We start from the raw sequence: 113,071 nt of genomic DNA on the forward strand, positions 1-113,071 counted from the left end.
GTCAATAAGTTGTCTTTCTTCGCTCTGCATGGTGAACCTCCTTCTGCGATCGGATCAAGTATATGTGGGCGCGAGCCGCCAATGTAAAGCTGCGGCGGTAAGCAAATGTTGCCGCGTTCAGACAACAGGGGAAATGCACGAAAAACGCATGCTTTTCTCTTTAATAATCAAATGGATAATTAAACGGAGCGGCAATCGGCGCGTAAAACGTGCTTCACGGGTGGCTGATAAAAAAATTTATCGGTATCATGCGTCGCATGAATAAGTTGATTCTTTGCCCGCGCGGCAGAGACGGCGGAGGATGTGCCACTATGTCTTTACCCATCTATCTGATCGGCGCACGCGGCTGCGGTAAAACCACTGTAGGCCAGGCGCTGTCGCAGGCGACCGGTTACGCTTTCTGCGATACCGATCACTATCTGCAGCTCACTACGCAGCGCAGCGTGGCGCAAATCGTTGCGGAAGAGGGATGGGAAGGCTTTCGCGCGCGTGAAAGCGAATCCTTGCAGGCCGTTACTGCGCCGGCGACCATTATCGCGACCGGCGGCGGGATGGTGCTGGCGGAGGCCAATCGTCGCTTTATGCGTGAGAATGGTCAGGTAATCTGGCTGAACGCCTCGCCGGATATACTGGCGGAGCGGCTGGAGATGCAGCCGGAAGCGGAGCAGCGGCCCACGCTGACCGGTCGTCCTATCGTCGAAGAGATGCACGATGTGCTGCGCGAGCGCGCCCAACTTTATCGTCAGGCGGCGCATCATGAAGTTGACGCCATGCAATCACCCGATCGGGTGGTTGAGCAGATTCTCCGCTCCCTGTCGCTGGCCCGCGCCAGCTGATCTTCATCGCTTTTTTCTGAGATTCTTCCCGCTTTGCCTGCCGGATTAAGCCGGTTGTCTATACTTATCCTTTACAGGGTGTTTTCCTGCTTCGGCGGAAAACAGTTATCAGATAAGAGGGATTACTATGCCAACCAGACCGCCCTATCCTCGTGAAGCCCGCGTCGTGTCCGTTAAAAAAGGCACGCCGGAAAGCCCCAGCACTCGCTATGAACTGCGCGCTGACCATCCGCATGAAAATTCGTTAATTAGCGAACATGAAAGCGAACAGGAAGCGCTGGATGCAAAAGAGCGTTATGAAAATCAAGCAAAAGAGTAAAGCGAGCTGGCAGGGAGGCCGGTAAATCTTGCCACGCCATGAAAGGTTAAGAGTTGTTGAGCACTTTTGCTGCCATGGCGTTTACTCCTTATTTTTTAATCTGTTACCTTCTCATATTCCTTGCTTTCCGCTCATTCATCTTTTACCTGCCGTTATTTTCCTGACTTAATAAGCACGACTTAACAAATTCCCGCTTGACCCCATCGCCGTGTCGCTTTAATTTTGTGCTATTCGATCAGGAACTCTGTTCCATATGCTGAAACCTGGCTCATGACCACACTTGAAAATGCCGCTGCGGTACTGAAATTATTTAATCGTTACGGAGTGACGCAAGGGCAGCAGCAGGGACTGACGTTTACCGAAGTGGTTGAGGCGCTGACCCTGCCGAAAAGCACGGTTTCACGGCTGCTCACGACCATGGAAACGCAGGGATTGCTGGAGCGCGACCCCGATAGCCGCTGTTATCACATTGGTCAGGCGCTGATTTCTGTCGTCAGCCATTACCTCTCCACGCCGCTGGTGGAAAGTCTTTCCGGCGCGATGGCGCGGCTGGCGTCAGAAATGGGTTGTATGGGTTATATCTCGGTGCTCGAAGGTCGCGAAATATTGGTGATGCGCATGTATCACGGCCGCCAGTTTACTCAGCTGGTCACGCCGCCGGGCAGCCGCATGTTAGCTTCAGGCACCTCTACGGGCCGGGCGCTGCTGGCGCAGTTGACGGACGACGCGGTCAGAGCGCGCTTTACTGATGCGTGGCAGCCCGCATCGGCCAATTCGCCGCAAACTCTGGATGCGCTCTGTGAGACGCTGGCGGAGATTCGTCAGCAGGGCTGGGCGCTGGCGCGCAACGAAACTCTGCCGGGTCTCAGTTCGCTGGCCGTGACGGCGGGCAACAAACATCGCGGCGAAACGGTATCGCTCTGTTTATCGTTTCCGTCGCAGGACGCCGCGCCGGGTTATCCGGAAGCGTTGCTGGATAAATTACGCGCTCTTGCCGCAGAGACGGCGGAGAAATATGGCGTATAAATCAGTTTTTCTTTTTCAGGCGTGAATTTTCGCCACACCAGGGAAAAGCAGGTCTTCGGACCTGCTTCTTTTCTGCCTGAAGTAAACGCCACGCTTTTTTTGTCAGCGGCAGCAAAAATAATGCACGCCTGCGTGTCAGATAAGTGAGATGGCAGATCATGCTTTTGTTGCGGCCACGGGCCGACATATCGGCTATCTGCTATCTTTAGATAGTAGCCTGAGCTATTTGCCTTCCTGGAAAGCCCGCGTATGAAAAAATCACTGATTACCCTGACGATTGGCCAGACGCCGCGCAGCGATATTCTGCCGCTGCTGCTGGAACATCTGCCTGCAGAGCAGATTGACCATGCTGGTCTGCTGGACGGGCTGAGCGCAGAGCAGGTCGCTGAGCGTTATGCGCCAGCGGCCGGCGAGAAAGTTTTGGTCTCACGCCTGCAGGACGGCAGCCAGGTGGTGCTCTCCAGCGCCCGGATAGAGATGGGCCTGCAGGAGAAACTGCTGGCGCTGGAAGAGGAGGGGTATGAAACCATCCTGCTGCTCTGCACCGCCGAGTTTGGCCGTTTACAAACCCAAAAGGCGGTATTGCTGGAGCCGGATCGCATTATCCCGCCGCTGGTGGCGGCGATTGTCAGCGATCATCAGGTTGGCATTATGGTGGCGGTGGAAGAGCAGATCCGCCAGCAGAACAACAAATGGCGCAACCTGAGCAAAACGCCCTGTTTTGCCGTGGCCAGCCCCTATTTGCCGGATGATGAAAAGCTGGTGGATGCGGCGCTCTCATTGCAGGAGCAGGGCGCGGATGTGGTGGTGCTGGACTGCATCGGTTATCACCAGCGTCATCGCGACTTTTTGCAGAAGCTGCTCGGCATTCCCGTGCTGCTCTCCAATGTGCTGGTGGCGAAACTGGCAGCGGAACTGATAGTGTAAATATCCACATTAATGCGCGTCACATTCTGGCGCGCCTGCCATTATTTCGCGTGACAGATCAGTGATTTCCCTTCTACACTGCCAGCACACCTTAATGTGCTGTGAGGAATACACATGCTCAATGTTAGCGAGTATTTTGACGGAAAAGTAAAATCTATCGGTTTTGATAGCGCGAGCACGGGCCGTGCCAGCGTAGGCGTGATGGTGGAAGGGGAATACACCTTCGGAACCGGCCAGCCGGAAGAGATGACGGTAGTTAGCGGTTCACTGAAAGTGCTGCTGCCGGGTGAAACCGAGTGGCAATGGTTTGAAGCGGGTTCGGTGTTCAACGTGCCGGGCCACAGCGAGTTTCATCTGCAGGTGGCTGAGCCGAGCGCTTACCTCTGCCGCTACCTGTAAGTTTAAGGCTGATGGCCGCCGTTGCGGCCATCATGCTCAATCGTCGCGCTTAACGCTGCGCTTCGCCGCCCAGGGCTTCGACCAGATTGCTGGTCAGCGCGGCGAGTTCGCTGGTCATCAGAATGAAATCAGCGTCGAAACGCTGGGCAAAATCTTCCCGATCGATATCATCATTCTGCTCGCGCAGGGTATCGCTGAACTTCAGGCGCTTCACCGAACCGTCATCAGAGATCACAAACTGGATACGCTCCTGCCAGTCGAGCGCCAGTTTGGTCACCAGCTTGCCTGCCTCGATATGGTTGGCGATCTCATCGCACACCAGATCCTGCTTTTTACAGCGGATCACGCCGCCATCTTCCAGAATCGCTTTCAGTTCTGCTTCATCCATCAGAGCGAAACCGGCAGGCAGATCGCCTGAGCGCACCCATTCAGTCAGCGTCAGTTCGATCGGGCTTTCCAGCGTCAGCGGCACCACCGGCAGCGAACCCAGACTTTTACGCAGCAGCGCCAGCGTGTCTTCCGCTTTTTTCGCGCTCGCGCAGTCAACCATAATCAGGCCGTTGGCGCTGTCGATCCAGAGGTAGGTCTGGCTGAAGCGGCTGAAGGCGCGCGGCAGCAGGCTGTGCAGCACCTCATCCTTCAGCGAATCTTTTTCGGTTTTTTTCAGCTTGCGGCTCTGTTCCGCTTCCAGCTTCTCGATTTTGGCTTCCAGCGCCTGCTTCACCACCGGCGAAGGCAGGATTTTCTCCTCCTTGCGGGCGCAAATCAGGATCTGACCGTTATTGAGGTGGGTCAGTGCATCGCTGCGGTTGCCCATCGGGGAAACCCAGCCGGTTTTCGCCATCTCCTGGCTGCCGCACGGCGAGAACGTAAAGGCTTCGAGCTGTTTTTCCATCTCGTCTGCAGACAGCGGAATGTCACGATTCAGACGATAAACCATCATATTTTTAAACCACAACATTACTATTCCTATGCGGGGCGCGATTGGGGGCACAAGTCTACATTTCCGCGCGCATGATAGCGAAACATGGCTGCGGTTTCATGGTGTTTAGCATCGGGAAGGGGTCAGGGTTGCAGCAGGGGGAAAAGAAAAACCCCCGGCGCAGCAGGCCGGGGGACGGCGCGGTTATTCCCGGCCTAACAGCATACTGTCCTGCGGCGCGCTGTCGCGCTGCGATTTGGTGGCAAGAAAGTAGAGGTAGCCCGCAGCCATCATCGCCACAAACAACCCGCCAATCACCGGGTTGAACCAGAGCATGGCGATCAGGCAGACCACCGACAGCAGTAGCGCGATGCCGGGTACAAGCGGATAGCCCGGCGCACGGAAGCTGCGCACGAGGTTAGGGGCGCTGCGGCGCAGTTTAAACAGGCTCAGCATGCTCATTATATACATTACGATGGCGCCAAATACCGCCATGGTGATCATCGCGGCGGTCAGGCTCATGCCCTGCAGGTTAATCCAGCCGTCGCTGAAGATGGCGGCGATACCGATGACGCCGCCGACAATAATGGCGCGGTGCGGCGTCTGAAAGCGCGACAGCTTCGCCAGGCTTTGCGGCAGATAGCCCGCGCGGGCGAGGGCAAAGAACTGGCGTGAGTAGCCGAGGATAATGCCGTGGAAGCTGGCAATCAGGCCGAACAGGCCGATCCAGACCAGCATATGCATCCAGTTGGAGTTTTCGCCCACAATCATCTTCATCGCCTGCGGCAGCGGATCGTTGATGTCAGAAAGCTTGCGCCAGTCGCCTGCGCCGCCAGCCAACAGCATCACGCCAATCGCCAGCACCACCAGGGTGATAATGCCGCTGATATAGGCTTTGGGAATGGTGCGTTTCGGATCTTTCGCCTCTTCGGCGGCCATCGCCGCGCCCTCAATGGCGAGAAAAAACCAGATAGCAAACGGAATGGCGGCGAAGATGCCGGAGAGCGCTGGCATACCGAAGCTGTTGCTGCCCGCCCAGCCGTTGGCGACGAAGTTAGTCAGGCTAAAGCCCGGCGAGACCACGCCCATAAACACCAGCAGTTCCCCTACCGCCAGCACCGTAACCACCAGTTCGAACATCGCCGCCAGCTTCACGCCGAGAATATTCAGCGTCATAAACAGCAGATAAGCGCCTACCGCCGCCGTTTTCGGATTAAGCGCCGGATACTGCACGTTGAGATAGGCGCCGATCGCCATGGCGATAGCGGGTGGGGCAAAAACGAATTCGATCAGCGTGGCCATCCCGGCAATCAGGCCGCCGGTTTCGCCAAAGGCGCGGCGGCTGTAGGCGAAAGGGCCGCCGGCATGCGGGATTGCGCTGGTCAGCTCGGTAAAACTGAAGATAAAACAGGTATACATGGTGGCGATCAGCGCGGTGGTGATTAAAAAACCGAGCGTACCGGCCACGCCCCAGCCGTAACTCCAGCCGAAATACTCCCCGGAAATAACCAGGCCAACCGCGATCCCCCAAAGGTGCAGGGTACCCAGCGTGGGTTTTAGTTTACTTGTCATCGTGTTATCCCCGTGATTAATAGTCGGTGTGGTGTCGCTGGCGCGCCCCGTAATCGTTTGCGCTACAGTGAAAGGGATAATGCCGCCACTTTTGCCGGAAAAACTTGACGCAGGCGCAGTGAGTTTTGTCTCGCCGGGTCAACTTTCCGCCAGGAAAAGCGCCTGCTGCACGCTGCGGTCAACTTTGGGTCGCCTGAGGTCAAGCAGAACGGCTGTGCGCATTCCATGCTGATAACACTGTTGTCATATCTGGAGCCTGACTGATGAGTGCCAAACAATACGACACGCTGGATAACACTGAACTGACCGTGCTGGCGCACCAGGCGCTGGCGCGCTATCCGACGCCATTGCAGGGCGAACTGAGTCTGCTCTGCCGCTCGGAAAACGCCACTTTTCTGCTGAAGGCTGAGGGCAAACGTTACGCCCTGCGTCTGCATCGCGGCGGCTATCATCAAAAAGCGGATATCGTCAGCGAGCTGCAATGGCTGGAAGCGCTGCGTGAGATCGGCATTGTGGTGCCGGAGGCGGTGCAGGACAGCGAGGGCGAAAGGGTGCAGACGCTGCTGTTGCCGGACGGCACGGCGCGCCATGCGGTGCTGTTCCACTGGATTGAGGGCGAAATGCCGACCACCGATGTCGATCCCGCCTCCTTTCAGCAGCTCGGCCACATTACCGCGCGCCTGCATCTGCACAGCAAGCAGTGGCAGAAGCCGCAGGGTTTTCAACGCATTATCTGGGATCATCACACCATGGTCAGCGACCAGAGCCACTGGGGACGCTGGCAGGATGCGCCGGGCCTCGATCCTGCCGATCACGAGGTCGTGGAGCAGGCGATCGCCCGTATCGGTCAGGATCTGACGCAATTCGGCAAGGGCGAGGATCGTTACGGCCTGATCCATGCCGATCTGCGCCTGACCAACCTGCTGCTGCACAAGGGTGAAACACGGGTGATCGATTTTGATGACTGCGGCTTCGGCTGGTATCTGCACGATTTGGCGGCGGCGATCAGCTTTGTTGAGCACCATCCGCGCGCGGCAGAGTGGGTCGATCATTGGATTCGCGGCTACGAGCAGGTGGCGCATATCAGCGATGAGGAGATGGCGCGGGTGCCGACGTTGCTGATGCAGCGCCGCATCCAGCTTACCGCCTGGGTCGGTTCCCATGCGGAAACCGAAATGGCGCAAAGCCTCGGGCCGCACTGGGCTAACCACTCGGTACGCCTCTGCCGTCGCTATCTGGAGACGCAGCAGCTGCCGGTCGGCGCCTGACGCACCAGCGTCGGGCGTTGCTGCGCCCTCACGGTGCTTTTACGTCACGCCTCTGCATAATAGCGCTGATTTTGCGCCTGCCCGGACTGGTATGAAAATTGCTGGATTAGCTTATCTCCCCTGTAGCGCATCCAGTGAGGCGACCATGAACATGATGATGAGACAGCCCGACGCCGTTGCTTCTGTCTCTTCCGACGGCAATCGCGGCGTGCTGGCCGCAGCGGCCACCGGCCTGAGCGACTTTATCAATGCCAAAGGAGGCGACGTCGATCGCATCTTTGGCATCAGCGGCATCGATCCCGAACAGCTTGCCAGCCCGACGCTCAGCCTCGGGCTGGTGAACTATTGCCGCGTGATGGAAGAGGCGGCGCGCCACTCCGGCTTTGATAACTTCGGTTTGCACTACGGCAGGCAGTTTAAACCGCAGTCATTAGGGCTGATTGGCTATATCGGACTTTGCTCCGGCACGCTGGAACAGGCGCTGCACAATGTGGTGAACGCCTTTCCCTGGCATCAGCACGACACCCTGACCCGCCTGGTGGATAAAGGCGACTGCTGGCGGCTGGATTACCAGGTGCGTCATGGTGCCATTCTTTGCCGCCGACAGGATGCGGAGCTGACGCTGGGCATGTTTCTCAATCTGATCCGTCACGTTGCCGGAAAAAGCTGGGCGCCGCGCGAGGTGCATTTTGAACATCCGCGCCCGGCGCAGTGGCACGATCACTGTAAGGTATTCGATGCGCCGGTCTGGTTCGATCAGCCGTTTAACTCGCTGGTTATCCCGAAGCGCGATCTGCTGCGCGCCATGCCGGAAAGCGATCCCATGCTGCTCATGGTGATGCAGGATGCGATTCGTCGTCTCAACAGCGCGGCTACCCAACAGAATCTGGTGGAGCAGGCGCGTTCTCAGGTGCATCTGTCGTTGATGCAGGGCGAGCCCGTGCTGGAAGAGGTGGCGGACAAAATGGGATTGTCGAGCTGGTCGCTGCAGCGTCGTCTGCGGGAAGAAGGGATGAGCTTCAGCGCGCTGGTGGATAAGGTGCGCTGCGAAATGGCGACCCACTATTTGCAGCAGAAGCAGCTTTCCATTTCAGAGATGGCGCTGCTGCTGGGCTATTCGGAAGTGAGCGCCTTTTCCCGCGCTTTTCGTCGCTGGTTCGGCATCAGCCCGCGTCAGTGGCGTCAGGATGGGCCTGCCGCGTAACTGGCGCAAATTCAAACCAGGCGGGCTGTTGCGGATTGGGCGGCGCGGGGAGCGCGGTCGCCTTGCCAACCAGTTGCCAGGCACGCAGACAGAGCGGCTCGTCGCCTTCCGCACGCATCACGGCAAAACGTCCCTGCTTATTCCACATCAGCGTGACGCGGCAATGTTGCCCGGCGTAATGGCTGGCATTGATGAACTCAGCGTTGAGTCGCTGCTGCATCTCATTAGCCCATTTGCAGGATGCCGCAGCGTCCGGCCTGGCCGGGTCGCACAGGTTATCAGCAGCAACTTTCTTATTTTCCTGATGATTCACGCAGGAGGTACACAAAACCAGCATTGCAATCGACAGCAGCCTCCTGCCTGTTCTGTTAATTAAATTCACTAATATGACCCCTCCGATCCTAAAGTTGCCCTGAGCGCTGCCGACAGTCTACAGACCTGCCCGATTTATGCTATGGCATAAATCCGACAGGTCTTATCAAGAGAGTGCTTGTTCACGTCTGCTTGCCTGCTGCAATGTGATGTCCGTCATCCTGTTCAGGACGCAACAGGCGTAAGGCACTCTCCAGACATTTTTTTCAGGGATCTGAAATGAAAAAAAATTTAACCTTTCTGGCTTTCTCCTTGTTATCGGCGTCGCTGCTCTCCGGCTGCGCCACCGAATCATCCCGCACGATTGAAGCGCCTCAGGTAAAAGCCGCCAGCCAGCCCGCGTGGCAGGGCGCGCGCAGCCCGATTGCCGTAGGTCAGTTTGATAACCGTTCTTCTTACATGAACGGCATCTTCTCCGATGGCGTTGATCGTCTGGGCAATCAGTCCAAAACCATTCTGATCACTCATCTGCAGCAAACCGGGCGCTTCAACGTGCTGGATCGCGCCAATTTACAGGCGTTGCAGCAGGAAGCGGGCTTCAGCAAAAGCCAGCAGCATATCAAAGGCGCGACCTATGTGGTCACGGGCGATATCACCGATTTTGGCCGTAAAGAAGTGGGGGATCAGCAGCTGTGGGGCATTCTGGGCCGCGGCAAAACGCAGGTGGCCTATGCCAAAGTTAACCTGAATATTGTCGACGTCACCACCTCGGAAGTGGTTTACAGCGTGCAGGGCGCGGGCGAGTACCAGCTCTCTGCGCGCGAAGTCATCGGCTTCGGCGGCACCGCCAGCTATGACTCCACCCTGAACGGCAAAGTCATGGATCTGGCGATTCGCGAAGCGGTAAACCATCTGGTTGACGGCATGACCAGCGGCGCATGGAAACCGGCAAATTAAGGAATGATGATGAACAAGATAAACCTAAGCGGCGCGCTGCTCGCCGCCGTGCTGCTTTCCGCCTGCGCGCCGAAAGCGCCGGAGCCCATCTATTACTGGGGCGACTATCAGGAACAGCTTTACGGCTACTACAACAAACAGGGCGATCCGGAGAAGCAGATTGACGCCCTCAGTCTGATCATTGAGCAGGCACGCGCAAAGAATAAGCCCGTAGCGCCGGGACTGCATGCCCAACTGGGACTGCTTTATGCGCAAACTGGCCGGACCGATATGGCTTTTAATCAGTTCGCCGCTGAAAAGCAGCTTTTCCCCGAATCGGCTTCGTATATGGATTTTTTGATGAGTAAGAAAAAGGAGGTGACGCAGTGAAGCCTGTTCTCGCCTTTGCCGGCCTGCTGGCCGCGCTAATGTTAACCGGCTGTGCCCAGCCGAAAAAGCCTTATGACTACACCAATTTCCGCGCCAGTAAACCCGCCTCTATTCTGGTACTGCCTGCCGAAAACAGCTCGCCGGATGTTAATGCGGCGCACAGCTTTGTGTCACAGGTCACGCGTCCACTGGCGGAAGCGGGCTATTACGTGTTCCCGGTAGCGGTGGTGGAAGAGACCTTTCAGCAGAATGGCCTGAGCAACGGCCATGATGCGCAGGCGGTAACGCCCGCGCGGCTGCATGATATTTTCCACGCCGACAGCGCGCTCTATATCAATATCACCGATTACGGAACCAGCTACCAGGTGATTGACAGCACTACCACGGTGACGGCTTCCGCGCGCCTGGTGGACCTGCGCAGCGGTAAGACGCTCTGGCAAGGTTTTGCCACGGCGAACAACAATGAAGATGGCAACAACAACAGTGGCGGACTGATTGGCATGCTGGTTGCGGCTGCCGTCAAGCAAATCGCCAACAGCTCCACCGATCGCGCCCATGGCATCGCCGGGCTGACCAGCCTGCGTCTGCTGGCGGTGAACAACGATGGCGGGCTGTTGCCAGGTCCGCGTCGTCCGGTTGTTTCTCATCCCTGACCGGCAAAACGGGCGCAGCAGCGCCCGTTTCTTCAGGTCGGCAGCTCCAGTTTGCTGTAACCCAGACCGTTCATTTTACGCACCTTGATCTGTACCGGAATACGCTCTTTCATCGCCTCAACGTGACTGATCACGCCAATGGTTTTGCCGCTGGCGTTGAGCGCGTCCAGCGCATCGAGCGCGGCGTCGAGCGTTTCAGCATCCAGCGTGCCGAATCCCTCATCAAGAAACAGCGACTCAATGCGGGTTTTATGGCTGACCAGGTCGGAGAGCGCCAGCGCCAGCGCCAGGCTGACAAGAAAGCTTTCGCCGCCGGAGAGGGTGCGCGTATCGCGCGTGGCGTCCGCCTGCCAGGTATCCATCACGTCCAGTTCCAGCGTGTCCGCCGTTTTACGCTGCAGCAGATAGCGGCCATGCAGCCGATCGAGCTGCTTGTTCGCCAGCCACACCAGATGATCCAGCGTCAGTCCCTGGGCGAAACGGCGGAACTTATCGCCGCTGGCGGAACCCACCAGATCGTTTAATCGACTCCACTGTTCCAGCGCCTGCGTCTCATCGGCGATCTGTTGCAGTAACGACTGCTGCTGCTGACGCATACGGGCATCGCTTTGCAGCTGCTGCTGTGCTTCGCCCTGCTGACGCGCGTTATCGCGCAGCGCGAGCCGCAGCTGCTCCAGCTGTTGCTCCAGCCAGGGTGCATCGTCCGGCGTGTTGTCCGGTTTCGTCTGCTGATGCTGCGCGACGCGCTGGCGGATCTGCTCATATAGCGCCTGTTGTTGTTGCCGCTGCTGTTCACGCTGTTGAAGCTGCGCGCGCAGCTGTTCTGCTTCCTGTTCCGCCAGCAGGGCGGCGCGGAAGGCGGCTTCGTCAGCAAAATCGCTCCGGGCCAGCGCCTGTTCAAACGCCTGTTGCGCCTTAGCCAGCGACTCTGCCTGCGTCTGCTGCTGAGCCAGCAGCGCATTATGCTGTCCGTTCAGAATATTGGCTGCGCTCTGCGCCTGCTGCCAGCGCGCCAGCTGCTCAGCGAGCTGCGTCTCCTGCTGCGTCAGCTGCTGCTGCATCTGCTGGCGCGCCGCCTGCACCGACTGCTCGCCAAACAGCGCGCGCCGCTGCGCCTGTAGCGTCTCCATTTGCCGTAAAAACTGCTGCTGCGCCTGCTGAAGCTCGCCCAGCTGTTGTTGTTGCCTCTCCTGCGTTTGCTGCAGGTTTTGCCACTGGCTCTCGCTGCGCGCCAGCTCCGGCTGTAGCATCGCAAGGGATTGCTCGCTCTCCTGCCATTGCTGCCAGCTTGCCTGGCGGGCGGCCAACCAGCTGTCGCGATCGGTTGCGCCAGGCAGCGGCAGGTGATGCTGTTCCAGCTCCTGCTGCAATGCGCTGCTCAGCGTATCAAGCTGCGACTGCTCCGCCTGCTGGCGCTGGCGCAGATCGTCGAGGCTGTGCTGCTGGTTCTGTAACTGCTGCTGCGCCAGCAGCAGCGCCTGCTGATGCTGTTGCCATGCCTGTTGATGCTGCTGCCAGCGATCTTTCGCCTGCTGTAGCTGGCGGGTGGCGACTTCATGCTGCTGTAAAAGCTGCTGGAGCCGGGTTTCCTGCTGCTCCTGCTCGCTGAGCCATACCGTCAGCGCAGCCTCATCTCCGGCGGAAAAAGCGAGCGCCAGCTCACCGCACAATGCCTGCCACTGCTGCGTCAGGGTTTCCTGCTGCTGGTTAAGCTCGATGATTTCCTGCGCGAGATTCTGCTGCGCCAGCGCTGCCTGGCGCTGCTGCTCACGTTTAGCCGTGCCTTGCTCGTACAGCTCCGCCACGCTCTGTTTCAGAGCCGCCAGGCGACGCTGGTTTTCACTCAGCTCAAGCTGGCTGTATTGTTCGATGGCCGGATGGGTGCAGGAGCCGCAAAGCGGGCAGGGCTGATGCGCCTCCAGCCGGGCGCGGTGATCCGCCAGACTGGCGATCTGCTGCTCCAGCGCGCAGATTTTCTCCACGTCCTGTAACTGCTGTTGCTCCGCCTTATAGCGCTGGCGCAGCGAAGTGAGCGCCACTTCCGCCTGCTGGTACCCCTGTTCGCCTGCCGCATGGCGCTGCTGTCGCGTCGTCAACTGCTGCTGTAGCGGCTGCCAGCGGGAAAGGATCAGCGTCAGCTGCTGTCGGGCCGCGCGCGCTGCATTCAGCGCGCCAAGTTTCTGGCGCAGCGCCTCACCGGGATACTGCTGTTCCAGCGCGCTGAATGCCTGCTCCGCCTGCTCAACCGTCTGCAACGCCTGCTGCTCCGCCTGACGAAGCGGCTGCGTCTGCTGTTCGCTGTGATTCAGCTGCTGCTGATGACGGTGGTTATGCTGCTGTTGCTGCGCAACCTGCTGCGCCAGCGCAGTGAGCGCCTGCTCACGCTGCGCAATCTGAACAAAGCGATCCTGCCACAGACGCAGCGATTCGCCCCAGCGCGCCACGTCCGCCTGGTCGCGTCGCCACAGCACAAGCTGGTCGATTTTTGTTTGCAGCGCGGCGCGCTCCTGCGTCAGGCGCGTGAGATCCTGCTGCGTCTGGCTGAGCGCCTGCTGCTGCTGCGCGCTGCTGCGCTGCTGCTGCGTCTGCTGCTGTTGCAGGCTGGCAATCTGCTGATCGAGCGGGATAACCTCTTCGCTAATCAAGGTTTCCTGCTGCTGCTGCGCCTGCAAAAGCTGCTGACGCGCCGCCTGCTGCTGTTCATAACGCTGCTGTTGCGTTTCCTGCGCCTGTTGCGCTTGTTGCTGCTCTGTTTCCAGCTGCAGCTGCTGTTGCGTCAGGCGTTGCTGTTCCGCCTTCAGCCGGTCGCGCTGCTGCCAGTCGGCACGCAGCTTTTCTGCCGGCTCGCCGCGCGCCAGCCGCTGACGCAGCGGCTCCGCCTCGCGCCAGGCCTGTTCCGCCTCGTCGCGTGCGCTGCCAGCCTGCTGCATCTCCCCCTGCATGCCGTTTGCACGCGTCAGCCACTGCTGCTGTCGCTGGCCCAGATCAGATTGTTGAGTAAGCGCCTGCTCCGCTTCTGAGAGCTGCTGTACCTGCTGTTGCAGGGCGTCGCGCACAGCGGGTTCCAGCAGCGTCATGCCGCCCGCCCGCGCCTGCAACGCCTCCAGCGCCGTTTTCGCCTGCTTGTGTTTGTCGTAGACCATCATTGAGATCTCGCCGTAAATCTCAGTGCCGGTCAGCTCCTCCAGCAGTTCGGCGCGCTCGCCCGGTTTGGCATTCAGAAAAGCGGCAAACTGGCCCTGCGACAACATCATTGAACGGGTAAAGCGGGCAAAGTCGAGGCCGGAAAGCGTTTCTACCGCCTTCAGCTTGTCCGCCACCTTATCCGCCACGATCTGATTATCGATGCAGCGCGCCAGCTCAACGCGCGGTGCCTGCAGCTTGCCGTCCGGCAGGCCACGCGCGCGGTTCTGACTCCAGAAGGCGCGCCAGGCTTCGCCTTTTACCTCAAACTCCACTTCCGCCAGACATTCAGCGGTGTCACGGGTAATCAGCGGGTTCTGCGTCTGCGAGATCACGCCGAGGCGCGGCGTCTGGTGATACAGAGCAAGGCAGATGGCGTCCAGCAGGGTGGTTTTGCCCGCGCCGGTCGCGCCGGTAATGGCGAAAAGTCCGTTGCTGGCGAAAGGCTCGCTGCGAAAATCGATAAACCATTCTCCGCGCAGGGCATTCAGGTTCTTAAAGCGCAGGGTAAGAATTTTCATGACGGTTCCTGCTCCTGCATCTCAGCCAGCGTCACGCGGAAAAGCTGGGTTAACTGCTGCTGCGCCAGCGGGTCGAGATCGGTTTCCTGGATCAGCCGGCGTTCAAACACTTCTTCTACCTTGAGTTCATTCAGGGTCTCGTTGCTCATTCGCTCAATAACGCGGTTGCGCTGCTCGCGGCTGCGTCGCACCAGTAGCACCTCAACCGGCAGATCCTGAGTCAGCGTCTCAATGCGTCGTTGCAGATCGCTGAGATACTCCTGGGTGGTCACCTCGATATCGAGCCAGACCGGCTTCTCTTCCTGCCAGTGATGAAAGACGCTGAGCTGCTGTTCTATCTCCGCCAGCGATCCCTTCAGCATCTGCATCGGCTGGAACAGCGGCACGGCGAGCGGCGTGACGGCGGCCAGCGCGCCCTCGGTAAACGCCAGCAGGCAGACGCTTTTCTCGCGTCCCAGCTCGTCAAAGCTGAGCGGGATCGGCGATCCGCTGTAGCGGATATGATCCTGATCGGCGATGCGCTGGGCGCGATGGATATGGCCGAGGGCGATATAGTCGGCGGGCGGGAAGGCCTGCGCCGGAAAAGCGTCGAGGGTGCCGATATAGATATCGCGCACCGAATCGCTTTTGGTGACGCCCACCGTGGTGAGATGGCCGGTGGCGACAATCGGCAGCATCAGGCCGAGCGCCTCGCGCCGCGCCTGTGCCGCCACAAAGCAGCGCTGATAATGCTGACCAATCGCCTCCAGCAGGCTCAGCTGTTTCTCCCGTCCCGACTGTCCCGCCTTGCTGCGCAAAATATCGCGCGGGCGCAGATAGGGGATGGCGCAGAGCAGGGCACCGGGTTCGCCGTTGCGCTGGTTGAGCAGCAGCACCTGCTCTTCGATGTCGGCGCTGGCGGCGGCGATGACGCGGGTATTAAGACAGGCCAGCAGCTCGCGCGACTCATTCAACGTCGCCACCGAATCGTGATTGCCCGCCAGCACCACCAGCTCACAGCCGGTGGGCTGTAGCGCCACCACAAAGCGGTTGTAAAGTTCGCGCGCATAGCTGGGCGGCGCGCCGGTATCGAAAATGTCACCGGCCACGATGACCGCATCAACCTGATGCGTGCGCACCTGCTGCAACAACCAGTCGAGAAACGCCTGATGCTCCGCCGCACGGCTTTTGCTATAGAAAAACTGGCCAAGATGCCAGTCGGAGGTGTGAATAATACGCATAAATTTCCCTGGCCGATGCAAATCGCTGCTGGATTATACCCACTTCAGCGCTGAAAGAATAAAACGCCATCATCCTCTCATAATTAGCTTTTTTCAGCCGCGCCGGGGTGGTAGGTTTTTCATAAAAGTGTCATAAAACTGACGCATAATGACGCCGCAAATCCCAGTGATGCCAGTCACATCTGCAGGAGTAATAATGGCTAAGCGCATTTTGGTTGTGGAAGATGAAGCCCCTATCCGTGAAATGTTGTGTTTCGTTCTGGAGCAGAATGATTACCAACCTATCGAAGCGGAAGATTATGACAGCGCGATCGGGAAACTGATTGAACCCTGGCCAGATTTAATTCTGCTCGACTGGATGTTGCCCGGCGGCAGCGGCATACAGTTTATCAAGCATCTGAAGCGCGAAGCGATGACGCGCGATATTCCGGTAATGATGCTTACCGCGCGCGGCGAGGAGGAAGATCGCGTGCGCGGCCTCGAAGTCGGCGCCGATGACTACATCACCAAGCCGTTCTCGCCCAAGGAGCTGATGGCGCGCATCAAAGCGGTAATGCGTCGCATCTCGCCGATGGCGGTGGAAGAGGTGATAGAGATGCAGGGGCTGAGCCTCGATCCTTCATCGCACCGGGTCATGTCGGAAACCCAGCCGCTGGAGATGGGGCCGACGGAGTACAAGCTGCTGCACTTCTTTATGACCCACCCGGAACGCGTTTACAGCCGCGAACAACTGCTGAACCATGTCTGGGGCACCAACGTTTACGTGGAGGATCGTACCGTTGATGTGCATATCCGTCGTTTACGTAAAGCGCTGGAGATCTCCGGCCACGATCGCATGGTGCAAACCGTACGCGGAACCGGGTATCGTTTCTCTGCCCGCTACTGAAGGGAGTCTCAACCGTGCTGGAACGACTCTCCTGGAAGAGATTACTGTCAGAACTCTGTCTGGCCTGCGTACCGGCGCTGATCCTGGGGCTACTGCTGGGCGGGCTGCCCTGGCTGCTGCTGAGCGCCGTGCTGACGGTGCTGTTCTGGCATTTTTATAACCTGATGCGCCTGTCGCACTGGTTATGGATTGACCGCACTATGACGCCGCCCAACGGCCGCGGCAGCTGGGAGCCGCTGTTCTACGGGCTGTATCAGATGCAGCTGCGCAACCGTCGGCGGCGTCGTGAGCTGGGCAATCTGATCAAACGCTTTCGCAGCGGCGCTGAATCCCTGCCCGATGCGGTGGTGCTCACCACCGAAGAGGGTGCCATTTTCTGGTGCAACGGCCTGGCGCAACAGCATCTGGGGCTGCGCTGGCCGGAAGATAACGGCCAGAATATTCTCAACCTGCTGCGCTATCCTGAATTCTCCCGCTATATCCGCCAGCGCGACTTCAACAAGCCGCTGACGCTGGTGTTGAATAATCAGCACCATATGGAGTTCCGCGTGATGCCCTACAGCGAAGGGCAGTGGCTGATGGTGGCGCGTGACGTCACGCAGATGCATCAGCTGGAAGGAGCGCGCCGTAACTTCTTTGCCAACGTCAGCCATGAGCTGCGCACGCCGCTCACGGTGCTGCAGGGTTATCTGGAGATGATGAACGATTCCGTGATGAACGAACGTTCACGCGGCAAGGCGCTGCACACCATGCAGGAGCAGACGCGGCGCATGGACAGTCTGGTGAAACAGCTGCTGACGCTGTCGCGCATTGAGGCGGCGCCCGCCATCAATCTGAAAGAAACGGTGAATGTGCCGATGATGCTGCATCTGTTGCAGCGCGAGGCGGAGACCCTGAGCAGCGGCCGTCACGAGATCCATTTCCATACCGATCCCCATCTCAAGGTGTTCGGCAATGATGAGCAGCTGCGCAGCGCCATTTCCAACCTGGTCTATAACGCGGTAAACCATACGCCGGACGGCACGCGCATTGATATCAGCTGGCTGCGCGACAAACAGGGCGCGCACTTTACCGTATGCGATAACGGACCGGGCATCAGCGCGGAACATCTGCCGCGCCTGACGGAACGTTTCTACCGCGTGGACAAGGCGCGATCGCGCGCCACCGGCGGCAGCGGGCTGGGACTGGCGATTGTGAAGCACGCCCTCAGCCATCATAATTCGCGTCTCGATATCACCAGCGAACCGCATAAAAAAACCTGTTTCACCTTCACTCTGGCGCCGAGGTTGATTGTCACCGCCGGGATGCAGGAGAATGCGGTGCACTGATCGCCACCGGATTCCTGAAATGAGATGTTTTCTGCTGTTAGCCGTTCTGATTTTTCCCGCCGCCTGGGCGCAGCAGAGCACGCTGACGGGCAACCTGAGCAGCGTGGGTTCCGATACGCTTGGCTACCTGATGACGCTCTGGGGAGAGGATTTCAGTGGGCTGTCGCCCGGCGTGAACGTGCAGGTGCAGGCGGCAGGATCCTCAACGGCGCCCACCGCGCTGGCTGCGGGCGCCGCCCAGCTCGGTGCAATGAGCCGTCCGATGCAGGCGGAAGAGCGTCAGCTCTTTGAAGCGAAATATGGCTATCCGCCGCTGGCGGTGCCGGTAGCGATGGATGCGCTGGTGGTGGTGGTCAATCAGGCGAATCCGCTACGGCGCATCGCGCTACAGCAGCTGGATGCGATTTTTTCTGTTACCCGTCTGTGCGGCGCGAACCGCGTGCCGCAGCGCTGGGGCGATCTTGGGCTGACGGAGCCGGGCTGGTCGTCGCGCACCTTTCAGCGCTACGGTCGTAATTCCGCCTCGGGAACCTGGGGGTTTTTCAAACAACAGGCGTTGTGCAAGGGAGATTTCCGCGCCGACGTGGCGGAATTTCCCGGCTCCGCCGCCGTGGTGCAGGCGGTGGCCACCGCGCCGGACAGCATCGGCTATGCCAGCTTTGGCTTTCACCTCAGCGGGGTGAAAATGCTGTCGCTGGAGATGCCCGATGGTGAAACCATTGCTCCGGACGCTGAAACCATCCGCAGCGGCCGCTATCCCTGGTCGCGACCGCTTTACCTTTATGTGAATAAAGCTCCCGGCCAGCCTCTGCCGCCGCTGGTCGCCGCGTTTCTGCAATGGGTGCTTTCACCTCAGGGGCAGCAGCGCGTTACTGAGGCGGGCTACCTGCCGCTGTCCGATGCGCAAATCGCGCAGGCGCGTGCGGCGATCGGACAAAACTGACCGTTTTTCAAACCAAAATGAATTTTTCTCATCGCTACTGAATTTTCTTCGGTTGCAGATGAGGATTCCGCATGTCACTCTTGTTTTAGCCATATAGCCATCCAGATGGCTATAAATAACTCAGCGAAATTATTTCCTGACGCAACTATTGCGTCAACTGCCTTAGCCAGGAGTGATCATGCAAAGAAATAGCGCCCCGTTCCGTGCCGATATCGTCGGCAGTTTCCTGCGTCCTGAAGCGATCAAACAGGCGCGCGAACAGTTCGCCGCCGGTGAGATCGATGCGGCAGCGCTGCGCCTTGTAGAAGATGAGGCGATCCGTGATGTGGTCAACAAACAGCGCGCCAGCGGCCTGAACGTGGTCACCGATGGCGAATTTCGCCGCGCCTGGTGGCATTTTGACTTTTTCGATGGTTTGCAGGGCGTGGAGCGTTATGAGGCCGATCAGGGCATCCAGTTCAACGGCGTGCAGACCAAAGCGCGTGGCGTGCGCGTAACCGGCAAGCTGGGCTTCGGCGATCACCCGATGCTGAACGACTTCCGCTTCCTGCAAAGTGTTGCTGGCGATGCGATGCCGAAAATGACCATTCCAAGCCCGAGCGTGCTGCACTTCCGCGGCGGGCGCAAAATGATCGATGCCGCCGTCTATCCCGATCTCGCGGAATACTTCGACGATCTGGCGCAAACCTACAAAGATGCGATCAAGGCGTTTTACGATGCGGGCTGCCGCTATCTGCAGCTGGACGATACGGTCTGGGCTTATCTCTGCTCGGAAGATCAGAAAAGCCAGATTCGCGCGCGCGGTGAAGACCCGGAAGAGCTGGCGCGCATTTATGCTCGCGTGCTGAACAAGGCGATTGAAGGCAAGCCGGACGACCTGACCATCGGCTTACATGTCTGCCGCGGCAACTTTCGCTCTACCTGGATCTCCGAAGGCGGCTATGAGCCGGTAGCCGAAATCCTGTTCGGCGGCGTTAACATCGATGCCTTTTTCCTTGAGTATGACAATGAGCGCTCGGGCGGGTTTGAGCCGCTGCGCTTTATCAAGCCGGGCCATCAGCAGGTGGTGCTGGGCCTGATTACTACCAAAACCGGTGAGCTGGAAGATCCGGCGCAGGTTAAAGCGCGTCTGGCGGAAGCGGCAAAATATGTCAGCCTCGATCAGATCTGCCTCAGCCCGCAGTGTGGTTTCGCCTCTACGGAAGAGGGCAACAGCCTGAGCGAAACGCAGCAGTGGGAGAAGGTTCGTTTGGTCGTGGATATCGCCAGTCAGGTTTGGTAATGCTGTAAATCTGTGCAGGCAGGCGCGTAAAACGCGCCTTTTGTGCATAAAGCAACGTCAATATGCTGAAATTTCCCACGCACTGTGGAAAAAATAAACACATCATCTGATGTGCTTTCTTTATATGACCATCAGTTCAACTGCTTTATGGTCATTTTCTGCTATATCCTTCTGGTTTTTCGATCCCGTATTGCCTTTCTCCGCTATAAACGTTTTACTTAGCGCCGTTGTCGATTCAGCCCTCAGTGAACAGAACAAAATTAGCTCCACTACCTGCGCTTGAGTTCATGGCGAGCATAAGCAAGGCCTTTGCCTGGCAAGCCGCTGCTTTAGCGTGGGTCGGGTGACAACACAAACCCAACTTCCACCGCAACATCAGCAACAGGCAGTACAGAAGTTTATGACACATCGTTTAACCTCCAAGGATATCCTCGCGCTGGGCTTCATGACCTTTGCCCTGTTTGTTGGCGCAGGCAATATTATTTTTCCCCCTATGGTCGGCATTCAGTCGGGCGAACATGTCTGGACGGCGGCGATCGGCTTTCTGATCACTGCCGTTGGTCTGCCGGTGATGACCGTGATTGCGCTGGCGCGCGTGGGCGGCGGCATCGATGCGCTCAGCTCGCCGATTGGTAAAGCGGCAGGTCTGCTGCTGGCTACCGTCTGCTACCTGGCGGTAGGGCCGCTGTTTGCTACGCCGCGTACCGCGACCGTGTCGTTTGAAGTGGGGATCGCTCCGCTGACCGGCGAAGGCGCCATGCCGCTGTTTATCTATAGCCTGATCTACTTCGCGCTGGTGATTGCCATTTCGCTCTATCCCGGCAAGCTGCTGGATACTGTAGGCCACTTCCTGGCGCCGCTGAAAATCGTCGCCCTGACCGTACTGGGCGTGGCGGCGCTGCTCTGGCCTGCGGGCGGCATCTCTACGGCCACGGCGGACTATCAGCGCGCTGCCTTCTCCAGCGGTTTTGTTAACGGCTATCTCACCATGGATACGCTGGGCGCGCTGGTGTTCGGTATCGTTATCGTGAATGCGGCGCGTTCGCGCGGGGTGGAAAATGCCCGCCTGCTGACGCGCTATACCGTGCTGGCGGGCATCATTGCCGGTATCGGCCTGACGCTGGTTTACCTGAGCCTGTTTAAGCTGGGTTCCGGCAGCGGCGCGCTGGTAGATCAGAACGCCAACGGCGCAGCGATCCTGCATGCCTATGTCCAGCAGACTTTCGGCGGCACCGGCAGCTTCTTCCTCGCCGCGCTGATTTTTATTGCCTGCATGGTGACGGCGGTTGGCCTGACCTGCGCCTGCGCCGAGTTTTTCGCCCAGTATCTGCCGTTTTCTTACAAGACGCTGGTATGTATCCTCGGCCTGTTCTCGATGGTGGTCTCTAACCTGGGCCTCAGCCATCTGATTCAGATCTCTATTCCGGTGCTGACGGCGATCTATCCGCCCTGCATCGTGCTGGTAGTGCTGAGCTTCACCCTGAGCTGGTGGAACAAAAGCAGCCGTATCATTGCGCCGGCTATGCTGGTCAGCCTGCTGTTTGGTATTATTGACGCGGTGAAAACCACCAGCTTTAAAGATGCGCTGCCAGCTTTCTGCCAGCATCTGCCGCTGGCCGATCAGGGACTTTCCTGGCTGCCGCCTGCGCTGGTGATGCTGCTGATGGCGGCGATCGTCGATCGCATCAAAGGACGTGAACAGATCGCCGTACACCAGTAAGCGACACTGCTGTTTTTTTCAACCACGGGCCTGCCCGTGGTTTTTTCATTTCCACAGGTACAGACTGTTATGCAAGAAACCAATACGCTCAAACGCGGACTGAGCACGCGCCACATTCGCTTTATGGCGCTGGGATCGGCGATCGGCACCGGGCTGTTTTACGGCTCAGCGGACGCTATTCAGATGGCCGGGCCGAGCGTGCTGCTGGCCTATATCATTGGTGGCGCGGTGGCTTACATCATCATGCGCGCCCTTGGCGAGATGTCGGTCAATAATCCTCAGGCCAGCTCGTTTTCGCGCTACGCCCAGGATTATCTCGGGCCGCTGGCTGGTTACATTACCGGCTGGACCTACTGTTTTGAAATCCTGATTGTGGCGATTGCCGACGTGACGGCGTTCGGCATCTATATGGGCGTCTGGTTCCCCGAGGTGCCGCACTGGATCTGGGTGCTGAGCGTGGTGCTGATTATCGGCGCGGTTAACCTGATGAGCGTGCGGGTGTTTGGCGAGGTGGAGTTCTGGTTCTCCTTCTTTAAAGTCGCCACCATTATCGTGATGATCCTGGCTGGCTTCGGCATGATTATCTGGGGCATTGGCAACGGCGGCGCGCCAACCGGCATCCATAACCTGTGGAGCAACGGCGGCTTCTTCGCGCATGGCCTGGTGGGAATGCTGCTCTCGCTGCAGATGGTGATGTTTGCCTATGGCGGCATTGAAATCATCGGTATTACGGCGGGCGAAGCGCAAGATCCGGCCACCTCGATTCCGCGCGCCATTAACTCGGTGCCGCTGCGTATTCTGGTGTTTTATGTCGGCACGCTGTTCGTGATTATGTCCATCTATCCCTGGAATCTGGCCGGCACTGCCGGTAGTCCCTTTGTGCTGACGTTCCAGCACCTCGGCATTGCCGCCGCCGCCTCTATTCTGAACTTTGTGGTGCTGACCGCCTCGCTCTCCGCCATCAACAGCGACGTGTTTGGTGTGGGGCGTATGCTGCACGGTATGGCGCAGCAGGGTCATGCGCCGAAGATGTTTATGAAGGTGTCCGGGCGCGGCATTCCGTGGGTGACTGTGGTCGTGATGATGCTGGCGATGTTGATCGCGGTTTATCTGAACTACCTGATGCCGGAAAAAGTGTTTCTGGTTATCGCCTCGCTGGCGACGTTCGCCACCGTCTGGGTCTGGATTATGATTCTGCTGTCGCAGATCGCTTTCCGCCGTAAAATCGGCAAAGAGGCGGCAAGCAAATTGCAGTTTGCGCTGCCGGGCGGCAGTTGGACGGCGGGTGCAGGCGTCCTGTTCCTCTGCTTTATCATCGCGCTCATCGGTTATTTCCCTGATACGCGCATCTCGCTTTACGCCGGTCTGGTGTGGGTGGTTGTGCTGCTGCTGGGTTACCGGCTGGTGCGCAAATCAGCATAAAAAATCGGGCGAGGTTGTCGCCCTTTTTTTAAGGCGATGTCACCGCTGTTTTGAGCAAATAATTTACCGGGATCAGCGCCTGGCGATCCACTGCCTGTTGCCAGCGGGAAAGCAGAGAGTGATAAGGGCATAAGGTGCCGACAGGCGTTATCCGACAGTGGGCTTCATGCCACTCCACGCGCAGCTGTGGATGTTGTGGGGCTGGCGCCTGCAATTGTCGCAGCTGATCCAGACTCTGCGCCTGAAAATAAACGCGTAGAAACCGTTTGCCGCTGCTGCGCTCGCGCCAGCGCTCAAACACCAGACTGCCGCCCGGCGGAATATTGCCGCGTGCATAGCCTGTCAGCTGCCACTGGAAGCCAATCAAGGTGCGCAGCATCGCGATATTGGTGTCGTGAGCCACCAGCAGCAGCCAGCGCGTGTCCGGCAGGGCGGCGTTAGCGTCCGGATCAAGGTTTTCAATCACCGCGTTCAGCAACATTGAGCCGCGCCGCCGCGCCATATAAGGCACGTTATTGCTGAGATCGTCATTGGCGGCAAGCAGCGGCAGCAGCGCGCTGATTTGCGCCGTCCGGCTAATATTGCCAAAAGCGACCTCACTCAGCGGCAGATTTTCGCTCCAGGCGAGCCGCAGCGTCTCCACCATGCTCGCCATGGCGCTCAGCCCCTGCACATAAACGTGACCGCTTTGGGTCTGCTTCAACCGCCAGGGACGATCGAAGAAGGGGCAACTCTCCACAGACTGGCAGACGCTGGCTTTCAGCTGCTGCACGGTGGGCTGTAGCTGACGTTGTAATGCGCTCAGATCGCCAGCCGCCGTGCTGACGGCAACAAGCTCCTGCTGCGGATCCAGTTGGGCCGCCGCAACTTTTTCCGTCTGGAAGAGCGGATCGACATCGCCATCCACATGATGAATCAAGACGTCACAGCCGGGAAACGCGCCCTCCAGAAAGGCCTGAGCCGTAGCGCGCGTGCGCTGCAAAGGACTGGCGCGCACATAGACCGCCTGCGCGTCAGGGCAGCCTGCGGGGATGAGGCCAAGCTGACGATAGTAATCGCCTTCCGCACGCCCTTTATTTACCACTGCCCGGTAGCCGTGGCGGGTCAGTTCGCCATCAGGGACGCTCCAGCGCGGCCAGGCGCGCCGGGTGGCCGCTTCGATCTCCTTACGGGTGCCGGGCGTGGGCGGACGCACGCCGTGTCGGCTGATCTCCACCACCTTTTCCAGCTGCCAGTCGCTTGCCGCGCCCATTGCGGGCGGGCCGGCCAGCCAAAGCGTTAGCAACGATGTCAGAGCGAGCAATGTGTTTTTCATCAGGCCGAGGCGTCAGTCAATCGGGTGCGCCAGCAAGGCTTTGACCTGCGCGTAGATTGCCGCGTTAGCAATAAGCAGCGGGTTGCCCTTTTTCAGGCCGTCCGGCAGATAGTTATTGGCGACGCCGCCCGCTTCGCGCATCAGGACAAGGCCCGGCAGGCTGTCCCAGGGATTCATATGCGGCTCGTAGTAGCCAATCAAACGTCCTGCCGCCGCCCAGGCGCTCATCAGCGCGCCGGATCCGGTGCGAATAAACATGCCGCCCTGCTGTAACAGCGCGGAGAGAAAGGAGAGTAATGTTTCCGGCGGGATGCGGCTGGAAGTGCCGACACCGAGCACGCCTTCGCTCAGATGCTGCGCGGGATGCGCCTGGACACGCGTTTCATTAACCCACGCGCCCTGGCCCTGACGGGCATGAAACATTTCGCGGTGGTTGGGATCGTACACCACGCCGATAACCGCTTCGCCATCCAGCAGCACCGCCAGCGAAACGCACCAGTTATGCAGGCCGTTAAGAAAGCAGCTGGTGCCGTCAATCGGATCAACCACCCAGACATAACGTGCGCCCTCGACATCGCCGCCGCTCTCTTCGCCTAAAAATGCATCATCCGGGAAGCGCTCGGCAACCAGCGTTTTGATAAGCTCTTCGACATTGCGATCGGCCTCACTGACCACATCCTGTAAATCCTTTTTATGCTCGACGACCAGACTCTCCCGCTGCTGATAAAAGGCGTAAGCGCGACTGGCGGCAGCTTTGGCGACGTCACAGGCATAACGATACCGCGCGTCTGTTTCACTCTGCGAAGCTGATGACATCTTTCCCTCTTATGATTTATAACCTTTTCACCGGTAAAAAATGCCTGAACAGGCAGTCTGGCTGTGTGATTTCTTAATCATAGTTAAGCAAGGTTTCATTAAGCCGCAGATAAAAGCGCCTGGCAAGACGAAACAACAGTTGCCTGATTGATTTTTCAGGCTTTCCTGCACATCGCCAGAACAGGGCAGTTGACGGAACGAGAAAACATCAGCCTGGCTACAGGCGTTACCCTACAGTTTTTGCTGACTGGCGAGCGTCATCAGGCGCGGATAAAAAACGAAAAATAATTTTTCAAGCAGCTGATAATGTTCTGTAAAATCAGAATAAGAGTCGCGTAATCTGTGCAGTCTGGGACGACGGCGCGCCATACCGTTCAACACATTTTGCATCCATGTCTGCTCCGCATAACGCTCCAGCCAGCTTTCGCGCCACATAATCTGGTTCAGCTCCTGAAAGGCCACGGGTGTACCGGGCAGCAGCAGCATGATTTCACGCTCGGCACCGGCAGAAAACTGTTTCAGCGTTTGGCCAGGATGCAGCTGCGTCCAGTGCTTAGCAAGAAAATGGTCCCACACCACATCCAGCGTAATGGGCGCGACGCGACGCGTTTCCGCGCGGAACAGGGCGCAGGCCTGACGTACCTCCGGCAGCCGATCGGTCAGGGCGTCGAGACGACGATGCAGAACAATGCCTTCGGCGATGTTGGTCGGCCACTGCGCATGGGGATCGCCCCGTACAAAGTCGGCCATCAGGTTGCCTGTCAGGGAGCTGTCGGCCAGCGTGGCCAGATGAAGATGGGCTAGAAAGTTCATGGCCTATTATAGGCAGTTTCAGCATAGCACAGCCAGTTGTTCAGAAATGCACGCTTTTCCGCTAGACTATGCCGCCTGTTTTTGAGTCCTGAAAGAAGTGAAGCATGCGTGTAGCCGATTTTGCCTTTGAGTTGCCTGAATCATTAATCGCCCATTATCCGCAGGCGCAGCGCAGTGGTTGCCGTCTGCTCTCTCTCGATGGCCCCAGCGGCGCATTAAGCCACGGCGTCTTTACCGACGTGCTGGAGAAACTAAACCCCGGCGATCTGCTGGTATTCAACAATACCCGTGTGATCCCGGCGCGCGTCTTTGGCCGCAAAGCGAGCGGCGGCAAAATTGAAATGCTGGTCGAGCGTATGCTGGACGAGAAGCGCGTGCTGGCGCACGTGCGCGCCTCGAAAGCGCCGAAACCGGGCGCCGCGCTGCTGCTCGGTGACGACGAAAGCGTCAGGGCGACCATGGTGGCGCGTCACGATGCGCTGTTTGAAATTGCCTTTGACGACGATCGCGCGGTGCTGGATATTCTCAACAGCGTCGGGCATATGCCGCTGCCGCCCTATATCGATCGTCCGGATGAAGAGGCGGATCGCGAGCTTTATCAGACCGTCTACAGCGTCCGTCCCGGCGCGGTGGCCGCGCCTACCGCTGGCCTGCACTTCGACGAGCCGCTGCTGCAGGCGTTAAAAGAGAAGGGCGTGGAGATGGCGTTCGTGACGCTGCATGTAGGCGCCGGCACCTTCCAGCCGGTACGCGTGGAAACCATCGAAGATCATACCATGCATGCCGAATATGCCGAGGTGCCGCAGGAAGTTGTGGATGCGGTGCTGGCCTGTAAGGCACGCGGCAATCGGGTGATCGCGGTGGGCACCACTTCGGTGCGTTCGCTGGAAAGCGCGGCGCAGGCGAGCAACGAAGCGCTTATCGCGCCGTTCTTTGATGACACGCAGATCTTTATCTATCCCGGCTACCAGTACCGGGTCATCGATGCGCTGATCACCAATTTCCATCTGCCTGAATCGACGTTGATTATGCTGGTCTCCGCTTTTGCCGGTTATCAGCACACCATGAACGCCTATCAGGAAGCGGTCACAGAAGCGTACCGTTTCTTCAGCTACGGCGACGCAATGTTTATTACGAAGAATCCCCAGGCGCCGCTGGAGCAGGTTGGTGCCTGAATTAACCCGGCGTCGGGCGCTGCCTGACGCCGCTTGTGTAACCTATCACATCGGACTGTTTCTCCGGTGGAGGCAACGTGAAGTTTGAACTTGATACTACCGACGGGCGCGCGCGCCGCGGCCGTCTGATTTTTGATCGCGGCGTGGTGGAAACCCCGGCGTTTATGCCGGTAGGCACCTATGGCACGGTAAAAGGCATGACGCCGGAAGAGGTAAAGGAAACCGGCGCGCAGATTATCCTCGGCAACACTTTCCATCTCTGGCTGCGTCCGGGTCAGGAAATCATGAAGCTGCACGGCGACCTGCACGATTTTATGAACTGGCAGGGGCCGATTCTCACCGATTCCGGCGGCTTCCAGGTGTTTAGCCTGGGCGATATCCGCAAGATCACCGAAGCGGGCGTGCATTTCCGCAACCCGATCAACGGCGATCCGATCTTCCTCGATCCGGAAAAATCGATGGAGATCCAGTACGATCTCGGATCTGACATCGTGATGATCTTTGACGAGTGTACCCCTTACCCGGCGGAGTGGGATTACGCCAAACGCTCGATGGAGATGTCGCTGCGCTGGGCGAAACGCAGCCGCGACCGCTTCGATTCCCTGGAGAATAAAAATGCGCTGTTCGGCATTATTCAGGGCAGCGTTTACGAAGATTTACGAGATGTCTCCGTGAAAGGTCTGGTAGAGATTGGCTTTGATGGGTACGCTGTGGGCGGCCTGGCGGTGGGTGAGCCGAAAGAGGATATGCACCGTATCCTGGAGCATGTCTGCCCGCAGATCCCGCACGACAAACCGCGTTATTTAATGGGCGTCGGCAAACCGGAAGATCTGGTGGAAGGCGTGCGTCGCGGCATCGATATGTTCGACTGCGTAATGCCGACGCGCAACGCCCGTAACGGCCATCTGTTCGTTACTGACGGCGTGGTAAAAATCCGTAACGCGAAGCATAAAGATGATACCTCGCCGCTGGATGCCGAGTGTGATTGTTACACCTGTCGCAATTACAGCCGCGCCTACTTGCATCATCTCGATCGCTGCAACGAAATATTAGGCGCGCGTCTGAATACCATTCACAATCTGCGCTATTACCAGCGTCTGATGGCGGGTTTACGCCAGGCCATCGAAGAAGGTAAATTAGAGCGCTTTGTTAGCGAGTTCTACCAACGGACGGGTAAAGCGGTTCCGCCGTTAAACGTCTGATAATTCATCAATGAGGGAAATTTAATGAGCTTTTTCATTTCTGACGCCGTGGCTGCCGCAGGCGCACCGTCTCAGGGAAGTCCGTATTCTCTGGTGATCATGCTGGTGGTATTTGGTCTGATCTTCTACTTCATGATCCTGCGTCCGCAGCAAAAACGTGGAAAAGAGCACAAGAAGCTGATGGATTCCATTTCTAAAGGCGATGAAGTACTGACCAACGGTGGTCTGGTAGGTCGCGTCACCAAAGTGGCGGAAACCGGTTATATCGCTATCGCTCTGAACGACACCACGGAAGTGGTGATCAAACGTGATTTCGTGGCTGCCGTTCTGCCGAAAGGTACAATGAAGGCGCTGTAATTTTTCTTCCCTAAGGGAACTGCCGTGTTAAACCGTTATCCTTTGTGGAAGTATCTGATGCTGATCGTCGTGATTATCGTCGGTCTGCTCTATGCGCTTCCCAACCTTTATGGTGAGGATCCGGCCGTTCAGATCACTGGCGCGCGCGGTGCCGCCGCCAGTGAGCAAACGTTGGATCAGATCCAGAACGTCTTAAAACAAGATAATATCCAGAGCAAATCGCTCGCGCTGGAAAACGGCGCCATCCTGGCGCGCTTTGCTGATACGGATGTCCAGTTACGCGCCCGTGAAGCGATAGTGCAGGCGCTGGGCGAAGACTACGTTGTTGCGCTTAACCTGGCGCCAGCCACCCCGCGCTGGTTGAGCATGCTGGCGGCGGAGCCGATGAAGCTGGGTCTCGACCTGCGCGGCGGCGTGCACTTCCTGATGGAAGTGGATATGGATACGGCGTTAGGCAAACTGCAGGAGCAGAATGCTGACAGCCTGCGTAGCGATCTGCGCGAGAAAGGAATCCCCTATACCAATGTCGGTAAGCTCGATAACTATGGCGTAGAAATTCGTTTCCGTGACGGCGCCAGTCGTGACGATGCCGTTAACTACCTCTCTTCCCGTCATCGCGATCTGGTGATCAACGGCAGCGGCAGCAATGCGTTGCGCGCGGTCATGAGCGACGACCGTCTGCGTGAAGCGCGTGAATATGCGGTTCAGCAGAACATCAACATCCTGCGCAACCGTGTTAACCAACTGGGTGTGGCGGAGCCGCTGGTTCAGCGTCAGGGTTCCGATCGTATCGTGGTTGAGCTGCCGGGTATTCAGGATACCGCTCGCGCCAAAGAGATTCTCGGGGCGACCGCTACGCTGGAATTCCGTCTGGTCAACAGCAGCGTTGATCCCACGGCCGCGGCAAACGGTCGCGTACCGGGCGATTCGGAAGTGAAGAAAACGCGTGACGGCCAGCCGGTTGTGCTTTATAAGCGCGTGATCCTCACCGGCGACCATATTACCGATTCCACCTCCAGCATGGATGAGTACAACCAGCCGCAGGTCAATATCTCGCTTGATGGCGCAGGCGGCAACGCCATGTCTGACTTCACCAGGGACAACATCGGCAAGCCGATGGCGACTCTGTTTGTGGAGTACAAAGACAGCGGCAAGAAAGATGCCAATGGCCGGGCGATTCTGGAGAAGCAGGAAGAGGTGATCAACGTCGCGAATATTCAGTCGCGTCTTGGCAACAGCTTCCGCATTACCGGCATCAACAACCCGAACGAAGCGCGTCAGCTCTCGCTGCTGCTGCGTGCCGGCGCGCTGATTGCGCCGATCCAGATTGTTGAAGAGCGCACCATCGGCCCGACCATGGGACAGCAGAACATCAATCAGGGGCTTCACGCCTGCTTGTGGGGGCTGATCGCCTCGATCGTGTTTATGGTGGTCTGGTATAAGAAGTTTGGCGTGATCGCCACCTCGGCGCTGATTGCCAACCTGGTGCTGATTGTCGGCATTATGTCGCTGCTGCCGGGCGCCACGCTTACCATGCCGGGTATTGCCGGTATCGTGCTGACGCTGGCGGTGGCGGTGGATGCCAACGTACTGATAAACGAACGTATCAAAGAAGAGCTGAAAAATGGCCGCTCGGTGCAACAGGCGATCCATGAAGGCTATAAAGGTGCGTTCTCCAGTATCGTTGACGCCAACGTCACCACGCTGATCACGGCGATCATTCTGTATGCCGTCGGTACCGGCTCAATTAAAGGCTTTGCGATCACTACCGCCATCGGCGTGGTGACCTCAATGTTCACGGCGATTGTCGGTACGCGTGCCATCGTCAACCTGTTGTACGGCGGCAAACGCATCAACAAGCTGTCTATCTGAGGAGTGCGTTGTGGCACAGCAACATAGTGTTGAACAATTGAACTACGGTCGTAAAGTCCATGACTTTATGCGCTGGGACAAGCTGGCCTTTACCCTGTCGGGCCTGCTGCTGATCGCTTCGGTGATCATTATGGGCGTGCGCGGCTTTAACTGGGGGCTCGATTTCACCGGCGGTACGGTGATTGAGATAAGCCTTGAGAAGCCGGCCAATCTCGATACGCTGCGCGGGTCGCTGGTGCAGTCCGGCTTCGTTGAGCCGCAGGTGCAGAACTTCGGCAGCAGCCGCGACGTGATCGTGCGTTTGTCGCCGAATGCCGGTAATGCGGGGCAGGAGCTGGGCAGCAAGGTGGTGTCGGTGATTAACCAGGCCACCAGCCAGAACGCCAACGTTAAGCGTATTGAGTTTGTCGGGCCGAGCGTGGGCAGCGATCTGGCGCAGGCGGGCAGCATGGCGCTGCTGGTGGCGTTGATCTCTATCCTGATTTACGTGGGTTTTCGCTTTGAGTGGCGACTGGCGCTTGGCGCCGTGCTGGCGCTGGCGCACGACGTAATTATTACGCTGGGCGTGCTGTCGCTGTTCCATATCGAGATTGACCTGACCATCATCGCCTCGCTGATGTCGGTTATCGGTTACTCGCTGAACGACAGTATCGTGGTCTCGGACCGTATCCGTGAAAACTTCCGTCGCATTCGTCGCGGTACGCCGTACGAAATTGTGAACGTTTCACTGACGCAAACCCTGAGCCGTACCATCATGACTTCAGCCACGACCCTGGTGGTAGTGCTGATGCTGTTCATCTTTGGCGGCGAGCTGCTGAAAGGCTTCTCGCTGACCATGTTGATCGGTGTGTCGATCGGTACAATTTCATCTATCTACGTGGCCTCAGCGCTGGCGCTGAAGCTGGGTATGAAGCGTGAACATATGCTGGTGCAGAAGGTAGAAAAAGAGGGCGCCGATCAGCCTTCAATCATGCCGTAAAGCATTGCCATAGCGTCAATAAACGGGCTGCCTGCGGGCGGCCCGTTTTTTTGCTAAGGCTTCGTTGACTCAGGGGCAGCGGAGGATTTGGCGACCACATCATGCACGCGCACAAAACCCAGCTCTCCTGGCGTCAGTCCGCTCAAACGTAGCGGTACGATGATGGACGATTTGGGCAACAGCGTGGCCGGTACCGTTATGGTCTGGCTCAGCGTTCCGGCGCTCAACGGCTTACCGCTGGCGGCATCCAGTTCTCCCCACTCTACGCTGGCGGTAAGCGCGGGCAAAGGCTGCTCGCCGGCTGCGCGAACGTTGAGATTCGCGCGCGTGCCGCTCGCTTCACTTTCTACCTGAGTAAGTGAAAGGCGCAGCTCGCCCAACTGCGTTTGCAGCACTACCGCACTGTTGGCCTGCGGCAGCAGCCAGGCACCCTGTTCAGAGTGGCTGTTCAGCAAATTTTGCTGCTCCAGCGCCGTGGCCTGGCTGGTCAGCTGACGCATCTCCTGATTGAGTTGACTGACTTCCTGATGCAGCTGTTTCACTTTGGGTGAAGCAGGCGTCGAGCTGCATCCGCTCAGCACCAGCAGCGAAAGCGCGACCGGCGCCCAAACCGTCCTGATCATAACAAGCTGTCCTTTCTGACGTTATTTAGGAATACGTAAAACCTGACCGGGATAGATTTTATCCGGATGCGTCAGCATCGGCTTGTTCGCTTCGAAGATCTTGTTGTATTCATTGGCATTTCCATATACCTGTTTTGAAATAGCGCTCAGCGTATCGCCTTTTTTCACCGTGTAGAGTTCCGCTTCCGGCGCGCTCTGCGCGACGTTGACGTTATCTTCCACTTTGGTGATGCCCGCGACGTTACCTGCCGCAACGAGAATTTTTTCTTTCAGCTCCTGAGAAATGGCGTCGCCGCTCAGCGTGACGGTATCTCCTTTTACATCGACGTTCACTTTGTCACTGTCCGGCAGGCCAAGCTTGTTGATGTGATCCTGCAGTTTTTTACTTTGGTCATCACCACCGGAGACCGCATCCCACAGTTTTTCGCCCGCTTCTTTGACAAAATTAAACAGACCCATAATACCTCCTGATTATTTCTTCGGTTAGTGTGCCGCAACGTACGGCTTGTTAAGCATAGCGGTTTTTGCCGTGACTGACCGAATCTGGCGTTCAGGCTGTGAGCCTGACAGCGGAAAGGCACGGGAATACATTTTGTTGCTTAACAGTTCGCGTTACACTGTATGGCCCATTTATCTCGCGTCAGGAAACGTCATGCATTGCCCATTCTGCTCCGCTGTGGACACCAAAGTGATTGATTCTCGTCTGGTCAGTGAAGGATCTTCAGTGCGGCGTCGCCGCCAGTGCCTGGTCTGCCATGAGCGCTTTACCACCTTTGAAGTGGCCGAGCTGGTGATGCCGCGCGTGGTGAAAAGCAACGATGTGCGTGAACCCTTCAACGAAGATAAACTCAGCAGCGGCATGATGAAGGCGCTGGAGAAGCGTCCGGTCAGCGCTGACGCAGTGGAAAGCGCCGTTAATCATATTAAAACGCAGCTGCGCGCCACCGGTGAACGGGAGATCCCCAGTAAGCTGATTGGCAATCTGGTGATGGATGAGCTGAAAAAGCTCGATAAGGTCGCCTACATTCGCTTTGCCTCGGTGTATCGCAGCTTTGAGGATATCCGTGATTTTGGCGAAGAGATCGCCCGGCTGCAGGATTGACTATGCAAGATGAACGCTACATGGCGCGCGCGCTGGAGCTGGCGCGGCGCGGTCGTTTTACCACCACACCCAATCCCAATGTCGGCTGCGTGATTGTACGCGACGGCACGATCGTCGGGGAGGGCTGGCATCAGCGCGCCGGAGAGCCTCATGCCGAAGTGCATGCGCTGCGTATGGCCGGTGAAAAAGCGCGCGGCGCAACGGCTTACGTGACGCTGGAGCCTTGCAGCCACTTTGGCCGCACGCCACCCTGCTGCGATGCGCTGATTGCCGCAGGCGTCAGCCGCGTAGTGGCGGCGATGCAGGATCCCAATCCGCAGGTTGCCGGGCGCGGGCTTTATCGCCTGCAACAGGCGGGCATCGAGGTCAGCCACGGGTTGATGATGGCGGAGGCGGAAGCGCTCAACCGCGGCTTTCTGAAACGTATGCGCACCGGTTTTCCCTTTATTCAACTCAAGCTGGGCGCTTCGCTTGATGGCCGCACCGCGATGGCCAGCGGCGAAAGCCAGTGGATTACTTCCGCAGCGGCGCGGCGCGACGTACAGCGTCTGCGTGCGCAAAGCTCAGCCATTCTCAGCACCAGCGCCACGGTACTGGCGGACAATCCCGCCCTGACGGTGCGCTGGCCGGAGCTGGATAGCGAAACCCGCGAAATGCTGCCGGAAGCGCAGCTGCGCCAGCCGGTACGCATCATTATCGACAGCGATAATCGCGTCACGCCGCAGCACAAGCTGATCCATCAGCCAGGCAGTAGCTGGCTGATGCGCCAGACGCCGGACGAGGCTGGCTGGCCCGAGAGCGTGACGCAGATTGCGGTGCCCGAGGTCAATCATCAGCTGGATCTGGTGGCGATGATGCTGCTGCTGGGCCAGCGTCAGATGAATAGTATCTGGGTGGAAGCGGGCGCGACGCTGGCCGGCGCGCTGCTGCGCGCAGGATTAGTGGATGAACTGATTGTCTACCTGGCGCCGAAGCTGCTGGGTAACGCCGCGCGCGGCCTGTGTGAACTGCCAGGCTTAACGCAACTCACTGATGCTCCGGAATTTTCTTTTAGCGATGTTCGTCAGGTCGGCGACGATCTGCGCCTGACGCTGACGCCGCGCTAACCTGTGCGGAAAAGCGAGAGCACGTCGCTAAAGAGTGTGATAGAATCCGCCCCCCTGCGGGGCCATAACAAAACCCTGAAAGGATAAGTATGAAAGTTATCGAAGCTGCTGTTGCCACGCCCGATGCTAACGTTGCCATCGTGATTGCGCGTTTTAACAACTTCATCAATGACAGCCTGCTGGATGGCGCGATCGATGCTCTGAAACGTATCGGTCAGGTGAAAGATGAAAACATCACCGTCGTCTGGGTACCGGGTGCGTATGAACTGCCGCTGGCCGCCCGCGCGCTGGCCAAAACCGGTAAACACGATGCGGTAATCGCTCTGGGAACCGTTATCCGTGGCGGCACTGCCCATTTTGAATATGTTGCCGGCGAAGCCAGTTCTGGTATCGCCAGCGTCGCTATGAACAGTGAGATCCCGGTCGCCTTTGGCGTGCTGACCACTGAGAATATCGAGCAGGCCATTGAACGTGCCGGCACCAAAGCGGGTAACAAAGGCGCCGAAGCGGCCCTTACCGCACTTGAAATGATTAACGTATTGAAAGCCATCAAAGCCTGATTTTTGTAAGGGGAATTTTGTGAAACCTGCTGCTCGTCGTCGCGCCCGTGAATGCGCTGTCCAGGCGCTTTACTCCTGGCAGCTGTCCAAAAACGACATTGCCGATGTGGAATACCAGTTTCTGGCGGAACAGGACGTGAAAGACGTCGATATTACTTACTTCCGTGAATTGCTGGCCGGTGTGGCGACTAACAGCGCATACCTTGATGGCTTGATGAAGCCTTACCTGTCGCGTCAGCTGGAAGAGCTGGGCCAGGTAGAAAAAGCCATCCTGCGCATTTCGCTCTATGAGCTAAGCAAGCGCGACGATGTGCCTTATAAAGTGGCCATCAACGAAGGTATTGAGCTGGCGAAAGTGTTCGGCGCAGAAGACAGCCATAAATTTGTGAATGGCGTGCTGGACAAAGCGGCTCCACAGATTCGACCAAACAGAAAATAATGCTGTTTAAGGCCGGTTCGCCGGCCTTTTTCTTTCAGGGGTTTAGCGGAACGCAATTATGGCTTGTGGCGAATTTGAACTCATCGCACGTTATTTCAATCGCGTTACCAGTTCCCGCCGGGATGTCGAGAAGGGAATCGGTGACGACTGCGCATTGCTGAAGGTGCCGGATAAACAGACGCTGGCTATCAGCACCGATACGCTGGTCGCAGGCGTGCATTTTCTGCGTGATATCCATCCGGCCGATTTAGGTTATAAAGCGCTGGCGGTTAACCTGAGCGATCTGGCCGCCATGGGCGCCGACCCGGCCTGGTTAACCCTGGCGCTGACGCTGCCTGAAGTCAACGAAAGCTGGCTGCAGGCGTTCAGCGACAGTTTGTTTGAGATGCTCGACTATTACGATATGCAGCTGATCGGCGGCGACACCACGCGCGGTCCGCTCAGCATGACCTTGGGCATTCACGGCCTGGTGCCGACCGGACGGGCGCTGAAACGCTCGGGCGCGCGTCCCGGCGACTGGATTTTCGTTACCGGCTCGCTGGGCGACAGCGCGGCGGGGCTGGCGCTGTTGCAGCACCACATTCGTATTCAGGATCCGGCGGTGCATGAGGCGCTGATCAAGCGCCATCTGCGTCCGATGCCGCGTATTTTACAAGGCCAGGCGCTGCGTAATCTGGCGTCGTCCGCCATCGATCTCTCCGACGGTTTGATCTCCGATCTCGGTCATATCCTTGCCGCCAGCCACTGCGGCGCGCGCATCCACATTGAGACGCTGCCGCTTTCACCGGCACTGCGCGATCATTTTGATGTTGACCAGACCTTACGCTGGGCGCTGAGCGGCGGCGAAGATTATGAGTTGTGCTTTACCGTGCCGGAAATGCACCGTGGGGCGCTGGATGTCGCCTTAGGCCACCTTGGCGTGCCCCTTACCTGTATCGGCCAGATTGTGCCGGAATCGGAAGGGTTTACCTTGCTGGATAACGGTAAGCCGTTCAGGTTTGAGCAAAAAGGATTTGATCATTTTGCCATTAGATAAAGATGTCGCGAAAGGCCGCCTGCGGCTGAACAATCCCTGGCATTTGCTGGCAACCGGCTTCGGCAGCGGCTTAAGCCCCTGGGTGCCGGGTACCATGGGATCGCTGGCCGCAATCCCGTTCTGGTGGCTGATGACCTTTTTGCCGCTGCAGATTTATTCGCTGCTGGTGATGGTAGGGATTAGCCTGGGCGTCTATATCTGTCATCGCACCGCCAAAGATATGGGCGTGCACGATCACGGCAGCATCGTCTGGGATGAGTTTATCGGCATGTGGATTACCCTGATGGCGATCCCGACGATGAGCTGGCACTGGGTACTGGCGGGCTTCGTTATATTCCGCATTTTCGATATGTGGAAGCCCTGGCCGATCCGCTGGTTTGATCGCAACGTGCATGGCGGGATGGGCATTATGGTGGACGATATTATTGCCGGTGTGATTTCCGCCGGAATCCTCTATCTGATTGGACACCACTGGCCGCTGTAATTTGCGCGGCCCCGATGCGGGCCGCGTGTTTCACTCAGGTTACTCAAATCCCACAACCGGATGCGGCTGATAAGCCTCTTCCAGGGCGGCGATCTCGTCAGCGTCAAGCTCAACCTCAACTGCCTTCACCAAATCCGCCAGCTGCTCTTCGCGCGAGGCGCCGATAATCGGCGCGGTTACCGTGCGTTTGCTCAGCATCCAGGCGAGGGCGATTTGCGCGCGGCTGACGCCTTTCTGATTTGCCAGCGCCTCGACCTGTCCGGCGATAGCGGCATCGTTCTCTTCCGTGTGGCTGTAAAGCGTCTTGCCATATTCGTCGGTGTTGGAGCGCGCGGTCGTTTCGCCCCAGGGACGCGTTAAGCGACCGCGAGCCAGCGGGCTCCACGGCAGTACGGCGATATTCTCCGCCTGGCAGAGCGGGTGCATCTCGCGCTCCTCTTCACGCTGAATCAGGTTGTACTGATCCTGCATGCTGACAAAGCGCGCCCAGCCGTAGCGATCCTGAGTGTAAATGGCTTTGGCAAACTGCCATGCGTACATTGACGACGCGCCGATATAACGCGCTTTTCCCGCCTTTACCACATCGTTTAACGCTTCCAGCGTCTCTTCCAGCGGCGTCTCGTAATCCCAACGATGAATCTGCAGCAGATCTACATATTCCATGCCGAGTCGGGAAAGGCTGTCATCAATGGATTGCAGAATGTTAGCGCGTGACAGGCCCTTCGACAGATTAATGGTCGGGAAATAGACTTTGGTGGCAACCACTATGTCATCACGGCGCGCATACTCTTTCAGCGCGCGGCCCACGATCTCTTCGCTGCTGCCGCCGGAATAGCTGTTTGCGGTATCGAAAAAGTTGATGCCCGCCTCCAGCGCCTGCTTAATCAGCGGGCGGCTGCGCTCTTCAGGCAGCGTCCAGGCGTGGTTGCCGCGATCGGGTTCGCCAAAGGTCATGCAGCCCAGACAGAGACGTGAAACCTGTAGATCGGTAGTGCCCAGTTGTACGGTTTTCATTGTGGCTCCTGCGCTATTTCGGGAATGATTTTATGTGAAAAAATCGACCCGCTAATCATAGCAGGTCATGCTCCCCGGACGGGGAGCAAGAAAGGTTACTGCGCCAGCCAGTCGGCGATCTGCTGCTGAATACCTTCAGCATCCAGCTGATAATCGTGACGGATCTCATCCTGCGTGCCTTGCGGAATGAACTCATCCGGCAGCCCCAGGTTGAGTACCGGCACCCGCATACGCTTCGCCATCACCAGCTCATTGACGCCGCTGCCCGCGCCGCCTTTGATCGCGCCTTCTTCCAGGGTGATCAGGGCTTCATGGCTGGCCGCCAGCTCAAGGATCAGGGCATCATCCAGCGGCTTAACGAAACGCATATCCACCAGCGTGGCATTCAACGCTTCCGCCACGGCGCTCGCTTCCGGCAGCAGGGTGCCGAAGTTCAGGAGCGCCAGCTTCTCGCCTTCACGCTTCATCACGCCTTTGCCGAGCGGCAAACTTTGCAGCGGCTCCAGCGTAGCGCCGGTGCCGGTGCCGCGCGGATAACGCACCGCACTGGGGCCGTCCTGATAGTGATAGCCGGTGTAGAGCATCTGGCGACATTCGTTCTCATCGCTGGGGGTCATGATAACCATCTCCGGCACGCAGCGCAGATAAGCGAGGTCAAAAGCGCCCTGATGGGTCTGGCCGTCTGCGCCCACAATGCCGCCGCGATCGATAGCAAACAGCACCGGCAGTTTCTGGATCGCCACGTCGTGAATAAGCTGATCGTATGCGCGCTGCAAGAAAGTGGAGTAGATGGCCACAACCGGCTTGTATCCGCCAATCGCCATGCCCGCCGCAAAGGTAACCGCATGCTGCTCGGCAATCGCCACGTCAAAATATTGCGCCGGATATTCGCGCGAGAAGCGCACCATGCCTGATCCTTCGCGCATCGCGGGCGTTACCGCCATCAGGCTGGGGTCGTCCGCCGCCATCTCGCACAGCCAGTTGCCGAAAATCTTTGAATAGCTGGGTAAGCCTTCGGCGCTTTTCGGCAGGGCGCCGCTGGCGGGATCGAATTTGGGCACGGCGTGCCAGGCGATAGGATCCTGTTCTGCCGGGGCGTAGCCTTTGCCCTTTTTGGTCATAATGTGCAGGAACTGCGGACCTTTCAGATCGCGCATATTTTTCAGCGTATGCACCAGCGTCAGCACATCGTGACCATCTACCGGCCCGATATAGTTGAAGCCCAGCTCTTCGAACAGCGTGCCCGGCACTACCATGCCTTTCAGATGCTCTTCGGTGCGCCTGACCAGCTCTTTGATCGGCGGCAGGCCGGTAAGGACGCGCTTGCCGCCCTCGCGCAGACGCGCATAGGTTTTGCCGGAGAGAATCTGGGCCAGACGATTATTGAGCGCGCCGACGTTTTCGGAAATCGACATTTCATTGTCGTTAAGGATTACCAGCAGATCGGGCTTGATATCACCGGCATGGTTCATCGCTTCAAACGCCATACCGGCGGTGATCGCGCCGTCGCCGATAATACAGGCGGTGCGGCGGCCTTTGCCTTCCCGATCGGCGGCAACCGCCATGCCGAGACCGGCGCTGATCGAGGTGGAGGAGTGACCCACGCTCAGCACGTCATATTCGCTCTCGCCGCGCCACGGAAAAGGGTGCAGGCCGTTTTTCTGGCGAATAGTGCCGATTTTATCGCGACGTCCCGTCAGGATTTTATGCGGGTAAGCCTGATGTCCGACATCCCAGACCAGATGATCAAAAGGGGTGTTGTAAACATAATGCAGCGCTACCGTGAGTTCCACCACGCCCAGACCCGAGGCGAAATGGCCGCTGGAACGGCTGACGCTGTCCAGCAAATACTGGCGCAGCTCATCACAGAGCGCGGGCAGCTTCTCTTTTGGCAGTAAACGTAATTCCTGTACCGTGCTTGCCAGCGCCAGTGTCGGGTATTTTGCAATATCAAAACTCATCGGAGACTCGTTGTGGAAGTTATTTGTCGCGTTCAATTATGAAGCTTGCCAGCGCCTGTAGTGCGGTAGTATCGAATGATTGCGCAGCAAGAATTTCCAGCGCGCCCAGCGCTTCCTGATAGAGATCCAGGGCTTTACTGCGGGCGTTGTCCAGTCCCATTAATGCCGGATAGGTGCTTTTACCTAAATCCTGATCGGCGCCCTGACGCTTGCCGGTGATTGCCGTGTCGCCCACCACATCCAGAATGTCATCCTGAACCTGAAAAGCGAGGCCGATGGCATTGGCATAGATATCCAGCGTCGGCAGCGCGTCGCGTCCGCGGGAACCTGCCGCCAGCGCGCCCATACGTACCGCTGCGCGAATCAGCGCGCCGGTTTTATGACGATGAATCTGTTCCAGCCGCGCCAGATCAACCTTTTTGCCTTCAGCCGCCAGATCGAGCGCCTGGCCGCCGCACATGCCAGCCACGCCGCTGGCTTGCGCCAGTTCGGAGATCATCAACAGACGAAACTCGCTGCTTACGCCCGGCATCGGCTCATCGGCAAGGATGGAAAAGGCGAGAGTTTGCAGCGCATCGCCGGCTAAAATAGCGGTATCTTCGCCAAATTTAATATGACATGTCGGCTGTCCGCGACGTAACGCATCATCGTCCATCGCAGGCAAATCGTCGTGAATCAGGGAGTACGCGTGAATACATTCCACCGCTGCGGCGGGCGCGTCCAGGCTGGCCGGATCGGCTCTCAGCATTTCGCCGGTGGCATAAACCAGAAAAGGGCGCAGGCGTTTACCACCCAATAATGCCCCATACTGCATGGCGTTCACCAGAGGAGAACTCTGAAAAGGCAGTGGATCTAATAAGCGCGTCAGCGACTGATTAACGCGATCGTGACAGTCGCTGAGTAATTTAGCGAAATCCATTAGCTATTTTCCGGCGTAAAAGCGGTCAGATCGGCATCTTTATCGTCGCTGAGAAGGATACGCACGCGTTGCTCAGCCTGCTGCAGCGTCTGTTGGCCGGTACGGGCCAGTTGTACACCGCGCTCAAATTCATTCAGCGCCTCTTCCAGCGGAAGCTCGCCGCTTTCCAGGCGACTGACAATCTGTTCCAGCTGCTGCAATGAAGTTTCAAAACTCACAGGCTGTTCGGCTTTTTTCGGCATAATCAGTGTCGACTCACAGGTTGGGACATCATCTTGCAAAGGCTCATGGTAGCCGACGCGAATTAATTAGCAAAATAATGAATGTGACTGCTGTAGCAGAAGCAGTCAACGGACAAAGGTGGTATACTTGCGCGCCTCGGATGCGGTCGGTCCAGCTAAGCCCGCAATTATGTGATTTTAGCAGCTAAGTGCTTTTGTTTTTAGCACTTATTTGCCCAACGAACCTGTGTCGCCATGAAGTTTATCATTAAATTATTTCCTGAAATCACCATCAAAAGCCAGTCGGTGCGGCTGCGTTTTATTAAAATTCTGACGGGAAATATTCGAAATATCCTCAAAGAGTTAAATGACGAGTTGGCTGTAGTGCGTCACTGGGATCACATCGAAGTGCGGGCAAAGAATGAGAGCCTGCGCGCGGTGATTGTTGATGAGCTGACGCGTATTCCCGGCATTCATCATGTGTTGGCGGTGGAAGATCGTCCCTATACCGACCTGCATAATATTTTTGAACAGACGCTGGAGCTTAACCGCGAGCGGCTGGAAGGCAAAACTTTCTCTGTGCGTGTAAAGCGCCGCGGCACGCACGCTTTCAGTTCTCAGGATGTTGAGCGCTACGTCGGCGGCGGGCTGAACCAGCATATCCCGACGGCGAAAGTTAAGCTTAACCATCCGGAGGTGACCGTTAACCTGGAGATCGAAAACGATCGCCTGTTGCTGGTCACCGGCCGTTTTGAAGGTCTCGGCGGCTTCCCGATCGGTACGCAGGAAGATGTGCTGTCGCTGATCTCCGGCGGTTTCGATTCGGGCGTCTCCAGCTATATGCTGATGCGTCGCGGCTGCCGCGTTCACTACTGTTTCTTTAACCTCGGCGGCGCGGCGCATGAAATCGGCGTGCGTCAGGTTGCGCATTATCTCTGGAGCCGCTTTGGCCGCTCTCATCGCGTGCGTTTCGTGGCGATTAATTTCGAACCTGTAGTGGGCGAAATCCTTGAAAAAGTGGACGACGGTCAGATGGGGGTGGTGCTGAAACGCATGATGGTGCGCGCCGCTTCCATGGTGGCGGAGCGTTACGGCGTACAGGCGCTGGTTACCGGCGAGGCGCTGGGCCAGGTCTCCAGCCAGACGCTCACTAACCTGCGTCTGATCGATAATGCCAGCGACACGCTGATACTGCGCCCGCTGATCTCCCATGATAAAGAGCACATTATCAAGGTAGCGCGCGAGATCGGCACCGAAGACTTTGCCCGCACCATGCCGGAATATTGCGGCGTGATTTCAAAAAGCCCGACGGTGAAGGCAGTGAAATCAAAAATCGAAGCGGAAGAGCAGAACTTCGACTTCAGCATTCTGGAAAACGTGGTGCAGGAAGCCAGCAATCTCGATATCCGCGAAATTGCGCAGCAGGCGGAGCAGGAGGTGGTAGAAGTGGAAACCGTTGCCTCACTGGGTGAAAACGAGATGCTGCTGGATATCCGATCTATCGACGAGCAGGATGACAAGCCGCTGGCGATGCCGGGCGTTGAGGTGAAATCGCTGCCGTTTTACAAGCTCAGCAGCCAGTTTGGCGATCTGGACCAGAGTAAAACCTGGCTGCTTTATTGCGATCGCGGCGTGATGAGCCGTTTGCAGGCGCTTTATCTGCATGAGCAGGGATTTACCAACGTTAAAGTCTACCGCCCCTGATGATCGATCCACGCTGGCTTGTTGGCCATTCTGGCCGCGGGCTGTGCTCGCATTCCTCACGTACTTGAGTACGCTCCGGATGCTGCGCGCAGGCCGCAACCAGACTGGCTGCACCGCCGACGCGTGGTGCATCAAACATTAATAAAAGACAGGTCGCTTTTGCGGCCTTTTTGCTATTGCTGATAGTCGTAAATGCCTGCCGCAATCACCAACTGCGACGCCACCTCGCGCGCTTTCTCTTTGCCCACCAGCAAATCGATCAGCTTCAGGGCAAAATCGATGGCGGTGCCGGGCCCCTGGCTGGTGAGCAGATTCACGCGCGGATCCCAAACCACCCGTCTTTCCATCCATTGACCGTCGGGGATGGTCTCTTTCAGGCCGGGAAAACCGGTCATATTGCCGACGGGAAAAAGATCGTGCGGCACCAGTACCGTACCGGCAGCGGCGCAGATAGCGGCGACGATGCGCCCGGAGAGATGAAACTGACGCACGGTTTCCACCAGCAGCGGATTATCGCGAAAGGTTTCCGCGCCTTTTAGCCCGCCGGGCAGCACAATCGCGGCAAAATTGTTATCGGCAACTTCGACCAGCGGCGCGTCCACCAGCAGACGCACGCCGCGCGAGCAGATAATTTCCCGCGTGCCGCTGCTCTCTACGCTGGCCGTAGTGACCAGCAGGCCAGCGCGCACCAGCAGATCGATCGTTGTGACCGCCTCGGTCTCTTCACTGCCATGAGCCAGGCAAACCAGCACCGATGCGTTCGCGCTCATAATGGGACTCCTTGCGTTTTATCAATTCGTATAAACGGGTATTAGCCGGTACGGCAATGCCGTGCGCACGGGCGCGACGCAGCAGATAACCGGTAATGTAATCAATTTCAGTGCGTCGCTGCGCCATCACATCCTGCTGCATGGATGAGATATTGGCGGCGGTGGATTCAATCACATTAAGCACATTGTCCATCAGGCCGTCACAGGTGGTGTGCATTCCCTCACGCTCCATCACCCAGGCGATCTCGGCGCATAACTCACCGATCTCTGGCGTGTGCGTCCGGAGTTCGCCATTTTGACATTCGTATTCCACGGTCATGGGATTGATCACGCAGTTCACCGCCAGCTTTTGCCAGCAGGCAGCGGCGATATTGTCGTGCCAGGCGACGTCGGGCAGCGCCTGATGCAGCACATCAGCCAGCTCGCTGAAAGTCGCGCCTTCGGGGTTAGCCGGACCAATATGGGTGATGCCATGCGCCACATGTCTGATAACCGTGGCATCACGCGTCGCCGCGTGGGTGGTGACGCCGCGTAGCAGCGGCTGCGTCAGGCTTTTCAGCTCTTCCAGCGTACCCATGCCGTTGTGCAGCAACAGCACCGGGCACTGTTCCGGCAGTATGCTCTGCAGATTTTTTATCGCCGGTGAAACCTGCCACGCCTTTAGCGTGACCAGTAAAAGCTGACTTTCACCCAGAAACAGCGGATCGTTGGCGATAAAGGTATCGTTACTGACGTGACCTTCGGTATCGATAACATTCACCGAACAGTAAGGTTGGGGAACGCGTAACCAGCCCTGTACTTCATGCCCCTGGCGTGCAAGGGCAGCGAGCCAAATCTGGCCTAAAGCGCCGCTACCTAACACGGTAATTTTCATTCTGCCTCCCGTTGGCGGCTTGCTTCTCAGAAGTTCAGGTAAGTATAGCTTTCTGCGATGCGTGATTTTATTTAGTGGCGCAAGACGCGTATTATGCATGTCACTTTAGCGTCAGGAGAAGAAAAGATGCCATCTTTCGATATCGTTTCCGAAGTCGACATGCAGGAAGTGCGCAACGCGGTAGAGAATGCCAACCGTGAGCTTTCTACCCGTTTCGATTTCCGCAACGTTAGCGCCAGCTTTGAGCTGAATGAGAAAAACGAAACCATCAAAATCACCAGCGAATCCGATTTCCAGGTCAAACAGCTGGTGGAGATTTTGCGTGAGAAAATGTTGAAGCGCGGCATAGAAGGCGCCGCGCTGGAGGTTCCGGAAGAGATTATCCATAGCGGTAAAAGCTGGAGCCAGGATGCCAAAATGAAAAAAGGCATCGAAACCGAGGTGGCGAAAAAGATCGTCAAGCTGATCAAAGACAGCAAGCTGAAGGTGCAGACGCAAATTCAGGGCGAATCACTGCGCGTCACCGGTAAATCTCGCGACGACCTGCAGGGCGCAATGGCGCTGGTGCGGGGCGGGAATCTGGGGCAGCCGTTCCAGTTTAAAAACTTCCGCGACTGATTATTTGCGAAAGGGCCGTCTCCGGCCCTTTTTTGTCCCTTATGCCGCAGCGATCAACGCTTCCAGCTCCAGGCGACTGGTCACCTTGCTGTCGATTTTTACGTAAGCGCTCTTTTCTTCCGGCACGATAAACACCATTGTGACGCCCGGCTGCGCTTTCAGCCTCTGCTCCAGATTCGGCACACCCAGTGCGGCCTCACTTAGCACCAGACGCAGGCTGCTGACATAAGGCGGCTCCTGCATGGTAGTGCTGACCAACAGCCAGATCACCGCGACAATCGCGCCCACCAGAAACACGGTTTGCGCATCAAAATGGCCAAACACCCAGCCGCCCAGGCTACCGCCAATAGCGACGCCAAGAAACTGACTGGTGGAGTAGATGCCCATCGCAGTGCCTTTATAACCGGCGGGCGACTCTTTGCTGACCAGCGAAGGCAAAATCGCTTCCATCAGGTTGAAGGCGAAAAAGAAAAGCTGTACGCCGACGACCAACGTCCAGAAATGGTTGCCTGCTCCCCACAGCACAATTTCCGCGACGAGAATCAGGCTTACGCAGCTGACGAACACCCGTTTCATACGACGCTTCACTTCTGCATAAATAATAAAGGGGATCACGCCGGCGAAAGCGATAAGCATGGTAATCAGATAAACCTTCCAGTGATCGGCAGCCGGAAAACCTGCCTGTTCAAACTGGCCGGGTAGGGCGACGAAGCTGGACATCAACAAGATATGCAGGCAAAGAATGCCGAGATTTAACTTCAGCAGCCTGGGATTCGCCAGCACCAGACGAATACTGCCTTTCACCATGCCCGATTCCCGGTTCAGTACATGATGCGGCGCAGAAGGCACCACCAGCAGCGTAATAATGATACCGAGCGAGGCGAGCAGTGCGATCATCCAAAACAGCGCGTGCAAACCCAGGGCATGGGTCACGACCGGGCCGACGACCATCGCAATGGCAAAGGTAATGCCGAAGCTGATGCCGATAAACGCCATCGCCTTGGTGCGGTTCTGCTCGCGGGTTAAGTCGGAGAGGAGTGCCATCACGGCGGCGGCAATCGCGCCGGAACCTTGTAATGCGCGGCCAAGAATGATGCCCCAGATCGATTCCGTACCGGCAGCAACTACGCTGCCTAACACAAATACCAGCAGGCCGCCGACAATCAGCGGCTTACGGCCAATGCGATCGGAAAGCAGGCCGAAGGGAATCTGAAAAATTGCCTGCATCAGACCGTAAATACCGATAGCCAGACCAATCAGGGATTCGCTTGCCCCTTGTAATGCCATGCCGTACGTGGTTAACACCGGCAGGACCATAAACATTCCCAGCATGCGCAGAGAAAAAACCGTGCCAAGACCCCAGGTGGCACGCAGCTCCACCGACGTCATTTTATTATCGTTCATTACAACCTCTGTTAGTTTGCTGCGGTTATTCTAAGGAGCAGGGCAGGGTGGGTAAAATAATACTTTTTAAGTAGTGGTAACAAAAAGAAAGGGCGCGATAATCGCGCCCTTACAGGATATGCGGTGCTGATTACCAGACGTAGGTCAGCAGGTCTTTCGACGCCGGGGCCATAAAGTCCACTGACATCATGACGCTCAGTGCAGTGATAGCGACAATAGAGAAGACGAACAGTTTACGCGCCCAAACGCGATCGTTTGAGGTTTTGTAACCTGACAACGCCATTCCCAGCCACCAGACGCTTACTGCCGCCGCAACCACCAGATATTTGTAGCCAGCGTAACCGCTCAGCGTCAGCATCAGCGTGGCAATCATAAACGCCAGAATGTAGAGCGTAATATGATTTTTCGCTACGGAAATGCCTTTCACTACCGGCAGAACCGGGATATTCGCTGCCTGATAATCTTTAAAGCGGAAGATAGCAATCGCATAGGAATGCGGCATCTGCCACAGGCTAAAGATCGCCAGCAAAATCAGCGCGCCAGCATCAAACTCGTTGGTCACCGCGCAGTAGCCAATCACCGGCGGCGCAGCGCCAGACAGACTGCCTATCAGCGTACCGTAGACTGAATTACGCTTCATATAGAGGCTGTAAATGCCGACGTATACGACGAAGCCCATCACCGCCAGCCACATGGCCAGCGGGTTAGCTCCGAAATACAGCAACGCAAAGCCAGCAATACCCAATAAGGTGGCATAAACCAGGCTTACTTTCGGAGAGATGAGGCCTTTGACCAGCACTCGATTCCTGGTTCTCTCCATTTTTCTGTCGATGTCACGGTCAATCACGTTGTTGAAAACACAACCTGATGCCACGACCAGTGAAACACCGACCAGAGAGGCGAGAAACAGGGCGTAATCAATGCTGCCTTTAGACGCCAGCAGAAATCCGCCAATGACAGAAATTAAATTCCCGAAAATAATTCCTGGTTTTGTTACTTGCAGGTATTGCTTAATCATCAGTGCGACTCTTTAGTGGACTGTCACGACATCATGTTGTAGTTGAGGTTCCACATGATCCACAGCGAACCCACCACAACAATCAGGATAATGATTGCCGCAAAGACAATCGCCACCAGGTTCCAGCCGCCCTCAGTTTTGGTGTCGAGATGCAGGAAGTAAATCAGGTGAACGATAACCTGAATCACTGCACAGACAACAACCACACCCAGAAGGGTGCTGTGAGAGGCGCCGCCATCCATTACCATCCAGAACGGAATACCGGTCAGGATGATAGAGAGGATGAAGCCGATCATGTAAGACTTCACGCTGCTATGCGGGACAACATGTTCGTTGGCTGAATGACTCATTACATGACTCCCATCAGATAGACAACGGTAAATACACAAATCCATACCACGTCAAGGAAGTGCCAGAACAGGCTCAGGCACAGGATACGGGTACGGATAGCGGAAGTCAGACCACGTTTGGAGATCTGGAACATCATTACCAGCATCCAGATCAGACCAGAAGTCACGTGCAGACCGTGCGTGCCGACCAGGGTAAAGAACCCTGACAGGAAGCCGCTGCGATCCGGACCAAATCCTTCGGTGATCAGATGGTGGAATTCATAGATTTCCATCCCGATAAAGCCAAGGCCGAACAGGAAGGTCAACGCCAGCCAGCTGTTAACGCCGCCTTTGTTGTCATTGTTCATCGCGATGACAGCCATACCGTAGGTGATAGAGCTCAGCAGCAGCAGAGCGGTCTCACCCATAACGAACGGCAGTTCGAAGATATCTTTCCCTGCCGGGCCACCGGCAGTGCTGTTCACCATGACTGCATAGGTCGCAAACAGGGTTGCGAAGATAATGCAGTCACTCATCAGATAGATCCAAAAGCCAAAGATCTTATTGGCTGATGCATCGTGATGCCCATGCTCCGCATGGGCGTCGTGGTGGTGCTTAATCAGAGTTTCAGTTGACATTATTTCAGACCTGCTTTGCTGATATCGTCAAAGTGCTGCTTCTCGATCTGCTCGATTTCTTTAACCGGTACGTAGTAATCCACGTCTTCGTCAAAGCTCTTCGCAATCCAGGTCACAATCATGCCCAGGAAGGTCAGACCGGCCAGCCACCAGATATGCCAGATCATGGCGAAACCGAATACCGTAGCGAATGCCGCGATAATCAGAGCAGCGCCGCTGTTTTTCGGCATATGAATTTCTTCATATTTCGCTGGCTGCACATACGCTTCGCCTTTCTCTTTCATTTCCCAGAAAGCGTCACGCTCATGCACATGCGGAACTGTCGCAAAGTTGTAGAACGCCGGCGGTGAAGAGGTAGACCACTCCAGCGTACGGCCACCCCACGGGTCACCGGTGAGATCGCGGTTCTGCTCACGGTCACGGATAGAAACCCAGAACATGATCAGCTGGCAGAGGATACCGCAGGCAATCAGCGCCGCGCCCACAGCAGCCACAACCAGCAGCGCGTGGAAACGTGGATCGATATCCTGGCTCAGACGACGAGTCATACCCATAAAGCCCAGCGCATACAGCGGCATAAAGGCAACGAAGAAGCCGATGATCCAGAACCAGAAGGCGCGTTTGCCCCATTTCTCGTTCAGGGTGAAGCCCATCGCTTTCGGGAACCAGTAGGTCACGCCCGCCATACAACCGAATACCACACCGCCGATAATCACGTTATGGAAGTGAGCAATCAGGAACAGGCTGTTATGCAGCACGAAGTCTGCACCCGGTACTGCCAGCAGAACGCCGGTCATACCACCGATAGAGAAGGTGACCAGGAAGCCCACGGTCCACAGCATGGCAGAGTGCATCTGAATGCGGCCCTGATACATTGTGAACAGCCAGTTAAAGATTTTCACCCCGGTCGGAATCGCGATGATCATCGTCATGATACCGAAGAAGGCGTTAACGTTCGCGCCTGCGCCCATGGTGAAGAAGTGGTGCAGCCAAACGATAAACGACAGAACGGTAATGGCGATGGTCGCCCACACCAGCGAGGTGTAACCAAACAGACGTTTTTTCGAGAAGGTGGCAGTAACTTCAGCAAAGACACCAAACACCGGCAGAACGAGGATGTACACTTCCGGGTGACCCCAGACCCAGATCAGGTTGACGTACATCATCATGTTACCGCCCATATCATTGGTAAAGAAATGGAAGCCGAGGTAACGATCAAGCGTCAACAGCGCCAGGGTCACGGTCAAAACCGGGAACGCAGCGATGATCAGGACGTTGGTACAGAGTGCAGTCCAGGTAAAGACTGGCATTTTGAACAGGTCCATGCCCGGTGCGCGCATCTTCAGAATGGTCACGAAGAAGTTAACACCCGTCAGCGTGGTACCGATACCGGAGAGCTGCAATGCCCAAATCCAGTAGTCAACCCCAACGCCAGGACTGTATTGCGCGCCCGAGAGCGGCGGATAGGCCAGCCAGCCGGTCTGCGCAAACTCACCCACACCCAGAGACAGGTTGACCAGGATCACGCCGATAGCGGTGAACCAGAAGCTCAGGTTGTTCAGGAAGGGGAAAGCCACATCGCGCGCGCCAATCTGCAGCGGAACCGCGATGTTCATCAGACCTACCACAAACGGCATCGCCACGAAGAAGATCATAATTACGCCGTGGGCGGTAAAGATCTGGTCGTAGTGGTGCGGCGGCAGAAAGCCCGCTTCGCCGGCGGAAGCCAGCATCTGCTGGGCACGCATCATGATCGCATCGGCAAAGCCACGCAGCAGCATGACGAAGGCCATGATGATATACATGATACCCAGTTTTTTGTGGTCGACGGAGGTAAACCATTCTGACCACAGATATTGCCACTTACCAAAGTAAGTAATCGCAGCAACAAGCGCCAGACCACCTAAAATGATGGCGGCGATCGTAACCACGATAATCGGCTCGTGATACGGCACTGCATCCAGTGTTAATTTTCCGAACATCGTATTATTCCTCGGCTCCCGCGGAAGCGGTGTGACTCATGTCCATACCTTCATGCTCTGGCATGTCCATTTTCCCGTGGCTCATCTTGAACTTATCAACAACTTGTTTGAACAGAACAGGATTCGCTGTGGAGAAATATTCCACCGGATGGTTTTCGCTTGGCGCAGCCAGCTTTTCGAAATCATCCATGGTGCCCAGCGCGTTAGGTGCCGTTTTCACTTTGGCAACCCACTGCTGGAATTCCGCATCGTCTTTGGTAGCAATGGCGTTGAACTTCATGCCAGAGAAGCCGCGACCGCTGAAGTTAGACGAGATACCTTTAAAGGTGCCCGGCTCGTTGGCGATCAGGTGCAGTTCGGTCTGCATACCGGCCATCGCATAGATCTGGCTACCCAGGGTCGGGATAAAGAAGGAGTTCATTACGGAGTTAGAGGTGATCTTGAAGCTTACCGGCGTGTTGGCCGGGAAAGCGATCTCGTTCACAGTGGCAATGCCTTGCTCCGGATAAATGAACAGCCATTTCCAGTCCAGTGCGACTACGTCAATCTCAACCGGCTTGACGTCAGAAGCGAGCGGTTTGCTCGGTTCCAGCGCATGGGTTGATTTCCAGGTCAATACGCTAAGAAAAACGATAATCAGGATCGGAATGGTCCAGACCACCGCTTCAACTTTGTTCGAATGTGACCAGTTAGGGCTGTACTTAGCATTCGTGTTCGATGCCCGATATTTCCAGGCAAACAACACTGCCATCAGGATTGCGGGAATAACGACGATCAACATCAGCCCGAAGGCTGTCAGTATCAGCGAACGTTGCTCCATAGCAACCTGTCCTTTGGGACTTAACAATGCACTATCGCAGCCGCTGAGTAATAAAGCGCCTGCAGTTAATGACAAAATCCCCAAACTTTTATTGTATTTCCTGAGTCTCATTTAACGACCTCAATGACAAAGGGCTCTATTGTCGTTTAAGTGTGGCGGCATTTTACGGGAAGGTTTATGCAGTGTAAACCAGCTTAAGGATATGTCAGGCGGGTGTTCACACCTTTTGCAAAGGGTGTCACAGATGTTGCGCCGGGTATCAAAATATTAACGCTGACAAGTAGTTGGCGTTGATATAACAAAAAACAATGGATATATCCGTAGAAAAATCAGGGAAAGTATAACCTTCGATTTTAATGACCAAATCTTTAACAAATCTGTATCATTTGAGTGATGACTTTTCTACAAAATAATTGCTCACCGGTTTTTAATATTCATCATGTAATGTTAATTGCATGTGTCTTTTCTGCTGAAAAATAACACGCGATGATAAAAAAACGTTTTAAGCTGATTTCCGGGGGTGTTAATTGCAAAAGCGCCCGGAAAAATGTAATCCCTTGTTTAACGCTCCCTGCGCAGTGCCAGATAATCCAGGCATACACCACAAATCACGCCCGTTAAGGCGATTGCCATGCCAATCTCAAACAATTGCGGCAAAATTATAACCGGTTGCCACAGCGCTGTCGCTTGCATTGCGAGCAAAAGAAGACAAAAAGCGAGCAAAACCGCGCCAGCCAAAAAGAGTCGCAACGCCCAACGATAGCCCTCTCTCCAGGCCGTTCGCGCTGAAAACGTGCCGGACTGCTGCATACGATTGAGGGTGCTGCGGCAAACCCCGAGCAGAAACAGGCCAGGCAGCGCCGCCAGTACGGTAAAAGCATAAAAGGTAGGCCAGCCCCACAGCTCGACAAGCCAGCCGGCGGCGGGACCGACATAGACTCTGCCTACGGCGGAAAGGGCGGAGAGCAAGGCGAACTGCGTGGCGGAGAAGGATTTATTGCACAGTGTCATCAGCAAAGCGACGAACGCCGCGGTGCCCATGCCGCCGCACAGGTTTTCAACAAACACGGCGCTGGCCATGCTCCACAGATGTTTGTCGGTGACGGCCAGCAGCCAGTAACCAAAATTTGAGACGGCCTGTAAGATGCCGAACAGCATCAACGCGCGAAACAGACTCAGGCGCTGCATCAGCACGCCGCCATAAAGCGCGCCGATAATAGTGGCAAGCAGACCGAGGGTTTTATTCACCAGCCCGACGTCGCCGGCGTCAAACCCTACGCCACGAATAAGGAAGGTGGTGGTAAGCGAGGCGGCGAAGGCGTCGCCCAGTTTATACAGCACAATCAGGGTGATCAGCAGCCAGGCGTTGTTACGCTGAAAGAAATCCTGCAGCGGCTTCGCCACCGCATCGCGCAACGAGTGCGGCGCATTCATGCTGCTTTCCGGCTCTTTCGCCAGCAGGGTGGCAATCAGCCCTGGCACCATCATCGCCGCCATCAGCCAGTAAGTTGCCTGCCAGCCAAGAAAGCGAGCGGCCAGCCACAGCGCCAGCCCGCCAGAAATCAGCATCGCCAGTCGGTAGCCCAGCACGGTAATCGCTGCGCCGCTACCGCGCTCTTCCGGCGGCAATATGTCGGTTTTCCAGGCGTCAAAGACGATATCCTGCGAGGCGGAGCAGAAGGCGACCAGCACGGCCAGCGCGGCCAGCAGAGTTAAATCCCGTCCCGGCTGCATAAAGCCCATCGCCACGATGCCGCCAATCAGCGCCAGCTGGGTCACGATCAGCCAGCCGCGACGTCGGCCCAGAAAGGGCGGCGTGTAGCGGTCCATCATCGGCGACCAGAGGAATTTAAAGACGTAGGCCTGGCCCACAAGCGAAAAGAAGCCGATGGTTTTCAGATCGACATTTTCCACCGTCATCCAGGCCTGCAACGTTCCTGAGGTTAACGCCAGCGGCAGGCCCGAGGCGAAGCCGAGCAGCAGTAAAACCACGGCGTTACGTTGAGTAAAAATGCGAAGGTAGTGACGACTCATACTCACCTTACGGATACGCCCGGCAACGTTGCCGGGCGAAAAGCGCGAAATTAGCGGGCGTTTTGCTTGATAAAGTCGTGAATGCTGGTGTCCTGAGCCATATCGGCGATCACGTCACTCAGCGTGGAGTTCACAGCAGTTTTAATCTTATCGTTGCTGGCGCTGAAAGCACCTTCGACGCTATAGGTCTGACGGTAGTTTTTCACCTGCTTGTTGCCGTTTTTGGCAGTAGCAATGATAGAGATATCCGCTTTCGTGGTGATGCTGTAGCGCACGTTGCCTTGCGTCACATCGGCATAAAGATTATTCACCACGATTTGCAGATCTACTGCGCCATTCGGCCCAATCATATAACCGCGCGCGGTCATCTGTTTTTCCAGCACTTCCTGCAGCAGAAAGCGCAGATCGCGGGACGGAGTCAGGGTGACCAGCTGACCATCACGGTTCACCTTCGCCAGCGCTTGATCGGTGCGCTGATCGGCGCCGTTAATGCTCAGGGTCACGCCTGTCAGGCTGGGATCCTGCTGCGGCAGTTCAATGTTAGGTTCTACGTTGAGTGTATTGCTGTTGCTGGCACAGCCGGCCAAAATAAAAGCAGCCAGCAGCGGGATAAACACTTTTTTGAACATACTTATTTCTCGTTAGCATAGTGGGTTGGCTTGCAAAACTGCGGCCATCATAGCATTGAGCGCGGGTGAAGAAAGCCCTGTGAAGCGGGATTTTGATTGCAAAGGATTTTTTCGGAATGCGTGAGGTCAGCCTGGTTGACCCGGCAGGTTTGCAGGTTATGATGCGCAATCACAGGGAAAGGGCAGGTTATTTTTTTTCATTCTTCCCTGCGGAAACGGTAAAAAAACCTACTAATATTTAAACAGATGGGGCACATCGCTTGCCGTTGAGGAGTATAATGATGATTCGCGAACAAATAGAAGAAAAGCTGCGTAAGGCGTTCGAACCGGCACATCTGGAAGTGCATGACGAAAGCTATCGTCATAATGTCCCGGCAGGCTCAGAAAGCCATTTTAAAGTGGTGATCGTCAGTGACAGTTTTTGCGGTCAACGCTTTCTGGCGCGTCACCGCGCCATCTATGGCGAGCTGACTGAAGAGCTGGCGGGCAGCGTTCATGCGCTGGCGCTGCATACTTATACCTTAAAAGAGTGGGAAGGCCTGCAAGATACGGTTTTGGCTTCACCTCATTGTCGCGGCGCCGGTACGCTGGCCTGACAAACTCTCTCCCTGAAACGGCCAGTCGGCCGTTTTTTCATTTCTTTTGCTCTCAAACGGGATCTCCGGCGCAAAAAAGCAGCAAAACCGTTAAAAAGTGGTGAGTTTGCATCCTCGACTCATTCCGGCGATGTCGCTATAATGCGGCGTCTATTTTTCCGGAATGTCTTCGGGACGCTTCTGGTAACAGGGATCAGGTTCTCTTCACAGAAGCCGTCCCGGTTGTTAGATACGGCGCATGTCACAATGTGTGTGTCTGAAGTTGACCGAGCACGTGATTTTTTGAGGTAACAAGATGCAAGTTTCAGTTGAAACCACTCAGGGCCTTGGCCGTCGCGTTACGATTACTGTCGCTGCTGACAGCATCGAGAGCGCTGTGAAAAAAGAGCTGCTGGATGTGGCTAAGAAAGTCCGTATCGATGGTTTCCGTAAAGGCAAAGTGCCGATGCACATCGTGTCACAGCGCTATGGTGCTTCTGTTCGTCAGGACGTGTTAGGCGATCTGATGCAGCGCAACTTTGTTGACGCCATCATCAAAGAGAAAATCAATCCGGCTGGCGCGCCGAACTATGTGCCGGGCGAGTACAAGCAGGGTGAAGACTTCACCTATGCGGTAGAATTTGAAGTTTACCCGGAAGTTGAGCTGAAAGGTCTGGACGCAATCGAAGTTGAAAAACCGGTTGTGGAAGTCACTGATGCTGACGTTGACACCATGCTGGAGACGCTGCGTAAGCAGCAGGCGAGCTGGAAAGAGAGCGACGCGGCGGCAGAAGCGGAAGATCGCGCTACTATCGATTTCAACGGCTCTGTTGACGGCGAAGAGTTTGAAGGCGGCAAAGCCTCTGACTTCGTGCTGGCGATGGGTCAGGGCCGCATGATCCCGGGCTTCGAAGAGGGCATCGTGGGTCACAAAGCGGGTGAAACCTTCACCATCGACGTGAAATTCCCGGACGACTATCACGCGGAAAACCTGAAAGGGAAAGACGCGAAGTTCGAGATCGTGCTGAAGAAAGTCGAAACGCGCGAACTGCCGGAGCTGACTGAAGAGTTTATCCAGCGTTTCGGCGTGGAAGAGGGTTCCGTTGCCGGTCTGCGTGCTGAAGTGCGTAAAAACATGGAGCGCGAGCTGAAAGGCGCGGTGCGCAACCGCGTTAAAACTCAGGCGATCGATGGCCTTGTGAAAGCGAATGACATCGATGTGCCGTCTGCGCTGATCGACGGCGAAATCGACGTGCTGCGTCGCCAGGCTGCTCAGCGTTTTGGCGGCAACGAAAAACAGGCGCTGGAACTGCCGCGCGAACTGTTTGAAGAGCAGGCGAAACGCCGTGTGGTTGTTGGCTTGCTGCTGGGCGAAGTGATTCGCACCCACGAGCTGAAAGCGGACGAAGACCGTGTAAAAGCGCTGATCGAAGAGATGGCGTCTGCTTACGAAGATCCGCAGGAAGTGATCGAGTTCTACAGCAAGAACAACGAGCTGATGAACAACATGCGCAACGTCGCGCTGGAAGAGCAAGCGGTTGAAGCCGTACTGGAAAAAGCGAAAGTGACTGAGAAAGCCACTGATTTCCAGGAACTGATGAACCAGACCGCAACGGCCTGATCCTTCAGTTAATTGTGCTTTTAAGCCCGCTGCTGCGAAGTAGCGGGCTTTTTTGTTTTTACCGGCGCTCACAGGCAAGTTTTACCGCTTATTTGGTTAATTAACCGGCAAATTATTCGCTAAGCTATTTTTCCGGGTTAGCGATTAAAGAAAAGATTGTTATGCTTGAAACAACTGGGCAGCATCCCCAGATGAAGGGAGAATGCGTAAAAACAGTTAAGCTGGCTGATTAACCGTCCTGAAGGTGTCGGAGACGAGGCAGAGCATAGTTTTCCCGGCTCGCCTCACGTAGAATCGGTACAGAATGTTGCCAATGAAATTTATCAGGAGACGGTAATGTCATACAGTGGCGATCGTGAATATACTGCACCGCACATGGCGCTGGTGCCAATGGTGGTCGAACAAACCTCGCGCGGCGAGCGCTCTTACGACATCTATTCCCGCCTGCTTAAAGAGCGTGTCATCTTTATGACCGGCCAGGTTGAAGACCATATGGCTAACCTGATCGTCGCACAGATGCTGTTTCTGGAAGCTGAGAATCCTGAGAAAGATATTTATCTTTATATCAACTCTCCGGGCGGCGTCATTACGGCAGGTATGTCGATCTATGACACGATGAAGTTTATCAAGCCGGACGTCAGCACCATTTGTATGGGGCAAGCCTGTTCCATGGGCGCTTTCCTGCTGACGGCGGGCACCAAAGGCAAACGTTTCTGCCTGCCTAACTCCCGGGTGATGATTCACCAGCCGCTGGGCGGCTATCAGGGGCAGGCGACAGACATCGAAATTCATGCGCGCGAGATTCTGAAAGTGAAACAGCGCATGAATGAGCTGATGGCTGAGCATACCGGCAAATCGCTGGAACAAATTGAGCGCGATACCGAGCGAGATCGTTTCCTCTCAGCCAGTGAAGCGGTAGAGTATGGATTAGTCGATTCCATCCTGACGCATCGCGAATAAGACTCATCTGCCTGGCTCCTTACGCTATAGTTAACGGGAGACGGGCAGGTAAGTTGAATGAATATCGGCCGTGCATGCATGGCCTGCGCTGTACTCCGGTATGGCCAGAGAACAAGAAGAGGTTAACTGATGACAGATAAGCGCAAAGACGGTTCAGGTAAGTTGCTGTACTGCTCTTTTTGCGGCAAGAGCCAGCATGAAGTGCGTAAGCTGATTGCCGGGCCGTCAGTGTATATCTGCGATGAGTGTGTCGATCTGTGTAACGACATCATTCGCGAAGAGATTAAAGAAGTTGCTCCGCACCGCGAACGCAGCGCGTTGCCGACGCCGCATGAAATCCGCCATCACCTCGATGATTATGTTATCGGCCAGGAAAAGGCGAAAAAAGTGCTGGCGGTGGCGGTGTACAACCACTACAAACGTCTGCGCAACGGCGACACCAGCAACGGTATCGAACTGGGCAAAAGTAACATTCTGCTGATTGGTCCGACCGGTAGCGGTAAAACCCTGCTGGCGGAAACGCTGGCGCGCCTGCTGGATGTGCCTTTTACCATGGCGGATGCCACAACGTTGACCGAAGCGGGTTACGTGGGCGAAGACGTGGAAAATATCATCCAGAAGCTGCTGCAGAAATGCGACTATGACGTGCAAAAAGCGCAGCGCGGCATTGTCTACATCGATGAGATCGACAAGATTTCGCGTAAGTCAGACAATCCGTCCATCACGCGCGACGTGTCGGGCGAGGGCGTACAGCAGGCGTTGCTGAAGCTAATCGAAGGCACGGTTGCTGCCGTTCCGCCTCAGGGTGGCCGTAAGCATCCGCAGCAGGAATTTTTGCAGGTTGATACCTCAAAAATTCTGTTTATCTGCGGCGGCGCGTTTGCCGGCCTGGATAAAGTGATTTCTCAACGTGTTGAAACCGGTTCAGGCATTGGTTTTGGCGCCACCGTGAAAGGCAAATCGCAGAAAGCCACTGAAGGCGAACTGCTTTCACAGGTCGAACCGGAAGATTTGATTAAATTCGGTCTGATCCCTGAGTTCATTGGTCGTCTGCCGGTTGTCGCGACGCTGAATGAGCTGAGCGAAGAGGCGCTGATTCAGATTCTGCGCGAGCCGAAAAACGCCCTGACCAAGCAGTACCAGGCGCTGTTTAATCTGGAAGGCGTGGAGCTGGAGTTCCGTGACGAAGCCCTGACGGCGATCGCGAAAAAAGCGATGTCGCGTAAAACCGGTGCCCGTGGTCTGCGTTCCATCGTGGAAGGCGCGCTGCTGGAAACCATGTACGATCTGCCTTCAATGGATGACGTTGAAAAGGTCGTGATTGACGAGTCAGTGATCGAGGGTCAGTCCGACCCGATGCTGATTTACGGCAAGCATGAAGCCCAGGCCTCTGGTGAATAAGTAAACAAATCAACCGCGTTGTTATCTTAAAAAAGGGGAAAAATCTTTCCCCTTCTGTTTTTCTCACACCTGCGACATTGAATGTCGGACGATCATCCCCATATACTCAAGTACCTGTGGGCTTAACTGCACATTCCCTGCATTATGCGGTGCCCATCACCTGGCGGACTTTAAACTAAGAGAGAGCTCTATGAATCCTGAGCGTTCTGAACGCATTGAAATCCCTGTGTTGCCGTTGCGCGACGTGGTGGTTTATCCGCACATGGTAATTCCGTTGTTTGTTGGTCGGGAAAAATCGATTCGGTGCCTCGAAGCCGCGATGGATCAAGATAAAAAGATCATGCTGGTAGCACAGAAAGAGGCTTCAACGGATGAACCTGGCATTAACGATCTTTTTTCTGTAGGGACCGTTGCGTCTGTACTGCAGATGCTCAAACTGCCCGACGGCACGGTTAAAGTGCTGGTGGAAGGTCTGCAGCGTGCGCACATCACCACACTGTCCGATAATGGCGATCACTTTGTCGCCCAGGCGGAATACCTGGCATCGCCGGATATTGACGAGCGTGAGCAGGAAGTGCTGGTACGCACCGCGATTAATCAGTTTGAAGGCTACATCAAGCTCAACAAAAAGATTCCGCCTGAGGTGCTGACCTCACTGAATAATATTGATGATGCGGCTCGCTTAGCGGATACCGTGGCGGCGCATATGCCCTTGAAGCTGGCGGACAAGCAGTCGGTGTTGGAAATGTCCGACATCAACGAACGTCTGGAATACCTGATGGCGATGATGGAGTCGGAAATTGACCTGCTGCAGGTCGAGAAACGCATCCGTAACCGCGTCAAAAAGCAGATGGAAAAAAGCCAGCGCGAGTACTATCTGAATGAGCAGATGAAAGCTATTCAGAAAGAGCTGGGCGAAATGGATGACGCGCCTGACGAATATGAGGCGCTGAAACGCAAAATCGATGCGGCGAAAATGCCGCAGGAAGCGCGTGACAAAGCGGAAGCCGAGCTGCAGAAGCTGAAGATGATGTCGCCGATGTCGGCAGAAGCCACGGTGGTACGTGGCTATATCGACTGGATGGTGCAGGTTCCATGGAACGCGCGCAGCAAAGTGAAAAAAGATCTGCGTAAAGCGCAGGAAACGCTGGATACCGACCACTATGGTCTGGAGCGCGTGAAAGATCGCATCCTTGAGTATCTTGCGGTGCAGAGTCGCGTCAGCAAAATCAAAGGGCCGATTCTCTGCCTGGTGGGACCGCCGGGCGTGGGTAAAACCTCGTTGGGACAGTCGATTGCCAGAGCCACCGGACGTAAATATGTGCGTATGGCGCTGGGCGGCGTACGTGACGAAGCTGAAATTCGCGGGCACCGTCGTACCTATATCGGCTCCATGCCGGGCAAGCTGATCCAGAAAATGGCGAAGGTCGGGGTGAAAAACCCGCTGTTCCTGCTGGATGAGATCGATAAAATGTCCTCGGATATGCGTGGCGACCCCGCGTCAGCGCTGCTGGAAGTGCTTGATCCGGAGCAGAATATCGCCTTTAACGATCACTATCTGGAAGTAGATTACGATCTCTCCGATGTGATGTTTGTCGCGACCTCCAACTCCATGAACATTCCGGCGCCGCTGCTGGATCGTATGGAAGTGATCCGGCTTTCCGGCTATACGGAAGATGAGAAGCTGAACATCGCGAAGCAGCATCTGCTGCCCAAGCAGATTGAACGTAACGCGCTGAAGAAAGCGGAAATCACCGTGGATGACAGCGCGATCATCGGCATTATCCGTTACTACACCCGTGAAGCGGGCGTGCGTAGTCTGGAACGCGAGCTGTCAAAACTCTGTCGTAAGGCGGTGAAAACCTTACTGATGGATAGCTCGAAAAAGCATATCGTGATCAATGGTGAAAACCTGAAGGATTTCCTCGGTGTGCAGCGTTTCGACTATGGTCGCGCCGACAGCGAAAATCGCGTCGGGCAGGTAACCGGTCTGGCCTGGACCGAAGTAGGCGGCGATCTGCTCACTATCGAAACCGCCTGCGTGCCGGGCAAAGGTAAACTGACCTATACCGGTTCGCTGGGTGAAGTGATGCAGGAATCGATTCAGGCGGCACTAACCGTGGTACGCGCCCGGGCTGAAAAGCTGGGCATCAACGGCGATTTTTACGAGAAGCGTGATATTCACGTGCACGTACCGGAAGGCGCCACGCCGAAAGATGGCCCAAGCGCCGGTATCGCGATGTGTACCGCGCTGGTTTCTTGTCTGACAGGCAACCCGGTTCGCTCGGATGTGGCGATGACCGGTGAAATCACTCTGCGTGGACAGGTGTTACCGATTGGCGGCTTAAAAGAGAAGCTGCTGGCGGCCCACCGCGGCGGCATTAAAACCGTGCTGATCCCGGATGACAACAAACGCGATCTGGAAGAGATTCCACAGAACGTGATTGCCGATCTCGACATCCATCCGGTTAAACGCATTGAAGAAGTGCTGAACCTGGCGCTGGAAAACGCACCCTATGGTATGCAGGTCGCTACAGCAAAATAGTGATTAAAGACAAATACCCTTAAAAAGCGAAGCTGGTAAGCAAATTGATGCTTGCCAGCTTTTTTTTGTGCCGCTAATTTAGGTGGCTGCGGAAATGACGTTTAAGATGAATACCGTTGTTTCGGCTCCACAGGCTTGATATAACTTGCTGCGCGTTCGTATCCGGCGGGAAGCGGGATACGAGGTGAATAATAAAGAGGGGATGAAAAAAGTGAATAAGTCACAATTGATCGACAAAATTGCTGCGGATGCTGACATTTCTAAAGCGGCAGCTGGACGTGTGTTGGATGCATTTATGGATTCTGTTTCAGATGCGCTGAAAGGCGGCGATGAAGTGGCGCTGGTCGGCTTCGGCACCTTCTCGGTACGTGAGCGCGCTGCTCGTACCGGCCGCAATCCGCAGACCGGCAAAGAGATCACCATTCCGGCTGGCAAAGTGCCGGGCTTCCGTGCAGGCAAAGCGCTGAAAGACGCTGTCAACTAATGACAGATAGCCATTGAAGCATTTTCTTCAGTGGATTGCGGACGGGTCACGCGTTCTCATGTAACATACGGGCACATCACTAATGATGTGCCTTTTTTTATCTTGATGCGTGACGATCGGCCTTTGGCTTTTGTCTGCGCATGGCTGATAGCTGCCAGCCTGAACCGCAGCTGTGTGGCGCGCCTGTCCTGAGCAGGTCGCTGCGCCTTAGCTTTATATTCACACTACAGCGGAGTGTTGTCATACCATGATGGACAATTTACGCGCGGCGTCGAATCATGTCGTGCTCAAGATTCTTTTGGGACTGATCATCCTCTCTTTTGTGCTGACCGGTGTCGGCAACTATCTGATTGGCGGTGGCGGCGATTACGCTGCGAAAGTTAACGGCGATGAAATCAGCCGGGCGCAGCTTGAGCGCGCTTATAACAGCGAGCGCAGCCGCCAGCAACAGATGCTGGGCGATCAGTTCTCTCAGCTCGCCAGCAACGAAGGCTACATGCAGCAAATGCGTCAGCAGGCGCTCTCTCAGCTGATTGATGAAACCCTGCTCGATCAGTATGTGAAAGAGCTGAACATCGCCATCGGCGACGATCAAATCAAACAGGCGATTTTCAATCAGCAGGCTTTTCAGACCAACGGCAAGTTCGATAACGCCAAATATAACGGACTTATCGGCAGCATGGGCTTTACTGCCGATCAATATGCTGAAGCCTTGCGCAAGCAGCTGGCGACGCAGCAGCTGATCAACTCCGTCGCCAATACCGATTTCATGCTGAAAGGCGAAACGGATAAGTTGGTCGGCCTGGTATCGCAGCAGCGTCAGATTCGTCAGGCAACCATTGATGTCAATGCGCTGGCGGCGAAGCAGAGCGTTACTGCGGATGAGATCGGTCAGTATTACCAGCAGCATAAAAACAGCTTTATGGCGCCGGAGCAGTACCGCGTCAGCTATATCAAACTGGACGCCGCCAGCATGCAGAGCGCGGCCAGCGATGCGGATATTCAAAGCTGGTACGACCAACATAAAGCAGACTACTCTCAGCCGCAGCGTAGCCGTTTCAGCGTTATTCAGACCAAAACTCAGGCTGACGCCGACGCGGTGCTGGCTCAGCTGAAAAACGGCGGCGATTTCGCCGCTCTGGCGAAAGAGAAATCGATCGATCCGATTTCGGCGCGTAAAGGCGGCGATATGGGCTGGCTGGAGCCGGGCACCACGCCGGACGAGCTGAAAAATGCCAACTTAACGCAGAAAGGGCAGCTGTCAGGCGTGATCAAATCGTCGGTCGGCTTTCTGATCGTTCGCCTCGACGACGTACAGGCGGAGCAGGTTAAACCGCTGGCTGAAGTACGTGACGCCGTTGCGCAGAAGGTGAAGCAGGAAAAAGCGGTAGATACCTTCTATAAGCTGCAGCAGAAAGTGAGCGAAGCGGCCAGCAACGATAACGAATCGTTGGCAGGCGCAGAGCAGGCGGCTGGCGTCAAGGCGACGGAAACCGGCTGGTTCAACCGCGATAGCGTGCCACAAGATCTCGATTTCGATCAGGTTAAGCAGGCAATTTTCAATGGTGGTCTGGTGGGTGAAAATGGTGCGCCGGGTAATAACTCCGACATCATTACCGTTGATGGCGATCGCGCCTTTGTGCTGCGCATCAACGAGCATAAACCGGAAGCGGTAAAAGCACTGGACGAAGTGAAAGGCCAGATTGCCGATACCCTGAAGCATGATAAAGCGGAACAGCAGGCTAAAGCGCAGGCGGATAAAATCCTCGCCGATCTGAAAGCGGGCAAGCAGGATGCGTTCACCGCCGCAGGCCTGAGTTTCGGCGAGAGCAAAACGGTTGATCGCAACACGCAGGATCCGGTTGCCCAGGCGGCGTTTAATCTGCCACAGCCGGAAGCCGCGCATCCCTCTTTTGGCGTCAGTGAAGATATGCAGGGCAACGTTGTGCTGCTCGTGCTTGATAAGGTCAGCGTCGGCTCAATGCCGCAAGGCCAGGTTGATCAGATGGTGAAAGGCGTCACGCAAAACAATGCGCAGATCGCTTTCGAAGCGCTGCTGCAAAGCCTGCGTAAAGAAGCAAAAATCAAATACGGTGCGGCGGCGCAAATGCAGTAAGCCTCGCAAAAAAAACGTAATTGATGAGATAAACAAAGGCCGCTTATGCGGCCTTTTCCATTTCCGCATTTCGCCTTTTGTCGTGCGGTTTCCGCTGTGACACCCTGTGTTCGCTGTGAAACACAAGGAGAAAACAGTATGTTTAAACAAACCATTACCGCATTTTATTTGACGCTGGCGCTCGGCGGCGCACTTTACACCCACGCACTTTCGGCGGCAGAAGCGCCTTCGGAAACACTGGCCAGCCAGGTTTCGGCGGCGCAGGAGCAGCAAATCAGCATCAACGAGGCGAGTGCTGAACAGCTGGCTGCCGCTATGAATGGCATCGGATTGAAAAAGGCGCAATCTATCGTCAGCTATCGCGAACAGTACGGGCCGTTTACCGCGATTGAGCAGCTGAAAGAGGTGCCTGGCATCGGCAACGCGCTGATTGAGCGTAATGCGTCCCGCCTGAAACTGTGACATCACTCGCAGCCGCAGAGAAATGCCGGTTACGCCAGAATGCCTCTGCTACGCTGATCAGGTCATACCAGTTAACCGATTTTCTGGAGGAGCCGTGGTCTATGCGAACCTTGATAAAAGTGCGTGGATATCATCTTGATGTTTATCAGCATGTGAACAATGCGCGTTATCTGGAATTCCTTGAAGAGGCGCGCTGGCAGTGGCTGGAGCAGGCTGAAGCCTTTGACTGGCTGGTGGCGCAAAAACTGGCGTTTGTCGTGGTAAATATCAATATCAACTATCGTCGCCCGGCGGTGCTGGGTGATGTGTTGCAAATAGATAGCGAAGTGATGCAGCTGAACGGCAAAAGTGGTGTACTGGCGCAGCGTGTGGTGCTGGCAAGCGATCAAACTCTGGTTGCCGATGCCACTCTCACCTTTGTCTGTATCGACCTTTCCAGCCAGAAAACGGTATCGATTGAAGGCGCGTTAAAGCAGCGTTTGCAGGCCTTGATGGAGTAAAAGAGAAAAAGGTGGCGGCAGAGCCGAGACAGGACTTTGCCGCCAGCGGCTCAAATCAGCCCGCTTTTCGCTTTCATGGCGGCCATGACGCTTTCCGCGTTATCGAGGTAAGTTTGCAGGCCATTGGCGCGCAGATGGCAGGCCGCGCACTCGCCGCAGCCATCGCCCTTTATGCCGTTATAGCAGGTTAAGGTTTGCTGACGAACCAGCGGGAGCTGCCGCCAGTAATCCGCCAGCGCCCAGGTTTCCGCTTTATTCAGCCACATCAGCGGCGTTTCGAAACGAACGTCGCGCGCCATGCCCAGTTTTACGGCTGCGTTGAGCGCTTTAACAAACTCATCACGGCAGTCAGGGTAGCCGGAAAAATCCGTTTCACAGACGCCGGTAATCACGGCTTCTGCCTCAACCTGGTAAGCATAAATAGAGGCCAGCGTAAGAAAAAGAATATTCCGGCCGGGCACGAAAGTGCTGGGCAAGCCGCTGGCGTCGGGATCGTAAGCGGGCACCGGAATGCTGTCGCGCGTCAGGCTGCTGATGGCGAGTTCATTTAACAGGGTTACATCCAGCACCTTATGCGCCCGCGCGCCCAGCTGCTGCGCCAACTCGCGCGCCACCTCAATCTCTTCGCGATGACGCTGACCGTAATCAAAAGTGACGCAGTGCACTTCGTCATATTGCTGAAGCGCCTGAATTAAACAGGTGGTGGAGTCTTGTCCACCGCTAAAAACGACCACGGCTCGTTTCATTATCAATGTCCCGATAAAAAATTTGCGTCTATGGTAATGCGAGTTGCCGTTGGTGAACAGGGCTATCGGGGCAGCGGGAAGGAAGCGGTACAGCCATCTGATAGCGTGCGGGCATACAGAAGGGGGCACTGTCAGGAAAACAGCGTTTCCCGATTCCGTTATAATGGCGATCATGGATAAAGCGTCTTCTTCCGGGCTTCGCCATGGAAGAGATGAATCAGTCCGGCTCCACTCCCGGCCTCGCAAGGTCAGAAAATAAATTGAGAGCAGTGTTGTGCGATTATTCAGCCAGTTAAGTTGGTTTTTTTTGCGCGAGTGGCGGCGATATTTGGGCGCTGTTTCCTTGCTGATTATTATTGCCCTGCTGCAGTTGCTGCCGCCGCATCTGGTGGGCGTGATTGTCGATGGCGTGACGAACCACAGCCTGAGCAGCGGTCGTCTCATGATGTGGATTGGCGTGATGATGTTGACCGCGGCGATCGTCTATCTGCTGCGCTACGTCTGGCGCGTGCTGCTGTTTGGCGCCTCCTATCAGCTGGCGGTCGAGCTGCGAGAAGATTTTTACCGCCAGCTCAGCCGTCAGCATCCGGCATTTTACCTGCGCCATCGCACCGGCGATCTGATTGCCCGCGCGACGAACGATGTTGATCGCGTGGTGTTTGCCGCCGGTGAAGGGGTGCTGACACTGGTAGATTCGCTGGTGATGGGGCTGGTGGTACTGCTGGTGATGAGTACGCAAATCAGCTGGCAGTTAACCCTGCTGGCGCTGGTGCCGATGCCCGTCATGGCAGTGGTTATTCATCGTTACGGCAATCAACTGCACGCGCGTTTTAAACTGTCGCAGGCCGCTTTTTCCAGCCTGAACGATCAGACCCAGGAAAGCCTGACCAGTATCCGTATGATCAAAGCGTTTGGTCTGGAAGCGCATCAGTCGCAGCAGTTTGCCTCCATCGCCCGCGATACCGGTGAAAAAAACCTGCGCGTGGCACGCGTCGATGCCCGTTTCGATCCCACGATCTACATCGCCATCGGATTTTCTAACCTGTTAGCTATCGGCGGCGGCAGCTGGATGGTCTGGCATGGCATGTTGACGCTGGGCCAGCTTACCAGCTTCGTGATGTATCTCGGCCTGATGATTTGGCCGATGCTGGCGCTCGCCTGGATGTTCAATATTGTGGAACGCGGCAGCGCCGCCTGGAGCCGTATTCGCGCTCTGCTGGCGGAAGCGCCTGCGGTAGTGGATGGTCAAAAGCTGTTGCCGGAAGAACCAGGGATCCTGCAGGCGGCGATTCGCGAGTTTCGCTATCCGGCCAGCGCTGCGCCGGTGCTGCGCCAGATTAATTTTCAGCTCAGGCCCGGCCAGATGCTCGGGCTGTGCGGCGCGACCGGCAGCGGCAAAAGCACGCTGCTCAGCCTGATTCAGCGCCATTTCGATATTGACCACGGCGATATTTGCTATCACAACATTCCGTTGCCGCAGCTGCGCATAGACAGCTGGCGCAGCCGCCTGGCGGTGGTCAGCCAAACGCCATTTCTGTTCTCCGATACGGTCGCCAACAATATCGCGCTGGGCAAGCCCAATGCCAGCCAGGCGGAAATTGAGCACGTGGCGCAGCTCGCCTGCGTACATGAGGATATTTTACGTCTGCCGCAGGGGTATGAAACAGAAGTTGGGGAACGCGGCGTGATGCTTTCCGGCGGTCAAAAGCAGCGTATCTCTATTGCCCGCGCGCTGCTGTTGAATGCGGAGATCCTGATTCTCGACGATGCGCTGTCAGCGGTGGATGGCCGAACGGAACATGACATTTTGCATAATCTGCGCCAGTGGGGAGCGGGACGAACGTTGATTATCAGCGCTCACCGCCTTTCCGCCCTGACCGAGGCGAGTGAGATTATCGTATTAAACCAGGGAGCGATCGCTCAGCGCGGCGTGCATGAACAACTCGCCACACAACCTGGCTGGTATCGGGATATGTATCGCTATCAGCAGCTGGAAGCGGCGCTGGACGAGGATGAAAAAGAAAAAGGAGTAGCTCATGGCTAAATCTGCTCGTCTCTGGCCAACACTGAAACGACTGCTCGCCTACGGTAAACCCTGGCGTAAATCGCTCTCGCTGGCGGTGGGTATGTTGTGGGTTGCCGCAGCGGCCGAAGTGACCGGACCGGTGCTGGTCAGCTACTTTATCGATCGGCTGATCGCCAGGCATCAAATGCCTTGGGGAATCGTGGCAGGCCTGGTGGTCTGCTTTATCCTGCTGCAGTTGCTGGCTGCTGCGCTGCACTACTGGCAGGCGCTGCTGTTTAACCGTGCCGCTATCGGGGTCGTACAGCGTCTGCGCAGCGACGTGATGGAAGCCGCCCTGAAGCAGCCGCTGAGCGCGTTTGATACTCAGCCGGTGGGCCAGATTATCTCGCGCGTTACCAACGATACTGAAGTCATTAAAGATCTCTATGTGACTGTGGTGGCAACGGTGCTGCGCAGCGCGGCTTTGATCGGCGCGATGCTGGTGGCGATGTTCAGCCTTGACTGGCGCATGGCGCTGGTGGCGCTGGTGATGTTTCCGCTGGTGCTGACGGTCATGTTTATCTACCAGCGCTACAGTACGCCGATCGCCCGCCGGGTACGCAGTTATCTGGCCGACATCAATAACGGCTTTAATGAAGTAATTAACGGCATGAGCGTTATCCAGCAGTTCCGCCAGCAGGCGCGGTTCGGTGAGCGCATGGGCGAGGCGAGCCGCTCGCACTATCTGGCGCGCATGGAGACCCTGCGCCTTGACGGTTTTCTGCTGCGTCCATTGCTGAGTCTGTTTACCGCCGCCATTTTGTGCGGTCTGCTGCTGCTGTTCAGCTTCTCCACGCCGGGCGTGTTTGAAGTCGGCGTGCTCTACGCTTTTATCACTTACCTGGGACGCTTAAACGAGCCGCTTATCGAACTGACCACGCAGCAGTCGATGTTGCAGCAGGCGGTGGTCGCCGGCGAGCGTATCTTTGAGCTGATTGATGCCCCGCAGCAGGGCTATGGCACGGATAACCGTCCGCTCGCCTCCGGCCGCATTGCGCTGCGCGCGCTGAGCTTCGCCTATCGCGCCGATCGTGATGTGCTGAGCGATATCAGTCTGGAGATGCCGTCGCGCAGCTTTATCGCGCTGGTCGGCCATACCGGCAGCGGTAAAAGCACGTTGGCGAACCTGCTGATGGGCTACTATCCGGTAACGCGCGGCGAGATCCTGCTTGACGATCGACCGCTCAGCCAGTTGACGCATCAGGTGCTGCGGCGCGGCGTAGCGATGGTGCAGCAGGATCCAGTGGTGCTGGCCGATTCGCTGTTCGCCAATGTGCGGCTGGGACGCGATATCAGCGAAGAGGCGGTCTGGCAGGCGCTGGAACAGGTTCAGCTTGCCAGTCTGGCGCATGCGCTGCCGGAAGGGATTCATACCCCGCTGGGCGAGCAGGGAAATAATCTGTCGGTCGGGCAGAAACAGTTGCTGGCGCTGGCACGGGTACTGGTGGATCTGCCGCAAATCCTGATCCTGGACGAAGCCACCGCCAATATTGATTCCGGTACTGAGCAGGCGATCCAGCAAACACTGCACGCTATTCGCCAGCACACTACGCTGGTGGTGATTGCGCACCGTTTATCCACCATCACGGAAGCGGATACCATCCTGGTTCTGCATCGCGGTCATGTGGTGGAGCAGGGCGATCATATGGCGCTCCTGACGCAGCAGGGCCGTTACTGGCAGATGTTTCAGCTGCAGCAGGCGGGAGATGAACTCGCCATGGGCATACCCATGACCGCAGAAGGGTGATTTGCACCTTTTCTGCGCACATTTATCAGAATATTCTGTATAAATGCACCTCTTTGACGCTGCAAGCACCAAAGAGGTGCATCGCCGTCACGCTTTTTACTCTGTTTTTGTCGTTTCCCCGCCTTTTATCAGTAAACGAGCCGCATCAGAGCTTGCCTGAACCCCGGCCTAATCGCTTTTTTTATTTATGGCACAACCTTTGCTTATATCCCTGCGTGTCCGGTACGACTTACTTATTTAATACCTGGAGGGGATCCTATGAAGCTGGTTACCGTGGTAATCAAACCGTTTAAGCTGGAGGACGTGCGTGAAGCCTTGTCCTCTATTGGCATTCAGGGACTGACTGTCACCGAAGTAAAAGGTTTTGGTCGCCAGAAAGGTCACGCAGAGCTTTACCGCGGTGCCGAGTACAGCGTGAACTTCCTGCCCAAAGTCAAAATTGATATCGCGATTGCTGACGATCAGCTGGATGAAGTGGTTGATGTTATCAGCAAAGCGGCCTACACCGGCAAAATTGGCGACGGCAAAATTTTCGTTGCGGAGTTGCAACGCGTTATCCGTATTCGTACCGGCGAGACCGACGAAGCAGCATTGTAAATTGGGCTCTGTATTGTGATGGGATGGAAAGAAATGAATAAAATACTCACCAAGTTGGGCCTGACGAGCCTGGCACTGTTACCATCGCTTGCGATGGCTGCACCTGCCGTTGCGGACAAGGCTGATAATGCATTTATGATGATTTGCACCGCTCTGGTGCTGTTTATGTCAATTCCGGGTATCGCACTGTTCTACGGCGGTTTGATTCGCGGTAAAAACGTACTCTCTATGCTGACCCAGGTAGCGGTAACTTTTTCACTGGTTTGCGTGCTGTGGATGGTTTACGGCTATTCACTGGCCTTCAGCGAAGGTAACGCTTTCTTCGGCAGTTTCCAGTGGGCGATGCTGAAAAATATCGAGCTGACGGCGGTGATGGGCTCCTTCTATCAGTACATTCACGTCGCGTTCCAGGCTTCTTTCGCCTGTATCACCGTGGGTCTGATCGTTGGTTCCATTGCAGAACGTATTCGCTTCTCTGCCGTGCTGATCTTTGTAGTGATTTGGGTCACACTGGCTTATCTGCCGATTGCGCACATGGTCTGGGCAGGCGGTTTCCTGGCGCAGGATGGCGCGCTGGACTTCGCTGGCGGTACCGTGGTGCATATCAACGCCGCGATTGCGGGCCTGGTGGGCGCTTATCTGGTAGGCAAACGTGCTGGCTTCGGTAAAGAGGCATTCAAACCGCATAACCTGCCGATGGTATTTACCGGTACGGCGATCCTTTACGTTGGCTGGTTCGGCTTTAATGCCGGTTCCGCCTCTGCGGCTAATGAAATCGCTGCGCTGGCGTTCCTGAACACCGTGATGGCGACTGCCGGCGCGGTGCTTTCCTGGACCTTCGGCGAGTGGGCGCTGCGTGGTAAGCCTTCTCTGCTGGGCGCCTGCTCAGGCTTTATTGCCGGTCTGGTTGCCATCACTCCTGCCTGTGGTTACGTGGGCGTGGGCGGTGCGCTGATTATCGGTCTGGTCGGCGGTCTGGCTGGCCTGTGGGGCGTGACGACGCTGAAGAAATGGCTGCGTGTTGATGACCCGTGCGACGTGTTCGGCGTGCATGGCGTCTGCGGTATTGTGGGCTGTATCCTGACCGGCGTATTCGCTTCCTCTTCACTGGGCGGCGTGGGTTATGCGCAAGGCGTGACCATGGGCCATCAGGTTTGGGTTCAGCTGTTCAGCTGCGGCGTCACTATCGTCTGGTCTGGCGTGGTCGCGTTCATCGGCTTCAAACTGGCAGATATGATTGTTGGCCTGCGCGTACCGGAAGATCAGGAACGCGAAGGGCTGGATGTTAACAGCCACGGCGAGAATGCTTACAACCAGTAAGCCAGCCGGGCTGCAGAAGAGCAGTGCGCTAATAAAATAAAAAAGCCGGGGGCGAAAACATCGCCCCCTTTTTTATTGCTGACGCTGACGGATGACCCCTTCCTGCACCGTCGAAGCTACCAGTACGCCATCCTCGCTAAAAAACTCGCCGCGTACGAACCCGCGCGCGCCGGAAGCTGACGTGCTCACCACGCTATACAGTAGCCATTGGGTTAAATCAAAAGCACGATGAAACCACATCGAGTGATCGATGGTAGCGACCTGCATATCCATCTCAAGGAAACCTTTGCCGTGCGGCTGCAAGGCCACCGGGAGGAAGTTGAGATCCGAAGCATAACCCAACAGGTATTGATGAATACGCAGGTCGTCGGGCAGAGCGCCATTAGCACGAATCCAGACCTGACGCGCCGGTTCATCCACATGGCCCTTAAGCGGATTGTGAAATTTTACCGGACGGATATCGAAGGGACGCTCAGCGAGAAACTTATTGCGCGCTTGTTCCGGCAGCAGGGGAGCCAGTTTCTGCGCGATATCGTGCTCCGACACAAGTCCCTCCGGACCGGGTACGGCTGGCATCGTATGCTGATGCTCAAAGCCGGTTTCCGGCGCCTGAAAAGAGGCGGTCATATAAAAAATGGGATGGCCGTTTTGGATCGCACTGATGCGACGCGCGCTGAAGCTTTTGCCGTCACGCAGGTTTTCCACATCGTAGACAATCGCTTTCTGGCTGTCGCCGGGACGTAAAAAATAGCTGTGAAAAGAGTGAATAATGCGTTCTTCCGGCACCGTTTGTTTTGCCGCATAGAGTGCCTGTCCGACAACCTGCCCGCCAAACACCTGACGCAGCCCTAAATCTTCACTCTGGCCGCGAAACAGCCCCTCTTCCAGCTTCTCCAGATTCAACAGATTCAACAGATTGTGCAGCGCCTGGCTCATGGCATTTTCCTCAACAGAACGATGGGCTAAGTGTGAAAGATCCGACCAGTTGCCGTCAACGTTTCACTGCTGTTTCAGTGACGTAACGCGCTTGCCAGGCAGGTATTTGATTTTTGTGCCAGAATTAAGGCCATACAGCGGGTGATAAGCTGTGCGAAAAATTCGCTGCCGATAATCATTTTGATCATAAGGAGACGACATCAATGAAACCCTGGCAACTCATCAGCGGTGTAGCACTGGCGGTCGCAATGGCCGGTTGTGCTGATAAAAGTAGTGATGTGCCGACGCCCACGCTGGGCGCGCAGGTAGCGGGACAGCAGGCGGCAATTGCGCAGCCTAACGTGAGCGGTTCAATCTATATCCGGCAAAGAATTGCTCTGCCGCCTGATGCAGTACTGACCGTTACGCTGTCAGATGCTTCGATATCCGACGCGCCATCAAAAGTATTGTCGCAACGCGTAGTACGTACTCAAGGCAAACAGGCACCGTTCCAGTTTGTGCTGCCTTTTAATCCCGCCGATATCCAGCCCAACGCGCGCATTTTGCTGAGCGCAGCGATTACCGTCGACGGCAAAATGATGTTTATCACCGACGCGGTAAAACCGGTTATCAATCAGGGAGGCACCAAAGCTGAGCTGCTGCTGGTGCCGGTGCAGGGCGTGGCGATGCTGACGCAGCCGGGTGCGGCAACCACCGTTCCACCCACCTCTCCGACGCAGGTTACCCCTTCTTCTGCCGTACCCGCGCCGACCAGTCTGTAAATGACAACGCCCCATGCGGGGCGTTATTTATTTATGGCTGCCAGCGATATTTATCCAACGCCACGCGCCCGTCATCGGTGATCTCAATGCCTTCCGCCTCCAGCGCATCACGCTGACGAAAGAGATCGTCGCCCGTTAATGAGATCTGCCCGTGGCGATTTATCACCCGGTGCCAGGGAAGTTGGCTGCCCGCAGGCAGGCGTTTCAGCACGCCGCCAACCTGCCTTGCGGCGCGCGGGGAACCCGCCAGACGCGCCACGTCGCCATAAGTGGTTATTTTTCCGTAGGGAATCGCTGCCACGATTTGCCAGATGCGCTGTTGAAAACTGTGGTTGTCGGACATGAAAGTCGATCCTGTGAAATCATTACCGGACAGAATCTGGCATTGCCTCGCTTTTCAGGCTAGCTTTTTTACTTTTTTAGCGCGGCTTGTTCAAGAAACCAACGGTTACCCGCCATACGCTTGCAATTGGCAGGGGGTTCCCCGATAATGCCTGCGCTCTCCACACGAGAGCTTATCAATGGGGGCCCTGTTGGTTCTCCCGCAACGCTAACTTGTGAACTCGGTCAGGTCCGGAAGGAAGCAGCCGCAGCAGGCGACGCGTGTGCCGGGATGTAGCTGGCAGGGCCTCCACCATTTCTGATGTATAGTGCTTCCCGTCTTGTTCACTTCCGTTTTTCTGGCTGGCATTGCCTGAAGCCGATCCCTCGCCGGCAGGCAAATCGATGAAAAAAATAATGAAGGGCAGCGTAATAATATGCAGAGTGGAGAGCCGCGCTAACGCAGAATGCTTAGCGCACGTATTTCCATACGGAGCCGGGTACTTTGTCGTAAAGTTTGTTCATAGTCAGTTCAGCCAGACGATGATCGGCGGCAGAATAGAATACCGCCAGCTCATCTTCAGGCAGTTCATACTTGTTTTTTTCAATTACGCGTTCAAGCGTATCGATTGAACGACAGCGTCTGAGTCGCATCAAATAATCCGTTTTGGTCAAAGCCTTATTGTTCATAATTAAACCGTTCTTACGTTGTTGCTAAAAGGAGTGGCTCGGCTGTTGAAGAAAAGCGCTCTCTTCCGCAAAAAGATTAAATAAGCGTCTGGCTGAACGTTGCCATCGTTGAAGATCCTGCGTATTAATCCCATAGCTACTAAAAAGCATAAAGGTATCGTCAAGATATTCATCTATTTGCGTTATCAGCGTTTCATTCTCAGCATGTTTGATTTTGTAATTCATGGTGAAAGAAGCGATATGCTCAATCAAATCGTTGAGCTGTAAATTGCTCGCTGACGTTGGGTCATTTACCCAGCCATGATGGCTGTCGGTAAGGCTTGCCATACTTTCATCGAACAGATTCTCACACAAGAATTTAAGCTGGGCAATATCATGCCGTTTCGGTGAGTATTCGTCCATCTTTTTCCCCTCCATAGCTTGCACAGTTACCGCAGGGCGGCGAGTTAAGAGTAAAGTGGCCTGGAAGCGATTTTAATAACAGGTTAATTAGCGGACATAGTAAATATAAAACAAAATGATTAGCTCTGCTCACCTCAATTACTAAATATTACAATTCATCGGCAGGAGAGGAGCGAACGTTATCAATCACCTCAAACCTGAGCGCGCCAGCTGAAATGTGGAAATTTACAGACTCTTGCCGGGTAACCATTTCATTTAGATCCTGGCAGGGACTAAATAAATTCCATTCGAAAAGATAATGCATTTTAAATCGATCCGGGCCTGCATTTTCAACTGAAATAATTTTAAAACTATCGGGAACTAACTGCGCATTTTGCGAATACCACTGTAAGTCCCCCGCTAATGCTTCAGCAATTTTGGGAATATTCCGTTGAATAACCGCCATTAATGTTTCGCTATTGCGCTCGCCTGGCGCAATCTCACAATGAATAACAGGCTGCATCGCTTTCCTGATGAAGGGAGTTTAAAAACATATCATTAGCCTTCCGCTCACACTTTGCAAGCTCGCTGCTTACGGCGTTGTCTATTGTTGCGATATAGCGCTCAGGCCGGTATCCGCCCTCACTGTTATTACCATAGCCTGGATTTGCACGTTTTTGCGGATTCTCGTTAACTTTTGAAACATTTTGTGCAGTTTATTCCGGCGTGCGATGCGTTACGCTTATTGTTATGTTATAACATAATTAAGAGGGTAGTATGAATCGTAGCGGATTGTTGTTGACGCTGGCGGGAAGGGTAGGGGTTGCCATGGTGTTGATTCTTCCTCTGGCGCTGGCGGTTTACTGGGGGATAAAGCCATGATTCAGTTCTCCAGGCTACAGGCGGGTTATCAACGTCAGCCCGTCACGCCGGTGATTGACGGGCGCATTGCTGCCGGTACCTTGACCGCGCTGGTTGGCGCTAACGGCAGCGGAAAATCCACGCTACTTAAAACCGTTGCGGGTTTACTGTCGCCCGTCAGCGGCCGTTGCGAATTGCAGCTGTCGCGTAAGGAGATCGGCTGGTTACCACAGCGTAGTGAACTGGAAACCCGCTTTCCCCTTACGGTGTTTGAACTGGTCGCGATGGGCTGCTGGCCACGCTGTGGCTGGTTTGGCGGCATCAGTCCGGCGCTGCGGGCGGAAATCATGCAGGCGCTGGACGCCGTGCAAATGCGCAGCTTCGCATCAGCGCAGCCCGCAATGCTGTCTGGCGGGCAGTTACAGCGCGTGCTTTTTGCCCGTCTGATGTTACAACGCAGCAAACTCTGGCTGCTTGATGAGCCGTTTAACGGCATCGATCGCCAAACCATTGTGCTGCTGATGTCGATTTTGCAGCAACAGCAGAAGCAGGGCACCACGTTGATAGTGGTGCTGCACGATAACGTGCTGGTGATGCGTTACTTCCGGGATGTGATTTCGCTGGATGCGGCGGACGACATGCCGCTCCGCCTTGCGGCAAATGCGCCACGGAGCCAGAGTCTGTGACGTTACTTCAGCCCTTTATTGAATTCAGCTTTATGCGCCGCGCGCTGGTGGCCTGCGCGGCGCTGGCGCTCAGCGCCACCCCGCTGGGGGTTTTTCTTTCACTGCGCCGTATGAGCCTGATTGGCGATGCGCTTTCTCACGCGGTTTTACCGGGCGCCGCTATTGGCTATCTGATTTCAGGCCTGTCGCTGGTAGCGATGGGTATCGGCGGACTCATTGCCGGGCTTGCCGTGGCGCTACTCTCCGGGGCTGTAAGCCGCTATACGCCGCTGAAAGAAGATGCAAGCTTTGCCGGCTTCTATCTCGGTTCGCTGGCGTTGGGCGTGACGCTGGTATCAATGCGCGGTTCCAGCGTGGATCTGCTGCACGTACTCTTTGGCTCGCTGCTGGCGGTCGATAATCCGGCCATGCTGCTGGTGGGCGCGATTGCCGCTTTTACCTTGCTGATGCTGGCGGTGATTTATCGCCCGCTGGTGATTGACGCCTTTGATCCCGATTTCCTGCGTGCGCAGGGCAAATGGAGCGCGCCCGTGGTGCACGGCATTTTCCTTACGCTGGTGGTGCTAAATCTGGTTGCCGGTTTTCAGGTGCTGGGCACGCTGATGTCGGTCGGGCTGATGATGCTGCCTGCCGCCAGCGCACGATTCTGGAGCCGCCATCTTGCCAGCATGATCTTTATAGCGATGCTGCTGGCCGTCTGCGCCGCCTTTACCGGTCTGCTCGCCTCCTGGCATTTTTCCCTGGCAGCGGGTCCGGCCGTGGTGCTGAGCGCTGCGCTGTTGTTTCTTATTTCCGTTTTGACAGGGCCATGCGGCGGTCTGTTACGCCGCCATTAAATTTTAAGGAGTTGTGATGAAGAAAATACCGGTTTGTCTGGCGATGGGGACGATGTTGATCTCACCTTTCACCTTGGCGAAAACAGTGGATGTTGTCGCCAGCTTTAGCGTGCTGGCAGATATTGTCAGTCAGGTAGGGGGCGAGCATGTGCGCGTAACCAGCCTGGTAGGGCCAGATGGCGATCCCCATACCTTCGAACCGACCCCGCAGGATAGCCAGGCGCTGGCGCAGGCGCAGCTGGTATTTGTCAGCGGGCTGGGACTGGAAGGATGGATGGATCGCCTGGTGAGCGCATCGGGTTATAAAGGTCAGGTGATTGTGGCCTCACAGGGCGTGAATACACGCAAAATGGAGGAGGAGGGCAAAATCGTTACCGATCCCCATGCATGGAACAGTATGCAGAACGGCGTAATTTACGCCACCAACGTGATGAATGCGTTGATCAAAGCCGATCCGCAGGATGCTGCGGATATTCGTCATCAGGGAGAAAACTACATCCAGCAGCTGGAAAAGCTGGATAGCTGGGCGCTTCAGTCATTTCAGGCCATTCCGCAGGCAAAGCGTAAAGTGCTGACCAGCCACGATGCCTTTGGTTATTTTGGTCAGCGCTACGGGGTGACCTTTCTCGCTCCGGTCGGTTTTTCTACTGAAGCCGAGGCGAATGCCAGCGACGTTGCGGGTCTGATTACTCAACTGAAACAACAGCATATTCAGCGTTATTTTATCGAGAATCAGACCGATCCGCGTTTAGTGAAACAGATCGCCAGCGCCAGCGGCGCGCAGCCCGGCGGCGTGCTCTATCCGGAAGCGCTGTCAGGTAAAACCGGTCCGGCGGCCAGTTACCAGGCGGCGTTCAAACACAACGTTGAAGAAATAGTGAACAGCATGCGCTAATAAAAAAGGCCGGGGAGTTCCCCGGCCAGGCTTCACAACACATCACATCCTAACGTTTCTTCTTTCTTCCCTGTACCGCCTTAAAACGCGGATTCGATTTACAAATCACATAAATACGGCCATGGCGGCGCACCACTTTACAATCCTGATGGCGATGCTTCGCCGAACGCAATGAACTTACTACCTGCATGTTTTATTCCCACCTTACTTACCGTCCAGAAAACGACCGAAACGCTGATTTTACTTGTTATGTTATAATATAACAATAGTATGCGTTATGCAGATAAAGATAGCCACTTTTCTGCAAAGGGAAAAAAAGGGAGGGTAGCGGGCAGAGATAAAAAAGGCCGCACAGAGCGGCCTTTTGCAGAGAAAACGCTTAGTGAGATTGTTGATGCTCGACCGGATGGCCTTGCTCAACTTCCGCTTTGTTCTTGCTAAAGCGACGACGAACCACTACGAAGAAGACCGGTACAAAGAAGATCGCCAGCGCAGTCGCCGTGACCATCCCGCCCATTACGCCAGTACCTACCGCGTTCTGCGCACCGGAACCTGCGCCAGTACTGATCGCCAGCGGCAGTACGCCGAGGATAAACGCCAGCGAGGTCATCAGGATAGGACGCAGACGCATACGTGCAGCTTCCAGCGTCGCTTCGACCAGCCCTTTACCCTCTTTTTCCATCAGATCTTTAGCGAACTCAACGATCAGGATGGCGTTCTTCGCCGAAAGGCCGATGGTGGTTAACAGACCTACCACGAAGTAAACGTCGTTACTCAGCCCACGCAGCGTGGTGAAGATCAACGCGCCGATTACCCCAAGCGGCACCACCAGCATTACGGAGAACGGAATCGACCAGCTCTCATAAAGTGCTGCCAGACACAGGAACACTACAATCAGCGAGATAGCGTAGAGTGCCGGCGCCTGGTTGCCCGAGAGACGCTCCTGATAGGACATGCCGGTCCAGTCATAGCCGATGCCGGTCGGCAGCTTCGACGCCATCTCTTCCATCAGCGCCATCGCATCACCCGAGCTCTTGCCTGGCGCGGCCTGGCCGAGGATTTCCATGGAAGGCAGGCCGTTGTAACGCTCCAGACGAGGCGAGCCATACTGCCATTGTGCCGAGGCGAAGGCAGAGAAGGGCACCATCTCGCCGTTGCTGTTACGTACGTACCACTTACTGATATCGTCAGGCAACATGCGCGAATCCGCCTCGCCCATCACGTAGACCTTTTTCACGCGGCCGCGATCAATAAAGTCATTGACGTAGGAGCCGCCCCAGGCGGCGCCCAGCGTGGTGTTGATATCGGAGAGCGCGACGCCCAGCGCCTGCGCTTTTTCCTGATCGATAACCAGCTTGTACTGCGGCGTATCTTCCAGGCCGTTTGGACGCATGCCCACCAGGGTATCAGGATGTTGCGCCGCCATGCCTAGCAGCTGGTTACGCGCCTGAGTCAGCTTTTCATGACCCAGGTTGCCCTGATCGATCAGCTCAAAGTCAAAGCCGGTGGCGTTACCCAGCTCGATAATCGCTGGTAGGTTGAAGGGGATAACCATTGCATCTTTGATGCCGCCCAGCGCCTTCATGGCGCGTCCGGCAATGGCCGGCACCTTCAGATCGCTGCTGGCGCGTTCATCCCAAGGCTTCAGGCTGACAAAGGCAATACCGGTGTTCTGACCACGTCCCGAGAAGCCAAAGCCGTTAACGGTAAACACCGACCTAACGCTGTCTTTCTCTTTGTTCAGGAAGTAATCCGTGATCTGATCCATGACTTTCTGCGTACGCTGCTGCGTTGCACCGGCAGGCAGCGAGGCTTGAGTCAGCAGCAGCCCCTGATCTTCTTCCGGCAGGAAGGAGGTTGGCAGTCGCAAGAACAGATAAGCCATACCGATCACAATGATCAGATAGAGCACCAGATAGCGGCCGGTGCTGCGGACGATATGGCCTACGCTATCAACGTAGTGGTTAGTGCTCTTATCAAACAGACGGTTGAACCAGCCGAAAAAGCCGGTGGTCTTGCCATGATCGCCTTTCTTGACCGGCTTCAACAGGGTGGCGCAAAGCGCAGGCGTCAGAATCAATGCCACCAGCACTGACAGTGCCATTGCGGAAACAATAGTGATGGAGAACTGGCGATAAATAACCCCGGTTGAGCCGCCAAAGAACGACATCGGGATGAATACCGCAGAGAGCACCAGCGCAATCCCCACCAGCGCGCCCTGAATCTGCTCCATTGAGCGCCGTGTGGCTTCTTTCGGCGGCAGTCCCTCTTCCGCCATAACGCGCTCAACGTTTTCCACCACCACGATGGCATCATCCACCAGCAGGCCGATGGCGAGCACCATCCCGAACATGGTGAGCGTGTTTATCGAGTAGCCGAAACCGTTAATAATCGCAAAAGTACCCAGCAGCACCACCGGTACCGCAATGGTTGGAATCAGCGTCGCGCGGAAGTTCTGCAGGAAGAGATACATCACCAGGAAGACCAGCACGATCGCTTCGAACAGGGTTTTTACCACCTCGAAAATTGAGATCTTAATAAACGGCGTGGTGTCGTACGGGTAAACGATTTTCAGGCCTGTCGGGAAAGTCGGCTCCAGTCTGGCCAACGTCGCTTTAACCGCATTCGCGGTATCAAGGGCGTTGGCGCCGGTAGCCAGCTTAATCCCGATACCGGAAGCGGGTTTGCCGTTATAGCGGGCAATGATCTCATAGTTTTCACCGCCCAGCGCAATGGTTGCTACATCTTTCAGACGCACCTGAGAACCGTCGCTGTTCACCTTCAGCAGAATCTTACCGAACTCCTCAGTTGAGGTCAGACGTGTCTGAGCGATGATCGAGGCGTTCAGCTGCTGGCCCGGTACTGCCGGGGCGCCGCCTAACTGACCTGCCGCCACCTGGGCGTTCTGCGTATTGATGGCATCGATTACATCCACCGGCGTCAGCTGGTAGTTGTTGAGCTTGGTAGGATCCATCCAGATGCGCATCGCATACTGCGCCCCGAATATCTGGGTATCGCCAACGCCAGTGGTACGGCTGATGGGATCTTTGATATTCGATGCGACATAGTCTGCGATGTCGTTCTGGGTCATGCTGCCGTCATCGCTGACGAAGCCGGCAACCATCAGGAAGCTGCTGGAAGATTTTTGAACCTGAATCCCCTGCTGTTGTACTTCCTGCGGCAGCAGTGGCATGGCCAGCTGCAGCTTGTTCTGTACCTGAACCTGAGCGATATCCGGGTTAGTACCCGATTCGAAGCTCAGCGTCAGCTGGAGGTTACCAGAAGAGTCACTGTTCGATGAGAAGTACATCAACCCATCGATACCGTTCATGTTCTGTTCAATAACCTGCGTTACCGAGTCCTGCAATGTTTTTGCATCTGCACCCGGATAGGTTGCACGAATCTGTACTGCTGGCGGCGCAACATTGGGATATTGCTCGATCGGCAGTTTAAGAATCGATAGCGCACCCGCCAACATCACGATGATGGCGATAACCCACGCAAAGATGGGGCGATCGATAAAGAACTTAGCCATGTTTCAACGGCTCCTGTTATGACGATGATTTTTCAGACTGAGACTGAGACTGAGATTGTGTTTCTGAAGTCGATTTCGCATCGTCCGATACTTCCTGTGGCGTCACCTGCGCACCCGCTTTGGCACGCTGCAGACCCACAGTGATCACCCGCTCGCCCGGTTTCAGACCGGCGGTAACCAACCATTTGTCGCCGATAGCCTGGCTGGTGGTAATGCTACGAACTTCCACTTTGTTATCCGCGCCCACTACCATCGCAGTCGCCTGACCGGTTGGGTTGCGGGTCACGCCCTGCTGCGGCACTAATATCGCGTTCGGATTGGTGCCTGCTTCCAGGCGCGCACGGACGAACATACCAGGCAGCAGGCGGTGATCCGGGTTAGGGAAAATCGCACGCAGCGTAATAGAACCGGTGGTTTCATCGACGGTAACATCAGAAAATTCCAGTGTTCCCGGCTGTGAATATTCGTTACCGTTTTGCATCATCAGCGTAACGTTAGCTTTACCATCGTTCTGTTTAAGCTTGCCTGACTCCAGGTCTGCGCGCAGGCGCATAAACTCATCGCTGGACTGCGTCACGTCAACATACATAGGATCGAGCTGTTGAACCGTCGCCAGCGCAGTGGTTTGCGCGCTCTGTACCAGCGCGCCTTCCGTCACGGCGGATTTACCGATGCGACCGCTGATAGGAGAGGTTACTTTGGTATAGGCGAGGTTGATACGCGCGGTTTCCACATTCGCTTTTGCAGCCTGTACGGCGGCATCATTCTGCGCGGCGGTCGCCACAGCGGTATCGTAGTCCTGCTGGCTGATATATTTGGTGCCGAGCAGCGGCTTATAGCGTTTTACGGTGAGCTGCGCGATACGTGCGTTAGCTTCCGCCTGAGCAAGATCGCCTTGCGCACTTTGATAAGAAGCCTGATAGGTCGCCGGATCGATCTGATAGAGCGATTCACCCGCTTTGATATCGCTGCCTTCAACAAAGTTACGCTTGAGAATGATACCCGATACCTGAGGACGAACTTCCGCCACGCGATACGCCGAAGTGCGACCCGGCAGCTCGGTGGTAATTTTCAACGGTTCGTTTTTTATAGTAACGACACCAACTTCAGGGGGCTGCTGTTGGGCGGCTTGTTGGGATTTATTATCATCACATCCTGTTAACACAAAGCTGCCTGAAAGCATCAGGACGGCCGCCAGAGGCGATAATCCTCTGTTTTTATTCATAAATAAACCTCTAGTGTCCGATATCGAATATTCAATGGATCACAAACCGTTCAACCCATTGCTGCGTTAAAATACGGGTCGTGCTATGGTACATACATTCACAAATGTATGTAAATGTTCCTCTTGGTAAAACAAGTCTCCTATGGCACGAAAAACCAAACAGCAAGCGCTTGAAACGCGTCACCAAATTATCGACGCCGCCATCGCCCGTTTTTCTGAACATGGCGTCTCGACCACCTCGCTCGCAGATGTAGCCAGCGCAGCCGGTGTGACAAGAGGGGCGATTTACTGGCATTTCAAAAATAAAGCCGATCTGCTGAATGAAATCTGGGCGCAGTGTGACGCAGGGCTTGATGATTTGGAACTTGAGTATCAGACAAAATACCCCAGTGATCCACTCTCCGTAATGCGCGCCATGTTGATCTATTTTCTTGAGGCGACGGCAATAGATCCTCAACGCCGCGCCCTGATGGAAATTATTTTTCACAAATGCGAATTTGTTGGCGAAATGACCGCGCTGCGCAACATACAGCAAAGCTTATTGCTGGAGTGCTATAGCAAAATAGAAGAGGTGCTGCGGCGCTGCATTGATGCCGGACAATTACCCGCCGCCCTGAACACGCGACAAGCGGCGTTGATTATGCGCGGCTACGTGAATGGAATGATGGAGAGCTGGCTTTTCGCCCCTGAGAGCTTCGATCTGGCGGCCGATGCGCCCCGGTTAGTGGACGTCTTTATCGATATGTTGCGCTTCAGCCCAACGCTGAGTGTCGGGCATTAGCTTCCCGTTTCCGCCGCCAGCTTCTTCTCAAAATCCCGCTGTACGATAGCCAGCGCAGCCAGCACGGTTTGCGCCGGCAGCTGATTTTCCTCCAGCAGCATGATCAAATCCACGGCCAGCTTGACCTCATCAGGCGCGTTTTCCAGAGTCATAGGCTTTCCTATATGCGTAATTTAGCGGCGACAAGCAACATTAGCAGGGCGCCGAGCAGGGCAACAGCCAAAGCGCCGATTTGCAGAGTGACAAGATTGCCCTCGTTGAAATAGGTAGCGACGTAGCCGCCCACTAACGCCCCGATAACCGCCAGCACCAGCGTTGCGGCAAAGCCGCCGGGTCGGCCGGGTAAAAAAAACCGTTTCAGCCAGCCGACAAGCAGGCCGATAATTATCCAGGATAGCAGGGCCATCAGTGTTTTCCGCTTGTGAGATGGTGCTAAGTATAGAAGGAAAGCAGAGAAGCAAGGCGGCGTAATCTCCTTTCGCGCCGGAAGCGGTCAGGAGCGTAATGAACGTTGCCATTCAACCGCATGCAGCGCCTGACGGCAGCGCGCCAGACGGCCTTCCAGCGCCTCAAGCTCCCGCTTCAACTGCTGCTGCATCGCCAGGGTTCCCGCCAGCGCCAGCCGCTGCTCGCGCTGGTCGATCATCGCCTGCAAACGACGCTCGTAATCGCGATATTCGTCCCGTTTCTGCTGGCGGAAATCTGGCATGGGACGTTCGCGGCGCAGACGCAGCGTCTGGGTGCTGGCTTCACGCTGCAACGCAGCGATTTGATCCACCAGCCTTTGCGCCAGCCATGCTGCCCGGCCAGGGTTCGCCTGATTCTGGCTGAGCTGCTGAAAATTTTGCTCAATCTCGTCAAGATAATCGTGCAGGCGGGTGCCTTTGCTGAGAAATAGCTGGCGATCGAAACGCGGCTGGCGCGCAGCGCCGTCTGGCAGCGTCAGGATCTGCTGCCGCAATGCCACAATCAACTGGGAAAGACGCTCGCGCGTCGAGGGGGTTTTCATTACTCTTTACCCGACTGTGATAACGTAGCCACAGATTTGTTTTAGCAGGTGGTATTATGCAGCGCATTATCTTACTGACAATCGGCTGGCTGGCAATCGTGCTGGGCACGCTGGGAATTGTATTACCTTTACTGCCTACTACGCCATTCGTGTTGCTGGCCGCCTGGTGTTTCGCCCGTTCCTCGCCGCGTTTTCATCACTGGCTGCTTTGGCACTCGCCCTTTGGTCGCTATATCCGCCACTGGCAGCAGCACCGCGCCATGCCGCCCGGCGCGAAAACGCGCGCGATTGCGCTGATGGTCTGTACTTTTTCCCTTTCCATCTGGCTGGTTAACATTTTCTGGGTGCGCATCGGTTTAGGCCTTATGCTCTGCGCCCTGGTGCTGTTTATGCTGCGCATACCGGTGGTGGCGGAGCAGGCGGATGCGGGCAAAAACCAGTGATAAAGTTGCATTTGCTGCGTCATTTGCTTAGATTTGGGCGTCTTTGTGCGTGGCTTCCCTCCGAAAAACCTTCCGTCTGGCCTGATATCAGGCGCTGACGCTATGGACGCTGCGCTAAACAGAATTTTCACCAGGCGTAACATTATGACCGCAACTGCCCAGCAGCTTGAATTCATCAAAAACAGCATCAAAAGCATTCCTGACTACCCTAAGCCGGGTATTCTGTTCCGTGACGTCACCACCCTGCTGGAAGATCCGCAGGCCTATGCCGCAACCATTGCGCTGCTGGTGGATCGTTATCGTGATAAAGGCATCACCAAAGTGGTCGGCACCGAAGCGCGCGGCTTTCTGTTCGGCGCGCCGGTCGCGCTGGCGCTGGGCGTAGGCTTTGTGCCGGTACGCAAGCCGGGCAAGCTGCCGCGTGAGACCTTCAGCGAAGCTTACGAGCTGGAATATGGCACCGACCAACTGGAACTGCATAAAGACGCGATTCAGCCGGGCGACGTGGTGCTGGTGGTGGACGATCTGCTGGCGACCGGCGGCACCATCGAAGCCACGGTAAAACTGATCCGTCGCGCGGGCGGCGAAGTGAAAGATGCCGCGTTCGTGATTAATCTGTTCGATCTGAGCGGCGAGTCCCGCCTGAATGCCTTAGGGATCGAGTGCTACAGCCTGGTCAATTTCCCTGGCCACTGATCCGCTTTCGCCCCGCCGTGGCGCGGGGCGCTACACCCCGTTTTTCGCCCTAAAGTGATAGGCATATCAATGCGTGGCTGATAAACTACAGCAACGATATACAGGGTTTGCAGATGTTCTGTTCTCACCTTTTTTTGTGAATAACGGCCGTGACCCCGGCGTCGCGCCGCTGTTCCTTTTCAACGATACCCAGTGACCGAATCCACATGAGCTATCAGGTACTTGCGCGAAAATGGCGTCCCCAGGCGTTTGCTGACGTAGTTGGTCAGGAACATGTGCTGACTGCGCTGGCTAACGGGCTGTCATTGGGGCGCATCCATCATGCTTACCTCTTTTCCGGCACGCGCGGTGTAGGGAAAACCACCATCGCCCGTCTGCTGGCGAAAGGGCTGAATTGCGAAACCGGCATTACCGCCACGCCCTGCGGCCAGTGTGATAACTGCCGCGAAATCGAGCAGGGCCGTTTTGTCGATCTGATCGAAATTGATGCCGCCTCCCGTACCAAAGTAGAAGATACGCGCGATCTGCTGGATAACGTGCAGTACGCCCCGGCGCGCGGACGTTTCAAGGTTTATCTGATTGACGAAGTGCACATGCTCTCCCGTCACAGCTTCAACGCGCTGTTAAAGACGCTGGAGGAGCCGCCGGCGCACGTCAAGTTTCTGCTGGCCACTACCGATCCGCAAAAGCTGCCGATTACCATTCTGTCGCGCTGCCTGCAGTTTCATCTCAAGGCGCTGGAGGTGGATCAGATTCGCCAGCAACTGGCTTATGTGCTGGAGCAGGAGACGATCCACAGCGAGCCGCGTGCGCTTCAGTTGCTGGCGCGCGCTGCCGACGGCAGTATGCGTGACGCGCTGAGCCTGACCGATCAGGCGATCGCCATGGGGCAGGGCGAGGTCAGCAGCGCCACCGTCAGCATGATGCTGGGAACGCTGGACGACGAACAGCCGCTGGCGCTGATTGAAGCGCTGGTTGAGGGCAATGGCGAGCAGGTGATGGCGCTGCTGAATCAGGCCGCTTCGCGCGGCGTGGAGTGGGAAGCGCTGCTGGTGGAGATACTGCGTCTGCTGCATCGTATCGCCATGCTGCAACTGCTGCCCGATTCCCTGTCGGAAGACGAAATGAGTCATGCGCAGCGGCTACGCGATCTGGCGCGCCTGATGCCGCCCGCCGATGTGCAGCTCTATTATCAAACGCTGCTGATGGGACGCAAAGATCTGCCGATGGCGCCGGACCGCCGTCTGGGCGTGGAAATGACGTTGTTACGCGCGCTGGCGTTTCATCCCATGGCGCCGATTGCTGAGCCGGTGGCGCGCCCGTCGCTGAATCCGCAAAGCGTGGTGGCCGCGCAGCCCCAGATGGCGCCGCCCGCGCCGGAAGTGGCCGCAGCGCCCCCTTCTGCTGCGCCAAAGCCAGCCCGAACGCCTCAGGCATCCGCCGCGCCGTCCGCCCCGGCCAGCGCGCCGCCAGCCGATTTTTCCGATGCCACCAGCCAGCTCCTGCAGGCGCGCACTCAGCTGCTGCGTCAGGGAGCCAGCAAGCCAAAAAAGAGTGAGCCGGCAGCGCCTTCCGCGCGGCCGGCCAACTCGGCGCTGGAACGGCTCGCTACCGTCAGCGAACGCAGCCAGCAGCGTCAGGCGGCCGACAGGGAGCCGGTAAAAAAAGAGGCGTACCGCTGGAAGGCGCAAACCCAACCGGTGGAAGCGGCCGAGCCGGTCGCCACGCCAAAAGCCTTGCGTTCCGCGCTGGAGCATGAGAAAACCCCTGAACTGGCGGCACGCCTGGCGGAAGAGGCGCAGCAGCGCGATCCCTGGGCGGCCGAAATCGCCACGCTGGCGCTGCCGAAGCTGGTGCAGCAACTGGCGCTGAACGCCTGGAAAGAGCAGACGGCGCAGGGCGTGGTGCTGCATTTGCGCGCCAGCCAGCGCCATCTTAACTCTCCCTCCGCCCGGCAGGCATTGAGCGAGGCGTTGAGCAGCGCGGCGGGCCAGACGGTTGAACTCACCGTGATTGAAGATGATAATCCTGCCGTATTAACGCCGCTGGAGTGGCGGCAGGCCATTTATGAAGAGAAGCTGACGCAGGCTCGTCAGTCTATCATTAGCGATACCCATATCCAGACGCTGCGTCGTTTCTTTGATGCGGATCTGGATGAAGAGAGTATTCGTCCCGTTTGAACATGCTGCAGCTGTCTGATGGATAGTATTGCGGCCTAAGCTGAGAGAGAAAACTATGTTTGGTAAAGGCGGATTGGGCAACCTGATGAAGCAGGCCCAGCAGATGCAGGACAAAATGGCCAAGGTGCAGGAAGAGATCGCCGCACTGGAAGTGACCGGTGAATCGGGCGCGGGTCTGGTGAAGGTGACCATCAACGGCGCGCACAACTGCCGTCGTGTGGAAGTTGACCCGAGCCTGCTGGAAGATGACAAAGATATGCTGGAAGATCTGATCGCAGCAGCCTTTAACGACGCGGCGCGCCGCATCGACGAAGAGCAGAAAGAGAAAATGGCTTCCGTCTCTTCCGGTATGCAGCTGCCGCCTGGCTTCAAGATGCCGTTCTGATGCAAACCAGTCCACTGCTTGAAGCTTTGATGGAATCGCTGCGCTGTCTGCCCGGCGTCGGGCCGAAATCGGCGCAGCGCATGGCGTTCCAGCTGTTGCAGCGCGATCGCAGCGGTGGCATGCGGCTGGCGCAGGCGCTGACGCGGGCAATGTCTGAAATCGGTCACTGTGCGGATTGCCGCACTTTTACCGAGCAGGAAATTTGCACCATCTGCGCCAATCCGCGTCGTCAGCAAAACGGTCAAATTTGTGTGGTGGAGAGTCCGGCGGACATTCACGCCATTGAGCAGACCGGTCAGTTTGGCGGTCGCTACTTTGTGCTGATGGGGCATCTCTCGCCGCTGGACGGTATCGGGCCGCAGGATATCGGCCTCGATCGTCTGGAGCAGCGGCTGGAGAAAGAGACCATCCAGGAGGTGATCCTCGCCACCAACCCCACGGTGGAGGGTGAAGCCACGGCCAACTACATCGCTGAGCTGTGCGGGCAGTATGGCGTCGAAGCCAGCCGCATCGCGCACGGCGTACCGGTAGGCGGCGAGCTGGAGATGGTGGATGGCACCACGCTTTCCCATTCGCTGGCGGGTCGCCACAAGATTAAATTTTAACCGCTTGCCGGTGCCCGTTCGGGAACCGGCTTGAAATTTTCTTTCTCATCCCCATCTTCTCCTCAACGTTCGTTAAACCTGATCTGTTGAGGTAGCAATGACCATGAAAGGACAAGAGACGCGTGGTTTCCAGTCAGAGGTAAAACAGCTTCTGCACCTGATGATCCATTCCCTCTATTCAAATAAAGAGATTTTCCTGCGGGAACTGATCTCCAACGCCTCGGATGCGGCGGACAAGCTGCGCTTCCGTGCGCTTTCCACTCCGGATCTTTATGAGGGCGACGGCGAGCTGCGTGTTCGGGTCTCTGTTGATAAGGAAAACCGCACCCTGACGCTGAGCGATAACGGCATCGGCATGCGCCGCGACGAGGTGATTGAGAACCTGGGCACTATCGCCAAATCGGGCACCAAGGCTTTTCTGGAATCGCTCGGTTCCGACCAGGCGAAAGACAGCCAGCTGATTGGTCAGTTCGGCGTGGGCTTCTACTCGGCGTTTATCGTGGCCGATAAAGTCTCTGTACGCACCCGTGCGGCGGGCGCGGCGGCGGATGAAGCTGTGTTCTGGGAATCCGCCGGTGAAGGGGAATACACCATCGCCGATATCAGCAAAGCGGATCGCGGCACCGAGATCACGCTGCACCTGCGCGAAGGCGAAGACGAGTTCCTCGATGCGTGGCGCGTGCGCAGCATCATCAGCAAATACTCCGATCATATCGCGCTGCCGGTTGAGATTGAGAGCAAAGACGACGAGAACGACACCACGACCTGGGAGAAGATCAACAAGGCCCAGGCGCTGTGGACGCGTAACAAGTCAGAGATTAGCGACGAAGAGTACAACGAATTCTACAAGCACATCGCGCATGACTTCACCGACCCGCTGATCTGGAGCCACAACCGCGTAGAAGGCAAGCAGGAATATACCAGCCTGCTCTATATTCCCTCCCGTGCTCCCTTTGATATGTGGAACCGCGATCAGAAGCATGGTCTGAAGCTCTACGTACAGCGCGTATTCATCATGGATGACGCCGAGCAGTTTATGCCGAACTATCTGCGTTTCGTGCGTGGCCTGATCGACTCCAACGATCTGCCGCTCAACGTCTCGCGTGAGATTCTGCAGGACAGTCGCGTGACGCAGAGCCTGCGCGGCGCGCTGGCGAAACGCTCGCTGCAGATGCTGGATAAATTAGCCAAAGACGACGCGGAAAAATATCAGCAGTTCTGGAAAGCCTTTGGCCTGGTGCTCAAAGAGGGACCGGCGGAAGATCAGGCTAACCAGCAGGCGATCGCCAAACTGCTGCGCTTCGCCTCTACCCACAGCGACAGCGCGGAGCAAACCGTGTCGCTGGACGAGTACGTCAGCCGCATGGTGGAAGCACAGGAGAAGATTTATTACATCACCGCCGACAGCTATGCCGCAGCGAAAAGCAGTCCGCATCTGGAACTGTTCCGTAAGAAGGGCATTGAGGTGCTGCTGCTCTCCGATCGCATCGATGAGTGGATGATGAGCTACCTCACCGAGTTTGACGGCAAAGCGTTCCAGTCCGTCAGCAAAGCGGATGAGTCGTTGAGCAAGCTGGCCGACGAAGAGTCTGAAGCGCAGAAAGAAGCGGAAAAAGCGCTGGAGCCGTTTGTGGATCGCGTCAAAACGCTGCTGGGCGAGCGGGTTAAAGAGGTGCGTCTGACGCATCGTCTCACCGACACGCCAGCCATCGTCACCACAGATGCCAACGAAATCAGCACCCAGATGGCGAAGCTGTTTGCCGCGGCGGGTCAGGATGTGCCGGAAGTGAAATACATTTTCGAGCTGAACCCGGATCACGCGCTGGTGAAACGCGTCGCGGATACCCAGGATGAAACGCATTTTGGCGAGTGGGTTGAACTGCTGCTGGATCAGGCGCTGCTTGCCGAGCGCGGCACGCTGGACGATCCCAACCAATTTATTCGCCGCATGAACCAACTGCTGAGCGCGTAACCGCTATTCAGGCCGATCGCCTTCCGGCGTCGGCCTTTTTCCTGATCTTTATTCCTGCGCCACTTCCTGCAGCCAGCCGCGAAACAGCGAAATTTCCGCATCGTGGCAGCGCGCCTTTGTCGCCATCATCCAGGTGGCGCGATCGACCCGCACAAAGCCTAACGGCGCAATCAGGCTGCCATCTTTCAGCTCCTGCCGCACCAGCAGCCGCGGCGCCATAATAATCCCCAGACCGCTGCGCGCCGCCTGAATGGCGAGGGTGAGGTTGTCGAAATGCTTACCCCCCCAGAAATTACCGCGCGCGCCGCTCTTTTTCGCCCATTCCGCCCAGGCGTGCAGCCGGGTATCCGCATGCAGCAGCGGCAGATCCACAAGATCGTTCTCGCTGTGAAAACGTTCAGCAAACTGCGGCGCGCAGAGCGGGCCAATATAGTCATCGCTGATCAGCGAGGCAGCAATATCCTCATCAGGCGACTGTTCATAGCTGACGATCAGCACATCGGTATGTTCGCTGCGCAACTGATCAACATTAACCAGCCCCTGAAACTGAATCGCGATATCGGGATAGCGCTGATAAAAAGTGGCGATGCGCGGGATCAGCCATTGCGAAAGAAAACTGGGAGAGCAGGAGACAGTAAGATGATGACGCATGCCGGTGCGGATGCTTTCACAGGTGGTACGCAGCTCGCTGAACGCTTTTTGACAGCTGAGCAGCAGGCGTTCGCCATGTGAGGTTAATTTGACGCGCCCACTGGTACGGATGAACAGCGGTTTGCCCATCCAGCTCTCCAGCTGACGAATCTGATGACTGACGGCGCTGTGCGTTACGTGAAGCCGTTCAGCAGCGCTACTGAAGCTGCTGTGAAGCGCGGCCTGATGAAAATAGTGCAACGCCCTCAACGAGGGTAGCCCGGTCATACCCGTCCCCTGTGTAAAAACCTAACAGGGATTGTCAGTTTATATCATTTTAAAGTCCAGCCGCATTGCCCTAACCTTGCCCGCAGATTATGGCGGGTTGACTCGCAGGCACACTTATGCCTGTTGCCGGGCACACGCTTTACCGCCATCATGGAAAGGGAATAAGAATCTTATGCTTGCCTTTGCTTCTGTTTCATCCAACCAGGCGGCGTCAGTGCGTGATCGGTTACGCATTTCACTTTCTCGCCATTACCGGCTGGACCAGTTCGATCTCTTTTTCGCCTCGTCGCTGAATGTGGCGCGCCTGCTGCTTTCCCGGCTCTTTTTACAGCAGGAACAGATGCGTATCCAGTCACGTTACCCTGTCAGCGAACTCAACGTTATGCCAGCGATAGCGGTGACGGCAGAAAACGTTGCGCTGGTGGCACACGTCGATATCGTCGCCAGGAGGGTGCGCGCGCTGAAAGCGTGTCACCGCCAGGGCGTAACGGACGCGTCAGAAAGCTTTGCGACAATGCTGCACGACACGCTGCTCGCCGAGGCCAGCCTGTTTATCACCCGTCTCGATCGCCATGCTGATTTAGCCGATATGGTATTGATTGCGCTGCGTACCAGCGATTTCAGCACGCTGATGCGCAGCAAGCTGCGGCTGTTTGAGCAGGGCATGGCGTTGACAGCGCCAACAGCGCGGGCGCTGGCGCGAATGCAGGAACCCGAGTGGCAGCGAAATAATCGCGGCAAGCGGCTGATGCACTCTATTCTTTAAGCAAAGGCGGTAAACTCAGCCCTTAGCAGGAACCACGGCCCATTCCTTGTGGATAACGGGTCATAATGGTATGTTCTTCGCCTTCTCAGATAGATCAATGCGATTCGCAAGGGGAATGACGCAATGCGTATTATTCTGCTCGGAGCTCCGGGCGCAGGTAAGGGCACTCAGGCTCAATTCATCATGGAGAAATACGGCATTCCGCAGATCTCCACCGGCGATATGCTGCGTGCGGCCGTCAAGGCGGGCAGCGAGCTGGGAAATCAGGCTAAAGCCATTATGGATGCCGGCAAGCTGGTGACCGATGAGCTGGTGATTGCGTTGGTAAAAGAGCGTATCACTCAGGAAGATTGCAAAAACGGTTTCTTGCTGGACGGCTTCCCGCGCACCATTCCTCAGGCTGACGCGATGAAAGAGGCGGGCATCAGCGTCGATTACGTGCTGGAGTTTGCTGTGCCGGACGAGCTGATCGTTGAGCGCATCGTGGGTCGTCGCGTACATGCGCCGTCGGGCCGCGTTTACCACGTCACCTTCAATCCGCCGAAGGAAGAGGGCAAAGACGACGCGACCGGCGAACCGCTGACCACGCGTAAAGACGATCAGGAAGATACCGTGCGCAAGCGTCTGGTTGAATACCATCAGATGACCGCGCCGCTGATCGCTTATTACAGCAAAGAAGCGGAAGCGGGCAACACCGAATACCGTAAAATTGACGGCACCCGCCAGGTTGCCGAAGTGAGCGCCGAGCTGGCTAAAATCCTCGGCTGATCTTCAGGGGGCCAGTATGCTGGCCCCTTTTGCAGCAATTGCTTTTCCCTCCCTGAATTTCCGCTACAATCCCCCTGTTTTCACGCATCCTTACCGCAATCAAGGAATAACAATGAGGCAAGACAAGCCCGGCGTGTTACTGGTGAATTTAGGTACGCCAGATGCGCCAACCACCCCAGCCGTAAAACGCTATCTGAAACAGTTTCTGGGGGATCCGCGCGTGGTCGATACGCCACGCTGGTTATGGTGGCCGATTCTGAACGGCATTATCCTTCCCTTTCGCTCGCCGCGCGTTTCCAAACTTTATGCCTCCGTGTGGATGGAGGAGGGCTCGCCGCTGATGGTGTACAGCAAACGGCAGCGTGATGCGCTCGCGCAGCGGCTCGATATGCCGGTGGCGCTCGGTATGAGCTACGGCACGCCCAGCCTGAAAAGCGCGGTGGACAGCCTGATGGAGCAGGGCGTGACGCGTTTAATCGTGTTGCCGCTTTATCCACAGTTCTCCTGTTCGACGGTGGCCGCCGTCTGGGACGGTTTGCACAGCGCGTTTAAATCTTACCGCTCGCTGCCGGATATCCGTTTTATTCGCGATTATGCCGAGCATCCCGCCTATATCGCGGCGTTAAAAGCCTCGGTTGAACGCTCTTTTGCGCAGCATGGACAGCCCGATTTGCTGATAATGTCCTATCATGGCATTCCACAGCGTTTCGCTGATGAAGGCGATGACTATCCGCAGCGCTGCGCCGACACCACGGCGGCGCTGACGCAGGCGCTGGGCCTGCGCAAAGAGCAGATTATGATGACCTTTCAGTCGCGTTTCGGACGTGAACCCTGGCTGACGCCCTATACCGACGAGACCATGCAGGGACTGGCGGCAAAAGGCGTTAAGCATGTACAGGTGATGAGTCCCGGCTTCTCCGCTGACTGCCTTGAGACCCTTGAGGAGATCAGCGAGCAGAACTGTGAGTTCTTTATGCATGCCGGCGGCGAGAAGTTTGAATATATCCCCGCGTTGAATGACGACGCTGCCCACATTGAGATGATGGTGCAGTTAGTTAATTCACCTCTTTAAGGGCAACAGCAGAGAGTGTGATATCATTCTCTGCCTGTTTTTCCTGTGGCAGTCATCATGAAATTTCCCGGCAAACGCAAATCCAAACACTACTTTCCCGTCAGCGCCCGCGATCCCTTACTGCAATCTGTTCTCAGCGAACAGGAGAATGGCAGTTGGGTGGTGGGAATTGATCAGACGCTGGTCGATATTGAAGCCAAAGTCGATGATGACTTTCTCGCACGTTACGGTCTCAGCGCCGGACACTCGCTGGTGATAGAGGATGGGATTGCCGAAGCGCTTTATCACGAGCTGATGGAGAATGCGCTGATCAGCCATCAGTTTGCTGGCGGCACCATTGGCAACACGCTGCACAACTATTCGGTGCTGGCAGACGATCGCTCGGTGCTGCTGGGCGTGATGTGCAATAACATCCAGATCGGCGGCTACGCCTATCGTTACCTCTGCAATACCTCCAGCCGCATGGATCTCAACTATCTGCAGGGCGTTGACGGCGCGATTGGCCGCTGTTTTACCCTGATCGGCGAGCATGGCGAACGCACTTTCGCCATCAGTCCGGGGCAGATGAATCAGCTACAGGCGGAAAATATCCCGGAAGAGGTGATTGCCGGCGCCTCCGCGCTGGTATTGACCTCTTATCTGGTGCGCTGCAAAGCGGGCGAGCCGATGCCTGCAGCGACCATGCAGGCGATTGCCTATGCGAAGCGGCATAACGTGCCGGTGGTGCTGACGCTGGGCACCAAATTCGTCATCGGGGATAATCCGCAGTTCTGGCGTGATTTTTTACGCGAACATGTCTCTATTGTGGCGATGAACGAAGAGGAAGCTTTTGCCCTGACCGGGGAGAGCGATCCGCTGCTGGCCGCCAATATGGCGCTGGACTGGGTAGATCTGGTGCTCTGTACCGCAGGGCCGACGGGCCTGTATATGGCGGCCTATACCGAAGAGACCAATAAGCGCAACACTAACCATCCGCTGCTGCCGGGCGCGATTGCCGAATTTAACCAATATGAGTTCAGTCGCGCCATGCGTTATCAGGACTGCGAGCAGCCGCTGCGTATTTTCTCTCATATCGCCCCGTATATGGGCGGTCCGGAGAAGATCATGAACACCAACGGTGCCGGTGACGGCGCGCTGGCCGCGCTGCTGCATGATATTACCGCCAACAACTATCATCGCCAGAAGGTGCCGAACTCCAGCAAGCATGCCCGGCCTTTTCTGACTTATTCTTCGCTGGCGCAGGTGTGCAAATATGCGAATCGCGTGAGCTATCAGGTGCTGAACCAGCATTCGCCGCGCCTGACGCGCGGTCTGCCGGAGCGGGAAGACAGTCTGGAAGAATCTTACTGGGATCGTTGAGGCGACAGGCAGTTTCAGGAGTCACAGTATATGCGGCTGTGCAAAGGGGCCGTATTGCACTGAATCCCGCCTCCTGGACTGAATATCCAGATCCAGGAGGCGGAGAATAAACGATGAAGCACCCGCTCAGCTTTGCTGCTGGCGGGCCGCATACCCGCCCGCGATCTGCGCTTCCAGCATCTGCAACATACTTTTTGCGATTTCGCGTTCGCCCATCACCACACGATTAGCGCCGCGCTCCAGAATGTAATCCACCTCGTCGTCATGATGCGCACGCGCGATAATCTCAATGTTGTCGCGCTTTTCGCGGGCGGCAGTGACAATTTCGCCTGCCTCATAGCCGTTGGGGATGGTTAACAGCAGCCAGCGGGCGCAGTCGAGACGTGCCAGATCCATCGTCTCGGCGCGCGCGGCGTTGCCCAGTACCGCTTTAATGCCCCGTTCGCGCAACGCCTCCACGCGCGGGCGTGAATTCTCTACCACTACCAGCGGCACGTCAGCTTCCATCAGCTTCTGGCCCAGCAGACTGCCGACGCGGCCAAACCCCACGATCACCGCATGGTTGCACAGCTCGACCGGAATCTGCTTTTCATCTTCAATCGCTTCCTCAAAGGTTTGTTCTTCCATGGTCTCGGTTTTTTCAAGCAAACGTTCCAGCAGGGTAAAAAGAACCGGATTGATCATAATCGAGAAGATCGCTGCGGCCAGCACCAGATTGCGACCCTCTTCGCTCAGCAAACCCAGAGAAATACCAAGCCCGGCAAGGATAAAGGCAAATTCGCCGATCTGCGCAAGGCTGACGGAAATAGTTAGCGCGGTACGGCGTGAATGCCCCAGCAGGGTAACCAGCAGCCAGGCGGCAAGGGATTTGCCCACCACCACGATCGCCAGCGCGCCCAGTACCGCCAGCGGCTGTTCCAGCAGAATCATCGGATCAAACAGCATGCCGACAGAGACAAAAAACAGCACGGCAAAAGCGTCACGTAGCGGCAGGGTATCGTGCGCGGCGCGATGGCTCAGCTCCGATTCATTCAGCACCATACCGGCAAAAAATGCGCCGAGAGCAAACGAGACATCAAAAAACTTCACCGCGCCATAGGCAATGCCGAGCGCCAACGCCAGCACGGCCAGCGTAAACAGCTCGCGCGAGCCGGTCGCCGCGCTTTTTGCCAGAATCCATGGCACCACGCGACGGCCAACCACCATCATCAGCACCATAAAGGCGACCACTTTGCCGATGGTCAGCAGCAGATCCCAGACGAGCAGCGTCGGACTGACGTTGTCCTGCTCCAGCATCCCGGCAATGGCCGGCAACAGCACCAGCGTCAACACCATCACCAGATCTTCCACAATCAGCCAGCCGATGGCGATCTGTCCGCGCTGGCTGTCGATCAGCTGACGCTCCTCCAGCGCTCGCAGCAGCACCACGGTACTGGCGGTGGAAAGGCAGAGACCAAACACCAGCCCGGTCATTAGCGACCAGCCCAGCAACCAGGAGAGGCCCATTCCCAGCAGCGTCGCCACGATAATCTGGGCTACGGCGCCGGGAATGGCGATGGACTTTACCGACATCAAATCCTTCAGTGAAAAGTGCAGACCCACGCCGAACATCAGCAGAATCACCCCCAGCTCGGCAAGCTCCGGCGCAAGAGTGGTATCTGCCACAAAACCAGGCGTAAAAGGCCCCGCCAGCACGCCCGCCAGCAAATAGCCCACCAGCGGTGAAACTCGCAGGCGATTCGCCAGCATACCGAGGAGAAAGGCGAGAACGAGCGCCCCGACAATAGTGGTGATCAACGGTGTGGTGTGATGCATGCCAGTCTCCTTGTGTGAAAATGTATCCGCTTGTAACGAGTGTAAATCAATATTCCTGTTCCAGCGTGGTAAAAACTAACGAAACCAGAAAAAAAACAAAAAAAACACCAAAAAAGCATTGTGAGTGCTATTTGTGATGCTTAACCTTCTTTACTGCTGATTTTTACTGAGAGTAAAACGATAAAAATAAAAAAATATAAACGGAAAAAGCGCCATTTATGGCGAATATCATCCTGATATAGAGTTAGAAAAACCATTAATAGCATCGGGATGGAGATTTAAACAGACTGTCCATGGCAGGCATTCATTCGTCTCTGGTCAGTTGCCGCTGCGTCAGGGCCACTGGCTGGCTGAAAATTACCGGATAAAGAGGATAAACTCTGATAAACAGCAGCGGGTTGAGGTTATAACGCTTTCACCTTGAGTTAATGGCCGGAATATGCGACACAGATGGACGAAAAAGATAACAAAAGCCCAACCGGGGCTGGTCTTCAGGGAATAAGGAGAACGTTTTGTTTTTATCTCGACGGATAGCACAAATTTTTGCCGTGGCGCTGGCGCTTACGCCGCTGTTTTCACAGGCCTGGCAGCAGGATCGCACCTACCGATTCACTATTCTGCACACCAACGATCACCACGGCCATTTCTGGTACGACGCACAGGGCGAATATGGCCTGGCGGCACAGAAAACCTTGATGGATACATTGCGCTACGACGTGCAGGCCAAAGGGGGCGGCGCGCTGATCCTCTCCGGCGGCGATGTGAATACCGGCGTGCCGGAATCTGACATGCTGGATGCGGAACCCGATTTTCGTGGCATGAATCTGGTGGGCTACGATGCGATGGCGCTCGGCAATCATGAATTTGATAACCCGCTATCGGTTCTGCGCCAGCAGGAGAAGTGGGCGAAGTTCCCGCTGCTCTCCGCCAATATTTATCAAAAAAGCACCGGCAAACGCCTGTTCAAACCCTGGGCGTTGTTTAACCGTATGGGGCTAAAAATCGCCGTTATCGGGCTGACCACCGACGACACGGCGAAGATCGCCAACCCGGCTTATCTGCAAGATATTGAGTTCCGCGACCCCATCGCCGAGGCAAAAAAAGCAGCTGATGAGCTGCGCGCGCAGGAAAAACCGGATGTGATCATTGCCCTGACCCACATGGGCCATTACGACGATGGCAAGCACGGCAGCAACGCGCCGGGGGATGTCACGCTGGCGCGCACGCTGCCGAAAGGCACGCTGGATGTCATCATTGGCGGCCATTCCCATGATGCGGTCTGCATGGAAAAAGAGAATGTCTCTCAGGCTAACTATCAGCCGGGCACGCCCTGTCAGCCAGATCGTCAGAATGGCGTCTGGATTATGCAGGCGAAAGAGTGGGGCAAGTTTATTGGCCGCGGCGATTTTACCTTTCGCAACGGGGAGCTGACGCTGGAAAATTATCAGCTGCTGCCGGTCAACCTGAAGCACAAAGTGAAAAACCTCGATGGCAGTGAATCCTGGCTCACTTACGGCGAAGAGATTCCAAAAAACAGTGCCATGATGAAGCTGCTGACGCCGTTTCAGAAGCGGGGCGAAGCGCAGCTACAGGTTAAGGCAGGCGAAACGCAGGGATCGTTTATCGGCGAGCGCGACAAAGTTCGCTTTCAGCAAACCAATCTGGGACAGCTGATCCTGCGAGCGCAAATGGCGCGTACCCAGGCTGACTTTGCCGTGATGAGCGGCGGCGGCATTCGTACTTCACTGCCGGTGGGCGTCGTCACCTATAAAGATCTGCTGCAGGTGCAGCCGTTTGGCAATCAGGTGACTTCTGTGACGATGACGGGCAGTGAAGTGGCGCATTATCTGACGGTAGTGGCTAACATCAAGCCTGACTCCGGCGGCTATGCTCAGTTCGCCAATATCAGCCTGGTTGCGGACGGCAGCGAGGTCAGCGAGATCAAAATCAACGGCCAGCCGCTGGTTGCGGACAAAAAGTACCGCATGGCGACCAACAGCTTTAACGCGGCGGGAGGGGACGGCTATCCGCGCATCGATCAGCATGCGGGCTTTGTGAACACCGGTTTTATTGATGCCGAAGTGCTGAAGCAGTATATCAGCGATCACACTCCGCTGAAGGCGAGCGACTATGCGCCCCACGACGAGATTGTGCATCTGACCGAGGCGCAAAAGCGCGAGCGTGATAAGGCGCGGGAAAAATCGCAGCATCGTTCTTATCCGAAAATGATTCTGGCCTGGCTCTGGCCGTCAGCCGACGATAACGATAATAAATAGCGCAGAGGAGGCAGCTTGCCTCCTCTTTTTTACGCTTCGCACGCCAGCCAGCGTTGACGCAGCTTATCCCACACCCAGTTATAGGCCAGGGTATAGGGCAGGAAAAACAGAAAGAAGGCGATTTCCAGCATAAATGCCTGCCATAAACCGATATGCAGCATCGCGGCGGCAATGGGCAGGCCGATCAGAATAAAGCCTCCCTCAAAACCGAGCGCGTGCAGCAGGCGCAGGCCGAAACCGCGTCTGGTTTTGCCGGGCGGGCAGAGACGATCAAAGCCTGCGTTATAGATCATATTCCACAGCAGCGCGACGGTAGAGAGCGCAATCGCCAGCGCCCCCATATCAAACAGCGGTTTCTGCATCGCCCAGGCGGCCAGCGGAGAGACGGTGAGTATCGCCAGCGTTTCAAACCCGGCGGCGTGGTAAAAACGTTCTTTTAGTGAGCGGGTGCGCACGATTTTCTCCTTCAGGTTAGCCATGCATTTTTTCACACAGCAAAGCTGCGCTAAAATGAACACCTATCGATAAAAGCGATGGTTCACTATGAAATACTCACCAGAATCTCTGGAAGCTTTTGTACAGACGGTGGCCAGCGGATCTTTTTCCGCTGCGGCGCGTGCGCTGGGTAAAAGCCAGTCCACCATCAGTAGCGCTATTGCCAATCTGGAAATCGATCTGGGCTTTCGTTTATTTGATCGTCAGAGACGACAGCCGACGCTGACGGAGCAGGGGAGCCGCGCGCTGGTGCAGGTGCAGGCGATCCTCAGCGCCGGTCACCGGCTCGATGAGCTGGCGATGCGGCTGGCGCAGGGCGCAGAGCCGCGGCTCAGCCTGGCGATTTCCGATTTCTGGCAGGCGGATCATCATGAGAGCCTGCTCAAGCGTTTCGAGGCGCGCTATCCCGATATTGAATTTGAATGCATGATTGCCGAAGACGAGGATGTGCTGGATCTGTTGCAGACCGGACGCGCGCATCTTGGCATCGTGCGCGCCCAGCCGCAGCTGCCGCCCGATATTGCCGTGGCGCGCCTGCAGGTGGAGGCGGAAATGGCGATCTGGCTGCATCGGGATCATGCGCTGGCGCAGCAACCTGTAGTAACAGAAGAGGAACTCAAGGCGTTGCGGCAGCTGCGGCTGAACACCTGGGTGCAAAACCATGCGTTACGCTCGACGGGCCAGGTCTGGTCCGCGCCCTCTTATCTGCTGCTGCTGGAGATGGCCGAACAGGGATTTGGCTGGAGCGTGTTGCCGCGCTGGCTGGTTAATCAGTTCGGACACCAGCAGTTGAAAGAGTTAAGAGTGCCGGGCTGGCCGCAGCGTATTGCGGTGGAGGCGATCTGGTCAACGCGCAATCCGCCCGGACCGGCAGGGCGCTGGATGATCGATCAGCTCTGCGCCCAGACGCCCGCTTAATCGCGCCGGGCGATGTCAGCCAGCGGTGCGTTCAGCAGGCGCGCCAGATCCTGCGGCGAAAGTTCGATATCCAGTCCGCGTTTGCCGCCGGAGATGTAGATGGTGGGGAACTCGCCCGCCTGACGATCGATCACCGTCGGCAATATTTTTTTCTGTCCCAGCGGACTGATGCCGCCGACCAGATAACCCGTCACCCGCTGGGCGAGCAGCGGATCGGCCATTTCCGCTTTTTTCGCCCCGAGCGCCTTTGCCACTTTTTTTAAATCCAGCAGACCGGATACCGGCGTCACCGCCACGGCCAGCTGTTTTGCGTCGCCGTTTAACGCCACCAGCAGCGTTTTGTAAACCTGACCGGCATTAAGATTTAGCTTACGCACCACTTCATCGCCAAAATTGGTTTCGCTGGCATCATGCTCATAAGGATGCAAGGTAAACGTGACCTTTTGTTTTTCGAGAAGTTTTACTGCTGGCGTCATAATCGTTCCTTGCCCTGCGCATTTTAAATGCGATTTATGGTGAATAAAGGTGGCGAAAATCTGTGCTTTGCGCGAGAATTGGCCCCGCGCCCGCATCTGATGCTGAGCGATAACCAAAATCATAAACAGATTTTTTATTGACAGGCCAATAACACTATTGGCCTTCTTTTTTTCAGGGCCGCCTCAACAGTTCCGGCAAATTATCCTCACCGTAAAGATGCAGCGCACCCACTGCGACCACATAGCGACCTGCCGGCAGTTGACTCAACGTATCGCGCCAGCGCTGGTTGCGCTGACTTATCAGCATATCGTTCAGCACATTGCTGAAGGTAGAGGGCAGCGATGTAGGCTGCTGTTGCTGCGGCGCGTCAAGCCACCAGCTGATCATGGTTTGCAACAGACGCGCATTGGTATGCCAGTGCGTCAGCGTATCCAGCAGCAGCGCAAGTCCCTCGTTGGGCAACGCTTTCAGCAGCGCGAGCTGCACGTCCGGCCCTTCCAGCTCCCGCACCGGCTTCTGCCAGCGTTTTGCCGCCATCAGCAGCTGATAATCAATGCCGTAATCGGGCCGCAGACCCAGCTGTTGCGCCTGCTGCGCCTGCAGCATCAGCGCGATTTGCCAGGCGGGCAGGGTATCGAACAGCGCTATCGACAGATTGAGCTCGTCGCATAATTTGCCTAGCTGAATCAGCTCCTCAGGCTCCAGGCGCGTTACCAGCGGCGGCTGTTCGCCAGTCTCCACAAAAGGGGACGCGCCCTGGGTAATATCGGCCTCAACGATGAGCGCATCGGCCTGTTGCAGCAGCGTGAGCAATTTCGCCGGCAGCGGCTGCATGTTCTGCGTGCCCATATGTATGCTGCCTACCAGATGAAGCTGGCGATCGCCCAGCCGGATATCAACGGCGGGCCAGGCGTAACTGGCTGGTACGAGACGCCGTAACAGCCCGTTCATCATTCGCCGAAAGCTACACATCATTCCATGTCCTTTGTTGGCTAAAAAGCCATGCTAGCGATTTCATGCCGTGAAGAACAGGAGACGTTTCTGCTATCAGGCTTTGGGCGGTTTATAGCGCAACAGGCGGTTGGCATTACTCACTACGGTAATCGAAGAGAGCGCCATCGCCGCGCCCGCCAGTACCGGATTCAACAGCGTGCCGGTAAAGGGGTAGAGCACGCCAGCGGCGACAGGGATGCCCAGACTGTTATAGATAAAGGCGCCCAGCAGGTTCTGCTTCATGTTGCGCAGCGTCGCTTTGGCGACCGCCAGCGCATCGGCGACGCCGTGCAAATCGTGACGCATCAGCGTCATCGCCGCGGTTTCAATCGCCACATCGCTGCCGCCGCCCATGGCAATACCCACTTCCGCCTGCGCCAGCGCCGGTGCGTCGTTGATGCCATCGCCGATCATCGCCACCTGACGACCCTGCTGCTGCAACTGACGTATCGCATCCGCTTTGCCATCCGGCAGTACGCCGGCGATCACTTCGTCGATACCTGCCTCTTTGGCGATAACGCGCGCGGTCTGTTCGTTGTCGCCGGTGAGCATAATCAATCGAAAGCCTGAGCGGTGCAGACGCTGCAAGGCCGTGCGGCTCTCCTGGCGCAGCGCATCACGCAGCGCGAACAGGCCTGCCAGCTTGCCTTCTGCGGCCAGTATTACCGGCGTCGCGCCTTTTTCCGCCATCGCGGCAAGCGCCTGTTCGGCAGCGCTGCAATCAACATTGTTTTGCTGCATCAGGGCCAGATTGCCCAGCAGCAGCGGTTTGCCATCCAGTATGCCGCTGACGCCTTGCCCGCGTATTGTACGAAATTGCGCAATCGCAGGCAGATTGCTGCTTTTTGCGGCGTTAACCAGCGCTTTTGCCAGCGGATGGCTGGAATCCTGCTCCAGCGCTGCCGCCAGACGCAGGATGTGCGCCTGGTCTGCGCCATTAAAGGTCACAATATCGGTTACGCGCGGCTGGCCTTCCGTCAGGGTGCCGGTTTTATCAAACACCAGCGTATCGAGCGTGCTGGCCCGCTGCAACGCGTCGGCATCACGTATCAGCACGCCCAGCTCTGCCGCGCGACCCACGCCCGAGATAATCGACATCGGCGTCGCCAGACCCAGCGCGCAGGGGCAGGCGATAATCAACACCGTGGTGGCGATCACCAGCGTATAGACGATTTGCGGCTGCGGCCCGACGAGATACCAGATCAGGGCGCTAACCAGCGCGATCGCCACCACGACGGGCACGAAGACGGCAGAGATGCGATCGGCAAGCCGTCCAATCTCTGGCTTGCTGCTCTGCGCCTGGCGCACCAGCTGAATAATGCGCGCCAGCGTGGTGTTTTTCCCGATAGCGCGGGCGGTAAAGCGCACTGCACCATCCTGTACCAGCGTACCGGCGTGGATCTTATCGCCGCTGCTTTTCGCCTGCGGCACCGGCTCGCCGGTGAGCATCGCCTCATCGAACCAGGCTTCGCCCTCAAGAATATCGCCATCAACCGGCACGCGATCGCCGGTGACCAGACGCAGCGTCATACCCGGCTGAAGTTCGCTCAGCGGTACCATTTTTTCGCCCTGATCGGTGATGACCCGCGCCTGCGCCGGAGCGAGATCCAGCAGCCGCTCCAGCGCCTGCGACGAACGCTGGCGCGCGCGCTGCTCCAGCGCATGGCCGAGGTTAATCAGGCCGATAATCATCGCGCTCGCTTCAAAATAGAGATGGCGCGCCTGTGAAGGGAAAAAGTCGGGCCAGAGGGCGACACTGATGGAGTAAAGCCAGGCTGCGCCGGTGCCCAACGCCACCAGCGTATCCATGGTGGCGGCGCCGTTGCGCAGGCTGCGCCAGGCGCTGCGGTAAAAGTGGCCGCCAGCAACAATCATTACCAGCAGGGTAAGGGTGCCCAGCAGCAGCCAGACGGGGCGATTGGCAGCGCTGAGCATCATGTTGTCGCCGATCATGCCCCAGATCATCAGCGGCACGCCCAACAGCAGGGCCAGCGCGGCCTGCCAGCTGAAGCGGCGCATCGCCTGACGGGCGCTTTGCTGCTGCTTCTCCCGCCGCTCGCTTTCATCTTCAACCACCTGCGCGCCGTAACCGGCCTCCGTCACCGCGGCGACCAGCGCCTGCGGATCGGCGTCACCCAGCACCAGGGCGCTGCGCTCGCCAAGGTTAACACGCGCCTGGCTGACGCCCGTGACCTGCTGCAACGCTTTTTCCACCCGGCTGACGCAGCTGGCGCAGCTCATGCCCTCAATCAGCAGGTGCGCGGCGTTATCACGACTCTGTGCCGGAAGCTCTGTGGATTCCGCTGTCAGCGCTTCCGGCTGCGTTTCTGTTGCTGTCAGCGGTTCAGACTTTGGGTGCGCGTCGTCCTGCTTCAGCCCGGCGTGATAGCCCGCCTGCTCAACGGTGGCGATAAGCGCGTCGGCGCTGGCCTGGCCCGCAACGCGAGCCTCTTCCAGCGTAACCTCTGCCTGTTCCACATCGCTGCGTTGTTCCAGCGCTTCTTTTACACGTTTGATGCAGTGGCCGCAGGAGAGGCCGTCCAGCGTCAGTAAAATTGTCTGTGACATGGTTAACTCCTTAAGATGTCGGGTTTGACCCGCAGAACATTTTCGATTAGTTATGAAGCTTAAACCTTCCATCAAGGGGAAGGTCAAGGGGGAACGATGAATATCAGTGACGTCGCCAAAAAAACCGGCTTAACCAGCAAAGCGATCCGCTTTTATGAAGAGAAGGGCGTGGTAACGCCGCCGCTGCGCAGCGAAAATGGCTACCGCAGCTACACGCCACACCATCTGGAGGAGCTGACCCTGTTACGCCAGGCGCGTCAGGTCGGTTTTACGCTCGACGAATGCCGTGAGCTGGTCCATTTGTTTAATAATCCTGAGCGTCACAGCGCCGAGGTCAAAGCCCGCACGCTGCAAAAAGCGGATGAGATCGCGGCGCATATTGAAGAGTTGCACGCGATGCGTGCGCGACTGTTATTGCTGGCGGAAGCCTGCCCCGGAGACGATAGCGCCGACTGCCCGATTATCAATCACCTTGCCGGTTGCAGCGCCCATCACTCCGCCTGATGACGTGGCCGGATATGCAGCGTAATGCCTTCCACGCCGATCACGGTAACGTGCGTCCCGGCGGGAAGATCGCTGTCGGCCCGCACGCGCCAGCTGCTGTCGCCGATGCGCACATGCCCGATGCCATCCTGAAGCGCGGTGTCCAGCGTCAGGTGTCGGCCCACCATCTGCACGCCGCGCTGATTCAATGCGTTCGGCTGCTGCTGCTGTTCGCGATAGAGCAGCCAGCGATACCACAAAAACAGGCACAGCAGCGTCAGCATGGCAAACAGGATGCCCTGGCCGCGCCACGGCAGGGGAAACATCCACTCGATAATCCCCACCAGCACGGCGGCGAGGCCGCTCCAGAGCAGATAGCCATTGGTGCCGAGCATTTCCGCCGCCAGCAGCAGGCCGCCCAGCGTGAGCCAGAACCAGTGCGGATGGGCGATTATCGCGGCCATGATCACGGTTTTTTCTCCCGGCGCGTCTCGCTCAGCAGCTCGCTGATGCCCGCAACCGCGCCTATCAGACTGCTGGCCTCCAGCGGCATCATCACCACTTTGCTGCTGTTGGCGGAGCCAATCTTCTGCAGCGCATCGGTATATTTCTGCGCGACAAAGTAGTTCACCGCCTGGATATCACCGGCCGCAATGGCCTCCGACACCATGCGCGTGGCGGTCGCCTCCGCCTCTGCCTGACGTTCACGCGCTTCGGCAAGCAAAAAGGCGGACTGACGTTCCCCTTCCGCCTTGAGGATTTGCGACTGCTTGTCCCCTTCGGCGCGCAGAATGGCCGCCTGACGCACCCCCTGCGCGGTAAGTATATCGGCGCGTTTGGTACGTTCCGCTTTCATCTGGGCGTTCATCGCGGCGATCAGCTCCTGCGGCGGTCGCACGTCGCGAATTTCGATACGGGTAATTTTCACGCCCCAGGGGTTGGTCGCTTCATCGACGATATGCAGCAGGCGGGTATTGATGTTGTCGCGCTGAGAGAGCATCTCATCCAGCTCCATGCCGCCCAGCACGGTACGGATATTGGTCATGGTGAGATTGATAATCGCCAGCTCAAGATTGCTGACTTCATAGGCGGCGCTGGCGGGATCGACAACCTGAATAAAACAGACGGCGTCGATGGTGACGTTGGCGTTGTCTTTCGAGATCACTTCCTGAGAAGGAATATCGAGCACCTGCTCCATCATATTGATTTTGCGGCCAATACGATCCATGAACGGCACCACCAGGCTCAGGCCGGGTTGTAGCGCGCGGGTATAACGGCCAAAACGTTCAACCGTCCACTGATAGCCCTGCGGGACAATTTTCACCCCCGCCCAGACAATCACCAGCACCAGTACGATCAGTACCGGAATTACAGTAATCATATAACCTCCAGATTGTCAGATTGTCGGGCCGAGTCGTTCGGCCCGTTTGCTCGCCGTCCGGGAGCTTAGTAGAGCAGCGAGTAGAGCTGACGACGGTATTTGGCTGCCAGCGCGTCTCCGGTGCCTAACGCAGCCAGAATCTCCTGCATCATTTTGCGCGCCTGTCCGTCAGCGGCGTTGAGATCGCGCTTCAAAAAACCGAACAAGAGTTCCAGCGCTTCCTCGTTACGTCCTACCTGGTGCAGTTGTAATGAGAGTTTAGCAGCCAGCTCAGCGTTGTCGGGTGCATCCGCCAGCTGCGCCTGCAGCTGCTGGATTTCCGGCGTATCCGCCGCCTGCTTAAGCAGCTCGATTTGCGCCACCAGGCTTTGATAGCGCGTATCCTGATCCTGCAACGGCACCGCCTGCAGCACGGTTTCCGCTTCGTCGCTGCGATTCAGCGTAATCAGCGCTTCCGCCAGCAGGAAACCGATTTCGCTCGACTGGTTGCTCAGCTGCCAGGCTTCTTTCAGCAGCGGCAGGGCATCCAGCGGTTTGCCTTCTTCCATCAGCGCTATCGCCTGCTGCGCCTTCAGCTCCTCTTCGCGCGGCAGGACTTTTTCCAGCAGCGCGCGAATCGCCTCTTCCGGCTGCGGTCCCTGGAAACCATCTACCGGCTGGCCGTTCTGGAACAGATAGACAGTAGGAATCGCGCGCAGACCAAACTGCGCCGCCACCATCTGCTCTTTATCACAATCGAGTTTCGCCAGCACAAACTGACCGGCATACTCCTGCGCCAGTTTCTCCAGCACCGGCGTCAGCTGTTGGCAATGCTGGCTGCGGTCAGACCAAAAGTAGAACAGCACCGGCACCTGCATGGACTGCTCCAGCGTCTGATGCAGGTTGGATTCGTTGATGTCGATAATCGAAGCTTGTGGTGACATGAATACGTCTCTTTAGCTGTTAATGTCCTGAGGATATGGGGTCGAAGCCTGTGGCTTCAAGCTCAATTATGGCAATCCGTTTACCGGCTGCGCAAAATGCGATCCAGCATCCAGCCGGGCAGCAAGCGTTTCAACACGCTCATCACATGCGCGACCAGCGTCACCGGGTAACGCAGGCGCGGATGAGGGCTCTCAAGCGCATGACGCAGCTTGGGCAGCACCGCTTCCGGCGGCAGGGTAAAACGCGCGGCGATGCCCGGATTACGTACCGGATTCTCTGTTTCTCCTTGCGTGACGTTGTCGGTGAAGCGCGTGCGGATGGGACCGGGTTCGATCACGCTGACGCGTACGCCGCTGCCGCGCAGCTCCATGCGCAGCGCGTCTGACCAGGCTTCCAGCGCATATTTGCTGGCGGCATAGGCGCCGCGTCCGGGCGTGGCGATCAGTCCCAGCACCGAGCTGGTATTGATGATGCGCCCGTTGCCGCTCGCCTGCAGGGCAGGCAGCAGACGCATCGTCAGTTGATGGACGCCAAAAAAGTTGGTGGCGAACTGCTGCTCCAGCTGTTGGCGCGACAGGGTCGCTAACGGACCGTAAACGCCAAAGCCGCCGTTGTTGAACAGAGCGTAAAGGCGGTTATCGGTCAGGGCGATCACCCGATCCGCCGCGCTATCCACGCTCTGCGCATCGTCCAGATCCAGCAAAATGCCGGTAAAGCCCAGCGCATCCATGCGCGCCACATCCTGTTGTTTGCGGCACGCCGCCAGCACGCGATAGCCGCGCATCAGTAAATCACTGGCGGCCGCCAGGCCAATGCCGCTGGAGCAGCCAGTGATAAGAATCGATTTTTGCATAACTTTACCTGTCAGATACCACGGCGATCCGTTACTCGTGCTTAACTAGCGGAGCCAGTTCCTGCGCCATCAGCGCGGCGATCCAGGGCTGCGCAGCGGGATTGGGATGAATACCATCCTGCTGCATCCACTCTGGTTTCAGGTAAACCTGCTCCATAAAGAAGGGCACCAGCGGAATGCCATACTGCTGCGCCAGTTTCGGATAAATTTCGCTGAACAATTCGGTATAGCGACGTCCATAATTTGCCGGTAAGCGAATCTGCATCAGCAACGGCCTGGCGTTGGCGGCGCGCACATCGGCAATAATTTTACGCAGGTCCTGCTCAATGTTCTGCGGCGGGAAGCCGCGCAGGCCATCATTACCGCCCAATTCGATTAACACCCATTGCGGTTGATGCTGCTTTAATAGGGCAGGCAGGCGCGCCAGACCTTGTCCAGCGGTATCGCCGCTGATACTGGCGTTGACCACTTTGGGTTGCTGTTGCCATTTTTTATCGAGCAGGCTGGGCCAGGCATCGGTGGCCGCCATACGGTAACCCGCGCTCAGGCTGTCGCCCAACACCATCAGCGTGTCGGCGGCGGCGAAGCGCGACACCAGCAAAAGCAACAAAAACAGGAAGGGATAATGCCAGCGGAAAACATTGTTGAAGTTCATCATCTTACTAAGTCCGTCGGTCAGGGAGAGCATCAGCTGACCATCCTTACCGGAGTTGAGTTAGTTGTCAAACCGGCTGAAACCCTCGCGTTGATTGGCGAATCGGGTTCCGGGAAATCGACCCTGTTGGGCATTCTGGCGGGTCTGGATGACGGCAGCAGCGGCGAAGTGAACCTGATAGGGCAGCCGCTGCATCAGATGAATGAGGAGCAGCGCGCCGCCTTACGCGCGCAGCATGTAGGCTTCGTGTTTCAATCCTTTATGCTGGTGCCGACGCTGAACGCGCTGGAGAACGTCCAGCTACCCGCGCTGCTGCGCGGGGATAACGAGCGTCAAAGCCGCCAGCAGGCAAGCGAACTGCTGACGCAGCTTGGCCTCGGCGAGCGTTTGCAGCATCTGCCCGCCCAGCTTTCCGGCGGCGAGCAGCAGCGCGTAGCGCTGGCGCGCGCGTTTAATGGTCGTCCCGGACTGTTGTTTGCCGATGAGCCGACCGGCAATCTCGATCGTAAAACAGGCGATCGCATCGCCGATCTGCTTTTCTCCCTCAACCGCGATTTCGCCACCACGCTGATTCTGGTGACGCACGATGAGCAGCTGGCGGCGCGTTGCGATCGCCGCCTGCGCTTGCGCGACGGCAAGCTGTGGGAGGAAACATGATCTGGCGCTGGTTCTGGCGCGAGTGGCGTTCCCCCTCGCTGCTGATTATCTGGCTGGCGCTGACGCTGGCGGTAGCCTGCGTGCTGGCGCTGGGATCGCTGAGCGATCGCATGGAGAAAGGACTCAACCAGCAGAGCCGCGATTTTATGGCGGGCGATCGTACGCTGAGCAGCAGCGCGCCGGTGGCCGAGGCCTGGCTGGCGCAGGCGCGCGCTGATGGATTGCAGGTCAGCAGCCAGCTCAGCTTTATGACCATGACTTTTGCCGATCAGACGCCGCAGCTCGCGTCGATCAAGGCGGTGGACGATCGCTATCCAATGTTCGGCACCTTGCAAACCGAGCCGCCGGGCCTGAAGCCGCGGGCGGGCAGCGCGCTTGTCGCGCCGCGTCTGCTGGCGCTGCTCAATCTCCAGGTCGGGGATAATATTGACGTTGGCGATACTACGTTGCGCATTGCCGGTGAAGTGATTCAGGAGCCAGACAGCGGCTTCAATCCTTTCCAGACTGCGCCGCGCCTGTTGATGAATCTCGCTGATGTGGAAAAAACCGGCGCGGTGCAGCTGGGCAGCCGCCTGACCTGGCGCTATAAATTTTCCGGTAACCCGCAGCAGTTGGCGCGTTATGACAACTGGATTCAGCCGCAGCTCAGGGCGGATCAGCGCTGGATTAGCGTGGAAAATTCAGAAGATGCGCTTGGTCGATCCATGCTGCGCGCCCAGCAGTTTCTGCTGCTTTCGGCGCTGCTGACGCTGATGCTGGCCATCGCGGCAGTGGCCGTCGCCATGAGCCATTACTGTCGCAGCCGCTACGATCTGGTGGCGGTGCTGAAAACCCTTGGCGCTACGCGCAGGGCGTTGCAAAAGCTGATCATCGGCCAGTGGCTGGCGGTGCTGCTGCTGGCCGCGCTCTGCGGCACTGTTCTGGGGCAGGTCTTTGAGGCGATTTTACTGGCGATGCTGAAGCCGGTGCTGCCCGCCACCTTGCCTGCCGCCAGCCTCTGGCCCTGGCTGTGGGCGATTGGCTCGCTGTTTGTGATTTCGCTGCTGGTGGGGCTGCGGCCGTATCGTCTGCTGCTGGCTACCCAGCCGTTGCGCGTGCTGCGGCGCGATGCGGTTGCCCGCGTCTGGCCGTTGAAAATCTATCTGCCGCTGATGGCGGGGATGGTGGTGCTGCTGCTGGCGCTGCTGGTCGGCGGCAGCAAAATGCTCTGGGCGCTGCTGGCGGGCGTGGTGATGCTGGCCGTGCTGCTGGCGCTGCTTGGCTGGGGCACGCTGCTGCTGCTGCGTCGCCTGGTGGTGCGTAATCTGGCGCTGCGCCTGGCGATCAACCGTCTGCTGCGTCAGCCGTGGATGACGCTGAGCCAGCTCTCCACCTTTTCCCTGTCGTTTATGCTGCTGGCGCTGCTGTTGGTGATGCGCGGGGATCTGCTCGATCGCTGGCAGCAGCAGCTACCGCCGGACAGCCCCAACTATTTTCTGCTGAATATGACGCAGGATCAGGTGCCGCAGGTGCGCGAGTTCCTTGCTGCACATCAGATCAGAACTGAAACCTTTTATCCCATTGCACGCGTACGGCTGACGGCGCTCAACGGCAAAGAGGCCGATCCGAAAATGGATAACGCACTGAACCGCGAGCTGAATCTCACCTGGCAGTTGGCGCGTCCGGAGCACAATCCCATTACGGCGGGCAGTTGGCCGCCCAAAGCGGGCGAGGTGTCGATGGAGGAGGAGCTGGCCGGTCGGCTGGGCGTCAAACCCGGCGATACGCTGACCTTTACCGGCGATACGCAGCAGTTTACGGCGAAAATCAGCAGCCTGCGCAAGGTTGACTGGGAGAGCCTGCGGCCCAACTTTTTCTTTATCTTTCCGCCCGGCGCGCTCGACGGCCAGCCGCAAACCTGGCTGACCAGCTTCCGGATGGAGAATAATCCCGCGCTGCTGGCGCAGCTTAATCGCCAGTTTCCCACGCTGAGCCTGCTGGATATCGGCAGCATTATGCGTCAGATCGGACTGGTGTTGGCGCAGGTCAGTCAGGCGCTGGAAATTATGGTGGTGCTGGTCACCGCCTGCGGCGTTTTGCTGCTGCTGGCGCAGATTCAGGTGGGCATGCGCCAGCGGCGGCAGGAACTGGTGGTTTACCGTACGCTGGGCGCGAGCAAACGTTTGTTGCGCACCACGCTCTGGTGCGAGTTTGCGCTGATTGGCGTGGTGGCGGGCGTAGCGGCGGCGATTGGCGCCGAGGCGGCGCTGTGGGGATTACAGCGTAAGATCTTCGATTTCCCGTGGCAGCCGGACTGGCTGCTGTGGCTGGCGCTGCCGGTGACCGGCGCGCTGCTGCTCTCGCTGTGCGGCGGCTGGCTGGGGGTGCGTCTGCTGAAAGGCAAGGCGCTGTTCCGCCGGTTTGAAGCGGCATAAAAAAGGCGGGGAGACCCGCCTTATTCATCAATCAGAGTTTTTCAACCGCCCAGGCGATGCCGCTGGCATACTCCGGCGGCAGCATCGGCACCAGCGCGTTCAGCGTGGCTTTCAGGCGCGCACTGTCGCTGTCGGTGAGGTTCAGGTGGCCCACCTTACGGCCCGGGCGCACCTCTTTCTCGTACCAGTGCAGATGCACCAGCGGCTGTTGCAGCCAGTCGATGTTCACTGCGGTGCCGATCAGATTCACCATCACCGACGGAGCGAGAACCACCGGCTGCGGCAATGGCAGGCCGAGGATCGCACGCAAATGCAGCTCAAACTGGCTGATAGATGCGCCGTTTTGCGTCCAGTGGCCGCTGTTGTGTACGCGCGGCGCCAGCTCGTTGATCAACAACCCTTGCGGCGTAACGAAACACTCCATTGCCATCACGCCCACGTAGTTCAGCTCATGCATAATGGCGCTGAGCATCTGCTCCGCCTGCTGCTGCTGGTTGCGATCGGCCTGCGGGAAGGCGACGCTGGTGCGCAGAATCCCTTCCTGATGCAGGTTATGGGTCAGCGGATAGAACACCGTGCTGCCATCCTGCGCCCGCGCGCCCACCAGCGAGACTTCGCCAAGGAAGTTGATACCCTGTTCGACAATGCATTCGCCGTAGCAGTCGTCCGGCAGCGTGTCGGTTTCACCGACGCGCAAGCGCCACTGACCCCGACCGTCATAGCCGCCGGTGCGGCGCTTGACGATAGCCAGTTCGCCCAGCGTGCTGAACACCTGCGACCACTCTGCTTTATCCGCCAGCAGCTGCCAGGGCGCAGTCGCAAGACCGAGCCGATCGAGCAGCTGTTTTTGCGTCAGGCG

112 protein-coding genes, 1 other RNA gene and 1 other annotated feature (2 of these 114 cut by a window edge) are annotated in these 113,071 nt (G+C 56.6%); of the genes, 64 read left to right on the forward strand and 49 right to left on the reverse strand.

The window, feature by feature from the left end; translation table 11 throughout:
• Positions 1–30, reverse strand: the 5' portion of a protein-coding gene (locus tag ABU178_RS05440; protein ID WP_397212749.1) for a DUF2076 domain-containing protein. The gene continues 660 nt to the left of window position 1, outside the view; only the first 30 of its 690 coding nucleotides appear in the window; it begins with the start codon at positions 28–30; its stop codon lies beyond the left edge, outside the window.
• Between the two features lie 281 nt (positions 31–311).
• On the opposite strand from ABU178_RS05440, the gene aroL reads away from it, so the two are divergent.
• The 5 genes from aroL (at position 312) to ppnP (ending at position 3,507) form a co-directional block, all read left to right on the forward strand.
• Positions 312–836, forward strand: a complete 525-nt coding sequence (aroL, locus tag ABU178_RS05445) for a shikimate kinase AroL (protein ID WP_397212751.1) — start codon at positions 312–314, stop codon at positions 834–836.
• 127 nt (positions 837–963) lie between these two features.
• Positions 964–1,155, forward strand: a complete 192-nt coding sequence (locus ABU178_RS05450; RefSeq protein ID WP_397212753.1) for a YaiA family protein — start codon at positions 964–966, stop codon at positions 1,153–1,155.
• Positions 1,156–1,425: 270 nt separating this feature from the next.
• Entirely contained in the window at positions 1,426–2,181 is a 756-nt protein-coding gene (locus tag ABU178_RS05455) for an IclR family transcriptional regulator (protein WP_397212755.1), read from the forward strand.
• 249 nt (positions 2,182–2,430) lie between these two features.
• A complete protein-coding gene (locus ABU178_RS05460) occupies positions 2,431–3,108 on the forward strand; it encodes an AroM family protein (protein WP_397212757.1) in 678 nt (225 codons plus the stop codon).
• A 114-nt stretch (positions 3,109–3,222) separates the two neighbouring features.
• A complete protein-coding gene (gene ppnP, locus ABU178_RS05465) occupies positions 3,223–3,507 on the forward strand; it encodes a pyrimidine/purine nucleoside phosphorylase (protein ID WP_397212759.1) in 285 nt (94 codons plus the stop codon).
• Between the two features lie 49 nt (positions 3,508–3,556).
• Here ppnP and rdgC read toward each other — a convergent pair whose 3' ends face one another.
• A complete protein-coding gene (gene rdgC / locus ABU178_RS05470; protein ID WP_397212761.1) occupies positions 3,557–4,468 on the reverse strand; it encodes a recombination-associated protein RdgC in 912 nt (303 codons plus the stop codon).
• A 165-nt stretch (positions 4,469–4,633) separates the two neighbouring features.
• Positions 4,634–6,001, reverse strand: coding sequence for an ethanolamine permease (eat, locus tag ABU178_RS05475; RefSeq protein WP_397212762.1), 1,368 nt, complete (start codon positions 5,999–6,001; stop codon positions 4,634–4,636).
• Between the two features lie 263 nt (positions 6,002–6,264).
• Between eat and ABU178_RS05480 the strand changes: the two genes are divergently transcribed.
• Together ABU178_RS05480 and qhpR are read left to right on the forward strand one after the other, a co-directional pair.
• Positions 6,265–7,269 carry a phosphotransferase enzyme family protein gene (locus ABU178_RS05480; RefSeq protein ID WP_397212764.1) on the forward strand — a complete coding sequence of 335 codons (1,005 nt, stop codon included), beginning with the start codon at positions 6,265–6,267 and terminating at the stop codon, positions 7,267–7,269.
• Between the two features lie 145 nt (positions 7,270–7,414).
• Complete coding sequence (gene qhpR / locus ABU178_RS05485; RefSeq protein ID WP_397212766.1) at positions 7,415–8,473, forward strand: AraC-like transcriptional regulator QhpR; 1,059 nt, start codon at positions 7,415–7,417, stop codon at positions 8,471–8,473.
• On the opposite strand, the gene ABU178_RS05490 is transcribed toward qhpR, so the two are convergent.
• Positions 8,433–8,855 (reverse strand): cell envelope integrity TolA C-terminal domain-containing protein, encoded by a 423-nt coding sequence (locus tag ABU178_RS05490; RefSeq protein ID WP_397212768.1) that lies wholly within the window; start codon positions 8,853–8,855, stop codon positions 8,433–8,435. The genes qhpR and ABU178_RS05490 overlap by 41 nt on opposite strands.
• A gap of 209 nt (positions 8,856–9,064) precedes the next feature.
• Here ABU178_RS05490 and ABU178_RS05495 point away from each other — a divergent pair, with 209 nt between their 5' ends.
• The 3 genes from ABU178_RS05495 to ABU178_RS05505 are packed head-to-tail and all read left to right on the forward strand — an operon-like array spanning position 9,065 to position 10,764.
• A complete protein-coding gene (locus ABU178_RS05495; protein WP_397212770.1) occupies positions 9,065–9,742 on the forward strand; it encodes a CsgG/HfaB family protein in 678 nt (225 codons plus the stop codon).
• Positions 9,743–9,751: 9 nt separating this feature from the next.
• Positions 9,752–10,111, forward strand: a complete 360-nt coding sequence (locus ABU178_RS05500) for a DUF4810 domain-containing protein (protein WP_397212771.1) — start codon at positions 9,752–9,754, stop codon at positions 10,109–10,111.
• A 38-nt stretch (positions 10,112–10,149) separates the two neighbouring features.
• Positions 10,150–10,764: a DUF799 domain-containing protein gene (locus ABU178_RS05505; RefSeq protein WP_397215698.1), complete on the forward strand. Its 615-nt coding sequence runs from the start codon at positions 10,150–10,152 to the stop codon at positions 10,762–10,764.
• A 32-nt stretch (positions 10,765–10,796) separates the two neighbouring features.
• Here the strand turns inward: ABU178_RS05505 and ABU178_RS05510 are convergent, their stop codons facing one another.
• Positions 10,797–14,468, reverse strand: a complete 3,672-nt coding sequence (locus ABU178_RS05510; protein WP_397212773.1) for an SbcC/MukB-like Walker B domain-containing protein — start codon at positions 14,466–14,468, stop codon at positions 10,797–10,799.
• On the reverse strand, positions 14,465–15,688 hold the full coding sequence (sbcD, locus tag ABU178_RS05515; protein WP_397212776.1) for an exonuclease subunit SbcD: 1,224 nt from the start codon (positions 15,686–15,688) through the stop codon (positions 14,465–14,467). The genes ABU178_RS05510 and sbcD overlap by 4 nt, the downstream gene beginning before the upstream one ends.
• A gap of 196 nt (positions 15,689–15,884) precedes the next feature.
• Here sbcD and phoB point away from each other — a divergent pair, with 196 nt between their 5' ends.
• From phoB to proY, 6 genes are all read left to right on the forward strand, one after another.
• Positions 15,885–16,574 carry a phosphate response regulator transcription factor PhoB gene (gene phoB, locus ABU178_RS05520; RefSeq protein ID WP_397212778.1) on the forward strand — a complete coding sequence of 230 codons (690 nt, stop codon included), beginning with the start codon at positions 15,885–15,887 and terminating at the stop codon, positions 16,572–16,574.
• 14 nt (positions 16,575–16,588) lie between these two features.
• The gene (phoR, locus tag ABU178_RS05525) at positions 16,589–17,902 is read left to right on the forward strand and encodes a phosphate regulon sensor histidine kinase PhoR (protein ID WP_397212780.1); all 1,314 of its coding nucleotides are present in this window, start codon (positions 16,589–16,591) and stop codon (positions 17,900–17,902) included.
• 19 nt (positions 17,903–17,921) lie between these two features.
• Entirely contained in the window at positions 17,922–18,845 is a 924-nt protein-coding gene (locus tag ABU178_RS05530; RefSeq protein WP_397212782.1) for a PstS family phosphate ABC transporter substrate-binding protein, read from the forward strand.
• Between the two features lie 178 nt (positions 18,846–19,023).
• Positions 19,024–20,127: a cobalamin-independent methionine synthase II family protein gene (locus ABU178_RS05535; protein ID WP_397212784.1), complete on the forward strand. Its 1,104-nt coding sequence runs from the start codon at positions 19,024–19,026 to the stop codon at positions 20,125–20,127.
• 400 nt (positions 20,128–20,527) lie between these two features.
• The gene (gene brnQ / locus ABU178_RS05540; RefSeq protein WP_397212786.1) at positions 20,528–21,847 is read left to right on the forward strand and encodes a branched-chain amino acid transporter carrier protein BrnQ; all 1,320 of its coding nucleotides are present in this window, start codon (positions 20,528–20,530) and stop codon (positions 21,845–21,847) included.
• 69 nt (positions 21,848–21,916) lie between these two features.
• A complete protein-coding gene (gene proY / locus ABU178_RS05545; RefSeq protein WP_397212788.1) occupies positions 21,917–23,269 on the forward strand; it encodes a proline-specific permease ProY in 1,353 nt (450 codons plus the stop codon).
• A 28-nt stretch (positions 23,270–23,297) separates the two neighbouring features.
• On the opposite strand, the gene ABU178_RS05550 is transcribed toward proY, so the two are convergent.
• The 3 genes from ABU178_RS05550 to ABU178_RS05560 form a co-directional block, all read right to left on the reverse strand.
• The gene (locus tag ABU178_RS05550) at positions 23,298–24,584 is read right to left on the reverse strand and encodes a histidine-type phosphatase (protein ID WP_397212790.1); all 1,287 of its coding nucleotides are present in this window, start codon (positions 24,582–24,584) and stop codon (positions 23,298–23,300) included.
• Positions 24,585–24,596: 12 nt separating this feature from the next.
• Positions 24,597–25,400, reverse strand: a complete 804-nt coding sequence (locus ABU178_RS05555; RefSeq protein WP_397212792.1) for an inositol monophosphatase family protein — start codon at positions 25,398–25,400, stop codon at positions 24,597–24,599.
• Positions 25,401–25,631: 231 nt separating this feature from the next.
• Positions 25,632–26,213, reverse strand: a complete 582-nt coding sequence (locus ABU178_RS05560) for an ACP phosphodiesterase (protein ID WP_397212794.1) — start codon at positions 26,211–26,213, stop codon at positions 25,632–25,634.
• Positions 26,214–26,317: 104 nt separating this feature from the next.
• On the opposite strand from ABU178_RS05560, the gene queA reads away from it, so the two are divergent.
• The 5 genes from queA to secF all read left to right on the forward strand — a co-directional run bounded on the left by queA (position 26,318) and on the right by secF (position 31,798).
• A complete protein-coding gene (gene queA / locus ABU178_RS05565) occupies positions 26,318–27,388 on the forward strand; it encodes a tRNA preQ1(34) S-adenosylmethionine ribosyltransferase-isomerase QueA (RefSeq protein WP_397212796.1) in 1,071 nt (356 codons plus the stop codon).
• A gap of 77 nt (positions 27,389–27,465) precedes the next feature.
• Complete coding sequence (tgt, locus tag ABU178_RS05570; RefSeq protein WP_397212798.1) at positions 27,466–28,590, forward strand: tRNA guanosine(34) transglycosylase Tgt; 1,125 nt, start codon at positions 27,466–27,468, stop codon at positions 28,588–28,590.
• A 24-nt stretch (positions 28,591–28,614) separates the two neighbouring features.
• A complete protein-coding gene (gene yajC / locus ABU178_RS05575) occupies positions 28,615–28,947 on the forward strand; it encodes a preprotein translocase subunit YajC (protein WP_397212800.1) in 333 nt (110 codons plus the stop codon).
• Between the two features lie 24 nt (positions 28,948–28,971).
• The gene (gene secD / locus ABU178_RS05580) at positions 28,972–30,819 is read left to right on the forward strand and encodes a protein translocase subunit SecD (RefSeq protein ID WP_397212802.1); all 1,848 of its coding nucleotides are present in this window, start codon (positions 28,972–28,974) and stop codon (positions 30,817–30,819) included.
• 10 nt (positions 30,820–30,829) lie between these two features.
• Positions 30,830–31,798, forward strand: coding sequence for a protein translocase subunit SecF (secF, locus tag ABU178_RS05585; RefSeq protein WP_397212804.1), 969 nt, complete (start codon positions 30,830–30,832; stop codon positions 31,796–31,798).
• Between the two features lie 53 nt (positions 31,799–31,851).
• Here the strand turns inward: secF and ABU178_RS05590 are convergent, their stop codons facing one another.
• A complete protein-coding gene (locus tag ABU178_RS05590) occupies positions 31,852–32,421 on the reverse strand; it encodes a DUF3251 domain-containing protein (protein WP_397212806.1) in 570 nt (189 codons plus the stop codon).
• 21 nt (positions 32,422–32,442) lie between these two features.
• Positions 32,443–32,880, reverse strand: a complete 438-nt coding sequence (lysM, locus tag ABU178_RS05595; protein ID WP_397212808.1) for a peptidoglycan-binding protein LysM — start codon at positions 32,878–32,880, stop codon at positions 32,443–32,445.
• A gap of 193 nt (positions 32,881–33,073) precedes the next feature.
• On the opposite strand from lysM, the gene nrdR reads away from it, so the two are divergent.
• The 6 genes from nrdR to pgpA all read left to right on the forward strand — a co-directional run bounded on the left by nrdR (position 33,074) and on the right by pgpA (position 37,148).
• Positions 33,074–33,523, forward strand: a complete 450-nt coding sequence (nrdR, locus tag ABU178_RS05600; RefSeq protein WP_021185864.1) for a transcriptional regulator NrdR — start codon at positions 33,074–33,076, stop codon at positions 33,521–33,523.
• A 2-nt stretch (positions 33,524–33,525) separates the two neighbouring features.
• The gene (gene ribD, locus ABU178_RS05605; RefSeq protein ID WP_397212810.1) at positions 33,526–34,629 is read left to right on the forward strand and encodes a bifunctional diaminohydroxyphosphoribosylaminopyrimidine deaminase/5-amino-6-(5-phosphoribosylamino)uracil reductase RibD; all 1,104 of its coding nucleotides are present in this window, start codon (positions 33,526–33,528) and stop codon (positions 34,627–34,629) included.
• An 89-nt stretch (positions 34,630–34,718) separates the two neighbouring features.
• Positions 34,719–35,189 (forward strand): 6,7-dimethyl-8-ribityllumazine synthase, encoded by a 471-nt coding sequence (gene ribH, locus ABU178_RS05610; RefSeq protein ID WP_397212812.1) that lies wholly within the window; start codon positions 34,719–34,721, stop codon positions 35,187–35,189.
• A 19-nt stretch (positions 35,190–35,208) separates the two neighbouring features.
• Entirely contained in the window at positions 35,209–35,628 is a 420-nt protein-coding gene (gene nusB / locus ABU178_RS05615) for a transcription antitermination factor NusB (protein ID WP_397212814.1), read from the forward strand.
• Between the two features lie 58 nt (positions 35,629–35,686).
• Positions 35,687–36,664 carry a thiamine-phosphate kinase gene (gene thiL, locus ABU178_RS05620; RefSeq protein WP_397212816.1) on the forward strand — a complete coding sequence of 326 codons (978 nt, stop codon included), beginning with the start codon at positions 35,687–35,689 and terminating at the stop codon, positions 36,662–36,664.
• The gene (pgpA, locus tag ABU178_RS05625; RefSeq protein WP_397212818.1) at positions 36,642–37,148 is read left to right on the forward strand and encodes a phosphatidylglycerophosphatase A; all 507 of its coding nucleotides are present in this window, start codon (positions 36,642–36,644) and stop codon (positions 37,146–37,148) included. Before thiL ends, pgpA begins: the two co-directional genes overlap by 23 nt.
• Positions 37,149–37,187: 39 nt before the next feature.
• On the opposite strand, the gene ABU178_RS05630 is transcribed toward pgpA, so the two are convergent.
• The 4 genes from ABU178_RS05630 to xseB all read right to left on the reverse strand — a co-directional run bounded on the left by ABU178_RS05630 (position 37,188) and on the right by xseB (position 41,284).
• Positions 37,188–38,162, reverse strand: a complete 975-nt coding sequence (locus ABU178_RS05630) for an aldo/keto reductase (RefSeq protein ID WP_397212820.1) — start codon at positions 38,160–38,162, stop codon at positions 37,188–37,190.
• A 95-nt stretch (positions 38,163–38,257) separates the two neighbouring features.
• Positions 38,258–40,123, reverse strand: coding sequence for a 1-deoxy-D-xylulose-5-phosphate synthase (gene dxs, locus ABU178_RS05635; protein WP_397212822.1), 1,866 nt, complete (start codon positions 40,121–40,123; stop codon positions 38,258–38,260).
• A gap of 19 nt (positions 40,124–40,142) precedes the next feature.
• Entirely contained in the window at positions 40,143–41,042 is a 900-nt protein-coding gene (gene ispA / locus ABU178_RS05640) for a (2E,6E)-farnesyl diphosphate synthase (protein WP_397212824.1), read from the reverse strand.
• The gene (gene xseB / locus ABU178_RS05645; RefSeq protein WP_397215700.1) at positions 41,042–41,284 is read right to left on the reverse strand and encodes an exodeoxyribonuclease VII small subunit; all 243 of its coding nucleotides are present in this window, start codon (positions 41,282–41,284) and stop codon (positions 41,042–41,044) included. Before xseB ends, ispA begins: the two co-directional genes overlap by 1 nt.
• Positions 41,285–41,518: 234 nt before the next feature.
• Between xseB and thiI the strand changes: the two genes are divergently transcribed.
• Complete coding sequence (gene thiI / locus ABU178_RS05650; RefSeq protein ID WP_397212826.1) at positions 41,519–42,967, forward strand: tRNA uracil 4-sulfurtransferase ThiI; 1,449 nt, start codon at positions 41,519–41,521, stop codon at positions 42,965–42,967.
• 173 nt (positions 42,968–43,140) lie between these two features.
• Here the strand turns inward: thiI and yajL are convergent, their stop codons facing one another.
• Together yajL and panE are read right to left on the reverse strand one after the other, a co-directional pair.
• Positions 43,141–43,737 (reverse strand): protein deglycase YajL, encoded by a 597-nt coding sequence (gene yajL, locus ABU178_RS05655; RefSeq protein ID WP_397212828.1) that lies wholly within the window; start codon positions 43,735–43,737, stop codon positions 43,141–43,143.
• Positions 43,691–44,611 (reverse strand): 2-dehydropantoate 2-reductase, encoded by a 921-nt coding sequence (gene panE, locus ABU178_RS05660; protein WP_397212830.1) that lies wholly within the window; start codon positions 44,609–44,611, stop codon positions 43,691–43,693. The genes yajL and panE overlap by 47 nt, the downstream gene beginning before the upstream one ends.
• Positions 44,612–44,737: 126 nt before the next feature.
• On the opposite strand from panE, the gene ABU178_RS05665 reads away from it, so the two are divergent.
• Positions 44,738–45,229: a YajQ family cyclic di-GMP-binding protein gene (locus tag ABU178_RS05665; protein WP_397212832.1), complete on the forward strand. Its 492-nt coding sequence runs from the start codon at positions 44,738–44,740 to the stop codon at positions 45,227–45,229.
• A 39-nt stretch (positions 45,230–45,268) separates the two neighbouring features.
• On the opposite strand, the gene ABU178_RS05670 is transcribed toward ABU178_RS05665, so the two are convergent.
• From ABU178_RS05670 to ABU178_RS05705, 8 genes are all read right to left on the reverse strand, one after another.
• On the reverse strand, positions 45,269–46,633 hold the full coding sequence (locus ABU178_RS05670) for an MFS transporter (protein ID WP_397212834.1): 1,365 nt from the start codon (positions 46,631–46,633) through the stop codon (positions 45,269–45,271).
• Positions 46,634–46,763: 130 nt separating this feature from the next.
• A complete protein-coding gene (gene cyoE, locus ABU178_RS05675) occupies positions 46,764–47,651 on the reverse strand; it encodes a heme o synthase (RefSeq protein WP_397212836.1) in 888 nt (295 codons plus the stop codon).
• 23 nt (positions 47,652–47,674) lie between these two features.
• On the reverse strand, positions 47,675–48,001 hold the full coding sequence (locus ABU178_RS05680; RefSeq protein WP_397212838.1) for a cytochrome o ubiquinol oxidase subunit IV: 327 nt from the start codon (positions 47,999–48,001) through the stop codon (positions 47,675–47,677).
• A complete protein-coding gene (locus ABU178_RS05685) occupies positions 48,001–48,618 on the reverse strand; it encodes a cytochrome o ubiquinol oxidase subunit III (RefSeq protein ID WP_397212840.1) in 618 nt (205 codons plus the stop codon). The genes ABU178_RS05680 and ABU178_RS05685 overlap by 1 nt, the downstream gene beginning before the upstream one ends.
• Positions 48,618–50,600, reverse strand: coding sequence for a cytochrome o ubiquinol oxidase subunit I (cyoB, locus tag ABU178_RS05690; RefSeq protein ID WP_397212842.1), 1,983 nt, complete (start codon positions 50,598–50,600; stop codon positions 48,618–48,620). Before cyoB ends, ABU178_RS05685 begins: the two co-directional genes overlap by 1 nt.
• 4 nt (positions 50,601–50,604) lie before the next feature.
• The gene (cyoA, locus tag ABU178_RS05695) at positions 50,605–51,531 is read right to left on the reverse strand and encodes a cytochrome o ubiquinol oxidase subunit II (RefSeq protein ID WP_397212844.1); all 927 of its coding nucleotides are present in this window, start codon (positions 51,529–51,531) and stop codon (positions 50,605–50,607) included.
• A gap of 450 nt (positions 51,532–51,981) precedes the next feature.
• A complete protein-coding gene (gene ampG, locus ABU178_RS05700; RefSeq protein ID WP_397212846.1) occupies positions 51,982–53,454 on the reverse strand; it encodes a muropeptide MFS transporter AmpG in 1,473 nt (490 codons plus the stop codon).
• Between the two features lie 50 nt (positions 53,455–53,504).
• Positions 53,505–54,083: a lipoprotein gene (locus tag ABU178_RS05705; RefSeq protein ID WP_397212848.1), complete on the reverse strand. Its 579-nt coding sequence runs from the start codon at positions 54,081–54,083 to the stop codon at positions 53,505–53,507.
• Between the two features lie 116 nt (positions 54,084–54,199).
• Here ABU178_RS05705 and ABU178_RS05710 point away from each other — a divergent pair, with 116 nt between their 5' ends.
• The 10 genes from ABU178_RS05710 to ABU178_RS05755 all read left to right on the forward strand — a co-directional run bounded on the left by ABU178_RS05710 (position 54,200) and on the right by ABU178_RS05755 (position 64,747).
• Positions 54,200–54,325, forward strand: a complete 126-nt coding sequence (locus ABU178_RS05710) for a hypothetical protein (RefSeq protein WP_397212850.1) — start codon at positions 54,200–54,202, stop codon at positions 54,323–54,325.
• Between the two features lie 39 nt (positions 54,326–54,364).
• A complete protein-coding gene (gene bolA, locus ABU178_RS05715) occupies positions 54,365–54,679 on the forward strand; it encodes a transcriptional regulator BolA (protein WP_397215702.1) in 315 nt (104 codons plus the stop codon).
• A 295-nt stretch (positions 54,680–54,974) separates the two neighbouring features.
• On the forward strand, positions 54,975–56,279 hold the full coding sequence (tig, locus tag ABU178_RS05720; protein WP_397212852.1) for a trigger factor: 1,305 nt from the start codon (positions 54,975–54,977) through the stop codon (positions 56,277–56,279).
• A 336-nt stretch (positions 56,280–56,615) separates the two neighbouring features.
• Positions 56,616–57,239, forward strand: coding sequence for an ATP-dependent Clp endopeptidase proteolytic subunit ClpP (gene clpP / locus ABU178_RS05725; RefSeq protein ID WP_397212855.1), 624 nt, complete (start codon positions 56,616–56,618; stop codon positions 57,237–57,239).
• 129 nt (positions 57,240–57,368) lie between these two features.
• Complete coding sequence (clpX, locus tag ABU178_RS05730; RefSeq protein WP_397212857.1) at positions 57,369–58,640, forward strand: ATP-dependent protease ATP-binding subunit ClpX; 1,272 nt, start codon at positions 57,369–57,371, stop codon at positions 58,638–58,640.
• Between the two features lie 190 nt (positions 58,641–58,830).
• The gene (gene lon / locus ABU178_RS05735; RefSeq protein WP_397212858.1) at positions 58,831–61,185 is read left to right on the forward strand and encodes an endopeptidase La; all 2,355 of its coding nucleotides are present in this window, start codon (positions 58,831–58,833) and stop codon (positions 61,183–61,185) included.
• A gap of 211 nt (positions 61,186–61,396) precedes the next feature.
• The gene (hupB, locus tag ABU178_RS05740) at positions 61,397–61,669 is read left to right on the forward strand and encodes a nucleoid-associated protein HU-beta (protein WP_159859919.1); all 273 of its coding nucleotides are present in this window, start codon (positions 61,397–61,399) and stop codon (positions 61,667–61,669) included.
• A 247-nt stretch (positions 61,670–61,916) separates the two neighbouring features.
• Positions 61,917–63,785, forward strand: a complete 1,869-nt coding sequence (ppiD, locus tag ABU178_RS05745; protein ID WP_397212859.1) for a peptidylprolyl isomerase — start codon at positions 61,917–61,919, stop codon at positions 63,783–63,785.
• A 138-nt stretch (positions 63,786–63,923) separates the two neighbouring features.
• A complete protein-coding gene (locus tag ABU178_RS05750) occupies positions 63,924–64,247 on the forward strand; it encodes a ComEA family DNA-binding protein (protein WP_397212860.1) in 324 nt (107 codons plus the stop codon).
• Between the two features lie 101 nt (positions 64,248–64,348).
• Positions 64,349–64,747 (forward strand): acyl-CoA thioesterase, encoded by a 399-nt coding sequence (locus ABU178_RS05755; RefSeq protein WP_397212862.1) that lies wholly within the window; start codon positions 64,349–64,351, stop codon positions 64,745–64,747.
• A gap of 50 nt (positions 64,748–64,797) precedes the next feature.
• Here the strand turns inward: ABU178_RS05755 and queC are convergent, their stop codons facing one another.
• Positions 64,798–65,493, reverse strand: coding sequence for a 7-cyano-7-deazaguanine synthase QueC (gene queC / locus ABU178_RS05760; RefSeq protein WP_397212864.1), 696 nt, complete (start codon positions 65,491–65,493; stop codon positions 64,798–64,800).
• A gap of 274 nt (positions 65,494–65,767) precedes the next feature.
• On the opposite strand from queC, the gene ABU178_RS05765 reads away from it, so the two are divergent.
• From ABU178_RS05765 to amtB, 4 genes are all read left to right on the forward strand, one after another.
• Positions 65,768–67,537, forward strand: coding sequence for a SmdA family multidrug ABC transporter permease/ATP-binding protein (locus ABU178_RS05765; protein WP_397212866.1), 1,770 nt, complete (start codon positions 65,768–65,770; stop codon positions 67,535–67,537).
• Positions 67,530–69,305 carry a SmdB family multidrug efflux ABC transporter permease/ATP-binding protein gene (locus tag ABU178_RS05770; RefSeq protein WP_397212868.1) on the forward strand — a complete coding sequence of 592 codons (1,776 nt, stop codon included), beginning with the start codon at positions 67,530–67,532 and terminating at the stop codon, positions 69,303–69,305. Before ABU178_RS05765 ends, ABU178_RS05770 begins: the two co-directional genes overlap by 8 nt.
• 258 nt (positions 69,306–69,563) lie before the next feature.
• A complete protein-coding gene (glnK, locus tag ABU178_RS05775) occupies positions 69,564–69,902 on the forward strand; it encodes a P-II family nitrogen regulator (protein WP_007886947.1) in 339 nt (112 codons plus the stop codon).
• Between the two features lie 33 nt (positions 69,903–69,935).
• Positions 69,936–71,222 carry an ammonium transporter AmtB gene (gene amtB / locus ABU178_RS05780; RefSeq protein WP_397212872.1) on the forward strand — a complete coding sequence of 429 codons (1,287 nt, stop codon included), beginning with the start codon at positions 69,936–69,938 and terminating at the stop codon, positions 71,220–71,222.
• A 72-nt stretch (positions 71,223–71,294) separates the two neighbouring features.
• On the opposite strand, the gene tesB is transcribed toward amtB, so the two are convergent.
• Positions 71,295–72,158: an acyl-CoA thioesterase II gene (gene tesB, locus ABU178_RS05785; RefSeq protein ID WP_397212873.1), complete on the reverse strand. Its 864-nt coding sequence runs from the start codon at positions 72,156–72,158 to the stop codon at positions 71,295–71,297.
• Between the two features lie 203 nt (positions 72,159–72,361).
• On the opposite strand from tesB, the gene ABU178_RS05790 reads away from it, so the two are divergent.
• Positions 72,362–72,919, forward strand: coding sequence for a YbaY family lipoprotein (locus ABU178_RS05790; protein WP_397212875.1), 558 nt, complete (start codon positions 72,362–72,364; stop codon positions 72,917–72,919).
• Between the two features lie 31 nt (positions 72,920–72,950).
• Here ABU178_RS05790 and ABU178_RS05795 read toward each other — a convergent pair whose 3' ends face one another.
• On the reverse strand, positions 72,951–73,262 hold the full coding sequence (locus ABU178_RS05795; RefSeq protein ID WP_397212877.1) for an MGMT family protein: 312 nt from the start codon (positions 73,260–73,262) through the stop codon (positions 72,951–72,953).
• A 188-nt stretch (positions 73,263–73,450) separates the two neighbouring features.
• Here ABU178_RS05795 and ffs point away from each other — a divergent pair.
• Positions 73,451–73,547: signal recognition particle sRNA small type (gene ffs, locus ABU178_RS05800), an RNA gene on the forward strand.
• A 164-nt stretch (positions 73,548–73,711) separates the two neighbouring features.
• Here ffs and ABU178_RS05805 read toward each other — a convergent pair.
• From ABU178_RS05805 to ABU178_RS05815, 3 genes are all read right to left on the reverse strand, one after another.
• Positions 73,712–73,930: an HHA domain-containing protein gene (locus ABU178_RS05805; RefSeq protein WP_312240340.1), complete on the reverse strand. Its 219-nt coding sequence runs from the start codon at positions 73,928–73,930 to the stop codon at positions 73,712–73,714.
• Positions 73,931–73,954: 24 nt separating this feature from the next.
• Positions 73,955–74,332: an Hha toxicity modulator TomB gene (gene tomB / locus ABU178_RS05810; RefSeq protein ID WP_397212879.1), complete on the reverse strand. Its 378-nt coding sequence runs from the start codon at positions 74,330–74,332 to the stop codon at positions 73,955–73,957.
• Positions 74,333–74,480: 148 nt separating this feature from the next.
• The gene (locus ABU178_RS05815; protein WP_397212881.1) at positions 74,481–74,834 is read right to left on the reverse strand and encodes a hypothetical protein; all 354 of its coding nucleotides are present in this window, start codon (positions 74,832–74,834) and stop codon (positions 74,481–74,483) included.
• Between the two features lie 355 nt (positions 74,835–75,189).
• Between ABU178_RS05815 and ABU178_RS05820 the strand changes: the two genes are divergently transcribed.
• The 3 genes from ABU178_RS05820 to ABU178_RS05830 are packed head-to-tail and all read left to right on the forward strand — an operon-like array spanning position 75,190 to position 77,589.
• On the forward strand, positions 75,190–75,858 hold the full coding sequence (locus ABU178_RS05820) for a metal ABC transporter ATP-binding protein (RefSeq protein WP_397212882.1): 669 nt from the start codon (positions 75,190–75,192) through the stop codon (positions 75,856–75,858).
• Complete coding sequence (locus ABU178_RS05825) at positions 75,855–76,694, forward strand: metal ABC transporter permease (protein ID WP_397212884.1); 840 nt, start codon at positions 75,855–75,857, stop codon at positions 76,692–76,694. The genes ABU178_RS05820 and ABU178_RS05825 overlap by 4 nt, the downstream gene beginning before the upstream one ends.
• Before the next feature lie 16 nt (positions 76,695–76,710).
• Positions 76,711–77,589, forward strand: coding sequence for a metal ABC transporter substrate-binding protein (locus ABU178_RS05830; RefSeq protein ID WP_397212886.1), 879 nt, complete (start codon positions 76,711–76,713; stop codon positions 77,587–77,589).
• Positions 77,590–77,638: 49 nt separating this feature from the next.
• On the opposite strand, the gene ykgO is transcribed toward ABU178_RS05830, so the two are convergent.
• From ykgO to ABU178_RS05845, 3 genes are all read right to left on the reverse strand, one after another.
• Positions 77,639–77,779 carry a type B 50S ribosomal protein L36 gene (ykgO, locus tag ABU178_RS05835; RefSeq protein WP_397212888.1) on the reverse strand — a complete coding sequence of 47 codons (141 nt, stop codon included), beginning with the start codon at positions 77,777–77,779 and terminating at the stop codon, positions 77,639–77,641.
• A gap of 189 nt (positions 77,780–77,968) precedes the next feature.
• Entirely contained in the window at positions 77,969–81,124 is a 3,156-nt protein-coding gene (locus ABU178_RS05840; protein WP_397212891.1) for an efflux RND transporter permease subunit, read from the reverse strand.
• A gap of 16 nt (positions 81,125–81,140) precedes the next feature.
• The gene (locus tag ABU178_RS05845) at positions 81,141–82,349 is read right to left on the reverse strand and encodes an efflux RND transporter periplasmic adaptor subunit (RefSeq protein WP_397212893.1); all 1,209 of its coding nucleotides are present in this window, start codon (positions 82,347–82,349) and stop codon (positions 81,141–81,143) included.
• A 142-nt stretch (positions 82,350–82,491) separates the two neighbouring features.
• Between ABU178_RS05845 and acrR the strand changes: the two genes are divergently transcribed.
• Positions 82,492–83,130, forward strand: a complete 639-nt coding sequence (gene acrR, locus ABU178_RS05850) for a multidrug efflux transporter transcriptional repressor AcrR (protein WP_397212895.1) — start codon at positions 82,492–82,494, stop codon at positions 83,128–83,130.
• Here the strand turns inward: acrR and rsmS are convergent.
• The 3 genes from rsmS to priC form a co-directional block, all read right to left on the reverse strand.
• A complete protein-coding gene (gene rsmS, locus ABU178_RS05855) occupies positions 83,127–83,282 on the reverse strand; it encodes a pleiotropic regulatory protein RsmS (protein WP_397212897.1) in 156 nt (51 codons plus the stop codon). The genes acrR and rsmS overlap by 4 nt on opposite strands.
• 8 nt (positions 83,283–83,290) lie before the next feature.
• The gene (locus tag ABU178_RS05860; protein ID WP_397212899.1) at positions 83,291–83,536 is read right to left on the reverse strand and encodes a GlsB/YeaQ/YmgE family stress response membrane protein; all 246 of its coding nucleotides are present in this window, start codon (positions 83,534–83,536) and stop codon (positions 83,291–83,293) included.
• Between the two features lie 87 nt (positions 83,537–83,623).
• Positions 83,624–84,139, reverse strand: coding sequence for a primosomal replication protein PriC (gene priC, locus ABU178_RS05865; RefSeq protein WP_397212901.1), 516 nt, complete (start codon positions 84,137–84,139; stop codon positions 83,624–83,626).
• 56 nt (positions 84,140–84,195) lie between these two features.
• Between priC and ABU178_RS05870 the strand changes: the two genes are divergently transcribed.
• The 6 genes from ABU178_RS05870 (at position 84,196) to htpG (ending at position 90,420) form a co-directional block, all read left to right on the forward strand.
• Complete coding sequence (locus tag ABU178_RS05870) at positions 84,196–84,582, forward strand: DUF454 family protein (protein WP_397212902.1); 387 nt, start codon at positions 84,196–84,198, stop codon at positions 84,580–84,582.
• Between the two features lie 144 nt (positions 84,583–84,726).
• Positions 84,727–85,278, forward strand: coding sequence for an adenine phosphoribosyltransferase (gene apt, locus ABU178_RS05875; protein ID WP_397212904.1), 552 nt, complete (start codon positions 84,727–84,729; stop codon positions 85,276–85,278).
• Between the two features lie 206 nt (positions 85,279–85,484).
• On the forward strand, positions 85,485–87,458 hold the full coding sequence (gene dnaX, locus ABU178_RS05880; protein WP_397212906.1) for a DNA polymerase III subunit gamma/tau: 1,974 nt from the start codon (positions 85,485–85,487) through the stop codon (positions 87,456–87,458).
• Positions 86,806–86,867: a sequence feature (DnaX frameshifting element), on the forward strand. Its footprint overlaps the gene before it by 62 nt.
• A 55-nt stretch (positions 87,459–87,513) precedes the next feature.
• Positions 87,514–87,843 carry a YbaB/EbfC family nucleoid-associated protein gene (locus ABU178_RS05885; RefSeq protein WP_397212908.1) on the forward strand — a complete coding sequence of 110 codons (330 nt, stop codon included), beginning with the start codon at positions 87,514–87,516 and terminating at the stop codon, positions 87,841–87,843.
• Entirely contained in the window at positions 87,843–88,448 is a 606-nt protein-coding gene (gene recR, locus ABU178_RS05890; protein WP_397212910.1) for a recombination mediator RecR, read from the forward strand. Before ABU178_RS05885 ends, recR begins: the two co-directional genes overlap by 1 nt.
• Positions 88,449–88,545: 97 nt before the next feature.
• On the forward strand, positions 88,546–90,420 hold the full coding sequence (htpG, locus tag ABU178_RS05895; protein WP_397212912.1) for a molecular chaperone HtpG: 1,875 nt from the start codon (positions 88,546–88,548) through the stop codon (positions 90,418–90,420).
• Positions 90,421–90,468: 48 nt separating this feature from the next.
• On the opposite strand, the gene ABU178_RS05900 is transcribed toward htpG, so the two are convergent.
• Positions 90,469–91,338 (reverse strand): LysR substrate-binding domain-containing protein, encoded by an 870-nt coding sequence (locus ABU178_RS05900; RefSeq protein WP_397212914.1) that lies wholly within the window; start codon positions 91,336–91,338, stop codon positions 90,469–90,471.
• A 214-nt stretch (positions 91,339–91,552) separates the two neighbouring features.
• On the opposite strand from ABU178_RS05900, the gene ABU178_RS05905 reads away from it, so the two are divergent.
• The 4 genes from ABU178_RS05905 (at position 91,553) to ABU178_RS05920 (ending at position 95,303) form a co-directional block, all read left to right on the forward strand.
• Complete coding sequence (locus ABU178_RS05905) at positions 91,553–92,104, forward strand: DUF6024 family protein (RefSeq protein ID WP_397212916.1); 552 nt, start codon at positions 91,553–91,555, stop codon at positions 92,102–92,104.
• 123 nt (positions 92,105–92,227) lie between these two features.
• Positions 92,228–92,872, forward strand: coding sequence for an adenylate kinase (adk, locus tag ABU178_RS05910; RefSeq protein WP_397212918.1), 645 nt, complete (start codon positions 92,228–92,230; stop codon positions 92,870–92,872).
• Between the two features lie 112 nt (positions 92,873–92,984).
• Entirely contained in the window at positions 92,985–93,944 is a 960-nt protein-coding gene (gene hemH / locus ABU178_RS05915; protein WP_397212920.1) for a ferrochelatase, read from the forward strand.
• Between the two features lie 57 nt (positions 93,945–94,001).
• Positions 94,002–95,303: an inosine/guanosine kinase gene (locus ABU178_RS05920; RefSeq protein WP_397212922.1), complete on the forward strand. Its 1,302-nt coding sequence runs from the start codon at positions 94,002–94,004 to the stop codon at positions 95,301–95,303.
• 126 nt (positions 95,304–95,429) lie between these two features.
• On the opposite strand, the gene ybaL is transcribed toward ABU178_RS05920, so the two are convergent.
• Complete coding sequence (gene ybaL / locus ABU178_RS05925; RefSeq protein WP_397212924.1) at positions 95,430–97,118, reverse strand: YbaL family putative K(+) efflux transporter; 1,689 nt, start codon at positions 97,116–97,118, stop codon at positions 95,430–95,432.
• A 512-nt stretch (positions 97,119–97,630) separates the two neighbouring features.
• Between ybaL and ushA the strand changes: the two genes are divergently transcribed.
• Positions 97,631–99,394: a bifunctional UDP-sugar hydrolase/5'-nucleotidase UshA gene (ushA, locus tag ABU178_RS05930; RefSeq protein WP_397212926.1), complete on the forward strand. Its 1,764-nt coding sequence runs from the start codon at positions 97,631–97,633 to the stop codon at positions 99,392–99,394.
• A 29-nt stretch (positions 99,395–99,423) separates the two neighbouring features.
• Here the strand turns inward: ushA and ABU178_RS05935 are convergent, their stop codons facing one another.
• Positions 99,424–99,849 carry a multidrug/biocide efflux PACE transporter gene (locus tag ABU178_RS05935; protein WP_397215704.1) on the reverse strand — a complete coding sequence of 142 codons (426 nt, stop codon included), beginning with the start codon at positions 99,847–99,849 and terminating at the stop codon, positions 99,424–99,426.
• 88 nt (positions 99,850–99,937) lie between these two features.
• Here ABU178_RS05935 and ABU178_RS05940 point away from each other — a divergent pair, with 88 nt between their 5' ends.
• Complete coding sequence (locus ABU178_RS05940) at positions 99,938–100,807, forward strand: LysR family transcriptional regulator (protein WP_397212928.1); 870 nt, start codon at positions 99,938–99,940, stop codon at positions 100,805–100,807.
• Here ABU178_RS05940 and ybaK read toward each other — a convergent pair.
• From ybaK to copA, 3 genes are all read right to left on the reverse strand, one after another.
• Positions 100,804–101,283, reverse strand: a complete 480-nt coding sequence (gene ybaK / locus ABU178_RS05945; RefSeq protein ID WP_397212930.1) for a Cys-tRNA(Pro)/Cys-tRNA(Cys) deacylase YbaK — start codon at positions 101,281–101,283, stop codon at positions 100,804–100,806. The two genes, ABU178_RS05940 and ybaK, sit on opposite strands and share 4 nt — an antisense overlap.
• A gap of 172 nt (positions 101,284–101,455) precedes the next feature.
• Positions 101,456–102,259 (reverse strand): TraB/GumN family protein, encoded by an 804-nt coding sequence (locus tag ABU178_RS05950; protein WP_397212932.1) that lies wholly within the window; start codon positions 102,257–102,259, stop codon positions 101,456–101,458.
• Positions 102,260–102,331: 72 nt separating this feature from the next.
• On the reverse strand, positions 102,332–104,845 hold the full coding sequence (copA, locus tag ABU178_RS05955) for a copper-exporting P-type ATPase CopA (RefSeq protein WP_397212934.1): 2,514 nt from the start codon (positions 104,843–104,845) through the stop codon (positions 102,332–102,334).
• A gap of 96 nt (positions 104,846–104,941) precedes the next feature.
• Here copA and cueR point away from each other — a divergent pair, with 96 nt between their 5' ends.
• A complete protein-coding gene (gene cueR, locus ABU178_RS05960; protein WP_397212936.1) occupies positions 104,942–105,349 on the forward strand; it encodes a Cu(I)-responsive transcriptional regulator in 408 nt (135 codons plus the stop codon).
• Here cueR and ABU178_RS05965 read toward each other — a convergent pair.
• The 5 genes from ABU178_RS05965 to tesA all read right to left on the reverse strand — a co-directional run bounded on the left by ABU178_RS05965 (position 105,337) and on the right by tesA (position 109,144).
• Positions 105,337–105,795: an NfeD family protein gene (locus tag ABU178_RS05965; RefSeq protein WP_397215706.1), complete on the reverse strand. Its 459-nt coding sequence runs from the start codon at positions 105,793–105,795 to the stop codon at positions 105,337–105,339. The two genes, cueR and ABU178_RS05965, sit on opposite strands and share 13 nt — an antisense overlap.
• Entirely contained in the window at positions 105,795–106,709 is a 915-nt protein-coding gene (locus ABU178_RS05970; protein WP_397212938.1) for an SPFH domain-containing protein, read from the reverse strand. Before ABU178_RS05970 ends, ABU178_RS05965 begins: the two co-directional genes overlap by 1 nt.
• A 65-nt stretch (positions 106,710–106,774) precedes the next feature.
• Positions 106,775–107,632 carry a tetratricopeptide repeat protein gene (locus tag ABU178_RS05975; RefSeq protein ID WP_397212941.1) on the reverse strand — a complete coding sequence of 286 codons (858 nt, stop codon included), beginning with the start codon at positions 107,630–107,632 and terminating at the stop codon, positions 106,775–106,777.
• 80 nt (positions 107,633–107,712) lie between these two features.
• Positions 107,713–108,486: an SDR family oxidoreductase gene (locus tag ABU178_RS05980; RefSeq protein ID WP_397212943.1), complete on the reverse strand. Its 774-nt coding sequence runs from the start codon at positions 108,484–108,486 to the stop codon at positions 107,713–107,715.
• A gap of 31 nt (positions 108,487–108,517) precedes the next feature.
• Positions 108,518–109,144 carry a multifunctional acyl-CoA thioesterase I/protease I/lysophospholipase L1 gene (gene tesA / locus ABU178_RS05985; protein WP_397212944.1) on the reverse strand — a complete coding sequence of 209 codons (627 nt, stop codon included), beginning with the start codon at positions 109,142–109,144 and terminating at the stop codon, positions 108,518–108,520.
• On the opposite strand from tesA, the gene ybbA reads away from it, so the two are divergent.
• Positions 109,112–109,798, forward strand: a complete 687-nt coding sequence (gene ybbA, locus ABU178_RS05990) for a putative ABC transporter ATP-binding protein YbbA (RefSeq protein WP_397212946.1) — start codon at positions 109,112–109,114, stop codon at positions 109,796–109,798. The genes tesA and ybbA overlap by 33 nt on opposite strands.
• Positions 109,795–112,212 carry a putative ABC transporter permease subunit YbbP gene (gene ybbP, locus ABU178_RS05995; protein ID WP_397212948.1) on the forward strand — a complete coding sequence of 806 codons (2,418 nt, stop codon included), beginning with the start codon at positions 109,795–109,797 and terminating at the stop codon, positions 112,210–112,212. The genes ybbA and ybbP overlap by 4 nt, the downstream gene beginning before the upstream one ends.
• 31 nt (positions 112,213–112,243) lie before the next feature.
• Here the strand turns inward: ybbP and purK are convergent, their stop codons facing one another.
• Positions 112,244–113,071: the 3' portion of a 5-(carboxyamino)imidazole ribonucleotide synthase gene (gene purK / locus ABU178_RS06000; RefSeq protein ID WP_397212950.1), read on the reverse strand. Its footprint extends 237 nt past the window's final position; the window shows 828 of its 1,065 coding nt (coding positions 238–1,065); the start codon falls outside the window, past its right edge; its stop codon occupies positions 112,244–112,246.

It is taken from the genome of Pantoea osteomyelitidis, assembly GCF_044342975.1.
GTDB lineage: Bacteria > Pseudomonadota > Gammaproteobacteria > Enterobacterales > Enterobacteriaceae > Pantoea > Pantoea osteomyelitidis.

Coding starts and splice junctions, on each gene's coding strand:
- phoB (WP_397212778.1), top strand. CDS start 15,885: ATGGCTAAGCGCATTTTGGTTGTGGAAGATGAAGCCCCTATCCGTGAA.
- ppiD (WP_397212859.1), top strand. CDS start 61,917: ATGATGGACAATTTACGCGCGGCGTCGAATCATGTCGTGCTCAAGATT.
- ABU178_RS05820 (WP_397212882.1), top strand. CDS start 75,190: ATGATTCAGTTCTCCAGGCTACAGGCGGGTTATCAACGTCAGCCCGTC.
- cyoA (WP_397212844.1), bottom strand. CDS start 51,531: ATGAGACTCAGGAAATACAATAAAAGTTTGGGGATTTTGTCATTAACT.
- ABU178_RS05555 (WP_397212792.1), bottom strand. CDS start 25,400: ATGTCATCAGCTTCGCAGAGTGAAACAGACGCGCGGTATCGTTATGCC.
- ABU178_RS05535 (WP_397212784.1), top strand. CDS start 19,024: ATGCAAAGAAATAGCGCCCCGTTCCGTGCCGATATCGTCGGCAGTTTC.
- ribD (WP_397212810.1), top strand. CDS start 33,526: ATGCAAGATGAACGCTACATGGCGCGCGCGCTGGAGCTGGCGCGGCGC.
- ybbA (WP_397212946.1), top strand. CDS start 109,112: ATGCCAGCGGAAAACATTGTTGAAGTTCATCATCTTACTAAGTCCGTC.
- ABU178_RS05750 (WP_397212860.1), top strand. CDS start 63,924: ATGTTTAAACAAACCATTACCGCATTTTATTTGACGCTGGCGCTCGGC.
- acrR (WP_397212895.1), top strand. CDS start 82,492: ATGGCACGAAAAACCAAACAGCAAGCGCTTGAAACGCGTCACCAAATT.
- recR (WP_397212910.1), top strand. CDS start 87,843: ATGCAAACCAGTCCACTGCTTGAAGCTTTGATGGAATCGCTGCGCTGT.
- ABU178_RS05900 (WP_397212914.1), bottom strand. CDS start 91,338: ATGACCGGGCTACCCTCGTTGAGGGCGTTGCACTATTTTCATCAGGCC.
- ABU178_RS05920 (WP_397212922.1), top strand. CDS start 94,002: ATGAAATTTCCCGGCAAACGCAAATCCAAACACTACTTTCCCGTCAGC.
- ABU178_RS05495 (WP_397212770.1), top strand. CDS start 9,065: ATGAAAAAAAATTTAACCTTTCTGGCTTTCTCCTTGTTATCGGCGTCG.
- ABU178_RS05710 (WP_397212850.1), top strand. CDS start 54,200: ATGCGTGAGGTCAGCCTGGTTGACCCGGCAGGTTTGCAGGTTATGATG.
- queA (WP_397212796.1), top strand. CDS start 26,318: ATGCGTGTAGCCGATTTTGCCTTTGAGTTGCCTGAATCATTAATCGCC.
- ampG (WP_397212846.1), bottom strand. CDS start 53,454: ATGAGTCGTCACTACCTTCGCATTTTTACTCAACGTAACGCCGTGGTT.
- eat (WP_397212762.1), bottom strand. CDS start 6,001: ATGACAAGTAAACTAAAACCCACGCTGGGTACCCTGCACCTTTGGGGG.
- sbcD (WP_397212776.1), bottom strand. CDS start 15,688: ATGCGTATTATTCACACCTCCGACTGGCATCTTGGCCAGTTTTTCTAT.
- ybbP (WP_397212948.1), top strand. CDS start 109,795: ATGATCTGGCGCTGGTTCTGGCGCGAGTGGCGTTCCCCCTCGCTGCTG.
- ABU178_RS05940 (WP_397212928.1), top strand. CDS start 99,938: ATGAAATACTCACCAGAATCTCTGGAAGCTTTTGTACAGACGGTGGCC.
- ABU178_RS05755 (WP_397212862.1), top strand. CDS start 64,349: ATGCGAACCTTGATAAAAGTGCGTGGATATCATCTTGATGTTTATCAG.
- ispA (WP_397212824.1), bottom strand. CDS start 41,042: ATGGATTTCGCTAAATTACTCAGCGACTGTCACGATCGCGTTAATCAG.
- cueR (WP_397212936.1), top strand. CDS start 104,942: ATGAATATCAGTGACGTCGCCAAAAAAACCGGCTTAACCAGCAAAGCG.
- ABU178_RS05455 (WP_397212755.1), top strand. CDS start 1,426: ATGACCACACTTGAAAATGCCGCTGCGGTACTGAAATTATTTAATCGT.
- ABU178_RS05480 (WP_397212764.1), top strand. CDS start 6,265: ATGAGTGCCAAACAATACGACACGCTGGATAACACTGAACTGACCGTG.
- brnQ (WP_397212786.1), top strand. CDS start 20,528: ATGACACATCGTTTAACCTCCAAGGATATCCTCGCGCTGGGCTTCATG.
- queC (WP_397212864.1), bottom strand. CDS start 65,493: ATGAAACGAGCCGTGGTCGTTTTTAGCGGTGGACAAGACTCCACCACC.
- hemH (WP_397212920.1), top strand. CDS start 92,985: ATGAGGCAAGACAAGCCCGGCGTGTTACTGGTGAATTTAGGTACGCCA.
- ABU178_RS05845 (WP_397212893.1), bottom strand. CDS start 82,349: ATGAATAAAAACAGAGGATTATCGCCTCTGGCGGCCGTCCTGATGCTT.
- proY (WP_397212788.1), top strand. CDS start 21,917: ATGCAAGAAACCAATACGCTCAAACGCGGACTGAGCACGCGCCACATT.
- ABU178_RS05630 (WP_397212820.1), bottom strand. CDS start 38,162: ATGAAAACCGTACAACTGGGCACTACCGATCTACAGGTTTCACGTCTC.
- adk (WP_397212918.1), top strand. CDS start 92,228: ATGCGTATTATTCTGCTCGGAGCTCCGGGCGCAGGTAAGGGCACTCAG.
- ybaK (WP_397212930.1), bottom strand. CDS start 101,283: ATGACGCCAGCAGTAAAACTTCTCGAAAAACAAAAGGTCACGTTTACC.
- ABU178_RS05590 (WP_397212806.1), bottom strand. CDS start 32,421: ATGATCAGGACGGTTTGGGCGCCGGTCGCGCTTTCGCTGCTGGTGCTG.
- bolA (WP_397215702.1), top strand. CDS start 54,365: ATGATTCGCGAACAAATAGAAGAAAAGCTGCGTAAGGCGTTCGAACCG.
- ABU178_RS05530 (WP_397212782.1), top strand. CDS start 17,922: ATGAGATGTTTTCTGCTGTTAGCCGTTCTGATTTTTCCCGCCGCCTGG.
- thiI (WP_397212826.1), top strand. CDS start 41,519: ATGAAGTTTATCATTAAATTATTTCCTGAAATCACCATCAAAAGCCAG.
- dxs (WP_397212822.1), bottom strand. CDS start 40,123: ATGAGTTTTGATATTGCAAAATACCCGACACTGGCGCTGGCAAGCACG.
- ABU178_RS05705 (WP_397212848.1), bottom strand. CDS start 54,083: ATGTTCAAAAAAGTGTTTATCCCGCTGCTGGCTGCTTTTATTTTGGCC.
- ABU178_RS05815 (WP_397212881.1), bottom strand. CDS start 74,834: ATGCAGCCTGTTATTCATTGTGAGATTGCGCCAGGCGAGCGCAATAGC.
- ABU178_RS05795 (WP_397212877.1), bottom strand. CDS start 73,262: ATGTCCGACAACCACAGTTTTCAACAGCGCATCTGGCAAATCGTGGCA.
- lon (WP_397212858.1), top strand. CDS start 58,831: ATGAATCCTGAGCGTTCTGAACGCATTGAAATCCCTGTGTTGCCGTTG.
- ABU178_RS05830 (WP_397212886.1), top strand. CDS start 76,711: ATGAAGAAAATACCGGTTTGTCTGGCGATGGGGACGATGTTGATCTCA.
- clpX (WP_397212857.1), top strand. CDS start 57,369: ATGACAGATAAGCGCAAAGACGGTTCAGGTAAGTTGCTGTACTGCTCT.
- ABU178_RS05680 (WP_397212838.1), bottom strand. CDS start 48,001: ATGAGTCATTCAGCCAACGAACATGTTGTCCCGCATAGCAGCGTGAAG.
- ABU178_RS05665 (WP_397212832.1), top strand. CDS start 44,738: ATGCCATCTTTCGATATCGTTTCCGAAGTCGACATGCAGGAAGTGCGC.
- cyoB (WP_397212842.1), bottom strand. CDS start 50,600: ATGTTCGGAAAATTAACACTGGATGCAGTGCCGTATCACGAGCCGATT.
- htpG (WP_397212912.1), top strand. CDS start 88,546: ATGACCATGAAAGGACAAGAGACGCGTGGTTTCCAGTCAGAGGTAAAA.
- cyoE (WP_397212836.1), bottom strand. CDS start 47,651: ATGATTAAGCAATACCTGCAAGTAACAAAACCAGGAATTATTTTCGGG.
- copA (WP_397212934.1), bottom strand. CDS start 104,845: ATGTCACAGACAATTTTACTGACGCTGGACGGCCTCTCCTGCGGCCAC.
- ABU178_RS05770 (WP_397212868.1), top strand. CDS start 67,530: ATGGCTAAATCTGCTCGTCTCTGGCCAACACTGAAACGACTGCTCGCC.
- nrdR (WP_021185864.1), top strand. CDS start 33,074: ATGCATTGCCCATTCTGCTCCGCTGTGGACACCAAAGTGATTGATTCT.
- dnaX (WP_397212906.1), top strand. CDS start 85,485: ATGAGCTATCAGGTACTTGCGCGAAAATGGCGTCCCCAGGCGTTTGCT.
- ABU178_RS05670 (WP_397212834.1), bottom strand. CDS start 46,633: ATGAACGATAATAAAATGACGTCGGTGGAGCTGCGTGCCACCTGGGGT.
- ABU178_RS05885 (WP_397212908.1), top strand. CDS start 87,514: ATGTTTGGTAAAGGCGGATTGGGCAACCTGATGAAGCAGGCCCAGCAG.
- lysM (WP_397212808.1), bottom strand. CDS start 32,880: ATGGGTCTGTTTAATTTTGTCAAAGAAGCGGGCGAAAAACTGTGGGAT.
- ABU178_RS05840 (WP_397212891.1), bottom strand. CDS start 81,124: ATGGCTAAGTTCTTTATCGATCGCCCCATCTTTGCGTGGGTTATCGCC.
- clpP (WP_397212855.1), top strand. CDS start 56,616: ATGTCATACAGTGGCGATCGTGAATATACTGCACCGCACATGGCGCTG.
- xseB (WP_397215700.1), bottom strand. CDS start 41,284: ATGCCGAAAAAAGCCGAACAGCCTGTGAGTTTTGAAACTTCATTGCAG.
- thiL (WP_397212816.1), top strand. CDS start 35,687: ATGGCTTGTGGCGAATTTGAACTCATCGCACGTTATTTCAATCGCGTT.
- priC (WP_397212901.1), bottom strand. CDS start 84,139: ATGAAAACCCCCTCGACGCGCGAGCGTCTTTCCCAGTTGATTGTGGCA.
- ABU178_RS05500 (WP_397212771.1), top strand. CDS start 9,752: ATGAACAAGATAAACCTAAGCGGCGCGCTGCTCGCCGCCGTGCTGCTT.
- ABU178_RS05790 (WP_397212875.1), top strand. CDS start 72,362: ATGAAACCCTGGCAACTCATCAGCGGTGTAGCACTGGCGGTCGCAATG.
- glnK (WP_007886947.1), top strand. CDS start 69,564: ATGAAGCTGGTTACCGTGGTAATCAAACCGTTTAAGCTGGAGGACGTG.
- ABU178_RS05950 (WP_397212932.1), bottom strand. CDS start 102,259: ATGATGTGTAGCTTTCGGCGAATGATGAACGGGCTGTTACGGCGTCTC.
- tomB (WP_397212879.1), bottom strand. CDS start 74,332: ATGGACGAATACTCACCGAAACGGCATGATATTGCCCAGCTTAAATTC.
- panE (WP_397212830.1), bottom strand. CDS start 44,611: ATGAAAATTACCGTGTTAGGTAGCGGCGCTTTAGGCCAGATTTGGCTC.
- ABU178_RS05860 (WP_397212899.1), bottom strand. CDS start 83,536: ATGGCCCTGCTATCCTGGATAATTATCGGCCTGCTTGTCGGCTGGCTG.
- ribH (WP_397212812.1), top strand. CDS start 34,719: ATGAAAGTTATCGAAGCTGCTGTTGCCACGCCCGATGCTAACGTTGCC.
- tig (WP_397212852.1), top strand. CDS start 54,975: ATGCAAGTTTCAGTTGAAACCACTCAGGGCCTTGGCCGTCGCGTTACG.
- ABU178_RS05685 (WP_397212840.1), bottom strand. CDS start 48,618: ATGTCAACTGAAACTCTGATTAAGCACCACCACGACGCCCATGCGGAG.
- ABU178_RS05870 (WP_397212902.1), top strand. CDS start 84,196: ATGCAGCGCATTATCTTACTGACAATCGGCTGGCTGGCAATCGTGCTG.
- tesA (WP_397212944.1), bottom strand. CDS start 109,144: ATGATGAACTTCAACAATGTTTTCCGCTGGCATTATCCCTTCCTGTTT.
- rsmS (WP_397212897.1), bottom strand. CDS start 83,282: ATGACTCTGGAAAACGCGCCTGATGAGGTCAAGCTGGCCGTGGATTTG.
- apt (WP_397212904.1), top strand. CDS start 84,727: ATGACCGCAACTGCCCAGCAGCTTGAATTCATCAAAAACAGCATCAAA.
- tesB (WP_397212873.1), bottom strand. CDS start 72,158: ATGAGCCAGGCGCTGCACAATCTGTTGAATCTGTTGAATCTGGAGAAG.
- ABU178_RS05975 (WP_397212941.1), bottom strand. CDS start 107,632: ATGTCACCACAAGCTTCGATTATCGACATCAACGAATCCAACCTGCAT.
- amtB (WP_397212872.1), top strand. CDS start 69,936: ATGAATAAAATACTCACCAAGTTGGGCCTGACGAGCCTGGCACTGTTA.
- ABU178_RS05980 (WP_397212943.1), bottom strand. CDS start 108,486: ATGCAAAAATCGATTCTTATCACTGGCTGCTCCAGCGGCATTGGCCTG.
- ykgO (WP_397212888.1), bottom strand. CDS start 77,779: ATGCAGGTAGTAAGTTCATTGCGTTCGGCGAAGCATCGCCATCAGGAT.
- ABU178_RS05460 (WP_397212757.1), top strand. CDS start 2,431: ATGAAAAAATCACTGATTACCCTGACGATTGGCCAGACGCCGCGCAGC.
- yajL (WP_397212828.1), bottom strand. CDS start 43,737: ATGAGCGCGAACGCATCGGTGCTGGTTTGCCTGGCTCATGGCAGTGAA.
- ppnP (WP_397212759.1), top strand. CDS start 3,223: ATGCTCAATGTTAGCGAGTATTTTGACGGAAAAGTAAAATCTATCGGT.
- ABU178_RS05450 (WP_397212753.1), top strand. CDS start 964: ATGCCAACCAGACCGCCCTATCCTCGTGAAGCCCGCGTCGTGTCCGTT.
- rdgC (WP_397212761.1), bottom strand. CDS start 4,468: ATGTTGTGGTTTAAAAATATGATGGTTTATCGTCTGAATCGTGACATT.
- qhpR (WP_397212766.1), top strand. CDS start 7,415: ATGAACATGATGATGAGACAGCCCGACGCCGTTGCTTCTGTCTCTTCC.
- yajC (WP_397212800.1), top strand. CDS start 28,615: ATGAGCTTTTTCATTTCTGACGCCGTGGCTGCCGCAGGCGCACCGTCT.
- ABU178_RS05505 (WP_397215698.1), top strand. CDS start 10,150: ATGTTAACCGGCTGTGCCCAGCCGAAAAAGCCTTATGACTACACCAAT.
- ABU178_RS05550 (WP_397212790.1), bottom strand. CDS start 24,584: ATGAAAAACACATTGCTCGCTCTGACATCGTTGCTAACGCTTTGGCTG.
- ABU178_RS05805 (WP_312240340.1), bottom strand. CDS start 73,930: ATGAACAATAAGGCTTTGACCAAAACGGATTATTTGATGCGACTCAGA.
- ABU178_RS05510 (WP_397212773.1), bottom strand. CDS start 14,468: ATGAAAATTCTTACCCTGCGCTTTAAGAACCTGAATGCCCTGCGCGGA.
- ABU178_RS05560 (WP_397212794.1), bottom strand. CDS start 26,213: ATGAACTTTCTAGCCCATCTTCATCTGGCCACGCTGGCCGACAGCTCC.
- ABU178_RS05970 (WP_397212938.1), bottom strand. CDS start 106,709: ATGATTACTGTAATTCCGGTACTGATCGTACTGGTGCTGGTGATTGTC.
- aroL (WP_397212751.1), top strand. CDS start 312: ATGTCTTTACCCATCTATCTGATCGGCGCACGCGGCTGCGGTAAAACC.
- ybaL (WP_397212924.1), bottom strand. CDS start 97,118: ATGCATCACACCACACCGTTGATCACCACTATTGTCGGGGCGCTCGTT.